88 protein-coding genes, 2 pseudogenes and 3 riboswitches (2 of these 93 cut by a window edge) are annotated in these 115,343 nt (G+C 68.8%); of the genes and pseudogenes, 24 read left to right on the forward strand and 66 right to left on the reverse strand.

What is annotated here, in order from left to right; genetic code table 11:
* Both HWX36_RS23795 and HWX36_RS23800 read left to right on the forward strand, forming a co-directional pair.
* Nucleotides 1-319: the 3' end of a glutathione S-transferase N-terminal domain-containing protein gene (locus tag HWX36_RS23795; RefSeq protein WP_175955318.1), read on the forward strand. The gene continues 386 nt to the left of window position 1, outside the view; the window shows 319 of its 705 coding nt (coding positions 387-705); its start codon lies beyond the left edge, outside the window; its stop codon occupies nt 317-319.
* 363 nt (nt 320-682) lie between these two features.
* A complete protein-coding gene (locus HWX36_RS23800; RefSeq protein ID WP_175955319.1) occupies nt 683-1,066 on the forward strand; it encodes an ATP-dependent protease in 384 nt (127 codons plus the stop codon).
* 287 nt (nt 1,067-1,353) lie between these two features.
* Here HWX36_RS23800 and HWX36_RS23805 read toward each other — a convergent pair whose 3' ends face one another.
* Nucleotides 1,354-1,869: a MarR family transcriptional regulator gene (locus tag HWX36_RS23805; protein ID WP_175955320.1), complete on the reverse strand. Its 516-nt coding sequence runs from the start codon at nt 1,867-1,869 to the stop codon at nt 1,354-1,356.
* Nucleotides 1,870-1,998: 129 nt separating this feature from the next.
* Between HWX36_RS23805 and HWX36_RS23810 the strand changes: the two genes are divergently transcribed.
* Nucleotides 1,999-3,177, forward strand: coding sequence for an MFS transporter (locus HWX36_RS23810; RefSeq protein WP_175955321.1), 1,179 nt, complete (start codon nt 1,999-2,001; stop codon nt 3,175-3,177).
* Nucleotides 3,178-3,190: 13 nt separating this feature from the next.
* On the opposite strand, the gene HWX36_RS23815 is transcribed toward HWX36_RS23810, so the two are convergent.
* The 6 genes from HWX36_RS23815 to HWX36_RS23840 form a co-directional block, all read right to left on the reverse strand.
* Nucleotides 3,191-4,060: a hypothetical protein gene (locus HWX36_RS23815; protein ID WP_175955322.1), complete on the reverse strand. Its 870-nt coding sequence runs from the start codon at nt 4,058-4,060 to the stop codon at nt 3,191-3,193.
* Nucleotides 4,061-4,150: 90 nt separating this feature from the next.
* The gene (gene cobM, locus HWX36_RS23820) at nt 4,151-4,879 is read right to left on the reverse strand and encodes a precorrin-4 C(11)-methyltransferase (RefSeq protein WP_175955323.1); all 729 of its coding nucleotides are present in this window, start codon (nt 4,877-4,879) and stop codon (nt 4,151-4,153) included.
* 43 nt (nt 4,880-4,922) lie between these two features.
* Nucleotides 4,923-5,654 carry a cobalt-precorrin-6A reductase gene (locus tag HWX36_RS23825; protein ID WP_175955324.1) on the reverse strand — a complete coding sequence of 244 codons (732 nt, stop codon included), beginning with the start codon at nt 5,652-5,654 and terminating at the stop codon, nt 4,923-4,925.
* Nucleotides 5,651-6,739, reverse strand: coding sequence for a cobalt-precorrin-5B (C(1))-methyltransferase (locus HWX36_RS23830; RefSeq protein WP_175955326.1), 1,089 nt, complete (start codon nt 6,737-6,739; stop codon nt 5,651-5,653). The genes HWX36_RS23825 and HWX36_RS23830 overlap by 4 nt, the downstream gene beginning before the upstream one ends.
* On the reverse strand, nt 6,739-8,001 hold the full coding sequence (gene cbiE / locus HWX36_RS23835; RefSeq protein WP_175955328.1) for a precorrin-6y C5,15-methyltransferase (decarboxylating) subunit CbiE: 1,263 nt from the start codon (nt 7,999-8,001) through the stop codon (nt 6,739-6,741). Before cbiE ends, HWX36_RS23830 begins: the two co-directional genes overlap by 1 nt.
* A gap of 114 nt (nt 8,002-8,115) precedes the next feature.
* The gene (locus HWX36_RS23840; RefSeq protein ID WP_175955330.1) at nt 8,116-8,412 is read right to left on the reverse strand and encodes a hypothetical protein; all 297 of its coding nucleotides are present in this window, start codon (nt 8,410-8,412) and stop codon (nt 8,116-8,118) included.
* Between the two features lie 142 nt (nt 8,413-8,554).
* A riboswitch (cobalamin riboswitch) is annotated at nt 8,555-8,746 on the forward strand.
* A gap of 106 nt (nt 8,747-8,852) precedes the next feature.
* Here HWX36_RS23840 and cobG point away from each other — a divergent pair.
* From cobG to cobJ, 4 genes are read left to right on the forward strand one after another with little or no spacing between them, the layout of a single operon-like run.
* The gene (cobG, locus tag HWX36_RS23845; RefSeq protein WP_279613399.1) at nt 8,853-10,217 is read left to right on the forward strand and encodes a precorrin-3B synthase; all 1,365 of its coding nucleotides are present in this window, start codon (nt 8,853-8,855) and stop codon (nt 10,215-10,217) included.
* Nucleotides 10,210-10,836, forward strand: coding sequence for a precorrin-8X methylmutase (locus HWX36_RS23850; RefSeq protein ID WP_175955334.1), 627 nt, complete (start codon nt 10,210-10,212; stop codon nt 10,834-10,836). Before cobG ends, HWX36_RS23850 begins: the two co-directional genes overlap by 8 nt.
* Nucleotides 10,833-11,567, forward strand: a complete 735-nt coding sequence (locus HWX36_RS23855; protein WP_175955337.1) for a precorrin-2 C(20)-methyltransferase — start codon at nt 10,833-10,835, stop codon at nt 11,565-11,567. Before HWX36_RS23850 ends, HWX36_RS23855 begins: the two co-directional genes overlap by 4 nt.
* Nucleotides 11,564-13,285 carry a precorrin-3B C(17)-methyltransferase gene (gene cobJ / locus HWX36_RS23860; RefSeq protein ID WP_175955339.1) on the forward strand — a complete coding sequence of 574 codons (1,722 nt, stop codon included), beginning with the start codon at nt 11,564-11,566 and terminating at the stop codon, nt 13,283-13,285. The genes HWX36_RS23855 and cobJ overlap by 4 nt, the downstream gene beginning before the upstream one ends.
* On the opposite strand, the gene HWX36_RS23865 is transcribed toward cobJ, so the two are convergent.
* A complete protein-coding gene (locus tag HWX36_RS23865) occupies nt 13,261-14,499 on the reverse strand; it encodes an MFS transporter (protein WP_244136504.1) in 1,239 nt (412 codons plus the stop codon). The genes cobJ and HWX36_RS23865 overlap by 25 nt on opposite strands.
* 94 nt (nt 14,500-14,593) lie before the next feature.
* Here HWX36_RS23865 and HWX36_RS23870 point away from each other — a divergent pair, with 94 nt between their 5' ends.
* Entirely contained in the window at nt 14,594-15,496 is a 903-nt protein-coding gene (locus HWX36_RS23870; RefSeq protein WP_175955340.1) for a LysR substrate-binding domain-containing protein, read from the forward strand.
* 216 nt (nt 15,497-15,712) lie between these two features.
* On the opposite strand, the gene HWX36_RS23875 is transcribed toward HWX36_RS23870, so the two are convergent.
* Both HWX36_RS23875 and HWX36_RS23880 read right to left on the reverse strand, forming a co-directional pair.
* On the reverse strand, nt 15,713-17,977 hold the full coding sequence (locus HWX36_RS23875) for an Ig domain-containing protein (RefSeq protein ID WP_175955342.1): 2,265 nt from the start codon (nt 17,975-17,977) through the stop codon (nt 15,713-15,715).
* A gap of 476 nt (nt 17,978-18,453) precedes the next feature.
* Complete coding sequence (locus tag HWX36_RS23880) at nt 18,454-18,777, reverse strand: H-type lectin domain-containing protein (protein ID WP_175955344.1); 324 nt, start codon at nt 18,775-18,777, stop codon at nt 18,454-18,456.
* Nucleotides 18,778-19,349: 572 nt separating this feature from the next.
* On the opposite strand from HWX36_RS23880, the gene HWX36_RS23885 reads away from it, so the two are divergent.
* The gene (locus HWX36_RS23885; RefSeq protein WP_175955347.1) at nt 19,350-20,705 is read left to right on the forward strand and encodes a chitinase; all 1,356 of its coding nucleotides are present in this window, start codon (nt 19,350-19,352) and stop codon (nt 20,703-20,705) included.
* Nucleotides 20,706-20,818: 113 nt separating this feature from the next.
* On the opposite strand, the gene HWX36_RS23890 is transcribed toward HWX36_RS23885, so the two are convergent.
* From HWX36_RS23890 to HWX36_RS23905, 4 genes are all read right to left on the reverse strand, one after another.
* Nucleotides 20,819-21,562 (reverse strand): IclR family transcriptional regulator, encoded by a 744-nt coding sequence (locus HWX36_RS23890; protein ID WP_175955348.1) that lies wholly within the window; start codon nt 21,560-21,562, stop codon nt 20,819-20,821.
* A gap of 60 nt (nt 21,563-21,622) precedes the next feature.
* Entirely contained in the window at nt 21,623-22,789 is a 1,167-nt protein-coding gene (locus HWX36_RS23895) for an acyl-CoA dehydrogenase family protein (protein ID WP_175955350.1), read from the reverse strand.
* A gap of 142 nt (nt 22,790-22,931) precedes the next feature.
* Nucleotides 22,932-24,233 carry a citrate:proton symporter gene (locus HWX36_RS23900; protein ID WP_175955352.1) on the reverse strand — a complete coding sequence of 434 codons (1,302 nt, stop codon included), beginning with the start codon at nt 24,231-24,233 and terminating at the stop codon, nt 22,932-22,934.
* A 124-nt stretch (nt 24,234-24,357) separates the two neighbouring features.
* The gene (locus tag HWX36_RS23905; RefSeq protein ID WP_175955354.1) at nt 24,358-25,524 is read right to left on the reverse strand and encodes a CoA transferase; all 1,167 of its coding nucleotides are present in this window, start codon (nt 25,522-25,524) and stop codon (nt 24,358-24,360) included.
* 275 nt (nt 25,525-25,799) lie between these two features.
* Between HWX36_RS23905 and HWX36_RS23910 the strand changes: the two genes are divergently transcribed.
* The gene (locus HWX36_RS23910; protein ID WP_175955356.1) at nt 25,800-26,057 is read left to right on the forward strand and encodes a hypothetical protein; all 258 of its coding nucleotides are present in this window, start codon (nt 25,800-25,802) and stop codon (nt 26,055-26,057) included.
* A gap of 150 nt (nt 26,058-26,207) precedes the next feature.
* On the forward strand, nt 26,208-26,630 hold the full coding sequence (locus tag HWX36_RS23915) for an NUDIX domain-containing protein (protein ID WP_175955358.1): 423 nt from the start codon (nt 26,208-26,210) through the stop codon (nt 26,628-26,630).
* A gap of 21 nt (nt 26,631-26,651) precedes the next feature.
* On the opposite strand, the gene HWX36_RS23920 is transcribed toward HWX36_RS23915, so the two are convergent.
* The 7 genes from HWX36_RS23920 to cobW form a co-directional block, all read right to left on the reverse strand.
* Nucleotides 26,652-26,978, reverse strand: a complete 327-nt coding sequence (locus HWX36_RS23920; RefSeq protein WP_175955359.1) for a low molecular weight protein tyrosine phosphatase family protein — start codon at nt 26,976-26,978, stop codon at nt 26,652-26,654.
* Nucleotides 26,979-27,009: 31 nt separating this feature from the next.
* Complete coding sequence (locus HWX36_RS23925) at nt 27,010-27,582, reverse strand: DUF1993 domain-containing protein (protein ID WP_175955361.1); 573 nt, start codon at nt 27,580-27,582, stop codon at nt 27,010-27,012.
* A gap of 171 nt (nt 27,583-27,753) precedes the next feature.
* On the reverse strand, nt 27,754-28,206 hold the full coding sequence (locus tag HWX36_RS23930) for a YaiI/YqxD family protein (RefSeq protein WP_174991485.1): 453 nt from the start codon (nt 28,204-28,206) through the stop codon (nt 27,754-27,756).
* 69 nt (nt 28,207-28,275) lie between these two features.
* Nucleotides 28,276-28,875 carry a VWA domain-containing protein gene (locus HWX36_RS23935; RefSeq protein WP_175955504.1) on the reverse strand — a complete coding sequence of 200 codons (600 nt, stop codon included), beginning with the start codon at nt 28,873-28,875 and terminating at the stop codon, nt 28,276-28,278.
* Between the two features lie 68 nt (nt 28,876-28,943).
* Entirely contained in the window at nt 28,944-30,020 is a 1,077-nt protein-coding gene (locus HWX36_RS23940) for an ATP-binding protein (RefSeq protein ID WP_175955363.1), read from the reverse strand.
* A complete protein-coding gene (gene cobN / locus HWX36_RS23945) occupies nt 30,017-33,826 on the reverse strand; it encodes a cobaltochelatase subunit CobN (protein ID WP_175955365.1) in 3,810 nt (1,269 codons plus the stop codon). Before cobN ends, HWX36_RS23940 begins: the two co-directional genes overlap by 4 nt.
* Nucleotides 33,827-33,832: 6 nt before the next feature.
* Nucleotides 33,833-34,921: a cobalamin biosynthesis protein CobW gene (cobW, locus tag HWX36_RS23950; RefSeq protein WP_175955367.1), complete on the reverse strand. Its 1,089-nt coding sequence runs from the start codon at nt 34,919-34,921 to the stop codon at nt 33,833-33,835.
* Between the two features lie 329 nt (nt 34,922-35,250).
* A riboswitch (cobalamin riboswitch) is annotated at nt 35,251-35,517 on the reverse strand.
* A 113-nt stretch (nt 35,518-35,630) separates the two neighbouring features.
* Nucleotides 35,631-35,868, forward strand: a riboswitch (cobalamin riboswitch).
* A 168-nt stretch (nt 35,869-36,036) separates the two neighbouring features.
* Between cobW and cobA the strand changes: the two genes are divergently transcribed.
* The 4 genes from cobA to HWX36_RS23970 are packed head-to-tail and all read left to right on the forward strand — an operon-like array spanning nt 36,037 to nt 39,108.
* Nucleotides 36,037-36,786, forward strand: a complete 750-nt coding sequence (cobA, locus tag HWX36_RS23955) for a uroporphyrinogen-III C-methyltransferase (protein WP_175955505.1) — start codon at nt 36,037-36,039, stop codon at nt 36,784-36,786.
* Nucleotides 36,783-37,160, forward strand: coding sequence for a cobalamin biosynthesis protein (locus HWX36_RS23960; protein WP_175955369.1), 378 nt, complete (start codon nt 36,783-36,785; stop codon nt 37,158-37,160). Before cobA ends, HWX36_RS23960 begins: the two co-directional genes overlap by 4 nt.
* 38 nt (nt 37,161-37,198) lie before the next feature.
* Nucleotides 37,199-37,801: a cob(I)yrinic acid a,c-diamide adenosyltransferase gene (gene cobO, locus HWX36_RS23965; protein WP_175012900.1), complete on the forward strand. Its 603-nt coding sequence runs from the start codon at nt 37,199-37,201 to the stop codon at nt 37,799-37,801.
* A 2-nt stretch (nt 37,802-37,803) separates the two neighbouring features.
* Complete coding sequence (locus HWX36_RS23970; RefSeq protein ID WP_175955372.1) at nt 37,804-39,108, forward strand: cobyrinate a,c-diamide synthase; 1,305 nt, start codon at nt 37,804-37,806, stop codon at nt 39,106-39,108.
* A gap of 12 nt (nt 39,109-39,120) precedes the next feature.
* Here HWX36_RS23970 and HWX36_RS23975 read toward each other — a convergent pair.
* A pseudogene (locus HWX36_RS23975) lies at nt 39,121-39,342 on the reverse strand (type II toxin-antitoxin system ParD family antitoxin); the annotation flags it as partial.
* Between the two features lie 3 nt (nt 39,343-39,345).
* On the reverse strand, nt 39,346-40,509 hold the full coding sequence (locus HWX36_RS23980; RefSeq protein ID WP_175955374.1) for a M20 aminoacylase family protein: 1,164 nt from the start codon (nt 40,507-40,509) through the stop codon (nt 39,346-39,348).
* Between the two features lie 351 nt (nt 40,510-40,860).
* Here HWX36_RS23980 and HWX36_RS23985 point away from each other — a divergent pair, with 351 nt between their 5' ends.
* Both HWX36_RS23985 and HWX36_RS23990 read left to right on the forward strand, forming a co-directional pair.
* The gene (locus HWX36_RS23985) at nt 40,861-41,934 is read left to right on the forward strand and encodes a type IV toxin-antitoxin system AbiEi family antitoxin (RefSeq protein ID WP_175955506.1); all 1,074 of its coding nucleotides are present in this window, start codon (nt 40,861-40,863) and stop codon (nt 41,932-41,934) included.
* The gene (locus tag HWX36_RS23990) at nt 41,903-42,808 is read left to right on the forward strand and encodes a nucleotidyl transferase AbiEii/AbiGii toxin family protein (RefSeq protein ID WP_175955376.1); all 906 of its coding nucleotides are present in this window, start codon (nt 41,903-41,905) and stop codon (nt 42,806-42,808) included. The genes HWX36_RS23985 and HWX36_RS23990 overlap by 32 nt, the downstream gene beginning before the upstream one ends.
* 94 nt (nt 42,809-42,902) lie before the next feature.
* Here the strand turns inward: HWX36_RS23990 and HWX36_RS37315 are convergent.
* From HWX36_RS37315 to HWX36_RS24025, 8 genes and pseudogenes are all read right to left on the reverse strand, one after another.
* Nucleotides 42,903-43,004 (reverse strand): annotated as a pseudogene (locus HWX36_RS37315) (AbrB family transcriptional regulator); the annotation flags it as partial.
* 224 nt (nt 43,005-43,228) lie between these two features.
* A complete protein-coding gene (locus tag HWX36_RS23995; RefSeq protein WP_175955378.1) occupies nt 43,229-44,257 on the reverse strand; it encodes a GNAT family N-acetyltransferase in 1,029 nt (342 codons plus the stop codon).
* On the reverse strand, nt 44,257-45,096 hold the full coding sequence (locus HWX36_RS24000) for a formyltransferase family protein (protein ID WP_175955379.1): 840 nt from the start codon (nt 45,094-45,096) through the stop codon (nt 44,257-44,259). Before HWX36_RS24000 ends, HWX36_RS23995 begins: the two co-directional genes overlap by 1 nt.
* Nucleotides 45,097-45,182: 86 nt before the next feature.
* Nucleotides 45,183-47,432 carry a TonB-dependent siderophore receptor gene (locus tag HWX36_RS24005; RefSeq protein WP_175955381.1) on the reverse strand — a complete coding sequence of 750 codons (2,250 nt, stop codon included), beginning with the start codon at nt 47,430-47,432 and terminating at the stop codon, nt 45,183-45,185.
* A gap of 22 nt (nt 47,433-47,454) precedes the next feature.
* Complete coding sequence (locus HWX36_RS24010) at nt 47,455-48,831, reverse strand: lysine N(6)-hydroxylase/L-ornithine N(5)-oxygenase family protein (RefSeq protein WP_175955383.1); 1,377 nt, start codon at nt 48,829-48,831, stop codon at nt 47,455-47,457.
* Nucleotides 48,832-48,863: 32 nt separating this feature from the next.
* Nucleotides 48,864-49,889, reverse strand: coding sequence for a GNAT family N-acetyltransferase (locus HWX36_RS24015; protein WP_175955385.1), 1,026 nt, complete (start codon nt 49,887-49,889; stop codon nt 48,864-48,866).
* The gene (locus HWX36_RS24020) at nt 49,879-54,900 is read right to left on the reverse strand and encodes a non-ribosomal peptide synthetase (protein ID WP_175955387.1); all 5,022 of its coding nucleotides are present in this window, start codon (nt 54,898-54,900) and stop codon (nt 49,879-49,881) included. Before HWX36_RS24020 ends, HWX36_RS24015 begins: the two co-directional genes overlap by 11 nt.
* 9 nt (nt 54,901-54,909) lie before the next feature.
* Complete coding sequence (locus HWX36_RS24025; RefSeq protein ID WP_175955389.1) at nt 54,910-64,587, reverse strand: non-ribosomal peptide synthetase; 9,678 nt, start codon at nt 64,585-64,587, stop codon at nt 54,910-54,912.
* 272 nt (nt 64,588-64,859) lie between these two features.
* Here HWX36_RS24025 and HWX36_RS24030 point away from each other — a divergent pair, with 272 nt between their 5' ends.
* Nucleotides 64,860-66,605, forward strand: a complete 1,746-nt coding sequence (locus HWX36_RS24030) for a cyclic peptide export ABC transporter (RefSeq protein WP_175955391.1) — start codon at nt 64,860-64,862, stop codon at nt 66,603-66,605.
* A gap of 215 nt (nt 66,606-66,820) precedes the next feature.
* On the opposite strand, the gene HWX36_RS24035 is transcribed toward HWX36_RS24030, so the two are convergent.
* From HWX36_RS24035 to HWX36_RS24065, 7 genes are all read right to left on the reverse strand, one after another.
* Nucleotides 66,821-67,867 (reverse strand): iron-siderophore ABC transporter substrate-binding protein, encoded by a 1,047-nt coding sequence (locus tag HWX36_RS24035; RefSeq protein WP_175955393.1) that lies wholly within the window; start codon nt 67,865-67,867, stop codon nt 66,821-66,823.
* The gene (gene fhuF / locus HWX36_RS24040) at nt 67,864-68,664 is read right to left on the reverse strand and encodes a siderophore-iron reductase FhuF (RefSeq protein ID WP_175955395.1); all 801 of its coding nucleotides are present in this window, start codon (nt 68,662-68,664) and stop codon (nt 67,864-67,866) included. Before fhuF ends, HWX36_RS24035 begins: the two co-directional genes overlap by 4 nt.
* Nucleotides 68,661-70,751 carry a Fe(3+)-hydroxamate ABC transporter permease FhuB gene (gene fhuB / locus HWX36_RS24045; protein WP_175955397.1) on the reverse strand — a complete coding sequence of 697 codons (2,091 nt, stop codon included), beginning with the start codon at nt 70,749-70,751 and terminating at the stop codon, nt 68,661-68,663. Before fhuB ends, fhuF begins: the two co-directional genes overlap by 4 nt.
* The gene (locus tag HWX36_RS24050) at nt 70,748-71,596 is read right to left on the reverse strand and encodes an ABC transporter ATP-binding protein (RefSeq protein WP_175955399.1); all 849 of its coding nucleotides are present in this window, start codon (nt 71,594-71,596) and stop codon (nt 70,748-70,750) included. Before HWX36_RS24050 ends, fhuB begins: the two co-directional genes overlap by 4 nt.
* Nucleotides 71,596-72,603, reverse strand: coding sequence for a TauD/TfdA family dioxygenase (locus tag HWX36_RS24055; protein ID WP_175955408.1), 1,008 nt, complete (start codon nt 72,601-72,603; stop codon nt 71,596-71,598). The genes HWX36_RS24050 and HWX36_RS24055 overlap by 1 nt, the downstream gene beginning before the upstream one ends.
* Nucleotides 72,604-72,648: 45 nt before the next feature.
* Nucleotides 72,649-72,891, reverse strand: coding sequence for an MbtH family NRPS accessory protein (locus HWX36_RS24060; protein WP_175955417.1), 243 nt, complete (start codon nt 72,889-72,891; stop codon nt 72,649-72,651).
* An 86-nt stretch (nt 72,892-72,977) separates the two neighbouring features.
* A complete protein-coding gene (locus tag HWX36_RS24065) occupies nt 72,978-73,634 on the reverse strand; it encodes an RNA polymerase factor sigma-70 (RefSeq protein WP_175955419.1) in 657 nt (218 codons plus the stop codon).
* A 281-nt stretch (nt 73,635-73,915) separates the two neighbouring features.
* On the opposite strand from HWX36_RS24065, the gene HWX36_RS24070 reads away from it, so the two are divergent.
* Together HWX36_RS24070 and HWX36_RS24075 are read left to right on the forward strand one after the other, a co-directional pair.
* Nucleotides 73,916-74,140, forward strand: a complete 225-nt coding sequence (locus tag HWX36_RS24070) for a hypothetical protein (protein ID WP_175955421.1) — start codon at nt 73,916-73,918, stop codon at nt 74,138-74,140.
* 46 nt (nt 74,141-74,186) lie between these two features.
* On the forward strand, nt 74,187-74,324 hold the full coding sequence (locus tag HWX36_RS24075) for an HHHH-motif protein (RefSeq protein ID WP_175955423.1): 138 nt from the start codon (nt 74,187-74,189) through the stop codon (nt 74,322-74,324).
* Nucleotides 74,325-74,478: 154 nt separating this feature from the next.
* On the opposite strand, the gene HWX36_RS24080 is transcribed toward HWX36_RS24075, so the two are convergent.
* From HWX36_RS24080 to HWX36_RS24115, 8 genes are all read right to left on the reverse strand, one after another.
* The gene (locus HWX36_RS24080) at nt 74,479-75,504 is read right to left on the reverse strand and encodes a fimbrial protein (RefSeq protein ID WP_244136505.1); all 1,026 of its coding nucleotides are present in this window, start codon (nt 75,502-75,504) and stop codon (nt 74,479-74,481) included.
* Nucleotides 75,501-76,247 carry a molecular chaperone gene (locus tag HWX36_RS24085; protein WP_175955427.1) on the reverse strand — a complete coding sequence of 249 codons (747 nt, stop codon included), beginning with the start codon at nt 76,245-76,247 and terminating at the stop codon, nt 75,501-75,503. Before HWX36_RS24085 ends, HWX36_RS24080 begins: the two co-directional genes overlap by 4 nt.
* A 16-nt stretch (nt 76,248-76,263) precedes the next feature.
* Nucleotides 76,264-78,717, reverse strand: a complete 2,454-nt coding sequence (locus HWX36_RS24090; protein ID WP_175955429.1) for a fimbria/pilus outer membrane usher protein — start codon at nt 78,715-78,717, stop codon at nt 76,264-76,266.
* A gap of 119 nt (nt 78,718-78,836) precedes the next feature.
* Entirely contained in the window at nt 78,837-79,349 is a 513-nt protein-coding gene (locus tag HWX36_RS24095; protein WP_069247917.1) for a fimbrial protein, read from the reverse strand.
* A 205-nt stretch (nt 79,350-79,554) separates the two neighbouring features.
* Complete coding sequence (locus HWX36_RS24100; protein ID WP_208457822.1) at nt 79,555-79,791, reverse strand: hypothetical protein; 237 nt, start codon at nt 79,789-79,791, stop codon at nt 79,555-79,557.
* A 356-nt stretch (nt 79,792-80,147) separates the two neighbouring features.
* On the reverse strand, nt 80,148-81,644 hold the full coding sequence (locus HWX36_RS24105) for an efflux transporter outer membrane subunit (RefSeq protein WP_175955507.1): 1,497 nt from the start codon (nt 81,642-81,644) through the stop codon (nt 80,148-80,150).
* On the reverse strand, nt 81,644-84,781 hold the full coding sequence (locus HWX36_RS24110) for a multidrug efflux RND transporter permease subunit (protein ID WP_175955432.1): 3,138 nt from the start codon (nt 84,779-84,781) through the stop codon (nt 81,644-81,646). Before HWX36_RS24110 ends, HWX36_RS24105 begins: the two co-directional genes overlap by 1 nt.
* A 20-nt stretch (nt 84,782-84,801) precedes the next feature.
* Nucleotides 84,802-86,001, reverse strand: a complete 1,200-nt coding sequence (locus HWX36_RS24115) for a MexX/AxyX family multidrug efflux RND transporter periplasmic adaptor subunit (protein ID WP_175955434.1) — start codon at nt 85,999-86,001, stop codon at nt 84,802-84,804.
* A gap of 150 nt (nt 86,002-86,151) precedes the next feature.
* On the opposite strand from HWX36_RS24115, the gene HWX36_RS24120 reads away from it, so the two are divergent.
* Both HWX36_RS24120 and HWX36_RS24125 read left to right on the forward strand, forming a co-directional pair.
* Nucleotides 86,152-86,799: a TetR family transcriptional regulator gene (locus HWX36_RS24120; protein ID WP_175955436.1), complete on the forward strand. Its 648-nt coding sequence runs from the start codon at nt 86,152-86,154 to the stop codon at nt 86,797-86,799.
* 337 nt (nt 86,800-87,136) lie between these two features.
* Nucleotides 87,137-88,381 carry a M23 family metallopeptidase gene (locus HWX36_RS24125; protein WP_175955438.1) on the forward strand — a complete coding sequence of 415 codons (1,245 nt, stop codon included), beginning with the start codon at nt 87,137-87,139 and terminating at the stop codon, nt 88,379-88,381.
* A 163-nt stretch (nt 88,382-88,544) separates the two neighbouring features.
* Here HWX36_RS24125 and HWX36_RS24130 read toward each other — a convergent pair whose 3' ends face one another.
* From HWX36_RS24130 to HWX36_RS24225, 20 genes are all read right to left on the reverse strand, one after another.
* A complete protein-coding gene (locus HWX36_RS24130) occupies nt 88,545-89,270 on the reverse strand; it encodes an amino acid ABC transporter permease (RefSeq protein ID WP_175955440.1) in 726 nt (241 codons plus the stop codon).
* Nucleotides 89,271-89,272: 2 nt separating this feature from the next.
* Complete coding sequence (locus HWX36_RS24135; protein ID WP_175955442.1) at nt 89,273-89,995, reverse strand: amino acid ABC transporter permease; 723 nt, start codon at nt 89,993-89,995, stop codon at nt 89,273-89,275.
* Nucleotides 89,996-90,089: 94 nt separating this feature from the next.
* A complete protein-coding gene (locus HWX36_RS24140; RefSeq protein WP_175955443.1) occupies nt 90,090-90,905 on the reverse strand; it encodes an ABC transporter substrate-binding protein in 816 nt (271 codons plus the stop codon).
* A 175-nt stretch (nt 90,906-91,080) separates the two neighbouring features.
* Nucleotides 91,081-93,015, reverse strand: a complete 1,935-nt coding sequence (locus tag HWX36_RS24145) for a rhomboid family intramembrane serine protease (RefSeq protein WP_175955446.1) — start codon at nt 93,013-93,015, stop codon at nt 91,081-91,083.
* Nucleotides 93,016-93,269: 254 nt separating this feature from the next.
* The gene (locus HWX36_RS24150) at nt 93,270-94,574 is read right to left on the reverse strand and encodes an MFS family transporter (RefSeq protein WP_175955448.1); all 1,305 of its coding nucleotides are present in this window, start codon (nt 94,572-94,574) and stop codon (nt 93,270-93,272) included.
* A gap of 234 nt (nt 94,575-94,808) precedes the next feature.
* Nucleotides 94,809-96,488 (reverse strand): SpoVR family protein, encoded by a 1,680-nt coding sequence (locus HWX36_RS24155; protein ID WP_089494795.1) that lies wholly within the window; start codon nt 96,486-96,488, stop codon nt 94,809-94,811.
* Nucleotides 96,485-97,753 (reverse strand): YeaH/YhbH family protein, encoded by a 1,269-nt coding sequence (locus HWX36_RS24160; protein WP_046545649.1) that lies wholly within the window; start codon nt 97,751-97,753, stop codon nt 96,485-96,487. Before HWX36_RS24160 ends, HWX36_RS24155 begins: the two co-directional genes overlap by 4 nt.
* 125 nt (nt 97,754-97,878) lie before the next feature.
* Nucleotides 97,879-99,801, reverse strand: a complete 1,923-nt coding sequence (locus HWX36_RS24165; protein WP_043182748.1) for a PrkA family serine protein kinase — start codon at nt 99,799-99,801, stop codon at nt 97,879-97,881.
* Nucleotides 99,802-100,352: 551 nt separating this feature from the next.
* Nucleotides 100,353-102,122 (reverse strand): methyl-accepting chemotaxis protein, encoded by a 1,770-nt coding sequence (locus tag HWX36_RS24170; RefSeq protein WP_175955450.1) that lies wholly within the window; start codon nt 102,120-102,122, stop codon nt 100,353-100,355.
* A gap of 278 nt (nt 102,123-102,400) precedes the next feature.
* Nucleotides 102,401-103,330 (reverse strand): ribokinase, encoded by a 930-nt coding sequence (gene rbsK, locus HWX36_RS24175; protein ID WP_175955452.1) that lies wholly within the window; start codon nt 103,328-103,330, stop codon nt 102,401-102,403.
* Nucleotides 103,327-104,358, reverse strand: a complete 1,032-nt coding sequence (locus tag HWX36_RS24180; protein WP_175955454.1) for a LacI family DNA-binding transcriptional regulator — start codon at nt 104,356-104,358, stop codon at nt 103,327-103,329. Before HWX36_RS24180 ends, rbsK begins: the two co-directional genes overlap by 4 nt.
* Before the next feature lie 35 nt (nt 104,359-104,393).
* Nucleotides 104,394-105,413 carry an ABC transporter permease gene (locus HWX36_RS24185; protein WP_175955457.1) on the reverse strand — a complete coding sequence of 340 codons (1,020 nt, stop codon included), beginning with the start codon at nt 105,411-105,413 and terminating at the stop codon, nt 104,394-104,396.
* Nucleotides 105,410-107,023, reverse strand: a complete 1,614-nt coding sequence (locus HWX36_RS24190) for a sugar ABC transporter ATP-binding protein (protein ID WP_175955459.1) — start codon at nt 107,021-107,023, stop codon at nt 105,410-105,412. Before HWX36_RS24190 ends, HWX36_RS24185 begins: the two co-directional genes overlap by 4 nt.
* A gap of 145 nt (nt 107,024-107,168) precedes the next feature.
* On the reverse strand, nt 107,169-108,119 hold the full coding sequence (locus tag HWX36_RS24195; protein WP_175955460.1) for a sugar ABC transporter substrate-binding protein: 951 nt from the start codon (nt 108,117-108,119) through the stop codon (nt 107,169-107,171).
* A 276-nt stretch (nt 108,120-108,395) separates the two neighbouring features.
* A complete protein-coding gene (locus HWX36_RS24200; protein WP_175955461.1) occupies nt 108,396-108,782 on the reverse strand; it encodes a DUF805 domain-containing protein in 387 nt (128 codons plus the stop codon).
* Between the two features lie 513 nt (nt 108,783-109,295).
* A complete protein-coding gene (locus tag HWX36_RS24205) occupies nt 109,296-110,222 on the reverse strand; it encodes a CysB family HTH-type transcriptional regulator (RefSeq protein WP_175955462.1) in 927 nt (308 codons plus the stop codon).
* Nucleotides 110,223-110,297: 75 nt separating this feature from the next.
* Nucleotides 110,298-111,356, reverse strand: coding sequence for a sulfate ABC transporter ATP-binding protein (locus HWX36_RS24210; RefSeq protein WP_011351896.1), 1,059 nt, complete (start codon nt 111,354-111,356; stop codon nt 110,298-110,300).
* A gap of 13 nt (nt 111,357-111,369) precedes the next feature.
* On the reverse strand, nt 111,370-112,320 hold the full coding sequence (gene cysW, locus HWX36_RS24215; RefSeq protein ID WP_175955463.1) for a sulfate ABC transporter permease subunit CysW: 951 nt from the start codon (nt 112,318-112,320) through the stop codon (nt 111,370-111,372).
* Nucleotides 112,317-113,210, reverse strand: a complete 894-nt coding sequence (gene cysT, locus HWX36_RS24220; RefSeq protein ID WP_175955464.1) for a sulfate ABC transporter permease subunit CysT — start codon at nt 113,208-113,210, stop codon at nt 112,317-112,319. The genes cysW and cysT overlap by 4 nt, the downstream gene beginning before the upstream one ends.
* A gap of 122 nt (nt 113,211-113,332) precedes the next feature.
* Nucleotides 113,333-114,370 (reverse strand): sulfate ABC transporter substrate-binding protein, encoded by a 1,038-nt coding sequence (locus HWX36_RS24225; protein WP_069256599.1) that lies wholly within the window; start codon nt 114,368-114,370, stop codon nt 113,333-113,335.
* A 264-nt stretch (nt 114,371-114,634) separates the two neighbouring features.
* On the opposite strand from HWX36_RS24225, the gene lexA reads away from it, so the two are divergent.
* Nucleotides 114,635-115,282, forward strand: a complete 648-nt coding sequence (gene lexA / locus HWX36_RS24230) for a transcriptional repressor LexA (protein ID WP_009689103.1) — start codon at nt 114,635-114,637, stop codon at nt 115,280-115,282.
* 26 nt (nt 115,283-115,308) lie between these two features.
* A protein-coding gene (locus tag HWX36_RS24235) for a hypothetical protein (protein WP_043182727.1) crosses the window boundary here: on the forward strand, nt 115,309-115,343 show its 5' portion. It continues 301 nt past the right edge of the window; only the first 35 of its 336 coding nucleotides appear in the window; the start codon lies at nt 115,309-115,311; its stop codon lies beyond the right edge, outside the window.

Raw genomic sequence — 115,343 nt, forward strand, 5'->3', positions numbered from 1 at the left:
GTTCGGCCAGCTCGGCTTCTTCCACAAGTTCGCCGGCCGCGACTACGAGGACAAGCGCCCGCGCGACCGCTACGTCGACGAATCGAAGCGCCTGCTCGGCGTGCTCGACGCGCACCTCGCGAACCGCCAGTGGATGATGGGCGATACGTACACCATCGCCGATATCGCGATCTTCCCGTGGGTGCGCAACCTCGTCGGCTTCTACGAAGCGGGCGACCTGGTCGGCTTCAGCGAATTCCGGAACGTCGCGCGGGTGCTCGACGCGTTCGTGGCGCGTCCGGCTGTCGCGCGCGGGCTCAATATTCCGGCGCGAGGCTGATCGGCCAGGAAAGCGCAACGGCCACCGCCCAAGGTCGGCCGTTCGAGTTCGCCCATGCCGCGCCGTTCACGACCGGCGCCCGCATGCGTGTTCAAGTGCCGGCGTGGCGCTTGCACGCGATACGCTCGAAACGTGTGGTGCGCTCGGCCGCACCCGGTTGTCTTCATCGCGGGCTTGCAGTGCGGCACAATGAGCGCCCTGTCGCGCGGGCGGCCCCGATGCGTGGCGCCCTGGAAGGCGTGAAGGGTGCCTTTGCCCGGATCGAACGCCGACGCCAGGCGGCGTGTCGTGTGGCGCAGATGCGAGGCGCCTGCCCGGGTGCGGCCCGTGCGACGATGTGCGATGACCGACATGAGAAATGGAATGACGACTACATTCGACGCGGCAACGACGGCGGCGATCGCCGCGTTTGCGCAATTGGATTTACACACGGCGTTGCAAGCGATGCGCGCCGAGGCCGACTACGACCACGAACGAGACCAGTGGATCTCGCGCTATATCGACGAGCACGGCGGCGGCGCGGACGATGCAGAATATGACGCCTTGCACGCGCAGGCCCAGGCAACCCCGGAGTACGCGCAGTTCGTCGATACGGTGCGCCGGGAAATCCTGGAATACTTCGGCGTGACCGACGAGCAACTGGACTGGATGGTCGTGCTGCGCGAAGACGACAGCGATGAGCTCTGGGCGGAAGTCAACCGGCAGCGGAGCGCGCTGGGAACCGGCGAAGTGCGCGGAGATCTCTGATCATGGCTTGCCGTTGGGGCCGCGAGGCGTGCCGGGGGCGGGGCTGGAATCAGGTCAGCCGCGTGGTGCGCGGGGCGCTCGGTTGCTGCAACCGGTCCGCCAACGGAGGGCAAGCTTTCGGATCGTCGGAGCGCGTGGCCGTCATGCCCTGACATGGGCCGTCGATCGTGCAACGGCTCGACCGGCTGCAATGGGGCGGACAGGTGCGTCGGCAAGCGGCGTCCACGATCATTCACGAAGCATGCTTTTTGCCCGCCCCGCGCGTTTGCATCGCGCATCCGGCGGCGCTACTCGCCGTCCGCCCCTTTCGGCGCCCCGTCTGCCAGCCCCGCCAGCAACTTTCCCAGCAGCTGCGACAACTGCGCCTGTTCCGCCTCCGACAGCACGGCCAGCAGCGCGCGCTGATTGTCGATGTGCGCGACGACCGCTTCGTCGATCAGCGCGCGGCCCGTCTCCGTCAGCGCGACGAGCGTGCCGCGCCCGTCGGCCGGGTTCGGCCGGCGTTCCACCCAGCCGGCTTTCTGCAAGCGGTCGATGCGCGCGGTCATCCCGCCCGACGACATCATCAGCGCGTCGTACAGCGCCGTCGGCGTCAGCGCGAACGGCGCCCCGCCGCGCCGCAGCGTGGCGAGCACGTCGAATTCGCCCGGCTGCATCCCGTAGCGCGCGAACAGCGGATTGAGACGGTCGCGCGCGATCACGAGCGCCGCTTCCTGCAACCGCCCCATCACCACCATCGACGACGCGTCGAGATCCGGACGCTCGGCGCGCCATTGTGCGAGCGCATGCGCGGCTCGATCCATTAACCCTCCTCGGCTCACCAGTTATCTTGACGTCGAGATAAATCAGCATTTATCTTGATGTCGAGATACTTTACATGAAGAACGCGCCGCGCCTCACCGGGGCCGCGCACCGATTTCGAGGGCCTTGCAATGAATCGCTTCTCTTCCCCCGGATGGCGGCTCGCCGCCATCGTGCTCGTCGGGCTGAACCTGCGGCCGGCGCTTGCCGCGGTCGGCCCGCTGCTCGACATGATCCAGCGGGCGACCGGCATCAGCGACGGCGCGGCCAGCCTGCTGACGACGATCCCGATCCTGCTGATGGGGCTCGGCGCACTGAGTGCGCGACGCCTGCAGCGCCTGACCGGCATCGCGGGCGGCGTCTGGCTCGGCGTCGCGCTGATCGGGCTGGCCTGCGTGTCGCGCATCGGCGCGCAGCACGCGTGGCTGCTGCTCGCGAGCGCCTGCTGCGCGGGTGTCGGGATCGCGATGGTGCAGGCGCTGCTGCCCGGCTTCGTGAAGGCACATTTCGCGACGCGGATCGGCGGTGCGATGGGCGTCTATTCGACGTCGATCATGGGCGGCGCCGTGCTCGCGAGCGTCGTCGCGCCGTTCGCCGCGGCGCGCTGGGGCTGGCTCCCCGCGCTCGCGGGCTGGGCGCTGCCGGCCGCGGTGGCCGCGCTGGCGTGGCCGCTGGCCAGCCGTGGCGGCGACGCGTTCGCCGCCGGGCCGACGTCGGCGTCGAACGCGCAGCCGGCGCGCTCGGCGCGCGCGTGGCGGCTCGCGCTGTTCTTCGGCATCGCGACCGGCGCGTACACGCTCGTGCTCGCCTGGCTGCCACCGTACTACATGCGGCTCGGCTGGTCGCCGACGGCGGCCGGCAGCCTGCTCGGCGGCGTGACGCTCGCGGAAGTCGTCGCGGGGCTGACGATCTCGGCGACGATCGACCGCCTGCCCGACCGCCGGCCCGCGCTGCATGCGGCGATCGCGTCGCTGTTCGTCGGCTTGCTGGTGATGCTGGCCGCGCCCGAAGCGCTGGCGTTGCCGGCCGCGCTGTTGTTGGGCGCGGGGATCGGCGCGCTGTTTCCGCTGTCGCTGATCGTCACCGTCGACCATGCCGCGACACCGGCCGATGCCGCGTCGCTGACGGGCTTCGTGCAGGGCGTCGGCTACCTGATCGCCGGACTGTTTCCGTTCGCGGCAGGCATCGTGCGCCAGCATCTCGCGGACCTGACGCCCGCCTGGATCGCGATGGCCTGCCTGTGTGTCGCGCTGTTCGCGCTGGCGGCGGGGTTTGCGCCGAAGCGGGTGCTGCACGCGGCGCGTGCGTAGCGTTGGCGGCCGCTCAGTTGACCGGCTCGCAAAACGGGATCTTGTCGCGCAGCGCGTTGCCTGCGGCGACCGGGTCCCGCCCTGCCGGCAGCGTGACGGAAACCGACGTATGACCGGTCTTGCTCCGGGGTTCCTGGCCCGGCCAATGACTCTCCTTCCAGGTGGCGATCCAGTCGAGATCGCCGGCGCTCGCACCGGGCACGAAGCGCAGCCGCAGCGAACCGTCGAAGTCTTCGCTGCAATGCGGCGAGTGCCGATAGTCGCGCTCCGTGAAGCAGGCGCGAATCTGCTTGCTGCAGCTGAACGGGAGCTTCGCTACACGGGGCGTGCGGGCATGCCCGCCGTTCGGTCGCAGTTCGACGAAGTCGGCGTTTTCCCAGCTTCCGCCACCGCCGGAATAACTTTCGGACCAACCGGCGAGCACCGCGACCGCGAAGCGCTCGCCGCCCAGCGGATACAGCGCGGGGTAGATCCGCAGCGGCGGCGGCTCGCCATCGCCTTCGACCCGGTCAGTGGGCGGGTAGTCGGAGAAATTCCACTGCTGCACGACCTTCCAGCCGGTGCCGGACGCGAAACTCACTTTCAGCAGCTGCGGGCCCGGCAGGGTCGCATAGTAGACACCCGCCGCGTCGTTCCTGGCCCGGTACAGCGAAGGCGCGCTGTCCGCATCACCTGACTCGCCGGAGGCGCCGCACGATGCCGACGCCAACTCGCAGACCTTGCGCGGCCAGTCGCGATCGGGCACGGCGGTTTTCGTCACCTCAATAAAGGGCACGGCGCGGGCTTCATTGGCTTCAGCGGCGGCGTTGGCCGTGGAGGCCGCCAGCAGAGCGGCCGTCAATCCCGCCAGGCCGAACCTGCGTGATCGAGTCAGGGTACGCATTCGACGTTGTCCTTGTCAGGTTGCTTGCGCGGTGCGCCGTGATCGCGCGAAGTGGCCCATTCTGCCCGAACGTGGCCGGCCTGCGCGCGATCAGCCCGCGCTCGCGTACAGCGTCGAATCCGCGAACCCCTCGGCGTCGAGCACGCGCCCGATCAGGATCAGCGCGGTGCGCTCGATCTGCGTGCCCTGCACCTTGCCGACGATGTCGGCGAGCGTGCCGGTCACGCGTTCTTCATCGGGCCAGCTCGCGCGATAGATCACCGCGACCGGGCAATCGGCGCCGTAATGCGGCAGCACTTCGTCGACGATGCGGGCGAGATGGCGCACGCCGAGATGGATCGCGAGCGTCGCGCGGTGCGCGGCGAGCGAGCCGAGCGTTTCGCCTTCCGGCATCGTCGTCTTGCCCGCGAAGCGCGTGAGGATCACCGTCTGCGCGACGCCGGGCAATGTCAGCTCGACGCCGAGCGTCGCCGCGCACGCGGCCGTGGCCGTCACGCCGGGCACGATTTCGTATGGAATCCCGAGCGTCTTCAACCGGCGAATCTGCTCGCCGATCGCCCCGTACAGCGACGGGTCGCCCGAATGCACGCGCGCGACATCCTGCCCTTTCGCGTGCGCGCCGGCGAGCAACGCGACGATCGCGTCGAGGTCGAGCTCGGCCGTATTGACGACCTGCTCCGCGCGATGGCCGTCGAGCACGGCCGGCGGCACCAGCGATCCCGCGTACAGGATCACCGGGCAGGTGCGCACGAGGCGCTGGCCCTTCACCGTGATCAGCTCCGGGTCGCCGGGGCCCGCGCCGATAAAATACACCGTCATCGAAAAATCTCCGTCAATTCATGGGGTGACCCGCCGCACCGCATCATGCGCGTGCGGCGGGATCGAGCGCGTCGATGAGCGCCGCGGCCGAGTCGAACGCGCGGTCGGCGTCGGGCAGCGCCGGCCGGCGCAGCATCACGACCGGCAGCCTGCGTTCGCGCGCGACGTCGAGCTTGGCTTCGGTGGCCGCGCCACCGCTGTTCTTGCTGACGACGACGTCGATGCCCATCAGCGCGAACAGCGCGCGCTCGCCGTCGAGCGTGAACGGCCCGCGCGCGGCGATGATCTGTGCACGCGCGTTGCCGGGATGCGCGTCGAGGCAGCGCACGAGCCAGAACTGGTGTGGCGCAATCGCGTCGAGATGCGCGAGCGGTTCGCGGCCGAGCGTGAACAGCGGCCGCCTGAACGGCGCAAGCGCGGCCTCGATGCCGGCCCAGTCGTCGACCATGCGCCAATCGTCGCCGGGCTGCGGCGCCCACGGCGCGCGGCGCAGCGCCCACAGCGGCACGCCCGCTTCACGCGCCGCGGCGGCGGCATTCGCGCTGATCCGCGCGGCATACGGATGCGTCGCGTCGATCACGAGGCCGATGCCGGCGCCGCGCAGATACGCGGCCAGCCCGGCAGCGCCGCCGAAGCCGCCGACGCGTACGTCGCAGCGCAGGTCGTCGGGTACCTTGCCGAGGCCGGCCAGGCTGTAGACGTGACGAGGCCCGAGCGCGCGTGCAATCTTCAGCGCATCGCCGGTGCCGCCGAGCAGCAGGATGCGCGTCGTCATCGCGCCTCCCCGACGAAGCGGCCCTGCCGGTCGATCGCGAACATCTCGACGGCGACCGACGGCGGCACGATGTCGCGCGCGACGCGCAACGCGTGTGCGCAGACGAGATCGCCGAGCGGCACACCGTCGGCATGTGCGATCTTCAGTGCTTCCTGGCTCGTGTTCGCGGCGCGCATCGCGGCCTGCAGCGCATCGCCTGCGCCGGCCTCGGCCGCCCACTGCGCGAGCAGCGGCAGGTCGATGCTCGAATGGCGGCTGTGCAGGTCGAGATGGCCGGCCGCGAGCTTGCTGAGCTTGCCGAAGCCGCCGCACATCGACAGCCGCGCGACCGGCGCGCGCCGCAGGTGCTTGAGCACCGCGCCCGCGAAATCGCCCATCTCGATCAGCGCCATGTCGGGCAGGTGGTAGTGCGCGCGCATCGCGTCCTCGCTCGCGTTGCCGGTGCACGCGGCGATGTGCGCGATCCCGTTCGCACGCGCGACATCGATGCCCTGGTGGATCGACGCGATGTAGGCCGAGCACGAGAACGGCCGCACGATGCCGGTCGTGCCGAGGATCGACAAACCACCGACGATGCCCAGGCGCGGATTCATCGTCTTCAGCGCAAGCGCCTCACCGCCTTCGACGCCGATCGTCACGTCGAAGCCGCCCGCATAGCCCTGCGCGATCGCGAGCGCTTCCAGGTGCGTCGTCATCATCTGGCGCGGCACCGGGTTGATCGCCGGTTCGCCGACCGGCAGCGTCAGCCCCGCGCGCGTGACCGTGCCGACGCCCGGCCCTGCATGAAACCGCACGCCGGGCGCCGCCGCGAGCGCGACGCGCGCGAAGATCAGCGCGCCGTGCGTCACGTCCGGATCATCGCCGGCGTCCTTGATCGTGCCGGCTTCCGCGCCGTCGGCCGTGGTGCGGCAAAACTCGAGCCGCATCATCACGCGCTGCCCCTTCGGCAGCACGATCTCGACCGCATCGTCCGCCCGGCCCGCGAGCAGCAGCCGCGCGGCGGCGAGCGACGTCGCGGTCGCGCAGCTGCCGGTCGTGTAGCCGAAGCGGAGCGGCGCGGGCTGTTCGGGGGTCTCGTCGCGCATCACGCGTCCGTTGCGTTCGTCGTGGCCGACGATGCGCTCGTGTCGGGCAGGCCGGCCGCGTCGGGCTTGCGCACGTCGTACAGCGTGACCGGCAACGGCTGCCGCCACGTATCGAAGCGGCCGAGCGGCTCGGCGTGCGCGAGCGACACGCGCGTCAGCGTGCCGCCGTGCGCCTCGCGCCATGCGGCGAGCGCCATCTCGCCCTGCAGCGTGACCGCGTTCGCGACCAGCCGGCCGCCGGGCTTCAGCGCTGCCCAGCACGCGTCGAGCACGCCGGGCGCGGTCGCCCCGCCGCCGATGAAGATCGCGTCGGGCGCGGCAAGCCCCGCGAGCGCATCGGGCGCGCGGCCCGCGACGAGCTGCAGGCCCGGCACGCCGAGCGCATCGCGATTGTGCTCGATGAAGCGCTGCCGTTCCGCATGCGCTTCGATCGCGACTGCCTGGCAGGACGGATGCGCGCGCATCCATTCGATGCCGATCGAGCCGCTGCCGGCGCCGACGTCCCACAGCAGCTCGCCGGGCGCGGGCGCGAGGCGACCGAGCGTCATTGCGCGCAGATCGCGCTTGGTGAGCTGGCCGTCATGACGGTACGCATCGTCGGGCAGGCCGGGCGTGAGCGCGCGGCGCGGCGCGTCGGGGCCGGCCTGGCAGTCGAGCGCCACCAGGTTGAGCGCGGCCGTTGCGTCGACACGCCAGTCCTGTGCGAGCCCGTCGAGACGCCGCTCGCGCGGGCCGCCGAGATGTTCGAACACGCTGATGCGCGTCGGCCCGAAGCCGCGTGCGACGAGTTCGGCCGCGACGGCGGCCGGCGTGCGGCCGTCGGCGCTCAGCACGAACAGGCGGCGGCCGGGCAGCAGGTGGCGCGCGAGCGTCGCAAGCGGACGGCCGACGAGCGAGACCGCGCCGACATCCTGCAGCGCCCAGCCGAGGCGTGCGGCCGCCAGCGACAGCGACGACGGCGCGGGCAGCACGCGCCATTCGTCCGGGGACAGCGTGCGCGCGAGCGTGGCGCCGACGCCGAACAGCATCGGGTCGCCGCTGGCGAGCACGCAGACGGGCGACGCGCGGCGCGCGAGCACGCCCGCGAGATCGAACGGCGACGGCCACGTTTCGCGCGCGGCCGGCAGCCGCGCGGGCAGCATGTCGAGATGCCGCCTCGCGCCGACGACGAGCGTCGCGTCGAGCAGCGCGCGGCGCGCGGCGCGCCCGAGCCCCGCGTAACCGTCGTCGCCGATGCCCACTACCGTCAGCCACGCCGTCATGCACCCTTCCCCATCGTTCGATTCCCTACCGTGTGTTGCGATGCGCGGCGGCCGGGCCGCCACGCGTTGATCCGTTGATGTGCCGAGCGTGGCCGGTGCGATACGGCGACGACGTCAGCCGCGCGGCACAGGGCCAATCAAGACCAGCAAGCCCAGATACATGCCGCCGATCGACGCGATCAGCAGCCACCCGAGCAGCAGCCACGTGAGCGGCCGCGCACCGATTTTCCTGTACAGGAACGTGCCACCCGCCACGATCGGCACGCCGAGGCCGGCGAGCCCGACATTCTTCGGCCACTCGGCCGACGGTGCAAGCGGGATCAGTATGCACGCGAGCAGTATCCAGGCCGGGATGGCCAGCAAGCCCAGTGCAATGCCCATGCCGAACAGCTCCGTCCTGCCGAGTTTCATCGCGGATCCCGGCGGTCGCCGATCTGATGTCGAGCCGCCAATCGTACCATTTGCGAGACAGCGCAAAACCGGCTGCGGCCGTTCTGCGATGCGGTTGCGCGGCATATCGACAATGCCGGATCGTCGCGAAAATCGGGTATCCTACGGCCGTTCGTTCGCCGGTGCCCCTCGGGGCCGAAGAGGGAACACAGGGCGCGCCGCGCGCCGCTGTGGCTGCCCCCGCAACTGTAGACAGCGAGCCGATCTCCCCCTCATGCCACTGGTTCCACCGGGAAGGCCGGGAGCCGGCGCCGACCTGTCAGCCAGGAGACCTGCCGGCCAGAAAGTGCGTGCGTGCCAGTCGGCGTCGGGCGGGGTGTACCGATGCGTTGGCCGCGGCGCGACACTGTCCCGCTACCCCGTTGAGTTCCGCCCCCGTTTCGATTCCTGCGTCGCCCGTCGTGCGCCCGTCGGCCTGCCCGGGGCTCGTGCGCGTAGTCGCGGCCGCGGACGGCGGGCTGTGCCGGATCAAGCTGCCGGGTGGCCGGCTCGACGCACACCAGGCGCGTGCGATCGCCGCTGCCGCGCGTGCATTCGGCTCCGGCGCGATCGACGCGACCAATCGCGCGAATCTTCAGCTGCGCGGCATTCGCGACGGCGTGGCCGACGCGCTGACGCGCGCGTTGCTCGATGCGGGCCTCGGCCCGCGCGTCGACACAACCTCGAATGCAGCCGCCGATGCGGCCGCGCTCGCCGCGAGCGACGACGTCCGCAACGTGATGCTCAGCCCGCTCGCCGGCCACGACCCGGCCGCGCTCGTCGACAGCCGCGCGCTCGTCGCGCCGCTCTTCGACCTGTTGGCGCGCGAGCCCCGCCGCGGCGAGCTGTCGCCGAAATTCTCGATCCAGCTTGACGGCGGCGAATCGGTTGCGGCGCTCGATCATCCGCACGACATCTGGCTGGCCGCCTGGCGTCGCGGCGACGGCGCGGTGCGCGTCGCTGCCGGGCTGGCCGGCTGCCCTCCGGTCGCGCACGACGACCCGCCCGCTTCGGTCGATGTCGCGCCCGACCAAGCCGCCGCGCTGGTTCGCGCGCTGCTGCTTGCATTCCTCGATCTCGCGCCGGCGGACGTCACGCGGATGCGCGCGCTGCTCGCAACAGGCGGCGAACGCGCGTTGCTCGAGCGCGCGCAGCACTATCTGCCCTTCCCGCTCGCGGCCGATCCGGCGCTCGCAGGCTGGCGCCGCACGCATGCCGATCCGACGCTGCGTTTCGGCGTGCGTTCGTCTCTCGACGAGGCGCGCTGCAACGTCGGCGCGCAATTCGTGCTCGGCCGGCTCGACGCCGCACAACTGGAACGGCTCGCCGCGCTGGCCGAAGCCGACGGCGACGGCACGCTGTCGATGACGCCGTGGCAAGGCGTGTTTCTCCACGGCGTGCCGAACCAACGCGCTGCGGCCACGCTCGATGCGCTCGCGACGCTAGGCCTCGTCTGCGCGTCGTCCGACCCGCTCGCGTCGCTCGTCGCATGCACCGGCAGCGCGGGCTGCGCGAAGGCGCGCGCCGACACCAAACACGACGCACTCGCGCTCGCCGCGCGCATCGGCCATGCGCTCGACGTGCACCTGACCGGCTGCGAGCGCCACTGCGCGTTGCCGCATCCCGCGACGCACACGCTCGTCGCGGTTGCGCCCGCGCACTACGACCTATACCGGCGCGACGCTGCCGCGGGCCTCGGCGCCCCGCTCGCGCGCCATCTGACGATTGACCAGACCGCGGCCCGACTGACGGGCGCGCGGCACAGCCAGGACACCACCGATGCTTGACTACATTCGCGACGGGCAGGAAATCTACCGCCAGTCGTTCGCGACGATCCGCGCCGAGGCCGACCTGTCGCAGGTTCCGCCCGACCTCGAGAAACTCGCGGTGCGCGTGATCCATGCGTGCGGGATGGTCGACGTCGTCCGCGACCTGCGCTTCTCGGCCGGCGCCGGGGCGGCGGGCCGCACGGCCCTGGCAGCCGGCGCGCCGATCCTGTGCGATGCGAGGATGGTCGCCGAAGGCATCACGCGCGCGCGGCTGCCGGCCGGCAATCGCGTGATCTGCACGCTCGGCGAGCCCGAGGTGCCCGATCTCGCGCGCCATCTCGGCAACACGCGCTCGGCCGCCGCGCTCGAACTGTGGCGTCCGCATCTGGCGGGCAGCGTCGTCGTGATCGGCAATGCGCCGACCGCGCTGTTCCACCTGCTCGACATGATCGACGCGGGTGCGCCGCGCCCCGCGCTGATCCTCGGTTTCCCGGTCGGCTTCATCGGCGCGGCCGAATCGAAGGCGCTGCTCGCTGCCGACAGCCGCGGCGTGCCGTACGTCGCGCTGCTCGGCCGGCGCGGCGGCAGCGCGATGGCGGCCGCCGCGGTCAATGCGCTCGCGACGGAGGTCGAATGACGACCGCGCGCGGACGCCTGTTCGGGGTCGGCGTCGGCCCCGGCGATCCTGAACTGATGACGATCAAGGCGCTGCGCGTGCTGCAGGCCGCGCCCGTGGTCGCGTATTTCGTCGCGAAGGGCAAGAAAGGCAATGCGTACGGCATCGTCGAAGCGCACCTGCGGGACGGGCAAACGCAACTGCCGCTGGTCTATCCGGTGACGACCGAGGCGCTGCCGCCGCCGCTGTGCTACGAGACGGTGATCGCCGACTTCTACGATACGGCCGCCGGGATCGTTGCCGCGCACCTCGATGCGGGCCGCGACGTCGCGGTGATCTGCGAAGGCGACCCGTTCTTCTATGGCTCGTACATGTACCTGCACGACCGCCTCGCACCGCGCTACGACACCGAGGTGATCCCCGGCGTATGCGCGATGCTCGGCGGCACGGCCGTGCTCGGCCAGCCGCTCGTGTATCGCAACCAGAGTCTGTCGGTGCTGTCGGGCGTGCTGCCCGAGCACGAGCTGCGCGAGCGGCTCGCGCGGGCCGACGCGGCCGTCGTGATGAAGCTCGGCCGCAATTTCGACAAGGTGCGGCGCGTGCTCGACGAGCTGGGGCTCGCGAAGCGCGCGCTGTATGTCGAGCGCGCGACGATGGCGAGCCAGCGCATCGTGCCGCTCGACGAAGTCGATCCGATGGCGTCGCCGTATTTCTCGCTGCTCGTCGTGCCGGGGGAAAAATGGCAAGGATGACGACCCCGCCCGCGATCGTGATTCTCGGCGCGGGCGCGCTCGATACCGCGCGGCGCATCCAGGCGCGCTATCCGGGCGCCCTCGTGCATGGCCTCGCGTCGCGCGTCGCGGCGGACGTGCCGTTCGACGATCTCGGCGTGCACCTGCGCGAACTCTATGCGCGCGGGCTGCCGATCGTCGCGCTGTGCGCGGCCGGCATCGTGATCCGCTGCCTCGCCCCCGCGCTTGCCGACAAAGGCATCGAGCCGCCCGTGCTCGCGGTGGCGGAAGACGGATCGGCGGTCGTGCCGCTGCTCGGCGGGCTGACGGGCGTCAACGCGATCGCGCGGGAAATCGCCGCATGCGTCGGCGTTGCGCCTGCAATCACGACGAGCGGCGAACTGCGCTTCGGCGCGTGCGTGCTCAATCCGCCGGACGGCTATGCGCTCGCCGATCTCGCCCAGGGCAAGCGCTTCGTGTCCGATCTGCTCGCGGGCGCGTCGACGCGCATCGACGGCGCGGCGCCGTGGCTCGACGATGTCGCGCTGCCGCGCGACGACGCGGCCGCGCACGCGATCCGCGTGACGCCCGATGCATGGCGCGGCACGCGCGACGAACTCGTGATTCATCCGCGCAGCGTGGTGGCGGGCGTCGATGCGCAGGCGATCCACGGCGATGAAGCGCTCGCTGCACGCATCGACGCCGCACTCGATGCGCACGGTCTCGCACGGCTCGCGCTCGCGGCCATCGTGGCGCCCGCGTCGGTAATCGGCGATGCGGTGCTGGAGGACGCGGCGCGAACGCTCGACGTGCCGCTGCGTTTCGTCGATGTCGATTCCGAAGGCAACGACGAGGCAATCACCGATGCCGCCGCCCTGCTTGGCCGCGCGTTGCGCGTCGCACACACGCTGCGCGCCACGACGAACGGTATCGCGTGCGCGGTCTCGTCGCATCCGGTCGATCCCGCCACGCTCGGCCGTGCGCGCGGCCGCCTGACGGTGCTCGGGCTCGGCCCGGGCGGCGCAGCGTGGCTCACGCCGGCCGCACGCGCCGCGCTCGCGGACGCGACCGACATCCTCGGCTACACGACCTACGTGAACATGGCGGGCCCGTTCCGTGCCGACCAGCGCGTGCATGGCACCGACAATCGCGAAGAGATGCAGCGCGCGCGCCACGCATTCGAACTCGCGGCCGAAGGCCGGCGCGTCGCGGTCGTGTCATCGGGCGACCCGGGCGTGTTCGCGATGGCCGCGGCCGTGCTCGAGGCGCTCGACGAAGCGCGCGATCCGCGCTGGGCCGCGGTCGACCTGCGCGTGGAGCCGGGCATCTCGGCGTCGCTCGCGACGGCCGCGCAGGCCGGCGCGCCGCTCGGTCACGACTTCTGTGCGATCTCGCTGTCGGACAACCTGAAGCCGTGGGACGTGATCGAGACGCGCCTGCGGCATGCGGCGCAGGCCGACCTGGTGATGGCGTTCTACAACCCGATCTCGCGTGCGCGGCCGTGGCAGCTCGATCGTGCGCTCGATGTCGTGCGTGCGCACCGCACGGCCGAGACGGTGGTCGTGCTCGGCCGCGACATCGGCCGGCCGGGCGCGACGCTCGCGACGACGACGCTCGGCGCGCTGCGCAGCGACCAGGTCGACATGCGCACGATGGTGATCGTCGGCTCGTCGACGACGCGGCGCTTCGCGATCGGCAACGCACGAGAGTGGGTCTATACGCCGCGCTGGTATCGCTGAACGCGGCTAGCGTGTGAACCCGGCACGCGCACGTGGGCATGCCCGCTGCCGGCTGCACCGCCGTCTCGCCAGAACCGGTACACGAGCGCGCCGACGACGGCCTGCGCCGCCACCACGAACGCGACGCAGCCGGCCCATCCCCATCGATGCCAGCCGGGCACCGGCAGGATCGAGCCGAGGCTGCCGCCGAAGTAATAGCAGGACAGGTAGAGGCCGATCGCCGTCGAGCGTGCGCTCGACGCCGCCTGCGAGATGAACGTGTTGGCCGACGCCTGTTCGACGAACACGGCGGTCGAGCTGAGCGCGAGGCCGGCCAGGATCACCGGCACGGTGTCGGACAGCGTGAGCAATGCCCCGCCGATCGCGAGCGCGGCCGCGGCAAGCCCCGGTGCGCGCGGGCCGCGATGCCGCGCGAGGCGCCCTGCCAGCGGGGTCACGACCACCGCCACCAGAAACACCGCATAGATCGCGCCGATCCCGACCGTGCCGAAGCCGAACGGCGCACGGGCCAGGCGCAGGCCGACGAACGTGAACGTCGCGACCTGGGACGCGAGCACGCATGCGCCGATCGCGAACGACGCGAGCAGCGGGCCGCGCGTGACGATGCGCCAGGACGGCCCCGCGCCGCTATCCGCCTCGCGGCCGGCGCGCCGCGCGCTCGCACGGGATGCCGGCAGGCTCGCGTAGATCGCGACACCCGTGACGAGACACAGCGCCGCGACGACGTCGAGCGCATGCCGCCAGCCCCACATCGACGTCATCAGGTTGGTCGCGAAGCGGCCGGCGAAACCGCCGAGCGTCGTGCCGGCGACGAACAGCGCGCTGATCTCGGCCGACGTGCCGCGATCGAAGCGCTCGGCGATATAGGCGATCGACAGCGCGAAGACGAACGGCATGACGAGACCGGCGGCAAAGCGCGCGCCGAGAAACGACGCGAAACCGCCCGCATGCGCGGACCACACGACCGGCAGCGCGACGGCCGCCGCCGCGAGCGAGATCGCGACGCGCCGCTCGATACGTGCAGCCAGCACGCCGACGAACGGCGCGATAATGGCGACGGCCGCCGTGGTGGCGCTCACGCCCTGCCCCGCGCGCTCCGCGCTGACGCCGAAGGCGGCCGCGAGTTCGCTCAGGATGCCCTGCGTCGAATACAGATTGAGAAACGCGGCGAAGCCGCAGAGAAAGAACGCGATGCGCGTGATCCTGTCGTTCATCGGAGCTGCCCGGTCGTCGATGCCGACAGTCTGACGAGCGCGCCGCGTGCGCGCCAATACCGTTTTCATCGCGATTGATACCGGAACGACAACAATGCTCGACCTGCGCCGCCTCCGCTATTTCGTGGTCGTCGCCGACGAACTGCACTTCGGCCGCGCGGCGTTGCGCCTGCGGGTCGCGCAGCCGCCGCTGACGCGCCATATCGCCGCGCTGGAAAGCGAGCTCGGCGTCCGGCTGTTCGAGCGTTCGACGCGCGCGGTGCGGCTGACGCCGGAAGGCGCCGCGTTCCTCGACCATGCGCGCAACGTCGTCAGCGCGGCCGCCGAGGCAGAAGCGGGCGCGCGCAAGATCGCGCAAGGCATCGCCGGGCGGATCGTGATCGGCTATGCGAGCTCGATCCCGATGTCCGACACGTTCCCGGACGTCATCCGCGTCGCGAGCCGGACGATGCCCGACGTCGAGCTCGCGTTCCGCGAGGCGGCGACCGCCAGCCAGCGCCAGCAGATCGCGGACGGCACGATGGACATCGGTTTCGGCTGGGCGTGGAACGGTGCGCCCGGCGCGCCGGTGGCGTCGCTCGTCGTGTCGCGCGAGCCGCTCGTCGCGGCCGTGCCGGCCGGCGATCCGCTCGCGGGCCGGGCGAGCGTCGACGTCGCGGAACTTGCGAACGCAACCTTCGTCACGTTTCCGCCCGGTTACGGCTCGGCATTGACCGCTGCCCTGGACGACTTGTGCGCGCAGGCCGGGTTCGCGCCGCGGATCGGCGCGACCGCGGCCCAGATCACGACGCTCGTGTCGCTGGTGGCCGCCGAGCGCGGCATCGCGATCGTGCCGGGATTCACGGCGACACTGCGGCGTCCGGGCGTCGTCTACGTGCCGCTTGCCGGCACGCGCGCGGTCGAACAGCTCGTGTCGTGGAACGAGCCGTTCGCGTCGGCATGCGTCGAGCGCTTCGTCGCGCTGGCACGCTCGCTTGCGCAGCCCATATCGGCATGATGCGAGTCAAGCGCCCGGATCGCGCTTCCCCCGTGGTTTCGGTGTTCTGGCCGCGCGCCCCCATCTTCCACACCGATCACGTTCGCCAACACGGCTGATCACCCTCACCGAATTCCCCAGGTATCGCCGGAATGACGCGCGCAGCACAGCCGCCGTGATGCGCGTCCGGATTGCCGGCGCGGTCGCCCGCGAAATCGATGAAGGCTGCCCGATACCTCAGTGCACCACGATTGTGTAAACGGCTCGCGCGTCAGCCAGCCCCCCGTCATTCGTGGCCGTGACGGCAAATGTGTACCTCCCGGTGTTCCTGGGCGTACCCACCATCCCGCCTGTATCCTGATTGAACTGGAGACCTGGGGGCAATGCCCCGCTGGTCACCGTGAAACGGACGGTCGCAGGCGTATTCGTCGTGATTTTCGCGGCGTAGAGCGCGCCTCGAGTGGCGACCGGCAAGACCGCGGGGCCCAGTTGCGGTGTCGGTGCCGATACGGTCTGCGGATCGCCGATCGGGTCGCCTGCGGAATTCACCTGCTGCAACGACCAACTATGGCCGGGGCGGATGGCCTTCAGGGTCCAGCAGGTAGCCTGGTCGCGAAGCGCGGCTCGCTGCTTTTCGGTGAACGCGCCGAGATTCCTGGCGGTTTCCCACTGCTTGATCTTGTCGAGAATCTTCGGCGTCTCCTCTGCCGAGAGCAGGAATGCCGCCGTGCCCTGGACGCCCATGCCAGCGTTGAGCGCCGCGCCGCGTGCGAGCATGGTTTCGATCCGGGTCAACGAGACGCCGGTGATATCGAACCATCCAAGCATGCCCGGCAGGTAGTTGGCCTGGTAGAAGACGTTGTTGCGGTACAGCTGATCCATCTCCGAGTTGGTCCAGTTCGCCCGGGTCAGCGTATCCCACGCATTCGAGGTCATCCGGCTTGTCTCGCTGATGTATCCATCGTGCCTGGTCTGGGCAGCGTAGGTGCCGTTTATCAACCGGGCAATGCCAAAGCTGCCCCAGCCCGAATCACTGGCGGATTCCACCCCGTCGAACGAGTGGGACCGGATGCCGACGTTGTTCCTGATGGTACCCAGTCGGATGGCGATCTCGTCGATGATGCCGAGGCCGCCGGTGGCCCCGTCATACGAATTCACGATCACCCTCGCAACGGGCGTGCCAGGTACGGCTTCGGTGGGAAAGGAGCCCCACCGGCCTCGGGTCAGTCCACTAACTTGCCATTCATTGACGTTCCTTCGGGCATCGGTGAACGAGATGAACTCATTGCCGATACGCAGCATCTTCTTGTTGATCCCGTCCCGCACTGGCGCGTATCCGCTCAAGTAGAGCATCGTGCTCGTCATGCTCAACTGCCGGGACAAAGCGGCGTGCCCGCCCAAGGCCAAGCGAGGGTCGGCAGGCGGTGAAACGTAGGGATCGATGGAGGTGGGCGGCCCGACGCTGATGAAGTCCGACATGGTATGAACGCCGACGCGGATACCGTGCTCTTTTGCCGTTTCCACAAGCTTTGCGGCCCCGTCGTCGTTGTCGCCGAAGGTGGAGTCGAACCGATAATGCCCGGTGTATTTCCACGGGCCGCGATAGCTCCGTGACGAGTAGATGTAGTTGATTCCCGCGCTGTTGGCGAGGCGGGCAACCTTGCCGACATTGCCGGTGTCGAGATCTTGCAGCACAAGAAACGACTGGCCGCTGGCCTGCGCCACTTTCTGCCACTGGCCATTCTGGGTCGGATACGGGAGGTTTTCACTCGAAGCAATGAACGACAATATGGTCGTCACGAGATCCGGTTCACTGCCGTATAGCGCAATCTTCGATCCGATTACCGAGCCTGCGGTGTCGAGTGGGCCGAGCGGGATCGGATAGCCGTTGGGGTTGAGCCGCTCCCGCTGGCGCGTATAGTCAAACGTAAAGGCGCGCAGCACCGCCCCCCATGAAGTCTTTGCCGCGACGCTCCACGGCTCCATCGCCGCTACGTCCACATTGTAAGGATTGGGGATGACGTCGCTTTCCCAGCCATATTGCGGATATTCCTTGGGCCACGCGCCTTCGGTGCGGTCGCTGAGCGGCTTGAGGCCGATGGCGAATTCGTTGTCTCGTACAACGCCCGCGGCTTCGCCGACGGTCTGGTTGATCGCGACAGGCAACGGTCCCCACAGCAGCGTCTGAACGTCGCAAGCGGGTTCGATCAACACGCGGGTGACTTCGAAGGTGGCGTAGCCGTTCTTCTGCAGGACGCGGACATCGACCTCGAATCCGAGGCCTGTATCGTTCATGAAGGATAGCGTGTTGTCAGCGGAGGACCATCGGACGCCAGCGGGCTTCACCAGTAGCCCGTTGATCACGAGTCTGACGAGCGGGACGAACTTCCCGGGCGAGATGTAGTCATGGCCGCTGCGGGAATCGATGAGTTCGACGATAGTGCCGGTGGAATCCAGGCCTAGCGTCAAGTAGCCGGCCGGAATGTGTAGAGTGCTTGTCATTTTTCGACGTTCCTGACGAGAATGGCGGGCGCGAGCGGCGCAGATGTACCAATGCTTCCGTCCTTGGCGTGCCGTGGGTCAATGTTTGGAATATCGAACCGATGCTGCTGGCATACATGCAGCGATGGTCGGCGGATACCCCGGACATTGGACGTAGCTGATCCGGCCGACGGATTCGAGCGCTCCCGCCCGCCGTCGACCGCGGCAATCTTTCATCGAAGGTCGACCGTGCCAGATTTCGAAGCGCGGCCCTTTCCGGCGTCGGAATCGCGGGACCTGCGTCGTGAGCTGTGCGTCCAACCTGCGACAAGCGACGCACCATGACTGTCTCCACGGCGCTCGCCGACGCAAGCGATCTGCGCGGAGCATACGGCGCAACAAGCGATTCCGATGGCGGCCAGCCGCTGCACGGCCTGGTCGGACTTCCGGCGGTGGAACCGGCGCAGTTCGAAAAGAGGCGGCGGTCGGTTCGATTTTTATTGGCTCGGAACTTCGGCGATGTACGAAATATGGAGGTTTTGCCCCCAATCGCTGCCCGAATATTCGGGGAACACCTTATCTTCGCGAGTGATGTTGACGTTGAATCCGGTCGTCGTGACTTGGGTCACCGTCACCGAGAACGTGTCCGGATAAGGGGATGCGACGCTGGGGTCCTGGAGGGCCGTCACGATAACAATGGGTGCGGTCGAAAACGTACCCGGGAACGTGATTTTCGTATTCAAAGGCGGGTTGAGCCAGGAATTCCGGTCGCCGCCTTGAGTGCTTCCGACTGCCTGCTTTGCCACGATTCTTTCCAACATTTTGAACTCCTTATGGATAAGGCGACGTTACATCGTAGGTGAGCCTTGCGCGAAAGTACTCCGCTCGAGAACAAAGGTATGCCGCGCGTGCGGCGAAAGCGATTACACGCGCTTACACGGTTGAAACAGCTATCAGGGCTCGTCGAAATAGTGGCCGGACCAACACGCGAGATGCGGGCCGACGACATGTGGATGTGTGGCGGCCTTGTCTGGCCAGCCCGCAACGCTGTTGAAGCAACGGTCGAGCATTGGAGTCAACGAAACGGCAGCGCTTGATTCAACTCCGATTCGCGGCATGGTTGCGCGCGTCGTGCCCGTTTCGCCGCGCGAAGTGACATTGTTATTGCGGAAACGGTGACAAGTTTTCTGGGTCTACGCCCGATGCATTGCACAACGGTGTCGAATCGGCGAGATCGTTACTTATCGGGAATCAAATAACAAAAAGAACTCCTGACTGTTCACTATTCGATGCGAATCCTCCAAGATGGGCACGCCGCCGGCCGGGCATGCCTGGTCGCACGACCGGCGGCGATACGCGGGCCAGCGTATCCCTCTTCCACTTGGAGAACACAATGAACAACAATGTGTTGCCGCGTTTCATCCCGCGCGCCTTTGCCGCGGGTTGTCTGCTCGCCGTGGCGAGCGTGTCCCATGGCGCGGGCGTCTATGCGCCCTACGTCGACGTGACGCTCTACCCGACGCCGCTCGTCGACCAGATCGGCGTCCGGCAAGGCATCCAGCAGTTCACGCTCGCGTTCGTGGTCGCGGGCAACGGTTGCGTGCCGTCGTGGGGCGGCGTGCAGCCGATCGGCAACGGCGCGAGCGGCGGCCTGCTGACCGCGCTGTCGACGTCGATCGCGAGCTATCGCGCGAAAGGCGGCGAAGTGGCCGTGTCGTTCGGCGGCGCGAACGGCACGCCGCTGATGCAGGCGTGCTCGACCGTCCCCGCGCTGGCGAGCGCCTACCAGACCGTGATCGACACGTACGGCCTCACGCACATCGACTTCGACATCGAGGGCGTGTCGCAGACGGACACGGCCGCGGTCGCGCGCAACTTCCAGGCGGTCGCGCAGCTGCAGGCGAGCTATGCGGCGCAAGGCAAGCCGCTGCACGTCACGCTCACGCTGCCGACGATGCCGACCGGGCTCACGCAGGACGGCCTGAACGTCGTCAACGCGGCGATCTTGAACAAGGCCGCGTTCGATGCGGTGAACGTGATGGCGATGGATTACGGCCCGGCGAACATCGACATGGGCGCGGCCGCGATCAGTGCCGCGCAGGCGCTCTACTCGCAGCTCGATACGGCCTTCAAGTCGGCCGGCCAGCCGAAGACCGATGCGCAGCTCTGGCAGATGGTCGGCGTCACGCCGATGATCGGCGTGAACGACGTGCAGGGCGAAACCTTCACGCTCGCGAATGCGCAAAGCGTGCTGAACGCGGCGGTCGCCAACGGCTACGGCTTCTTCGGCAACTGGTCGATTGGCCGCGACCAGGCCTGCCCGTCCGGCGGCGCCTCTGCGTCGCCGACCTGCTCGGGCGTCGCGCAGCAGCCGTACGCGTTCGCGACCATCTTCAAGCAGCTCGGCGGCAAGTGGGGCGCGGGCGTCACGCAGGACCCGAACTACGGCGGCGGCTCGGACGGCGGCACGCCGCAGCCGGGCGCGCCCTGGGTGGCCGGCCAGGTCTATACGGCCGGCGCGACGGTCACCTACCAGGGCACGACGTATCAGGCGCAATGGTGGACGCAGGGCGACGTGCCCGGCCAGGCCGCCGTGTGGAAGCCGGTCGGCGGCGGCACGCCCACGTGGTCTGCCACCACCGCGTATTCAGGCGGCGCCTGCGTGATGTACCAGGGCGCGAAATACTGCGCGAAATGGTGGACGCAAGGCGACAACCCGAGTGCGGGCGGTGTGTGGGTGAAGTCGTGATGCGGCGTAGCGGCCGTCGCTAGGCCCCACGCCTGCGCATCAGGGGCCGTTCACGGCGATCGATACCGGTTCGCCGGCGGACGGCCCGCTGGCCGGCGGCACCCTGCCCGCTGTCAGCCGCGCGCGTGCTCCGCCAGCAGCCTGGCCTTCGCGTCGACGAGCAGCGCCGCATGCGTATCGCGATGCTGGCGAATCCGCTCGGTCGGCCCGACCACCGACAGCCCGTACCAGTCGCCGTCGAGCGTCAGCGCGACCGCGATCGCCGACAGTTCGGGCGCGCTCTCGCCTATGTTCTCGGCCCAGCCGAGTTCGCGAAACCGGGCGGTTTGCGCGACGAGCGCGGGCAGGTCCGCCACTGTCGTGTCGGTGAAACGTTCGAACGGCAACTGCGCGCCGAGCGCCTGCTGCGCGTCGCCGTCCAGTTCCGCGAAAATCGCCTTGCCGATCGAGTTCGCATGCAGCGGGCGCAGCTCGCCCGGCGCGCGCGTATAGCGGATCGCCTGCTCCGATTCGACGACGTCGAGATAGGTGACGGATACGCCCTGGATCTTGCCGAGCACGGCCGTCTCGCGGCTCGCGTCGCGCAGCGCGACGAGATGCGGATGAACGATGTCGACGACCGGATCGGTCGCGTCGATCGCGGCGGCGATCGTCTGCAGGCGGCGCGTCGGGTAGTAGCCGCCGCGCTTGCGCACTTCGTACAGGTAGCCGCGGCTCACGAGCGTGCGCGCCATCGCGAGGCAGCTCGACGCTGGCACGTTGAGCAGGCGCGCGAGTTCGGTGAGCGGCAGCGGCCGCCGTTCGGCGGCGAACAGCTCGAACAGGTCGAGCGTGCGGGCAACGAGTTTGACGTCCATGACGAGCGCTTGAATCGGAACGGGAGATCGCGCACCGGGCCGGCCGCCGGGACGGTACGGTCAGTACGACTTCGGCAGCCCGAGCACCTTCTCCGCGATGTAGCACAGGATCAGTTGCGGACTCACGGGCGCGAGCCTCGGAATCATACACTCGCGCAGGTAGCGCTCGACATGGTATTCCTTCGCGTAGCCCATCCCGCCGTGCGTCGCGACCGCCGTCTGGCACGCCTGGAACGCGGCTTCCGCGCCGAGGTATTTCGCGGCGTTGGCCTCCGCGCCGCACGGCTGCCCCGCGTCGTAGCGCGTCGCGGCCTTCATCACCATCAGCCACGCGGCCTCGAGCTGCATCCACGCCTGCGCGAGCGGATGCTGGATCGACTGGTTCTGCCCGATCGGCCGGCCGAACACGACGCGCTCGCACGCGTACTGCGTCGCGCGGCGCAGCGCGGCCTGCCCGAGCCCGATCGCCTCCGCGGCGATCAGGATCCGTTCGGGATTCAGCCCGTGCAACAGGTAGCGGAAGCCGTCGCCTTCGTTGCCGATCAGGTCGCCTTCCGGTACGCGCAGGTTGTCGATGAACAGCAGGTTCGAATCGACCGCCTTGCGGCCCATCTTCTCGATCTCGCGCACCTCGACGCACGAGCGGTCGAGATCGGTATAGAACAGGCTCAGCCCGTCGGTCGGCTTCGCGACCTGGTCGAGCGGCGTGGTGCGCGCGATGATCAGCATCTTGTTGGCCACCTGCGCGGTCGAGATCCAGATCTTGCGCCCGCTCAGCACGTAGTGGTCGCCGTCCCGGCTGGCCTGCGTGGTCAGGTGCGTGGTGTCGAGGCCCGCATCGGGTTCGGTCACCGCGAAGCACGCCTTGTCGCGCCCGGCGATCAGCGGCGGCAGGAAGCGCGCCTTCTGCGCGTCGTTGCCGAACACCTGCACCGGGTTCAGCCCGAAGATGTTCATGTGGACGGCCGATGCGCCGGACAGGCCGGCGCCCGATGCGCTGATCGTGCGCATCATCAGCGCGGCCTCGGTCATCCCGAGCCCGGCGCCGCCATGGGCGGGGTCCATCGCGATGCCGAGCCAGCCAGCTTCGGCGAGCGCCGCGTGGAAATCGTCCGGGAACCCGCCCGCGCGATCGCGTTCGAGCCAGTAGTCGTCGCCGAAGCGCGCGCAGATTTTCTCGATCGCGCTTTCGATCGCGCGCTGGTCGTCGGTCAGGTCGAACTGCATGGAATGCACTCCCGGAAAAAGGCGAGCGGTCGCGCCGCTCTCAAGAAAACGCCATGCGGCACCGCGGTTTGCCCGCCGAAGGATGTCCCCGTGCGGGATGGCCCGCTCGGCGCGTCGGCACGAAGCGGCCAGTCTCGGGCGCTCACAACGGAAACACGCCCACGATCACCGCGGCGAACACCATCAGCACGGTGGCGGCGAACAGGAACGGAATCGTGAATTTCTGGTGCTCGGCCAGCTCGACGCCGGTCAGGCCGACGATCAGGAACGTCGCGGGCGTGAGCGGGCTCACCGGGAAGCCCGTCGTCATCTGGCCGAGCAGCGCGGCCTGCGCCATCTGGATCGGCGGCACGCCGAGCAGCTTCGCGCTTTCCGCGAGCACCGGCAGCACGCCGAAATAGAACGAATCGGGGTCGAACAGCAGGCTGAGCGGCATCGACAGCAACCCGAGCACGAACGGCATGTGACGCGCATGCTCGACCGGCACGTGCGCGACGACCACGTCCGCCATCGCCTTCAGCATCCCGGTGCCGGACATGATGCCGGTGAACGCGCCGGCCGCGAGCAGCACGCTCGCCATCATCAGCGCGGCCTTCGCATGCGCGTCGATCCGCTCGCGCTGGGCCTGCACGTCCGGGTAGTTGATCACGAGCGCGGCGACCGTGCCGAGCATGAACATCACCATCGGGTCGACGATGCCCGACACGAGCGTGACGAGCACGACGAGCGTCAGCAAGAGATTGATCCGGAAGCGCTCGGGCCGGCGCAACGCGCGTTCGGCGTCGGTCAGCGCGCGCGGCGCAATCGCGAGCGACGCCGCGCCGGCGCGATCGAGCCCGAGCCGCTTCGCCTCGCGCACGCCGAGCACGTACGCGGTGCCGAACACGAACACGAGCCCGACGATCTGCACCGGAATCATCGGCATGAAGATCGCGGAACCGGGAAGGTGCAGCGCCGCCGACGCGCGCAGCATCGGCCCGACCCACGGCAGGAAATTGACGCCGGCCGCCATCGACGCCACGCACGCGAGGATGCGGCGATCCATCCCGAGCCGCGTGTAGAGCGGCATCATCGCCGGCAGCGTGACGAGAAACGTGACGGCGCCCGAGCCGTCGAGATGGATCAGCAGCGCGAGCAGCGCCGAGCCCATCACGATGCGCGGCGGATGGCAGCCGATCACGCGCAGCACGCCCGCGATGATCGGATCGAGCAACCCCGCATCGGTGAGGATGCCGAAAAAAAGAATCGCAAAAACGAACATCCCGGCGATCGGGCCGATGTTCTGTACGCCGTGCACGATGAACTTGCCGGTCGCGAGCCCGAAACCGGCCGCGAGCGACGCGGCCACCGGCACGACGATCAGCGCGACGAGCGGCGACAGCCGTTTCGTGATGATCAGGCCGAACAGCGCGACGATGGCGATCGCGCCGATCCATGCAAGCATGATGCGTCTCCTCTTCAGCCGGTGCGCCTGTGCAGCGCCCGGCAGGGTGTTCGAAGGGGCGTGCGGCACGCATGGCCGTGCGGCGCCGTCGGGCGCACGGCACGGCCGGCGGCCGCGAAGCCGGTCAGTCCCGGTGTGCGGCGCGATCGCGGCCGTCAGCGTCGGCGAACACCTGCGCCGCGTGTTCGTTCAGCGCGGGCGGCGGCCGCCGGTACGTGGCGGGCGTGCGACCGAGCTTGATCGGCGACGCGATGCCGCGATGCCGGCCCAGCTCGACCTTCATCTCCCGATGCGCGACATGCGGATGATCGAGCGCCGCATCGAGCCCGAGCACCGGCGCGCACGGCACGCCGCGGCGCATCAGCTGCTCGGCGAGCGCCGCGCCGTCGTGTCCGGCCAGCGCCGTTTCGAGCCGCGCACGCAGTGCGGCGCGATTCGCGCTGCGCGCGCGGTTGTCGATGAAGCGTGGATCGTCGAGCCAGTCGCGCGTGCCGAGCACGTCGCACAGCCCCGCGAACTGCCCGTTGTTGCCGACCGCCAGAAAGATGTCGACGGTGGCCGTTGGAAAGCTGTCGTACGGCGTGATGTTCGGATGCGCGTTGCCGGTGCGCACGGGTGCCTTCCCCGAATGGAAGAAGTTCGGCGTATGGGGATGCAGGATCGACAGCGCGCAGTCGAACAGCGTCGATTCGACGAACTGGCCGCGGCCGCTCGCGTCGCGCTCGCGCAGCGCCATCAGCACGCCGAGCGCCGCGTTCAGCCCGGTGACGAGATCGACGATCGGCACGCCGACCCGCAGCGGCGCGCCGCCCGCTTCGCCATTGACGCTCATCAGCCCCGCGAGCGCCTGCACGGCCGCGTCGTAGCCGGGCAGCCCGCCGAGCGGGCCGTCCGCGCCGAAGCCCGACACGCGGCAATGAACGAGGCGCGGAAACCGCGCATGCAGCGCGTCGAAGCCGAGCCCCCAGCGCTCCATCGTGCCGATCTTGAAATTCTCGACGATGGCGTCCGCGTGTTCGAGCAGGCCGAGCAGCCGTTCGCGGTCGGCCGGTTGCGTCAGGTCGAGCGCGATGCCGAGCTTGTTGCGGTTCACGCCGAGGAAGTACGACGCGGTATCGCCGTCGAACGGCGGGCCCCACGTGCGCGTTTCGTCGCCGGACGGCGGTTCGACCTTGATCACTTCCGCGCCGTGGTCGGCCAGGATCTGCGTTGCATACGGGCCGCCCAGCACCCGCGACAGATCGATGATGCGCAATCCCGCCAGCGCGCCCTGCTGCTCGTGTTCCGCCATGCGTCCCGCTCCTGGTTCCGGTTGATCGGACGGCCGGTTCCGGTCGCCGCGCACCTGCGGCGCGGTTTCCCGGATTCGACGAATAATTCTTGTGTGTGAATTTATATTCACACTCGGGAATTGCGTTGTCAACCCCGGCGGCACCCTGAGGCCGGACGGAAGGCGCCGCCGTGCGCAAGTGGGGCCGATACCGAACACGACGCGGTTGCGATGGCGCCCCGCCATTCGCTAAGCTGGCGGGCCATCTTCATCTCGAAAAACAAGGCGGACGATTCATGAAACGGATACTGCTCGCGGCCTTCGTGCTGGCGTCGACGCTGGGCGTCGCCCACGCGCAAACCCAGACGTTCCATTTCGGCGAAGGACAGACGCAGATGCCGGGGGGCGCGCCGCAGGCGGCCTCACCGACCGCACGGCCCGCGCCCGCGCGCCGGCACGTCACGCCGCCGTCCCACCATCGGCGTGCCGTTCACAAGCGCCGCCAGCCGCGCCACGCGAAACCGGCGCGCAGCGGAATCTATACGCACGCGTGACCCGTTTTCGGTTCCGCGAAGCCGTGCACGGAACTGTCATGAACGGCCGCTAAGATCGGTGTGGGCGCCTGTACGCCGTCGCGGCCTGCCGCCGGGCAGCGGGCCGCCGACGCGCATTTTCTCCACGATTCAGCACCTGCTTTACCGAATATGAGTACCGGGCTGGACACTCTCGCCGTCATCAAGGAACGCGCCACGATCGTGTGCCGTCAGCGCAGCAGCGTGCTGCTGGTCGCCCGCGCCGCGTCGCGCTGGTCGCTGCCGGGCGGCACGATCCGGCGTGGCGAGACGCCGCTCGATGCTGCGCTGAGGGAGCTCGCGGAGGAAACGCGGCTGGAGGGGCTTGCGCTCGACTACGCGGTGCAGTTCGGCGGTCTGACCAAGCTCCATCACGTGTTCGTGGCCGACGTGCCGGCGCACCTGACGCCGCGCGCGAGCAACGAGATCGCCCGCTGCAAGTGGTTTACCGTCGACCGGCTCGACACGCTTCATGCGAGCGTGCCGACGCGCAAGATCATCGAGCTGCTGCGGCTCGAGTGTTTCTCGGCGAGCGCGAACGGCCGGCCGCGCTGACGCCGATATCACCCGCGCCGGTCACGTGCGCAGGAACGGGCCGGCCTTGCGCTCGAGCAGCGTGACGAGTTCGGGCTGCATGCAGGTGTAACGGTCGGGAATGTCGAGGCACACGATCTTCTTGTGCCGCAGATGCGTGCCGAATTGCGCCGCCAGCTGCGCCCGGTGGGTACGCTCCATCACGAACACGACATCGGCCCAGTCGAGCTGCTCGACGGACAGGCGCGTATCCGCGTCGGGCGCGAGGCCCGCCGAGTCGGTTTCGACGTCCGGCCAGGCGGCGAATACCGCTTCGGCGGTCGGGCTGCGCAGCCGGTTGCGGCTGCAGATGAAGAGCGCCCGCATCATGTCGCTTCGCGATTGCCCGACACCGCCCTGCTCACCCTTGCGCAATCGCGCCCGGCCGGATGTACGCGAGCATGTGCGGCACGTAGTCGGCCTTGCCGAGTTCGACGCCATGATGGCGCAGGATCGCGTACGCGGCGATCGCGTGGAAGTAGAACTGCGGCAGCGCCCAGTCGCGCGCGTACTGTTCGCCCGTCATGTCGAACGCGATCCCGTTTGGCATCTCGAGCGCGATCGGCAGCGCGGCGCCGCCGTCGAGCGCATCCGGCGCGAGTTCGCCGAGAAAGGCGAGCGTGCCGGCGACGATCGCCTGCGCGTCGGCGAGCGAGCCGGGTTGCGCATCCGCCTTCCATCCCGCCTCGCGCAATGCCAGCAGCGCAGCCGGCACCGGTTCGCCACGCAGCCGGTGGACGGGCTCCATCGCCTGGAAACACGAGAAGCGCACCTGTGCCGCGAGCGGATACATGTCGGGCGCCAGCTTCAGCGCCATCGCCGCGTCGGGCGCGTCGCCCGCGGCCTGCCGGTGCGCGGCAGCCTTGTCGAGCCACGCGGTCTGCGCGCGCAGCAGCTGGGTAAACGTCGGAACGAGAAGTTGGGTCGGTGACACGCGTGCGCTCCTATGTTGTGGTTTGCGCCACGATAGCAGCGTCGGCACGAACCTGCATCCTGGCCTGGGCGATGAGCGCCATGCGATGCGGATCGGGTGAGGTGGCGCGTGACACGGGTGAGTGCACCCCGACGCGGGACGCTGACGGCGCGCGGCCGCATCCACGCAACCTCAGGGCTTGCCGTGTCGCGCCAGGAACCGGTCGAGCTGCGATGCAAACGCCTTGCCGTCGCGCGCGCTGAACGGCGCCGGCCCGCCCGTGTCGATGCCCGCGCTGCGCAGCTGATCCATCATCGCGCGCGTCGACAGGCGTTCCTCGATGTTCTCGCGGCTGAACCAGTTACCGCGCGGGTCGAGCGCATGCGCGCCCTTGTCGAGCACGGCGGCGGCCAGCGGGATGTCGGCGGTAATCACGAGGTCGCCCGCTTCCACCAGCTCGACGATGCGCGCATCGGCCACGTCGAAGCCGGCCGGCACCTGCACCGCCTTGATGAATGGCGACGGCGGCGTGCGCAGAAACTGGTTCGCGACCAGCGTCACGCCGATTTCGGCACGACGCGCGGCGCGAAACAGCATGTCCTTGATGACGGCGGGACACGCGTCGGCATCGACCAGTACTTGCATGGTGGAGTGTTCCAATGGGTTGAAGCAGAAGCGGCGATCATAGCGCACCGCCGGCCGGCCATCAGCCTGCTAGCCCGCGCACAGCGCATCGGCCATCACCCACTGCGCGCCCCACGCAGCGGCGAGCCGCGCGCCCCGCCCGATCCGTACGGCCACATCGTCGAAGTCGACGAACACGACGTGATCGGCCGCCGCGGGTTTCGCGGGCATCTCGCGCGTGCGTCCGTCGGACAGCACCCACAGCCAGCGCTGCTTGCCGGGCTCGCGCCGCGCCGCGCGCGCCAGCAATTGCGCGGCGGCCGCGATGCCGTCCGCGAGCGGCGTGCCGCCGCCGCCTTCGACGGGTTCGAGCCAGCGCGCATTCCACCAGCGCGGGACGGTCGGGCCAAAGCGTCGCGCGGCGCCGTTGCCGCCGAAGCAAATCAGCGCGGTTTCGACCCGGTCGCGCGCGGCCTGGTCGAAATACGCGACGATCAGCCCCTTCGCCAAGGCGAGCCGCTCGTGCGACAGCATCGACGCCGAACAGTCGAGCACGAAGCAATGCAGCGCGTGCGGCGTGCTGGCCCGTTTCTGGAAGCGCAGATGGCCGTGGTGCAGCGAATCGCCGCGTTTCGCGGCCAGTGTCGCCGGCCACGCCACGGCCGTGCCGGCGCGCGCCGTGCCCGGCACGCGCACGGCTGCGCCTGATTGCCATCGAGGACCGCGAACGAGGTTCGCGGCGGCGCCGGCTCGATGGCTCAGCGTTTTTTTAGCGGCAGCGGCACGACGCCTTTGACGTTGCGCAGCCCGGCCGCTTCGGGCGGCAGGTAGCCCCAGTCGCCCTGCGACGGCGTGGCATCGTCCTTCGCCGCGCCCGATGGATCGCCGGGGCGCTCGCGCGCATCGGGCGCACCGTGACCGTCGCGTTCGTCGTCGGGTTGCGGCGCGCCGGACGAGGGTGGCATGCCCGCGTGGCGCCGGTGCCGCAGCACCGCGTCGGCCACCCGCTCCACATGCGACACCGTCACCGCGCCGGCCTGCTCCAGCGCGGCGAGCGCGCGCGCCGCGCGCAGCATCACGAGATCGGCGCGCAGCCCGTCGACGGCCGCGTCGATACACAGCGCGCTGACGCGCGCATGGACCGCATCGTCGAAATCGAGCGCCACCAGCCGTGCGCGCGCCGCGTGAATCCGGTCGCCGAGCTCACGTTGCGCGGATGCATGGCGCGCGCGAAACGCATCCGGATCGAGATCGAATGCAAGCCGTGCCTTCACGATCCGCTCGCGCTGTGCGGCGTCGAAGCAGTTCTCCAGCTCGACCATCAAACCGAAGCGGTCGAGCAGTTGCGGACGCAGCTCGCCCTCCTCCGGATTCATCGTCCCGACGAGCACGAAGCGCGCATCGTGCGCGTGCGACACGCCATCGCGCTCGACGATGTTCACGCCGCTCGCGGCGACGTCGAGCAGCGTGTCGACGAGCCCGTCTGCGAGCAGGTTCACTTCGTCGACGTACAGCACGCCGAGATGCGCCCTCGCGAGGAGTCCCGGCCGGAAGCGCACGCCGTTTTCCGCGAGCGCATGCGCGAGATCGAGCGTACCCGTCACCTGCTCGTCGCTCGCCGACAGCGGCAGCGTGACGAACTGCCCTTCGGGCAGCAGCTCCGCGAGGCCGCGCGCCGCGGTCGATTTCGCGGTGCCGCGCGGCCCGCTCACGAGCACGCCGCCCAGCGACGGGTCGATCGCGGCGAGCAGCAGCGCCTGCTGCAGCGCATCCTGCGCGACGAGCGCCGCAAACGGAAAGACCGCGCGGGCGTGGTGCGTCGTCGGATCGGTCATCGCCGTCCTCCTTCCTGGAGTTGTTCGCTCGCGAGCCAGACCGCCTCGATCCGGTCGCGATAGTCGCCCGGCTGCTGCCACAGGCCGCGCTGCATCGCTTCGACGAAGCGTTCGCAGATGCCGTGCAGCGCCTTCGGGTTGTGCCGTTCGAGGAATGCGCGGGTGGCGTCGTCGAACAGGTACGCGTCGGCGACGAGCGCGTACTGGTGGTCGGACAGCACGCGCGCGGTCGCGTCATAGCCGTACAGGTAGTCGACGGTCGCCGCCATCTCGGCCGCGCCCTTGTAACCATGGCGCTTCACGCCGTCGAGCCATTTCGGGTTGACGACACGCGAGCGGATCACGCGCGCGATTTCCTCGCGCAGCGTGCGCATCCTCGGCGCGACCGGGTTCGCATGGTCGCCGTGGTAGATGCTCGGCTGCTGCCCGGACAGGTGCCGCACGGCCGCCGTCATCCCGCCCTGGAACTGGTAGTAGTCGTTCGAATCGAGGATGTCGTGCTCGCGGCTGTCCTGGTTCTGCACGACGACGTCGATCGTCGCGAGCCGCTCGCCGAACGCGTCGGCCGCGGCGTCGCCCGCGCTGTTCTGCGCGTACGCGTGGCCGCCCCACCGGCGGTAGGCGTCGGCGAGATCGGCGTCGGCCTGCCAGCGGCGCTGGTCGATCAGGTCCTGCAGGCCCGCGCCGTAGCTGCCCGGCCGCGCGCCGAACACGCGCCAGCCGGCGCGGCGCCGCGCCTCGTCCGGTGCCACGCCCCGTGCGATCCACGTCTCGCGTTCACGCTCGATGCGCGCACGGATCGGGTTCAGGTCCTCGGGCTCGTCGAGCGCGGCCACGGCCTGCACGGCCGCGTCGAACAGGTGCATCAGGTTCGGGAACGCGTCGCGGAAGAAGCCCGAAACGCGCAGCGTCACATCGATGCGCGGCCGGTCGAAGATCTCGATCGGCAGGATCTCGAAGTCGGTCACGCGGTGGCTGCCGTGCGCCCATTTCGGCCGTACGCCGAGCAGCGCGAATGCCTGCGCGATGTCATCGCCACCGGTGCGCATCGTCGCCGTGCCCCATACCGAGAGGCCGATTGCGCGCGGATAGTCGCCGTGATCCTGCAGATGACGCTCGATCAGTTGCTGCGCGGATTTCAGGCCGAGCGACCATGCGGCCTGCGTAGGCACCGCGCGCGTGTCGACCGAGTAGAAGTTGCGGCCGGTCGGCAGCACGTCGGGGCGGCCGCGCGACGGCGAGCCGCTCGGCCCCGGCGGCACGAAGCGGCCGTCGAGCCCGCGCAGCAGCTGACGCATTTCCTCGCCGCCGCACGCGTCGAGCGCGGGCAGCAGCGTCGCGCGCACGCGTTCGATCACGGCGAGCGTGTGCGGCCAGTCGCCGGGAGGCGTCGCATCGGCGCCCGTGTTGCCGCGGTCGGCTGTGCACAACCCGTCGAGCCAGTGCTGCGCAAGCCGCTCGAGCCGCTCGCGCGTATCGCCCGCATGGCGCCACGGCGATGCGTCGAGCGCCTGCAGGATCGCCGGGCGCGGGCCGGCCCACGGCGCGGCCCAGTCGGCCGCGAGCGGATCGAAATCGTCGCCGAGCGCGAGATCGCGCGCGAGCGCCCCGATCAGCCCCGCCCGCGCTCCCTTGCCGTCGCCGACCGGAAAGCGTGCGAGCGCGAGCAGCGTGTCGCGCCGCTGGCGCGCGGCCGGCGATACGCCGAACACGTGCAGCCCGTCGCGAATCTGTGCTTCCTTCAGCTCGCACAGCCACGCGTCGACGCGCGTGAGCAGCGCATCCTCGTCGCCCGTATCGCGCGGCGGCGACACGCTCAGTTCGTCATGCAAACGATGCTCGGCGATCGTGGCAAGGATCGTCTTGCGCAGCAGCTTCGCGCGCCGCCCATCGACCATCAGCGCTTCGTAGTATTCGTCGACCTGCCGTTCGAGATCCTGCAGCGGCCCGTAGTTTTCCGCGCGGGTGAGCGGCGGCATCAGGTGATCGACGATCACGGCCTGCGCGCGGCGCTTCGCCTGGCTGCCCTCGCCCGGATCGTTGACGATGAACGGGTACAGGTGCGGCAGCGGCCCGAGCGTCAGGTCGGGCCAGCACGCGTCGGACAGCGCGACGCTCTTGCCCGGCAGCCATTCGAGGTTGCCGTGCTTGCCGAGGTGGATGACCGCGTCGATGCGATACGCGTCGCGCAGCCAGAAATAGAACGCGAGATACGCGTGCGGCGGCACGAGATCCGCGTCGTGGTAGCTCGCGTAATCGTTCTCGCCGCGCGAGCGCGACGGCTGGATGCCGACGAACACGTTGCCCGCGCGCCAGCCGGCGATCGTGAAGCGCCCTTGCCGCAGCGTCGGGTCGGCTTCGGGCGGGCCCCAGCGTGCGTTCAATGCGTCGCGCACGGCCGCCGGCAGCCGCGCGAAACGGGCGACGTAGTCGGCCAGCGGGAAGCTCTGGAATGCGGGGCGCAGCGCGTGCACCGCCGTGTCGTTGGTCACGCCTTCGGTGAGCCGTGCGATCAGCGCGTCGCCGTCGGGCGGCAGGTCGGCCACCGCATAGCCCGCATCGCGCAACGCCGCGAGCACGCGCAGCGCGGACGCCGGCGTGTCGAGCCCGACGCCGTTGCCGATCCGCCCTTCGCTTTGCGGATAGTTCGCGAGAATCAGCGCGATGCGCTTGTCGGCGTGGTCGACCGTGCGCAGCCGGCACCAGCCGCGCGCGAGCGCCGCGACGAACGCGATCCGCTCGGCATCCGGCTGGTAGCGCACGACGTCGACCTCGGTGTGCGGGCAGCGGTACGCGAGCCCCTTGAAGCTCACCGCGCGCGTGACGATGCGCCCGTCGACCTCGGGCAGCGCGATGTGCATCGCGATGTCGCGCGCATGCAGACCCTGGTTGTCGGCCACCCACGCATCGCGATTGCCGCCGGACAGGATCACCTGCAAGACCGGCGCGTCGCCGGCGAGCACGTCGTGTTCGGGGCTGTCGATCGCGCCGGCCGCGAACGCGGTCGTGTTCAGCACGAGCGCGACGTCGTGCGTGTCGCAGAGCTGCGTGATGACTTCGCGGCTTACCGCGTCCTTCAGCGACGTGACCGCGATCGGCAGCGGATTCAGCCCTGCGTCGACGAGCGCATCGGCCAGCGCGTCGAACACGGCCGTGTTCGCGGCCTGCCAGTGCGCGCGATAGAACAGGATCGCGACGACGGGCGCACCGGGCGTCCAGCGCGGCCGCCAGTCGTCGACGCTCGCGCGGGCGCGCGCCGGGTGGTACAGCGCGGCGGCCGGCAGCGGGCGCGGCAGCTCGGGTTCGTCGCCGAAGCCGAGCGTGTGGAATGCAATGCTGCGCAGCAGCGCCTCGGCGTTGTGCGCGCCGCCTTCGCGCAGGTAGCGCCACCACAGCCGGCACAGGTCGGGCGCGACGGTGCTCTTCGCGACGAGGTTCGGGTCTTCCTGCAGGTCGCCCGAAAACATCGCGAGCTGCTGCCTGCGCTTCGACGCGAGCGACACGGCCTGCTCGATCCCGTACGGCCAATACGCCTCGCCGCCGAGATGATCGATCACGACCGACTTCGCATGCTGCAGCACGTCGTCGACGTAGAAGTCGACCGACGCCGGCTGCCGCAGGAACGTGACGTTCGCGAGCCGCACGCTCGGGAAGCCGGCCGGCAGATGCGGCACGACGCTCGCGAGCAGCGACAGCGTCGTGTCGGCCGAGCTCAGGATCACGATGTCGGCCGGGCGCTGGTCGATCCGGACGACGCCCTGCGTATCGTCGACGAAGCCGCCCGGCGTGGTGCGCAACAGATGCATCGTGCGTTACGCCTGTAGCGGCTCGGCCGCGCACGCGGCATCGAACGCGCGTTGCAGCGCGGCCGCGTCGAGATCCTCGCCGATCAGCACGAAGCGGCTCGCGCGCGTTTCGCCGTCCTGCCAGCGGCGATCGAAATAGCTGTCGAAGCGGCGGCCGACGCCCTGGATCACGAGCCGCATCGGCGCGCCGGGCAGCGCGGCGAAACCTTTCGCGCGGTAGATCGTGTGCGCCTCGACGACGCGCTGCAGCGCGGCGATCGTCGCTTCGCGCGTGCCGGCGTCGCCCGACACGACCACCGAGTCGAAATCGTCGTGATGATGATCGTGATCGCCGTCGTCGGCCGAGCCGTGATGGTCGTGACGCAGGTGGATCGTTGCTTCCGATGCCGATTCGAGACCGAGCAGCATCGCGAGATCGAGCTCGCCGCGCGTCGCGCGCACGATCTTCACCTCCGGCGGGATCTCGTCGCGGATCGCCGTTTCGATCTGCGCGAACGCCGCGCCGTCGACGAGATCGGCCTTGTTCACGATCACGAGATCGGCGGACGACAGTTGATCGGCGAACAGCTCGTGCAGCGGCGATTCGTGGTCGAGATTCGGATCGGCGCGGCGCTGCGCGTCGACGGCCTGCGGGTTTTCCGCGAACTGGCCGCTGGCAGCGGCCGGCCCGTCGACCACGGTCACGACCGCATCGACCGTGAAGCTGTTGCGGATCGTCGGCCAGTTGAACGCCTGCACGAGCGGCTTCGGCAGCGCGAGGCCCGACGTCTCGATCAGCACGTGGTCGATGTCCGCGCGGCGCTCGACGAGCGCTTCCATCACCGGATAGAACTCTTCCTGCACCGTGCAGCACAGGCAGCCGTTCGCGAGTTCGTAGAGCTGGCCGGACGCTTCGCCCTGCGCGCCGTCGGCATCCTCGCAGCCGATGCCGCAGCCCTTGAGGATTTCGCCGTCGATGCCGAGCTCGCCGAATTCGTTGACGATCACCGCGATGCGGCGGCCTTCGGCGTGCTGCAGGATGTGGCGCATCAGCGTGGTCTTGCCGCTGCCGAGAAAGCCCGTGACGATCGTGACGGGAAGCTTGCGTAGGGTCATGGTAGGTCCAGTGTCGAAAATGGAATCAGGCCGGGATCGTCGCGTCGATAGCGGCGTGGCAGTTCATCTGGCGGATCGCGGGCAGGCCGCCGCGCGATCCGCACGGACAGTCGCGGGGCGGGCGGAACGACGAATCGGACATGGTGCTTCCTTGCGAACGGTCGACATCGTGAATGCCAACACGGCTGCCGCCGGCCCGGCTCGCGCAGCCGACCGTTCCCCGCGACGGCCGGCGCGGGTTCGCGCATGGGCAGATCGGCGGAGGAAGCGGGCAACATGCGGGCGTCGGGCCTGCTGCGGCCGTGGACGATGCGCCGCCTCCCCGCGGCGCTGAACCCCAATGTTTAGGCCGGTATCCGGGCTGACGAACACGCCGCTTCGCCTTCCCGGATGCGCGCGGCATCCAGTGGCGGTCGTCCGCATGCGCGCGGCATGCGGCGAAGCGGCGTTGCGTGGCGCTTGCGCGCGACGCGTTCGCTTACCGTTGCGGGGGCAGCACAGGTTGGCTCGACTGCGGCGCAGGCGCGCGCCCTGTTTCCCGTTTAACTGCGCGCACCGGAGCGGCGCGCGCGAGCACCAAAACGCGTGCGAGTGTAGGCGGCGGTGCGGGGAGCGTCAAGGCGAAGCGGGCCGCCCGGCCCGGTTGCGGATGGCCGGCGCGCAGGGCTGGAAGCCGTGCGCGGCGGTTCGCGCGGGTGGATCGCTGTGCTATCGTAGCGCCGCGTTCGGTGCTCGCATGCGCATTCCGCGCCTGCAGTTAAACGGGAAACAGGAGGCGGCCTGCCGCCCGGCCTGTGCTGTCCCCGCAACGGTACGCCGCCCGCGCGACGCGCTTCCCCGCGCACGCGCCCATGCCGCCCACGATGCCACTGCCCTTCAGCCGGGCGGGAAGGCTGCGGCCTGGCAAGCGGCCAGCCCGGATACCGGCCGACGCAAGGGGCGAGCTCGACGCTCGCCGAACGCCCGATCCGCGGGGGACGGATGGGTGCGCATTCCGCCCGCGTCCGCGCGGGCTTCGTTCGATCCGCCATGCGTGACCTGTCTGCCGGCCGCCACCGCGCTGCCCGCCTGCCCTGTTCCACTGTTTCGACACGGTGCGCGCCGTGCCGCGCCCGATGAGCCGCGCGTGGCTCGTCGGCGCCGGCCCCGGCGACGCCGACCTGCTGACGCTCAAGGCCGTCCACGCGATCGGCGCGGCGGACGTGCTGCTCGTCGACGATCTCGTGAATCCCGACGTACTGCGCCATGCGCGAGCCGATGCGCACATCGAGCACGTCGGCAAGCGCGGCGGTCATGCATCGACGCCGCAGGCGGCGATCGTCGCTGCGATGCTCGCGCATCTGCGCGCGGGCCGCAGCGTCGCGCGGCTCAAGGGCGGCGACCCGTTCGTGTTCGGCCGCGGCGGCGAGGAACTGGCCGCGCTCGGCGCGGCGGGATTCCCGGTCGAAGTCGTGAACGGCGTCACCGCGGGCATCGCCGCGCCGGCCGCCATCGGCATCCCGGTCACGCAGCGCGGCGACGCGCAGGGCGTGATCTTCGTCACGGGCCACGGCGCGGGCGCCGACGAGCCCGACTGGCGCGCGCTCGCGGCCACGCGCATGACGATCGTCATCTATATGGGCATCCGCCGGCTCGACGCGATTGCAACCGCGCTGCGCGAAGGCGGTTTGCCCGGCGATACGCCGTGCGCGGCGATCGAGCATGCGACGCGCCCCGAACAGCGGCACGTGCTCGCGACGCTCGATACGCTCGTCGAACGCGTCGGCGCAACCGGCATCGGTTCGCCGGCGATCGTCGTGATCGGCCGCGTCGCGGCGTTCGCCGACGCTCCCGCGGTACGTGCCGCGCTCGGCGGCCGCGCATGATGCGTGTCGCGCTCGGCATCGGTTTCCGAGCAGGCGCAACGGCCGCGCAACTCGATGCCGCGATCCGCGCGGCGCTGACGCTGTATCCGGCCGCCGAACCGGCGCTCGTTGCCACGCTCGCCGACAAGGCGCGTGCCCGCGCGCTGCGCACGCTGTGCGCGCGACGCGGCTGGCCGCTCGTCGCGTTCGACGCGGCGCACCTTGCGCGCCATCCCGAACTGGCCGCGAGCGGCCCGTCGGATGCCGCGCTCGCCCGCTTCGGTGTCGCGGGCGTGGCCGAGCCGTGCGCGCGGCTCGCGGCGCCGCACGGCCGGCTGCTGGGCCCCAAATCCATCCGGGACGGTGTGACGGTCGCACTCGCCGGCCCGCTCTGAACCCTTTTGTTTCGCTTTCTTTCGACAGGACGAATCCGATGAAAACCGACGCCGAATCCCATCAACGGATGACCGAACGCCGCCGCGCGGGCCACGAGAAGAAGCAGGCCGCCGCCGTCAACGAAAAGGGCCTGCTGATCGTCAACACCGGCAACGGCAAGGGCAAGAGCACGGCCGCGTTCGGCATGGCGGTGCGCGTGCTCGGCCACGGCATGCGGCTCGGCGTCGTGCAATTCATCAAGGGCGCGCTGCACACGTCCGAGCGCGACTTCCTCGGCGCGGTGGCCGAGTGCGATTTCGTGACGATGGGCGACGGCTATACGTGGAACACGCAGAACCGCGACGCCGACATCGCGACCGCGCGCAAGGGCTGGGACGAGGCGCGCCGGATGATCGAGAGCGGCGACTACCGGATGGTGATCCTCGACGAGCTGAACACGGTGCTCAAGTACGAATACCTGCCGCTCGACGAAGTGCTCGCAACGCTGGCCGCGCGGCCCGATTCGGTGCACGTCGTCGTGACCGGACGGCATGCGCCCGATGCGCTGATCGAGGCGGCCGACCTCGTCACCGAAATGCGGCTCGTCAAGCATCCGTACAAGGAACAGGGCGTGAAGGCGCAGCGCGGCGTGGAGTTCTGAGCATGCCCGCCTGCCCCGCGCTGTTCGTCAGTGCGCCCGCGTCGGGCCAGGGCAAGACGTCGGTGACGGCGGGTCTTGCTCGATTGCACCGCCGGCGCGGCCGGCGCGTGCGCGTATTCAAGAGCGGGCCCGATTTTCTCGATCCGATGCTGCTCGAGCGCGCGAGCGGCGCGCCCGTGCATGCGCTCGACCTCGGGATGGTCGGCGAGGCCGGCTGCCGTGCGCTGCTTGCCGACGCCGCGCGCGAGGCGGACCTGATCCTGATCGAAGGCGTGATGGGGCTGTTCGACGGCACGCCGAGCAGTGCCGACCTCTCGGCCGCGTTCGGCGTGCCGGTCGTCGCGGTGATTTCCGCGAAGTCGATGGCGCAGACGTTCGCGGCGATCGCGTTCGGGCTCGCGCGGTTCCGGCCGGGGCTGCCGTTTCACGGCGTGCTGGCGAATCGCGTCGGCTCGGCCCGGCACGCGGAACTGCTGCAACAGGCGCTGCCCGACGACCTGCGCTGGCTCGGGCACGTGCCGGCCGACGCGGGCATCGCGTTGCCGGAGCGGCATCTCGGCCTGCACCAGCCGAACGACATCGACGATCTCGACGCGCGGCTCGATCGCGCGGCCGACGTGCTCGCGCACACGGCGCTTGCCGAATTGCCGCCGGCTGTCGGGTTCGCGGAACCGGAGGCGGCAGCGCCGCTGCCGCGTGCGCTCGCCGGCAAGCGGATCGCGGTGGCGCGCGATGTCGCTTTTTCGTTCATCTATCCGGCGAATCTCGCGTTGCTCGACAGGCTCGGCGCGCAGGTGCGATGCTTCTCGCCGCTCGCCGACGAACCCGTGCCGGACGGCTGCGATGCGCTGTTCCTGCCGGGCGGCTATCCGGAGCTGCATGCGGCGACCCTCGCGGCGAACGCCGCGACCGCGCGGTCGATTCGCGCGCACGCGGCAGCGGGCAAGCCGGTCGTCGCGGAATGCGGCGGGATGGTGTACCTGTGTGAATCGCTGACCGATGTGGACGGCGCGACGACGCCGATGCTCGGACTGTTGCCGGGTCAGGCAACGATGCAGCGCCGGTTTGCCGCGCTCGGCATGCAGCAGCTCGATACGCGCAGCGGGACGATGCGCGGCCACACGTTCCATTATTCGCGGCTCGCGACGCCGCTCGAACCGGTCGCGAGCGCCGCGCGGCCCGACGCGATGTCGGGTAGCGGCGAAGCCGTCTATCGACGCGATGCGATCGTCGCGACGTACATGCACATGTACTGGCCGTCGAATCCGGAAGCGGTCGTGGCGATGTTCAGCGGGGAATCGTTCTAGACTCGGGACGGCTCAAGTCATGCCGGGATTGCGCGCCCCGTCGCAACAATCCCGGGCGTACTTTATGCGGCTGCGGATGGTGTTCGATTCGCGCGTCGCCCGCATCCGGGCCAGGACGGCCTTGCTGTCGAACGGCTTGGCCGCGCCCGATGCCTCCCCGGCCATCGACGCTTCCTGCCATGCTCGCCCCTGCGTTTCGCGTGACTCGAGAAGCCGCCAACCGGCTCGTACGACGGGTCACGCCAGGAACGCCTCCGCCAGCTTCACCCAGTACGACGCGCCGGTTGGCAGCGCCGCGTCGTTGAAGTCGTAGCCGGGGTTGTGCACCATGCAGCCCCCTTCCCCGTCGCCATTGCCGATGATCAGGTAGCAGCCCGGCCGCTTCTCGAGCAGGAACGCGAAATCCTCGCTGCCGGTGAGCGGCACCATCTCGTCGATCAGGTTCGCGTCGCCCACCCACTCGCGTGCGACGTTGCGCGCGAACGCGGTCATTTCCGCATCGTTGACGAGCACCGGGTAGCGGCGCTGGTAGTCGATCGTCGCGGTCGCGCCGAACACGGCGGCCTGCGCATGGACGACCTCCTTGATGCGCGTCTCGAGCAGGTCGCGTACCTCGGGCTTCAACGCGCGCACCGACAGGCGCATCTGCGCGCGATCGGGAATCACGTTCGGCGCCTCGCCCGCGTGGATTGCGCCGACCGTGACGATCGCCATGTCGAGCGGCGGCACGTTGCGCGACACGATCGTCTGCAGCGCGATGACGATCTGCGCGCAGACGACCACCGGATCGACCGCCTTGTGCGGCACCGCGCCGTGGCCGCCACGCCCCTGCACGTCGACGATCACCGTATCCGACGACGCCATGAACGACCCCGGCAGGAAACCGAACTTGCCGGTCGGGAAGCCGGGCATGTTGTGCATCGCGAAGATCGCGTCGCACGGGAACAGCTCGAACAGCCCTTCGTCGAGCATCTTCTTCGCGCCGCCGAGCCCTTCCTCGGCCGGCTGGAAAATCAGGTTCAGCGTGCCCGAGAAGCGGCGCTCGCGGGCAAGATGCTTCGCGGCCGCGAGCAGCATCGCCGTGTGGCCGTCGTGGCCGCACGCGTGCATCTTGCCGGCGATCTTGCTCTCGTACGGCAGGCCCGTGGCCTCGTGGATCGGCAGTGCGTCCATGTCGGCGCGCAGGCCGAGGCGCCGCGCGCCGTCGCCGACCTTCAACTGCGCGACGACGCCCGTGCCGCCGAGCCCGCGGTGCACCGTGTAGCCCCACGACTGCAACTGCTCCGCGACGAGGTCGCTCGTCGCGAATTCCTCGAAGCCGAGCTCGGGGTGGGCATGGATGCGGTGCCGGATCTCGATCATTTCGTCGGCGAGGCCTGCGGGAATCACGCTGTGCGTCACGGTGTCGTCTCCTGATGTGCGGTGGTGCTGCCGGGATGTGCAGGCAAGGATAGTCCGTTCAACGGCAACCGAGCAGACGGAAAGTTGTCGCGGTAGCAACTCGCAGTTGCCATATTGAGAACGGTGCGCGAGCCGCGCAAGCTGGCCGTCCGGACGACTGCCGCGCCGGGGCCGGACACGCGAAACTGTGCGCCACCTGTCAACTTCTTGCGTATGAGGGCTCCAATGACCATTGCTCGGCATCCTTAAATAGTTATGGATAATCAAAAGCTTGTGAATGTTTGTTCACTTTTTGACGCTCGTACATTTTTTGTGTACGATGGCAAAAAAGTGAACATGCGATTGCCTTCGATGCCCGCGAACCCTTCCCTCTCCATGTCGGAACAGCAGGTGCTCGACGAAGCCTGCGCCGCGTTCGAACGCGCTACCCGGCGCTTTCGTGCGCGGCCCGTACGGGTGCCGGCCGCCGGCCACGCGCGCGCCGACGCGATGATCCGCTTCGACGTTGCCGGGCACGCCTTCGAGATGCCGGCCGCCGTCCGCCTGCGCGTCGAATCGCTGGCGGACGCGCTCGCGACACTGCGCCGCCTCGGCGGCGATACCGCGAAGCCTGGGGAGCGGCCGCTGATGCTCGTCGCGCCATACCTTTCGGCCGAACTGGCCGCCGGCCTGACCGACCAGGGCATCCCGTATCTCGATACCGCCGGCAACGCATGCCTGATTCAGCCGGAGGCGACCGTGATGATCTCGGGCCGGCCGAAGCCCGCACGCGCACCGCGCCGGCAGGCGTCGCGCGCAACGACGCCCAAGGGGCTGGCCGTGATGTTCGCACTCGCGACGCAGCCGGGCCTCGTCGCCCAACCGTACCGGGCGATCGCCGCCGCGTCGGACGTCGCGCTCGGCACGGTCAATCTCGCGATGGACGATCTGGTCGCGCGCGCCCTCGTCGGGCAGCGCCGCAACGGCGAGCGCCTGATTCCCGACTGGCCGCGCTTCGTGCAGGAATGGGTCGCGCTCTACCCGAGCCGCTTGCGCGCGAAACTGCCGAGCCGACGATTTGCCGCGCTCTCGCCCGACTGGTGGCGCGGCTTCGATTTCGCCGCATTCAATGCGCGGCTCGGCGGCGAGCCGGCGGCCGACCTACTGACGCACGATCTGAAGCCGGCCGCGATCACCGTCTATACGCACGGGACCGCGTCGAACCAGCTGCTGCTACAAGGCCGCCTGCGCGCTGACGAGCGCGGCGACGTCGAGCTCGTCGAAGCGTTCTGGCCGCCGCCGGCGGCGCTCGCCTGGCGCGAGCAGGACGTACCGGTCGTGCCGCCGCTGTTGATCTACGCGGATCTCGTCGCGTCCGGCGACAGCCGCAATCTCGCCGTCGCCGAGCGCATCCATGACCGATACCTCGCCCACCCGCCCGCTTGAGGTCGACGCACGCCGGCCGCTGGCGCCCGCGGCGCTTGCGCTGCTGCAGAGCGTGTGCTCGACCTGCTCACGCCTCGACGCGGCATTCGTGGTCGCCGGCGCAACCGCGCGCGACATCCTGATGTGGCACGTTCACGGCATTCAGCCGGCGCGCGCGACGCGCGATGTCGACGTTGCGGTGTGCGTGGTGAGCTGGCCGTTTCACGAGCGACTCATCGACGCGCTCGTCGCAACCGGGCAGTTCGCCCGCGCACCGAAACAGCAGCAGAAACTGCTGTTCGACAGCGGCACACACGGTTTTCGCACGGAGCTGGATCTCGTGCCGTTCGGGCCGCTCGAAACGCCGCCCGGCGAGATCGCGTGGCCGCCCGGCGGTGAGTTCGTGCTGAACGTGTTCGGTTTTCAGGAAGCGGTGGACACCGCGCAGCCGGTGTCGATCGACGCGCACACCGTGGTGCCGGTGGCCAGCCTGCCGGCGCTCGCGCTGCTCAAGCTGCTCGCGTGGAAGGATCGGCGCGCGCGCCAGAACAGCGACGCGTACGACCTGCTGTTCCTGCTGACGCATTTCCACGACGCCGGTAATCGCGAGCGCATCTGGGATGTCGCGCCGGACCTGCTCGAAATGCACGCGTTCCAGCCGGAACTCGCCGCTGCCGCGCTGCTCGCGCGCGACGCGCAACGGATTGCGTTGCCGCACACGCGCGACGCGATCCGCGCGCTGCTGTCGGATGAAGCGACTTATGCCGCGCTCGGCCAGGATCTGCTGGCACGCGCGTTCGCGCTGTTGCCCGGCGAATTCAGCGATGACGCCGACCGGTATCTCGACGCGTTCCGCACCGCCTTTCTCGCAGATCGCCCCGCACCGCGCACGTGACGCGCCGCTGCGGTACAGCCGCGCGACCGTGCGCGCGGCATGCTGCGCTCAAGCCGCCCAGTCTTCGAGCGACAACCCGGCGACACGCGCCGAACTCGCGGCGGATCTCGCGTTCCGTCACCCCCTCGAACTCCATGTCCTTCGGGATACGGATTGCCTGGTTACGGGCATTCTTGAAAATGGAAACAGTGCGCATGAGCCACTCCACGGGAGTACGATGCACCCGGTCTAGACATATGCCGGCATATGTCAATATGGGCGTACGCAACCCGGATGTCGCGCCCCATGCTGCGGAAGATGTTTCTCCATTGTTGCAGGCCTGTCGTCGATGAGGAGCGTGATCCATTCTTCACGACGCAGGCCGCGCGGTCCATATGCCGGACGGCCGATGCCGGCGCGTCGTGCCGCGCATTCGCGTCGTCACGGCAACCGGAACGTGTCGAAGAACGTATCGCGCTCGATCATGGTGAGCGCCGCGCGCTTGTGCGGGAAGTCGAATTCCTTCAGCGTGTGGAACCCGAGCCGGTGCATGTACGCGATATGCCGCACGTGATCGACGCGCGGTTCGCCGACGAGGCGCTGCGTGCGCGGTTCGTCGACGAACATGTAGTGCAGCACCCCGCTCCACCATGCATGCAGCTTGCCGGCGCTCTGGAAGCGCGGGTCGCCGATCAGCAGGTGCAGCCCGCGGTCGTAGTCGTGCGCGTCGTAGAACGGCGCGAGACGGTCCTCCTTCGCCCAGTAGAACTCGAAATAGCCGAACGGCGTGTCGTCGAAATAGCCGATCATCGGGTGCATGTGCGGATCGGCAAGCCGCTCGGCGAGATACGCCGCGTGCTCGTCGCGCGTGCCGCGCTGGTCCCAGAACTGCGCGACGCGATCGAGGTTCATCCAGCCGCTGAACAGATCCGCGTGCGCGTCGACATCGACCGTGCGCAGGCTGAACGTCATCCCGACCTGCGGCATATAGCGTGCGTAGATCTCGCCGGCCGGCAATGGCGGCCGCACCGGGTGCCGGTGGCCGTTCGTGATCACGTGGCGCAACGGCATGCCGCCCGACGCGGGCGCCTTCAGCCACGGCCGCGGGTTCTGCCAGAACGTCGCGCGCGACACGGTGAGACGCAGCGTGTCGCCGGCCACCTGCGCGCCGTCGATCACGCCCTCGCGCACCGCGCGCGCGACGTACGACGCAATCGCCGCCGCATCGGCGCCGCCGAGCGGCGCCGTGATCGTCGCCGTGATCGTCGCCGCGTCGTAGCGCGTGTCGGTGTTGAACAGCGCGACGAACGCCGCGAGCAGTACGTCCGGCGAGTCGTCGGGCCGCCACGCGTCGAGCGTGTGCTCGGCGACCGCCAGCGCCTGCCCGCGTGCGGCGCCGTCGAGCGCGGCGGCCACGTCACCTTCGACGGAGCCCGAGGCGCCGGCCGGTTTCGTCAGCGTGTCTTCCATCACAGTGCTCCCGCGTCGTGGCGGTCGGCGAGGACGTGCAGCCCCCGCTCGAGTGCCGGAAACAGGCTGCGCTGGAAGTTGTTCCAGCGCAGTTCGAGAATCGTGTCGTCCGGCGCGATCGGCGTGTCGAGCACGTCGCAGATCACCTCGCCGGAATCGATGCCGTTGTCGACGTAGTGGAACGATGCGCCCGTCATCATCACGGGCTCGACGGACGACGTTGCGCCGCTCGCCCAGTCGACCCGTTCGCCGCGCGCGCCGTGCAGCGCGTCGAGCGTCGCCCACGCGCCGCGCCGCTGGTACGGCGAACCGTCTGCCGTGATGCCGGGGTGGATGTTGGCGATGCGCCGGTGAAAGCGCGCGCCGGGCCGCACGAGTTCGTCGAGGATCACGAGCAGCCCGTCGAGCACGACGACGTCGGCTTCGAGTTCGAGCAGGCGCTCGAGCAGGCGGCGCTCGAACGCCTGTTTGGCCGCAGCGCGCTCGCGCGCGTCGCGCGGCAGCCGCCGGTACGTCGACGGGATCGTGCAGAACAGTTCGTCGACGGGCCGGCCCTGCACGGTCAGCCCTTCCGGCAGGATCCACGGGCGGCCGGGCGTGCGCGCGAAACCGTAGTCGGCGACTTTCGCGCGGTTGGCCGGCGAGCCTTCGTCGTCGTCGACGATCACGCCTTGGAGCGTGTAGCGTTCGCCGAGCGGCGAGTCGTTCAGGCGCTCGACGAGATATTCGAGCGGCGCCTTCATGTAGCGCGTGCCGCCGCGATAAGCAACCGGCTGGCCGGCGCGATCGGCCGCGCCGTTGCGCAGCGACTGGATGTAGACGAGATTTTTCTTCGGCATGGATGCGTCGTGGAAAAGCGGACGATGGCGCCGCGGCCCGCCCGCGCCGGCCACGCAGGCCGGCCGGCGCGCCGCGGCGCGCATCGTCACCAGTTGTATTTCGCGGTCGCGATCACGGTACGGTCGGTCCCGAACACGCAGACGTTCGCCGACTGGCAACCGCTGATGTAATGGCGGTTGAACAGGTTCGTCCCGTTCACGGCGAAGCGCCAGTTGCGCGTGTCGTAGTGCACGCCCGCGTCGAACAGCGTGACGCTCGATACCGTCAGCGAGTTGTCGGCCGCACCGGCCGATGCGCTCTGGTAACGAACGCCGCCGCCGAGGCCGAAGCCCGCGAGCGGCCCCGTGTGCCACGTCCAGTCGGTCCACAGCGACGCCATCTGGCGCGGGCGCGGGATGTCGACCGGCCAGTTGTTCAGCGACACGTCGTTGGCCTTCACGTTCTTCACGTCCTGGTAGACGTACGACGCGATCACCGACAGGTTGCGCGTGAGCTTGCCGGTCGCGCTCAGCTCGATCCCGCGCGAGCGCACTTCGCCGATCTGCACCGACTTCGTGCCGGTATTGTCCTGGCTCGGCAGCGCCGGCGTGAGCACGTTGGTCTGGTTGATCTGGTAGATCGCCGCGTTCAGCATCAGGTTCTTGCCGGGCGGCTGCCAGCGCAGGCCGGCTTCGATCTGCTTGCCGCGCGTCGGCTGCGGCAGCCCGCCGCCGAGCAGGTTCACGCCGATCAGCGGATTGAACGACGTGGCATAGCTGACGTACGGCGACAGCCCGTAATCGCCCTGGTACGTGAGGCCCACGCGGCCGGTGAACGCCGTGACGTCCGCCTTCGTCGACGTGCCGCCCGCGCGGTCGTCCATCCGCATGTTGACCCAGTCCTCGCGGCCGCCGAGCGTCAGCGTCCAGCGGTTCCACTTGACCTGGTCCTGCGCGTACAGGCCGAACGTGTTCATCGTCGTGTACGTGTTGGTGCGGATCGTCGCGTCGGGCGTGAACACCGCCGTCGTGACGGGCTGGTACACCGGGTTGTAGATGTTCAGCGGCGGCGCGGCGGCGAGCCATTCGCTGTCGGTCGCGGTCTGCCGGTTGTACTGGAAACCGAGCAGCAGCGTGTGCTGGAGCGGGCCCGTCGCGAAGCGGCCTTCGAGGTTGTTGTCGATGTCGAAGCGGCTGTAGTTCATCTGGAACACGCCGGCCCAGCGCGACACGTCGGTCGTGCTGCCGTCGACGAAGCCGTTGCCGAACACCGACCCGTTGTCGAGCGACAGGTGCATCAGGCGCGTGTTCTGGCGGAACGTCCACGCCGGCGTCAGGTTCCGCTCGAACTGGTAGCCGACCGACCACTGCTTCTTGCGGTAGTAGTTGAAGTTCCCGTCGCCTTCGTAGATGTCCTTGTTGATCTGGCCGTTCGGGTTCGGCAGCACCGTGCCCTGCGCGGGCAGGAAGTTCGACGAGATGTCGCCCCAGTCCTGCAGATAGGTGGCCGACAGCGTCAGCGAGGTGTCCGCGTCCGGACGCCAGCGGAACGACGGCGCGAGCGCGACGCGCTGGTCGTTGTTCGGGCCGGTCAGCGCGTTGCCGTCGCGTGCGACGCCGACGAAGCGGTACGCATACTTGCCGTCCGGGTCGAGCTTGTCGCCGACGTCGATCATGAACTGCTTGCGCGCGTAGTTGCCGATCTGCACGCCGGCCTCGCGCACGCGCTCGCCGTCGGCGAGCTTGGTCTGCACGTCGACGATCCCGCCCGGGTCGCCCGCGCCGTACAGCACCGAGGTCGGCCCGCGCAGCACGCTGATGCTGTCGATCATGTACGGATCGACACGCCAGCTCGCCAGGTTGATCGTGTTCGGCACCTGCAGCCCGTTCACGTACGCGGTCGGCGTGAAGCCGCGCAGCGCCGCGTACCAGTCGGAGCGGTTGTCCGAGCCGTACGACGAGAAACCCGGCACGTAGCGCAGCGCCGCATTCACGTCGGTCGCGCCGGTCATCTCGATCTGCTGCGCGGTGACGACGTTGATCGTCTGCGGGATCTCGTTGATCGACGTACTGGTCTTCGTACCGGTCCGGCTGCGCTTCGCGACGAGCCCGACCGTGCCGTCTCCTTCCGAGGCCGCGTTGACGTTGATCGTCGGCAGCGTGCCGGTCGACCCATTGGCCGACGCACCGTTCTGCGCACTGCTGGCCGACGCCGCTGCGCCTGCGCTCACGGCCGGCGCCGTCTGGGCCTGTGCCTGCCCTGCCGCCACACCGAACGCCACGCTCGCCGCGGCTGCGATCGCACGCAAACGCGTGCCTGTTGCCCACTCCATCTTTCTCTGCTCCACTTGTTTCATGCGGTCTCCGACCGCGCCTTTGTCAAAGAGCGAAAGCCATCCGGCTCGCGCTCACCCCGTTGTCCCGTCGTTTGTCCTGTGATGCCCGGGCCGCGCCTTCTTCATGGGCGGGTGCGATCTCGTTTTCGAGCGACGCGCAGATTTCGTCCGCGCGACGCGCCAGTACCGACAGCAGCGTGTCGGACAGGCCGTGGCTGTCTTCGCAGCAGCCTTGCAGGTAGATGCGCGGCGCGAAGTGCTCGGGCGTCGCGAGCAGGTAGTCGCGCGTCACGTCGCCGCGCGCGAGCGCGTCACCCAGGTGCGGCGCGAGCCCTTCGAGCAGCGCCGAATGCGTGTCGCGGCGGTAGCCGGTGGCCAGCACGAGCGCGTCGAAACGCTCGACGCGCGTGTCGCCGCTCAACCGGTCGCGCAGCGTCAGCTCGATGCGTCCGTCGGCGGTGCGCACCGCCGCCTCGATCGCGCTGTTCGCGAGCAGCGCATGATGCGGCATGCCGTCGATGCGCTGCAGGTACAGCATTTCGTAGATCTGTTCGATCAGCGGCCGGTCGACCACCGCGTAGTTCGTGTCGCGATAACGCTCGAGCAGCGCGCGGCGCGCGTCGTGCGGCTGCGCGTAGACGACATCGGTGAACTCGGGGCTGAAGATCTCGTTGACGAACGGGCTGTCGTCGGCCGGCTTCAACGCACCGGCGCGCATCACGAGGTTCGCGTCGACGTGCGGGAAGCGGCGCGCGAGATCGATGAACACCTCGGCCGCGCTCTGCCCCGCGCCGATCACCGCGACGCGGCGGCGCTCGCCGTCCGGCGACGCGACGAGCCGGTCGATGTCGGTCAGGTACGACGAAGAATGGATCACGCGATCGCGGCCGAGCGCGGCGAACGCGTCCGGAACCGCCGGCGTGCCGCCGACGCCGAGCGACAGCGCGCGCGTGACGCGCTGGCGCTCGTGGCCGGCCGCGTCGCGCGACAGCACGCGCAGCGCGTCGATCCGCGCGCCGTCGCCGCGCACGGGCTCGATCGCCAGCACGGTTTCGCTGTAATGGACGCGATCGTCGAACGCCTCGGCCACCCAGCTCAGGTAGTCGTGGAACTCGACGCGGGTCGGATAGAAGTTCTTCAGGTTGACGAATTCGTTCAGCCGGCCGCGTTCGAACAGATAGTTGATGAACGTGTAACGGCTTTTCGGGTCGCGCATCGTGACGAGATCCTTCAGAAACGAGATCTGCATCCGGCAGTCGTCGAGCAGCATGCCGCGGTGCCAGCCGAATTCCGGCTGGCGCTCGACGAAGCAATGGGCGAGCGTGCGGGCGCCGCCGCGCTCGGCGAGGCGCACGGCCAGCGCCAGATTCGACGGCCCGAAGCCGACGCCGATCAGGTCGAATACGGTTTCTCTCTGCATGTCTCAGCTCCCTTGTCGGTGAATCCGGCGCGTCAGACGTGACGGCCGGAGAAGAACGTCTCGCGCAGCGTGCGCATCCACAGCGACTGCGCGTCGGCCAGCGCGAGACGGCGCTGCCGCGCGAAGCCATGCCGCGCGAGATGGTCGGCAACCCGCGCGTGGCCGGCCGGCACGGCACAGCCGACCGCTTCGGTACGCGGGTCGTCGAGAAACAGGTAATGAACGACGCACGGCAGCCAGCCCGCCACGCAATGCGGGCCGCGCCAGCGCGGCTCGCCGACCAGCATCCGCAGCCCGCGGTCGTAGTCGCGCGCCGCGACGTGCGGCGCGAGCGCGTCTTCCTTCAGCCAGACCGCTTCGAAATACGCGAACGGCTCGCCGTCGAAGCAGCCGACGAGCGGAATCACGTGCGGATCGGCGTCGGCCGCAGCGCCTTGCGTGCCGGGCGGCGTGCCCGGCCAGCCGTCGCGCACGCGCGGTTCGTCGAACCAGCGCGCGAGCCGCGCGGCGTCCTCGGCCGGCTGCCAGCCGCGCAGCGTGAAACGCACGCCGAGCGCAGGCAGGCCGCGCGCGTAGACCTCGCCGCGCGGCGCGGGCGGCCGGCGCGGATGACGGCGGCCGTCGGTGAACATCGGCAATGTCGCGCACGGCAGATGCGGGCCGACGAGCCACAGATCGGCCTGCTGCGCCCAGCCTTCACGCATGCAGAGGCCGCCGTCGGCGAGCACGCCGCTCGCGCGCAGCGCATCGAGCGCCACCGCCGGCCACGCGGCCGGGTCGAGCCGGATCGCCGCGTGGCGGGCGCTATCCGAAAACGCCGCGGCCAGCGCGACCAGCAGCGCACGCCGCTGGTCGGCCGGGGCCGCGCGATGGTTGTACGCGACGAGGCGCAGCGCGCCATCATCGCCGAGCTGCGCGCGCAGCAACTGCGCGCCGATGCCGTCGCCCTGCGCGACGCGGATCTGCGCGCCGTCGCGCACGGCGAACAGGCCGTCCGCGAACGCGAGGCGGCAGGTATCGAGCAGCGTGAATCCGTCCGGACGCACTTCAGCCAGCATGGCGCGCCTCCTGTCCCGTTTCCGTGTGCGCATCGAGTCGCGCATCAAGTCGCGCGCCGAGTGCCGCGAGCGTCGGCGACGCGAACAGGTCCGCGACCGTCAGCGCGTGACCGGCACGGGCCGCCGCGTCGACGAAGCGCACGACGTCGAACGAGGTCGCGCCGGCTTCGAACAGGTTGGCGTCCGCTTCGGGGGCGGCCGTCGCGAACGTGTCGGACCACAGCGCCGCGAGAGCGGCAGCCGCGTGCGGTGCACGTGACGACGTTGCCGCGCGCCCGTTGCCTTCCGCCGGCGAGCGATGCGACGCCGGCGCGACAGCATGCTGGTCGGGCGCGCCGAGCGCCGCTTCCGACGCGCCGGCGAAACGCGCGACTTCGTCGTGATAGACATCGACGAGCGCATCGACGAAACCGCGGTCGATCAGCTCGTCCGCATACGAGAATGCGGCGCTCACGCGGCCGTCCGGATGCTCGACGACGTCCAGCTCCAGCGTAAACACGACGCGATGGCGCACCTCGTCGAATCCGGCCAGCGACAGGCCGGCCCAGTCGCGCGCCGCGGCGCCCGCCGGGCGCAGGTAGTTGAACATCACCTGGAACAGCGGATTGGCCTGCGCGGCACGCGGCGCGCGCAGCGCCGCGACGACGTCCGCGAACGGCACGTCGGCGTGCGCGTAGGCCGTGAGCGCCGTGTCGCGCACTTGTGCGAGCACGTCCGCGCGGCGCGCGGCCGGGTCGAGCCGCGTGCGCACGACGACCGAATTGATGAACAGGCCGAGCGCGTCGCGGGCCGCGTCGCCCGTCAGCTCGCGCGTCGACGCCAGCACGCCGACCGGCTGGTCGGCCGCCCCCGTCGCGCGGAACAGCGCGGTGTTGAGCGCCGCGTGCAGCAGCATCGGCAGTGTCGCGTGCGCGGCCGACGCCGTGTCGCGCGCGGCGCGGATCAGTGCGCCGTCGAATTCGAAGGCGATGCGGGCCGCACGCCATTGCGGCACGGCCGGTGCGTCCGCGCGCTGCGGCAGCACGCGCGCCGGCAGATCGGCCAGCGCGTCGCGCCAGTAGGCGACGCGGGCCGGATGGCACGGCGCGGGCAGCACGAGCGGCATGGCCGGTTGAACGGACGCACCGGCCTCAACGGCCTCATCGGCCGGCGCGGCGCCGCCTTGCACGCGGGCGACATAGCGCGCACGAACCGCGTCGAGCCACAGCTCGATCGATTCGCCATCCGACACGATGTGATGAATTGTCACCGACAGCACATGATCTTCGGCCCCGAGCCGCAGGACCCGCGCGCGCCACAGCGGCGCATCGGCAGCGAGGTCGAACGGCGCGAGTGCATCCTCGCCGGTCAGCGCCGCGGCGCGAACGAGCGCATCGGTTTGCGCCGACAGGTCGACCACCGGCAGTTCGACGGCAATGTCCGAGTCGAGCCGCTGGCCCGGAAGTGCGCCGTCACGCTCGACCAGCCGCGCGCGCAGCGCCGGATGCACGATCGCGACATCCGCAAAGGCCGCACGCAGCGCATCGACATCGAGCGGGCCGCGCACACGCAGCGCGACCGGAATGTTGTACGCGGCGCTGTCCGGCTGCGCGCGCCACAGGAACCACAGGCCGAGCTGCGCCGGCGACAGCGGCCACACGCCGTGCGCGTCCGGTTGGGCGACGGCGACGCCCGGCGCTGCCGCACCGGCATGCGCGGCGCGCGGCGCACCGGCGACCTGCGACGCGTACTGCGCGAGCACCGGCGCTTCGAACAGCGCACGCACCGGCACGTCGCGGCCGAGCCGTTCGGCCACGCGCGTCGCCACGCGCACGGCGGCGAGCGAATGGCCGCCGAGATCGAAGAAGTGATCGCCGCGCCCCACGCGCTCGAGATTCAGCACGTCGCACCAGATCGCGGCGAGCGCGGCCTCGTCGCCGTCGTGCGGCGCTTCGTACGCGCGTTCGACGCGTACCGGCGCCGGCAGCCGTGCGCGGTCGACCTTGCTGTTCGCGTTGCGCGGCAGCGCGTCGAGCACGATCAGCTGCGCGGGCACCATGTAGTCGGGCAGCGTGCGGCGCAGGTGCGCGTCGAGCGTCGCGGCTTCGACCGGCCGCGCGGCCGCCCGCGCGTCGGCGGTCAGCTCGACGTACGCGACCAGCTGCGCGCGTGCGCCCTGCCCGTGCACGACCGCGCACGCTTCGCGCACCGCGTCGTGCGCGGCAAGCTGGGCCTCGATCTCGCCGAGTTCGATACGCAGCCCGCGCAGCTTCACCTGATGGTCGACGCGGCCGATGAAGTCGAACACGCCGTCCGCGCGACGCCGCACGAGGTCGCCCGTGCGGTACAGCCGCGCGCCCGGCGCGCCGTACGGATCGGGCACGAAGCGCTCGGCCGTCAGCGCGGGGCGGTCGAGATAGCCGCGCGCGACGCCGATCCCCTCGCCGCCCAGATACAGTTCGCCGATCACGCCGACCGGCAGCGGATGCAGGCGTTCGTCGAGCACATGCGCGGTGCGTGCGCCGACCAGCGTACCGATCGGCAGGTAGGCGGCGTCGCCGAGCTTCGCGAGATCGTCGCCGGGCCGGAACATCCACAGCGTCGGCGTGATGACCGTCTCGGTCGGGCCATAGCCGTTGACCACGCGCACGTTCGGCAGCGCGCGGCGCAGCATCGCGAACGCCTCGCGCGACGTCGCCTCGCCGCCGACGGTCAGCGAACGCAGCGTCGGCGGCGCGCCGTGCGCGAGCGCCCATTCGGCGAGCTGCGCGGCGCAGCCGGGCGGCACGTAGGTCATCGTCACGCCATCGCGGACCATCATCGCGCAGGTCTGTGCGGGCGGCCACAGCACGTCGGCCGTCACCGACACGGCGGCGCCCGACATGTACTGCGAAAACCAGCCTTCGTGCGCGCCGTCGAAGTTGACCGACTGGAACAGCAGGAACACGTCGTTCTCGCCCGCGCCGTAGCGCTCGGCGATCGCCGCGCAATGCCGCGCGAACGACGCATGATCGACGATCACGCCCTTCGGCTTGCCGGTCGAGCCCGACGTGTAGATCGCATAGGCCGCGTGGCCCGGCAGCACGTCCGGCAGCGCGACGTGCGCGGCTGCGTCGAGTGCGTCGACTTCATCGGCGCGCCACACGCGCAGATCCGGCAGTTCGGGCAGCGACGCGGCGCTCGCGCCGTCGGTCAGCACGTGCGCGATGTGCGCGTCGCCGACGATCTGCGCGAGCCGTTCGCGCGGATGCGCCGGATCGAGCGGCACGAACGCGGCGCCCGACTTCAGCACCGCGATCAGCGCGACCAGCAGGTCGACCGAGCGCTGCAGCGCGACGCCGACGCGCATTTCGGGCCGTACGCCGGCCGCAACGAGATGACGTGCCAACCGTGCCGCGCGTGCATCGACTTCGCCGCGCGTCAACGCGCGATCGGTATCGGCAACGCCGCGTGCGTCGGGCCGTGCCCGCGCATGCGCGGCGATGCGTGCATGAACGGGCACGAACGGTTCGGATTCGGCGGCGCCCGCCGGGGCGTTCCATGCGAAGAGCTGCTCGCGTTCATCGGCGGGCAGCCAGTTGAGATCGCCGACCGGCATGCCGGGGCGCGCGAGCGCATCGGCCAGCAGCGTGACGAAGCGCGCGGCCAGCCGTGCGATCGCGTCCGCGTCGAACAGGTCGAGCGCGTAGATGAATGCGGCGTCGAACGTGCCGTCCGGCGTCGCTTCGACCGAAAGCGTCAGGTCGAATTTCGCGGACGGCGTGCCCGACGGCAGCAACGCGGCCAACGCCGCGCCGAGCGCCGGCAGCGCGCGGCGCTCGCCGTACGCGGCCATCACCTGGAACAGCGGATGGTGACTCGCGCTGCGCGGCACGCCGAGCGCGTCGACCACCTGCTCGAACGGCACGTCCTGGTGCATCTGCGCGTCGACGAGCGCGCGCTGCGTGCGCGCGACCAGCGACGAGAAATCGCCGTGCGCGGGCACCTCGACGTCGATCGCGAGCGTGTTGACGAAGAAGCCGATCAGGCCGGCGACTTCCGCGCGTTCGCGGTTCGCGGCCGGCACGCCGACGGAGATCCGCGCGTCGCCGGTCGCGCGCGCCAGCAGCGCGTCGAGCGCGGCAAGCAGCACCGCGAACGGCGTGGCGCCCGAGGCAGCCGCGAATGCGCGCAATTGCGCGCCGAGGCGTGCGTCGAGCGAAAACCCATGGCGTGCGCCGCGCGCACTGCGGCGTGCGGGTCGCGCAGCTGCGCCGGGCAGCGCCAGCACGCCGCGTTGTGGATCGAGCCGTTCGCGCCAGAACGCGAGCTGGCGGTCACGCTCGCCGGCGTCGAGCCAGCGGCGCTGCCACAGCGCGTAGTCGGCGTACTGGATCGGCAGCGGCGCGAGCGGCACCGGCCGGTCGGACGCATACGCGCGATAGAACGCGGCGAGTTCCTCGAGCATCACGCCCGACGACCAGCCGTCCGACACGATGTGATGCACGGTCAGCGCGAGCCAGTGACGGGTCGCATCGAAGCGCACCAGATGGGCGCGTACGAGCGGCGCCGCGCCGAGATCGAACGCCTCGGCTTCGTCAGCCGTGGCGACCGCCTCCGCGCGCGCCGTGCGCTGCGCATCCGGCAGCGCTTCGAGATCGGTTTCGCGCCACGGGCAGCGCAGCGGCGCGTGGATCGTTTGCGCCACGCCGTCCTGCGCTTCGTCGAAGGTCGTGCGCAGCGCCTCGTGGCGCGCGATCAGCGCGTCGCACGCCAGGCGCAGCGCATGCGCGTCGAGCGGGCCCGTCAGCGCCAGGCGCTCGGTGATGTGATACGCGTCGGGCGCATCGATCAGCCGCGCATGCAGCCACAGCCGCGTCTGCGCGAACGACGCCGGCACGCGCTCGCTGCGTGGCGTGCGCGGCGGGATCGGCAGCACGCGGAAGTCGATGCCGGCCGCGCCGAGCTTGTCGATGAAGACCGCGCGCTGCGCGTCGGGCAGTTGCGCGAAACGCGTCGCGAGCGCGAGCCAGTCGGGTTGAACCTTCGTCATCCGTCGTCCTTATTGGGTTTCCAGTTCGCCGAGCAGCGCATCGATCGCGCTCGCCGCGTCGGTTTCGCCGCGCGCCGCGCAGGCCGCGTCGATCGCCTCCGCGCAGCGCGCCAGCGTGCGCGTGTCGAACAGCGTGCGCAGCGGCAATGCGAGCCCCCAGTGCAGGTTCGCCTGCGCGTGGGCCTGCGTCGCGAGCAGCGAATGGCCGCCGAGCAGGAAGAAATCGCCGTCACGGCCGATCGCCTCCACGTGCAGCACGCGTTGCCAGATCCCGGCGAGCGCGCGTTCCGTGTCGGTCGCGAGCGCGACGTCGGCTGCCGCTTCGCGCGCCGGCGCGGGCAGCGCATGGCGATCGCATTTGCCGTTCGGCGTGACGGGCAGCGCGTCGAGTTCGATCAGTCGCGACGGCACCATGTAGGCCGGCAATTGCGCACGGAGCGCGTCGAGCAGCGCCACCTGGTCGAGCGGGCCCGCGTCGCCACGTGCGACATAGCCGATCAGTTGCTCGTCGCGCACGATCACGACGGCGTCGTTCACGCCGGGCGCCGCGCGCAGCAGCGCCTCGATCTCGCCCGGCTCGATCCGCTGGCCGCGCAGTTTGACCTGCGTATCGACGCGGCCAAGGTAGTCGAGCGCACCGTCGGCACGCCGTCGGGCGAGGTCACCGGTGCGGTACATGCGCGCGCCCGGCACGAACGGATCGGGCACGAAACGCTCGGCGGTCAGCGCCGGACGGCCGAGATAGCCGCGCGCGAGGCCCGCGCCCGCGAGATACAGTTCGCCGGTCGCGCCGGCCGGCACCGGCTGCCACGCCGCATCGAGCACGTGCAGTTGCAGGTTCGCGATCGGATGGCCGATCGGCACCGCGGCAGCCTCCGCATCGTCGGGGCCGCAGGTCCAGTGCGACACGTCGATCGCGGCTTCGGTCGGCCCGTACAGGTTCACGAGCGTCGCGTTCGGCAGCAGCCGCGCCGTCTTCGCGACGAGTTCAGGCGCGAGCGCCTCGCCGCTTGCAACGATCAGGCGCACGCTGTCGCACTGCGCGGCGGCCGAGAAATCGTCGAGATACGCGGCGAACGCGGCCAGCATCGACGGCACGAAGTGCAACACCGTCACGCCGTGTGCGTGGATCGCGGCGGCCAGGCGCGCCGGATCGCGATGGTCGCCGGGCGCGGCGATCGCGAGCTTCGCGCCGATCGCCAGCGGCCACACGAATTCCCACACCGATACGTCGAAGCCGAACGGCGTCTTGTGCAGCACGACGTCGTCGCGTGTCAGCCGGTAAGCGTGCTGCATCCACGCGATCCGGTTCGCGAGCGCGCCGTGCGTGTTGCCGGCGCCCTTCGGCTTGCCGGTCGAACCGGACGTGTAGATCAGGTACGCGAGCTGCGCGTCGTCGATCGCCGCGGTCGCGCCGGCGGCGTCGTGTCCGGCTTCATTGGCGGTTTCATCGGCGAGCAGGTCGGCAACCGTCAGCAACTGCGTGCCCGCACCGTCACCGAGCGCCGCTTCGACTGGCTCGCGCAGATGAGCCTGGGTGATCGCGACGGCCGGCCGCGCGTCGCGCAGCAGGTACGCGATGCGCTCGGGCGGATAGTCGGGATCGACCGGCAAGTAAGCCGCGCCGGACTTCAGCACGCCAACCAGCGCCATCACCATGTCGAACGAACGCTCGACGCACAGAGCGACCGGCGTGTCGGGCTGCACGCCGCGCCGGCGCAATGCGGCCGCGATGCGCGACGTGCTGGCGTCGAGTTCGCGATAGGTCGCGCGATGCACGCCGCCGTGAACGTCCGCGTATTCGAGCGCGATCGCGTCGGGCGTCGCCCGCGCCGCATCGGCGAATTGCAGATGCAGCGGCTGGCGTTGCGCGTCCGGCCAGGCGTGCGCGGTGTTGCGCGCACGGACCAGCGCGTCGCGAGTCGCTTCGTCGGCGATCGACAGCGTGCCGAGCAGCGCATCCGGCGTGCGGGCCAGCGCATCGAGCGCGCATGCAAACGCGCGGTGCCAGGTTTCAACCTGCCGCGCATCGACGCGCGCGGTGTCGTAGCCGTAGTCGATCGTCAGCTCGGCGCCGCTCTCGATCACGAGCGTCAGGGCGAAATCGGTGGCTTCGATGCTGCGCACGCCGCTCAACGCCAGCGCACGCGGATCGGCGTCGCGCGCGGTGTCGTCCACCGGGTAGTTCTCGAACACGACCAGCGTGTCGAACAGGGCGCCACCCGCGCCGCGCGCCCAGCGCTGGATGTCGGCGAGCGGCGCGTGCGCGTGCTCGGCGGCAGCCGCGTTCTCGCGTTGCAGCGTTTGCAGCCAGCCGGCCGCGCGTTGTTGCGGCGCCGGCGCGGTGATCACCGGCAGCGTGTTGATGAACAGGCCGAGCACCGAATCGACGTCCGCGAGTGCATCGGGGCGGCCCGCGACGGTCGCGCCGAACGCGACGGCCGGCTGGTGCGTCATCCGCTGCAGGGCGAGCGCCCAGGCGCCCTGCACCAGCGTGTTGACGGTCAGCTTCAATGCGCGTGCGGTTTGCGCGACACGCGTCGTCGCGCCGGCGTCGAGCGTTGCGCGCCACGTGAGCATTTCGGCATCCGCACGGTCGGCCGTGCGTGCCGCGATCAGCGTCGGTGCGTCGAGTCGTGCGAGGCGTTCCGTCCAGAAGCGCTCGTCGGCGTCGCGGTCGCGCGTGCCGAGCCAGGCGATGAAGTCGCGATAACGCAGCGCCGGGCGGCTTGCGAACGGCGACACGGCATCCGGGTCGCGATAGTCGCGCAGCACGTCGGCGAGCAGGCGCGCCGTGCTCCAGCCGTCGAGCAGCACGTGATGACGCGTCCACACGACGCGCCATGCGTCGTCGGTCACGCGGATCAGCGTGAGCCGCATCAGCGGCGGCTCGCGCCAGTCGAAACCGCGGGCGCGATCGGCCGCGAGCCACGCGTCGAACTCGGCCTCGAGCGTGTCGCCGCGGGTGCGCCAGTCGAGCCGTTCGACCGGCATCCGCGCATGGCGATGCACGCACTGCAGCGGCGCGGCTTCGTCCGGCATCACGCTCGTGCGCAGGATGTCGTGGCGGGCGATCGACGCGTCGAATGCGGCCGCGAGCCGGTCGGCGTCAAGTGCGGTCGCGGTCGCGACGAGCTGGTTCACATAGCTGGCGTGACCGGGCGCGAACAGCGCATGGAACAGGATGCCCTGCTGCATCGGCGACAACGGATACACGTCGTCGATCGTGCGCCAGTCGAGCGGCGTGCGCTCGATCGCGGCCTGCGTGAGACCGGCGGACTGCGCGAGCGGGAAATCGCCCGGCGTCGCGCCGCCGCCGCGATGCGCCACGCGCGATGCGCACGTGTCGACGAGTTCGCGCAGCGCCGCCGCGAAGCGTTCGGCGAATGCGTCGATCGTCGCGCGTTCGAATTGCGGTGCGCCGTAGACCCAGTGCACTTTCAGCGTGCGCGCGCCGTCACGATCCGTATCGAGGTACGCGTGGATCGCGAGCGTATTGCCGAGCGGCCCCTGGGGATCGCGCTCGACGCCGGCGCCGCCGAAGCGCGGCACGAGCACGGCATCGCGCGGCGCGTCGAACTGGCCGAGATAGTTGAACGTGACGCGCGGGCGCGGCACGGCGGCCAGCGCCGCACGCGTCGCCGCATCGCCGTAGTGCGCGAGCACGCCGAAACCGAGACCCTTGTGCGGCACCGCGCGCAGCACGTCCTTGACCGCGCACAGCGTGTCACGCGCCGTGGCCGCGACCGGCAGCGTCACCGGGTAATGGCTCGTCAGCCAGCCGATCGTGCGGCTGGCGTCCGCGTCGTCGAACAGTGCCTCGCGGCCATGCCCTTCCAGTTCGACACGGCACGACGCGGCACCGCTCACGCCGGCCAGCGCCAGTGCGAGCGCCGCGCCCAGCAGGTCGATCGTCTGCGTGCGATAGGCCGCATGCGCATCGGTCAGCGCCGCGCGAGTCAATGCCGCGTCGATCGTCTGCACGACGACGGCCGCATCGGCGTTCGTTGCCGCCGCGTCGGGATGATCGGGCACGATGTCGTCGCCCTGCGCCATGCCGGCCCAGTACGCGGCCTCGGCCGCGAACGGCGAGGCCGGTTCCATTGCCGCACGTGCGAGCCGAGCCGCCCATGCATCCGCGCGCAGGCCCGGCTGCGACAGCTTGACCGGCGCGCGTTCGCAAGCGGCGCGGTACGCCGTGTCGAGGTCGTCGAGCAGGATGCGCCACGACACGCCATCGACGATCGCATGGTGAATCGCGAGATGGAGCTGCGTGGAGCCGTCCGGCAAGCGTGCCGCGCACGCGCAGGCAAGCGGCCCGCGGCCGAGGTCGAGGCGACGCTGCAGCGCGTCGAAGCGCTGCAGCGCGTCGCCTTCGTCGCGGGCGGAGACTTCGGCGAACGGCAGCGCGTCGTACGGCTTCGCCGCCTCGCTGGCGTGCCACGTCCCGTCGGCGCCCCCCGCGAAACGCTGGCGGAATGCGTCGTGATGCGTCAGCAACGATGCGAAGGCGCGCGCGAAGGCGTCGGCGTCGAACGGCCCGCGCACATCGAACGCAACCGACTGGTTCCAGTGGCCCGGATGCGGGATATCGAGCGCGAAGAAGCGCTGCTGCGCGGGCGTCAGGACCTGCGCAGCCGCCGGCACGCCAGCCGCGGCCGCAGGTTGTGCGGCGGCAGCGGCCGCCACGTCCTCCGTCTTCGCAATGCGTGCGAGTTCGGCAACCGTCGGGCCGTCGAACAGCTGCTTCGGCGTGAATCGCACGCCGCGCTTGCGCGCACGGGCGATCACCTGCAGCACGAGAATCGAATCGCCGCCGAGCTCGAAGAAGTTGTCGCCGCGGCCGACCTTCGGCGCCTTCAGCACGGCCTGCCAGACTTCCGCGAGCACCGTTTCGACCGCGCCCTGCGGCGCATCGCCGGATGCCGTCGCGACCGGCGCGGCCGCCCGTTCACGCAACGCGGCGCGATCGATCTTGCCGTTCGCGGTGACCGGCAGGCGCGCGAGCGCGACGAACTGCGCGGGCACCATATAGTCGGGCAGCTTCGCGGCAAGCGCTTCGCGCAACGCAGTCTCGTCGAAGGTCGCACCGTCGCGCATCACGACGAACGTCGCGAGCCGCAAGCGGCCGTCGTGTTCGATCGCGAGGGTGTCGGCCTGCGCGACCTGGCCGGCCGCGCGCACGGCCGCACTCACCTCGCCCGGCTCGACGCGATAGCCGCGAATCTTCACCTGATCGTCGATACGGCCGAGGAACGCGAGGCGGCCGTCCGCGCGCAGGCGCACGCGGTCGCCGGTGCGATACAGCCGCGCGCCGGGCGTGAACGGATCGGGTACGAAGCGCTCGGCGGTCTGCGCCGGGCGTCCGAGGTAGCCGCGCGCGACGCCCGGCCCGCCCAGATACAGTTCGCCCGTCGCGCCGGCCGGCACGCACGCGCCGAATGCGTCGAGCACCAGCGCGCGCGCATTCGGCAGCGGCAGGCCGAGCGGCACGCCGCTCGCGGGATCGCGCGCATCGGCGGCGATCGACGCCGTGTCGCAGGCGATCGCGCCGACCGTCGCTTCAGTCGGCCCGTAGTGGTTGATCACGCGGCAGGCTGGCGCAAGCGCGGCCAGGCGCGCGACGAGCGCCCACGTGAGCGTTTCGCCGCCGGTCACGAGCGCGTGGCGCGGCAGCACGTCGGCCGGCACGCGCGCATCGAGCAGCGCCTGCAGGTGGCTCGGCACGATCTTCAGCACGCCGACTTCGCGGCGGCGCATTTCATCGGCGAACAGGTCGGGATCGAACGCGCACGCGGCCGGCAGCAGGTGCAGCGTGCGGCCCGCGCACAGCGCGCCGAACAGCGTCGTGTGGCCGAGGTCGGCCGCGACGGTCGACACCATCGCGAACGACGCGTCCGGTGCGAACGCGAGTTCGTCGAGCATCCCCTGCACGTAGTCGGCGAGTGCGCCGTGCGACACGACGACGCCCTTCGGCGTGCCGGTCGAGCCCGACGTATAGATCAGGTATGCCCCCTGCTCCGGATGCGGCGCGAGGCGCACGCCGGCTGCATGCGCGAGCGTGGCGTCCTGCGCGAGCGTATCGACGTCGAGCGGCTGTGCGTCGATGCCGGCCGGCCAGGCGGCCGGCTCCGCGACGAGCGCCCAGCGCGCGCCGCAGTCGGCTGCCGCCGCGGCCAGTCGCGCGGCGGGCTGGGCGGGATCGAGCAACACGGCCAATGCGCCGGCCTTCAGCGCGCCGAGCAAACCGACGACGAAGCGCGCCGACCGTTCGATGCAGACGATGACGGCCGCTTCGGCGGCCACGCCGCGCTGGGTCAGCGCGCGTGCGATGCGGTTCGATGCGTCGTCGAGTTCGGCGAACGTCAGCGATGCCGACGCGTCGGCGAGCGCGACGCGATGCGGGTACGCGGCCGCCTGCCGCGCGAACGCGGCGACGATGTCCGCATGTTCGACGCGCAGCGCACGGCCGTCGCGCGGCTGGCGCGAAGCCGCCGATGCATCACACGGCAGGACGGCCGTCGTTTGGTGCGGATCGCGCGCGGCCGCACCCACGAGCGCGGCATAGCTGTCGAGCCATGCGCGCGCGGTGTCGCCGTCGATGCAGTCGGTCGCATACGCCGCGACCAGTTCGATGCCATCTGCATCGTCGGTGAAATCCACGGCGAAGTCGAAGCGTGCGGCGAGGTCAGGCCCCGGCGTCGCGACGGCCGTCGCGCCCGGCAGCACGCTGTCGTGCCGCGCGTCGAACTGCTGCGCGAATTTCACGCGCAGCCATTCGTCGCCGCGCTTGACCGGCGGCTTCACCGCATCGACGACGCGCTCGAACGGCACGTCCTGATGCGCGACCGCGTCGAGCGCCGCCGTGCGCGTCGCATCGACGAGCGTGCGGAACGGCAGCGTCGGCGCCACGCGTACGCGCAGCGCGACCGTATTCAGGAACAGGCCGAGCAGCGCGCGCGTTTCCGGGCGCTGGCGATGCGCGACCGGCACCGCGACGACGACATCCGTTGCGCCGGTCAGGCGCGACAGCCACGCGTCGAGCGCGGCCAGCAGCACCGTGAAGGGGGTGGCCTGCGCGTCGCGCGCGAGTTGCCGCACGTCGGCCGCGACCGCGTCGGGCAGCCGCACCGACACGCGTGCGCCTTGCAGCGTGCGTACCGCCCCCGGCTGACGATCGACCGGCAGCGCGAGCGGGCCCGGCGCGGCGCGCAACGCATCGCGCCAGTAGTCGAGCTGACGCTCCCCCTCGCCGCTGGCCAGCATGTCGCGTTGCCAGTCCGCATAGTCGGCGTACTGGATCGGCAGTTCGGGCAGCGACGGTTCGCGGCCTTCGGCGTACGCACGATAGGCGGCCGACAGCTCGTCAAACGCGCAGCGCGAGCTCCAGCCGTCGGTGATCGCGTGATGGGCGGTCAGCAACAGGCGGTGACGGTTGTCGGCGAGTGCGACCAGCGTCGCGCGCAGCAGCGGGCCGCGTGCGAGGTCGAACGGTTCAGCCGCATCGCGCTCGGCGAGACGCGCGGCTTGCGCGTCGCGTGCGGCGGGCGGCTGGTCGCGCAGGTCGACGTCGACGATCGGCACGTGCAGATGCGCATGAATCCGCTGCATCACGATGCCGTCGTCGTTGTCGACGAGCGTCGTGCGCCAGGCTTCGTGGCGCTCGATCACGTGATCGAGCGCGCGCTGCAACGCAGTGCGATCGAGCATGCCGTCAATCGTCCAGTGCGCGGCGATGTGATACGCGGCGCTTGCGTCACGTGTCTGCGCGAGCACCCAGAAGCGTTGCTGCGCGAGCGACGCGGCGCGGTCGACGTGCGGCGCGTCCGATCCGGCCGCTTCGGCCGGCGCGCGGCGCGCGGAAATGGTGGCCGGCGGTTCGCCGGTTTCGCGTTCCGCACGATCGACCGCTTCGGCCAGTTCGAAGAGCGCCGGATCGGCGAACAGCGTATCGAGCCGCAGGTTCACGCGTACGGCCGCACGGATCGCGGCCTGCAACTGCATCGCGGCGAGCGAATCGGCGCCCAGCGCGAAGAACCGGTCGTCACGCGACGGCGTGACGTCAAGGCCGAGCAACGTCTGCCAGAGGCCGGCGAGCTGCCGTTCGGTCGGCGTGCGCGGCGTGTCGCCGCTGTCTTGTGCGGTGTCGCGCGCCGCGGCAATCTTCTCGCGCAGCGCGGCGCGGTCGATCTTGCCGTTCAGCGTATACGGCAGCGCATCGCAACGCACGAACCGGTGCGGCTGCCAGGCGGCCGGCAGTTGCGCGGCCACGTGTGCTTTCAGCGCCGCATCGTCGGCCGCCGCGCGCAACGCGACGCACGCGATCAGCCGCGTCGGCCCGTTGCCGTTTTCGGCGACCACGGCCGCGTCGGCCACGGCCGGATGCGAGCGCAGGCATGCGGCGATTTCAGCGGGCTCGACACGCACGCCGCGCACCTGGACCTGATCGTCGAGGCGGCCGAGATAGTCGAATGCGCCGTCTTCGCGCAGTCGCGCGAGATCGCCGGTGCGGTATACGCGCGCACCGGGTTCGCCGTCGGCATCGGGAATGAAGCGTTCGGCCGTCAGCGCCGGACGGCCGTGATAGCCGCGCGCGACGCACACGCCGCCCAGCAGCAGTTCGCCCACGCCGTCGCCTTCGCCGCCGTCGATACGCGCGACGCGCGGCCCGATCGCGCGGCCGATCGGCAACGCCGCATACGCGTCGGTGGCGGCCAGCACGGGCGTCTCGCCCGGCTCGACCGGCCACAGCATCGGCGAAATGACGGCCTCCGTCGGCCCGTAGCCGTTGATCAGGCGTACCGACGGGAACGTGCCGCGCACGAATTCGAATGCCTGCTGCGGCAGCGCTTCGCCGCCGAACGCGAGCACGCGCAGTGCCGGCGGCACGCCGTCGCGTGCGGCCACCGCCGCGAATTCGCGCAGGTACGCAGGCGGGAACGCGGCGACGTTGACCGATTCGTTAACCATCAACGCATGCGCGGCATCCGGCGCGAACGGCTGCGGCGGCGCCACGACGATGCTGGCGCCGGCTGCGAGCGGCGCCAGCCAGCATTCGTGCGCGGCGTCGAAATTGACCGACGCGAAATGCAGCAGGCGGTCGCCGGCCTCGATCGGCAGCGCGGCCGCGAGCGCGTCGCAGTGCGCGGCGAGCGGCCCGTGTTCGACGACGACCGCCTTCGGCGTGCCGGTCGAACCCGACGTATAAATCATGTAGGCGGCCGAACGCGGGTGGACGGGCACGGCCTCGTCATCGGCGTAAATGTCCTGCTCATCCGCCGCTTCCGCTTTCGCTGCCGCGTCAAACGCGTGCTCGAACGGCTGACCGAGCGCCGCACGGCCAGCGGCATCGACGATCCCGTGGCGCAACTGCGCATCCTGGACGATCCAGTCGAGGCGCGCGGCCGGATGACGCGGGTCGAGCGGCACGAACACGCCGCCCGCCTTCAGCACGGCCAGCAGCGCGACGAACAATTCGCACGAACGCTCGACGCACACGCCCACCCGCACTTCCGCGCCGACGCCGGCCGCGCGCAGTTGCCGGGCCAGCCGCGATGCCCGCGCGTCGAGCGCGCCGCGCGACAGGCGCAAGTCATTCTGGAAAGGGACCGCGATGGCGGGTGCATCGGGCGCGAGGCGCGCCAGTTCGCGGATTCGGTGATGCAGCGCAGTCGGGAAACTCGTCATGTGCGTGAAGTCCTTCGGTCCGGCCGCTTCGGCCAAGTCTCGGGGCCGCTTGGGGCGGCTTCACTGGTGTGACGAACGGCGCGGCCGATTTTTTACCGTTTTGTGCTCAAAGCCCGCGCGAAGGCTTTTTTTGAACACGCCGGTAAATATTCGCGCGGCCCGTTCGTCTATCAGGGAGGAACGCCGGAACGGGGCCCCGCCTCGCCGGCCGCTTTCACGTCCGTTTTGCCGTTTCCGCGTTTTTGCTTGCCTTCCCTTTACCGACGTTGCCGATGACTGCCGCCCACGAGCCTTCTTCCCCGCCGCCCCTCGACGCTTCCCCCGGCCGCCCCGCGGCGCGCCTGATCCTTGCGCTGTTGCGCGAAAGCCGTGCGTCGCTCGCGCTGGCGCTCACCGCGTGCGTGCTGAACGGCGTCGCGAGCGTGCTGCTCGTCGCGACGCTGAACCGCGCGCTCTCGCAGCCGGGCGCGGCCGACGCGTCGCTCGCGTGGCGCTTCGCGCTGTGCGCGGTGATCGCGCTCGTCACGCGAATCGTGTCGGGCACGCTGTTTGCCCGCCTGTCGCAGGACACGATGGCGCGGCTGCGCGTGCATCTCGCGCGGCGCGTCGGCGCGGCCGAACTGCGCGACATCGAGCGGATCGGCGCGGCGCCCGTGCAGTCGGTGCTGACCGACGACGCCACCAACGTGTCGATGCTGTTCTTCGCGCTGCCGAACCTGGTCATGCACGGCTCGATCGTGTTCGGCTGCCTCGGCTATCTCGCGTGGCTGTCGTGGCCCGTGTGCCTGCTGGCGCTGGCCGCGATCATTGCCGGCTCGCTCGGCTATCACACGGGCGACCGCCGCGCGATCGCGTCGCTCGAAGCGGCCGGCCAGGCGCAGGACCGCCTGTTCGGCTATCTCGGCTCGCTGTTTTCCGGCGCGAAGGAGCTGAAGCTGCACGACGAACGCGCACGCCAGTTCGTCGACGGCCAGCTCGGCGCCGCGATCGGCGAAGTACGCGACCACCGCCGCCGCGCGTTCAGCGCATATGCGGTCGGCGTCGGCTGGATCATCTTCCTGTTCTATGTGTTCCTCGGCATCGCGTCGTTCTGGCCGCAACTCGGCGTGCATGCCGATCCGGCCGCGGCCGCCGGCTACGTCGTCGTGTTCCTGTTCATGCTGGTGCCGCTCGACGGACTCCTGAACAACCTGCCGACCGTCAACGCGGCCCGCGTGTCGCTCACGCGGATCGAAGGCGTGATGGCCGAATTCGGCGCGCTGCGCACGGTACCGCCCGCGTCCGACGCGCCGGACGTGCCGCCGGCCGGCTCCGTGACGCTGCGCGGCGTCACGCATGCGTACTTCCACGAGCGCGACGAACGGATGTTCAGCATCGGGCCGATCAACCTGACGATCCAGCCGGGCGAGCTTGTGTTCATCGTCGGCGGCAACGGCAGCGGCAAGACGACGCTCGCGAAGGTGCTGACGGGGCTCTACGAACCGGAAGAAGGCACGATCGAGGTCGACGGCCGCGCGATCGGCTGGCGCGAGCGCGCCGCGTACCGGCAACGCTTCAGCGCGGTGTTCAACGATTTCCACCTGTTCGATGCGCTGCTCGGCATCGTCGATCCCGACGATCCGTCCCGTGCGCAGGCCGATGCGCGCGCGAACGCGCTCGTCGCGAAACTCGCGCTCGACCACAAGGTGAAGGTGGTCGACGGCGCGTTCTCGACCCGCGCGCTGTCGACCGGGCAGCGCAAGCGGCTCGCGCTCGTCGTCGCGTACCTGGAGGACCGGCCGTTCTACCTGTTCGACGAATGGGCGGCCGACCAGGACCCGTCGTTCAAGGCCGTGTTCTACGAGCAACTGCTGCCCGAGCTGCGCGCGCGCGGCAAGGCCGTGATCGTGATCACGCACGACGACCGCTACTTCGATCTCGCCGACCGCCTGCTGAAACTCGACAATGGGCGCATCGTCAGCGACACGACGCCGGCGCGCTCGCGCGCGCAGGATGGCGTCGATGCGCTGAGCGCGTAACGCGGCAGTCGATCAAAAAAATCGCCGGCGCGCTGCCATGGCAGTGCGTCGGCGATTTGCGTTTCAGAAGGACAGGTTCCGGGTGTGCGGCGCGATCGTGGAAAAGCCCGGGCGGTTCACCGCGAATCAGGCCGACCGCAACGCGCTGCCCGTCGAAGCCGAAGCCGAAGCCGAAGCCGCATCATCCGCCGATCGAGCGGCGCGCACGCACGCGCTCAACGCACGGCCGGCAGCTTCAGCATCGTATCGGTCATCACGTCGGCCAGTTTCAGCGCCGACATCGGCCCGCCGAACCCCCAGATATTGCGTTCGACGAGCTCGATCCGGTGCGCCTTCATCGCGGGCACGAAGCGCCACACCGGCGAATCGAGTTTCGCGGACAGCGGCACCTCCATCCCCGATGCGGTCACGAACAGCACGGCCAGCTCGCGCTGCCTGAGCAAATCGGCCGACGTCACGTACAACGTGCCTTCCCGCGTCGGCTTGTTCGGCCACGGATCGAGGCCGAGCGCCCGTGCGAGGCCCGCCGACGTGCTGTTGCCCGTATAGGCCCAGTAGCGGTCGGGCAAGCCGAGATCCTGCAGCAGCGCGACGCGCTCGCCCGTTCTGCCCGCGGCCGCGAGCCGCGCCGCATTGCGCGCGATGCCCGCATCGAGCTGCGCATCGACCGCCTGCGCGCGCGCGTCGCGCCCCGTCACCGCACCGATCGTCCGGAAGATCCGCCGCATCCAGTCGAGCTGCGTGACCGGCACGCCGCCATCGGACACGTTCGGGCTGAACTGGAACAGGATCGTCGGTGCGATCCGGTCGAGCGCGTCGAAGATCGGCGCATGCCGGAAGCCGACGCCGATGATCAGGTCGGGCTTGACCGCCGCGATCGCTTCGAGGCCCGGCTCCTGGCGCGAGCCGATATCGGTCACGTGCGCGAGCCGGTCGCTTTGATAGCCGAGCCAGCCCGGATAGAACGCGGTATCGGCCATCCCGACCGGCACGATGTCGAGCGCGATCACGCTTTCCGCGAACATGAAGTCGAGCGCGACCACGCGCTGCGGGCGCACCGGCATCGTCGCGCTCGCCTGGGACACGACGGGATTGCCGGCCAGCGACACCGCGCCCGGCGCGCGCACGCCCTGCGCGCCCTGCACGCGATGAGCGTCGAGGGTCGCGGCAACGGCGCTGGACCGTGCGCCAAGCGCGCCGCAGCACGCGGCGCCGAGCGCCGCGAGTGCGCCGAGCGCGTGCCGGCGGCCGGCATCCGTCACCGGATCGCGTCCTGCCCGGCCAGCGCCGCGTCGTCCATCGTCAGTAGCAGGGGGCAGCTTCCACACAGTTGCGTTTCTCCAGGAATTTCATAGCGCAGGCAGCACACGCGGCGTGCGCGAAACGGCGTCGGCAGCAGCGCCGAGCGCGGCACGGCATCGCGCACCGGTACGCGCAGCGGATTCGGTTCGCCATGCATGCAGCTCGAACCGAACAGCCAGTCCGCATCCCGAACGGGATCGGCCGCGCATGGCAGCGAACGATACGTATCGAGCAGGTAGTCGAGCAGGTTGCCTGCGTTGCTCCACAGCACGCGCGGCGTGACGCGGCCCATCGCCGCGAGCGCATCGATCACGGCGCCAAGATGCGAGACGAGCCCCGCATAGCGTGCCGCCGGGGCGTCGCACGGTTCGCCGAGCGCATCGCGCGGGAAGTACAGCGCGGCGGGCATCCCGTCGTCGAGCGCGACGAACGTGCGCTCGGGCGTCATGTCGAGCGGGCGGCCGAGCGTCAGCGCGGCGACGACGCCGGCCGGCGCCGCGCGGCCGAAATAGTATTTGCTCCATTGCGACATCAGCGCGCGCGCATGCTGCGCAGGATCGCCGCCGTAATGGCCGACCATCGCGTCGAGCACGATGTCGCGGTGCGCGGGCAACGCGCTGACCGGCACGACGATGCGGCCCGGCGCGTGCGCGTCGTCGGGCATGCCGAGCCAGACGACGTCGAGGTGGTCGGCGAACGGTTCGGGCGCGAACGTCGAAAAACGCGTGGCAGGCGCGCCGTCGAGCGCGGGCGTCATCGCCCTGCGCGCCGGGCGCGGCGCCCCTCGAGGATCAGCAACCCGAGCAGGTACGGTGCGCCGATCAGCGCGGTCAGCACGCCGGCCGGCACTTCGCGCGGCGCGACGACCGTACGCGCCGCGAGATCCGCCACACCGAGGATCAGCGCGCCGCACGCGGCCGCGAGCCACAACCGCGTACGGTGCCGGCGCGCGCCGAGCATCGTCGCGACGTGCGGCGCCATCAACCCGATGAAGCCGACCGGCCCGACCGCCGCGACGGCTGCGCACGCGGCGAGCGTCGCGATCGTCAGCGCGAGCGGCCGCAGCACGGCCACCGGCAGGCCGAGCGCGGCCGCCTGATCGTCGCCGAGTAAGAGCATGTCGAGCGGTTTCGCGAGCCACGCAAACACCGGCACGGCGAGCACGCACCACGGCAGCAGCATCGACACCTCGCCCCAGCTCCGGCCATAAGTCCCGCCGACGAGCCACACGACGAAACGCGCGGGCTGCACGCTTTCCTGCGTGATCAGCCACTGCGCGAGCGTGGTCCACAGTGCGCCGATCACGATGCCCGTCAGCGCCACCGCGAGCGGCGCGTAGCGATGCCGGTGATTCAGCGCGAGCGTGATCGCGAGCGACAGTCCGCCGCCGATCAGCGCGGCAGCCGCGAGCGTCAGGTGGCCCATCAGCGGCCACGTCGACAACGCGAACAGCGTGACCAGCCCCGCGCCCTGCGTGACGCCGAGCACTTCAGGGCCTGCGAGCGGATTGCGCACGACGCTTTGCATGGCGACGCCGCTCACCGCCAGCAGCGCGCCGGCCAGAAGCGCGCACAGCAGGCGCGGCATGCGCAGGTCGATCAGCATCCGCGCGAGCGCATCGTGACCGGACAGCGCATCGGACCAGCGCCCGATCGACAGCCACTCGGGGCCGGCCGATACGCCCACCAACACGATCAGCACGCCTGCCGCGACGAACAGCGCGGTGCGCAGCGGCCAGCCGAGCCGTTCGAGCCAGCCCACGAGCCGCGTCGAGCCGCCGCCTGCCGCGCGTTCGCCATCCGCATGCAGCACGCCCGACCACGCGGCGCCGCGCCGGATCATCGCGAGCATCAGCGGCGTGCCAACGAGCGCGATCGCGACGCCGGTCGACAGCGTCACATCGAGGCCGGACGCGAGCACCGCGCTGTCGGTGACGAGCACGAGCGCGCCGCCCGCGAGCGCCGACAGCGGCACCAGCACGCCGAGCCGCGCCGCGCGCGCGCCGCGCACCTGGCGCAGCAGGTTCGGCGCGACGAGGCCGACATACGACAGCGGGCCCGCGATACTGACCGCCACGCTCGTGAACGCGACCGCAACGATCGTCGCGGCGAGCCGCGTCGCATCGACGCGCACGCCGGCCGCGGCCGCCGCATCGTCGCCGAGCGTGAGCGGATTCAGCGGCCGGATCACGAACGGCAACGCGATGAGCGGCACGACGAGCCAGCGCGCGGCGAGCCCGAGGCCCGTCGCGCCCGGCTGGTAGAGGCTGCCGTTGGTCCACAGCGCGGCGCCCGCGATGTTCTGCTCGAAGAAGGCAAGCACGAGCGTCGACAGCGCCGCGAACAGCAGCATGCACACGCTGCCCGCGAGCACGAGCCGCAACGGCGTCGCGCGCCAGCCGCCGGCCGCGACGATCGCGATTGCGGCCGCGGCCAGCCCGCAGACGAACAGCAGCGGCACCGACGCGACACCGGCCAGCGCCGGCACCAGCATCGCCGCGAGCAGGCCGAGCTGGGCGCCGCCCGTCACGCCGAGCAGGTCGGGCGACGCGAGCGGATTGCGCGTGAGCGACTGGAACAGCGCGCCCGCGATGCCGAGGCAGCCGCCCGCGACGAGCGCGGCCGCGACGCGCGGCAGGTTGAGGTCGAACAGGAACACGTGCGCGAGCGCAGCAGCATCACTGCCGGGCACGGCGTCCCGCCACACGCGCAGATCGGGGGCGACGCGCAGCGCTGCGAGCAGCGCGATCAACGTGACGAGGCCGAACGCGATCGCGCCTGCCCGGCCCGAAGCCGCGCCCTTCCCCGCCGCCGCGAGGCGCTTGCGCATCGCGAACGTCGTCATACGGCCAGATCCCGGTCGAGGACGCCGGCCGCCTGCGGCGCGCCGTCGGTGGACGGCCCGTAGGCCGGCACGCACATCGGGGCGCCCGTGCGCGGATGCGCGAGCTTCAGCATCTCGACGCCGAACGCCGCACGCAGCCGCGCCGGATCGAGCATCGCGTCGGGCGTGCCCTGCGCGACAAGGCGGCCCGCGCGCATCAGCACGATCTCGTCGCTGTACGCGGCCGCCTGGTTCAAGTCGTGCAGCACCCACACGATCGTCAGCCCGCGCGTGCGGTTCAGCGTGCGCAGCGCATCGAGGATGTCGAGCTGATGATGGATGTCGAGGTAGGTCGTCGGTTCGTCGAGCAGCACGATCGGCGCCTGCTGCGCGAGCGCCATCGCGATCCACGCCCGCTGACGCTCGCCGCCGGACAGCGCACCGACGTCGCGGTTCGCGTCGTCGGCGAGGCCGCTCGTCTCGAGCGCCTCGTCGATCGCCGCATGGTCGGCCCGCGACAGGCCGCGCAGGAAGCCGCCATACGCATAGCGCCCGTACGCGACGAGCTCGCGCACCGTGAGGCCCAACGGAATCTGGTTGAACTGCGCGAGCATCGTCAGCTCGCGCGCGAGCGCGCGACGGCGAAACGACGCAAGCGGCCGGCCGTTGACTTCGACATGGCCGGCACGGGCGGGCTGCAGGCCCGCGAGCGTGCGCAGCAGCGTGCTCTTGCCGCAGCCGTTCGGTCCGCACAGCGCGGTGACGCGGCCGGCCGCGATCGACAGGTCCAGCCCGTCGATCACGACATGGTCGCGATAGCCTACCGACAGCCCGCGCGCGGCAAGCGCGGCGGTACTACACGTCATCAATCCTCCGTTCGGTCGCGCGGGACCGTATGACTCTGCGCCATCGCGACGACGACCTTGCGCGGCCCCTCGAACGGGTCGCGCGCATGCGCGGTCAGCATGTTGTCGAGCATCAGCACGTCGCCCGTGCGCCACGGGAACACGATGCGCTGCCGGTCGAGCACGCCGCGGATCTGAGCGAGCGCATCGGCTTCGAGCGGTTCGCCGTCGCCGTAATACACGTTGCGCGGCACGTTCTCGAGCCCGACCGCGTCGACGAGCGCTTCCTGCATGTCGTCGTCGAGCGCCGACAGGTGAAACAGGTTCGCCTGGTTGAACCACACGCGCTCGCCCGTGCGCGGATGGCGCGCAACGGCCTGGCAACGTTCGCGGGTGCGCAGCAGCAGTTCGCCGTCGTCGTCCGTTCGCCACGTGCATTCGATGCCGCGCGCCGCGCACATCCGTTCGACCTCGGCCGGCTCGTCGGTGCCGAACGACTGCTGCCACGGCAAGTCGAGCCCCTGCCCGAAATTGCGCACGTACAGCAGCTCGCGCTTCTCGAAGCGCGCAACCAGCGCCGGATCGAGCGCGCGGTAAACCGCGCGGCTGTCCGCGATTGGCGTCGCACCGCCCTTCGGGGCCGCGAGCGCGCAGTGGAACCAGATCCGCAGCGGCCATTCACGCGTGTACGACTGCTCGTTGTGCAGCGGAATCGCGCGGTGCGGCGGGTATTCGGTCGACGTGTAGACCGCGCCTTCGACCTGGCTGCGCGGCGTCGACGCGTATTCATAGCCGATCAGCGGATCGCCGAACGACGCCGCGAACTGCTGGAACGCGTCGATCGACGGCACGCGAAAGCCCGTGAACAGCACGCCGCCCGCCCGTTCGAGCGTGCCGGCCGCGATCTCGCGCGCCAGCGGCGCGGCGTCGTCGATCGACATTCCGTCGCTGCCGCGCGGCGACACGACGGTGGGCAGCCCCGGCTCGATACGCAGGTCGTCGAGCGTCGGCAACGAAAGCAGGGTCATGCAACGTCCTCTTCAGGTGGCGCGCCGGAAACCCGGCGCAGCGGGTCACGACGCGCGGGTCGCGCGCTCGCCGTCCATCGCGCGGCGCAGGCTCGCGGGGCGCATGTCGGTCCAGACGGTCTCGATGTGCGCGAGGCAGTCGGCTTTCGGGCCGCTCACGCCGATCTCGCGCCAGCCGGCCGGCACGGGCCGGAACGTCGGCCAGATCGAATACTGTTCTTCGTCGTTGATGACGACCGTATAGACGAGGTCGTCGGTGTCGGCGGAAGGCGTCGTGGCTTGCGTCATGATCGGAAATCGCTGAGGCGGTTGAAGGTGGCGAAGCGGCGGTGTCGGCCGCTCCTGTCTGTTAGACGATTGGCCGGCGCGGTTTTTTACCGGCGGCGTGCGCGGCCGCCCAGGAACACCGGGCACGCGACGCCGCGATGGCACGCGTCGAGGCATTCCGCGCAGTGGCGCTCCGCGTCGCGCACCATGAAATGCACGAGCGTCTGCGACACGTTCAGCGCGCGCGCCGCCGTCTGCAGCGTCTCCTCGCGCAGCCGCACCATCTCGAAGGCGGCACGGCTGCGCGCCGGCAGGTCGTCGAGCGCGGCCCACACGCGCCGCAGCGTGTCGCGCGTCAGCAGCGCGGCTTCCGGCGTCGGCTCGGGCGACGGCACGTCGAAGCCGTCGTCCTCTTCGGTGTGATAGACGTTCTCGAGGCTTTGCCGGCGGCACGCATCGATCGACGCATTGCGCACCATCCGCGTCACGTACGCGACCGGCTGGCGCACCGCGTCCTGGTTGGGGAATTCGACGAGTTTCACGAACACGTCATGCACGACGTCCTCGGCGCGGCTCGCGCAACCGACGAAGCCGCGCGCGACATTGACGAGCATCGCGCGATGGGAGATCAGCACGTCGAGCAACGCACCCTGCGCACGGGCCGCCGCGGCACGGCGCGCACGCGGCGGCCGGTCGGGAAAATTGCCGAGGAACGGGTTGGCCGCTGCCGCCGCCGGTCGGTCGAGCACTTCCGCCATCGCCATCGATCTGCTCCGTCAAATTCCGAGATAGCGCAATTTAACGTAAACGCAAATCATTCTCAATACTATTACGAGATGACCCTTCCAGTTGTCAGGATTTGTCCGAATAATCGATGCAATCGTTGCTCGGACAGATAGGACGGGGCCGCCGGCGGCGCCGCGCCGACACGATCTTTCACGCGTCTGTCGAAACGCCTGCGCGTGTCATGTGCGGTAGCAACTTATTACCACGTGAAATTTTGAGGGCTCGTACGATCGGGTTGCCGTTTCCAAGGGAGAACGACATGAAATCCATCGTGTTATCCGCCGTCATGGCGGGCGTGGTATCGAGCGTCATGCTCACCGGCTGCGTCGCCTATCCGGCGCCGGCCGAAATCACGATCGGCTGGCATGGCGATCGTTACTGGGACGGACATCGCTACTGGGAGCGCCGCGACTGGGAGGCGCAGCATCCCGGTGACCGCCGGGACGACCGTCGCGACGATCAGCGCCCGCAGCAGCAGTGGTGATGCCCTCCCCTTCCCGTAATTCGATCTTCAACAACAGGACCTCAACATGAAAACGCTACTCAAGACCCTGACCGTCGCGGCGCTCGCCGCCGCCGTGCTCGTGCCGGCGATCGCCGAAGCGCATCCGCACCGCGTGTGTCACTTCGATCATCACCATCACAAGATTTGCCGCTGGGTGCGGTAAGCAGAGCAACGCGCCGGGAAACCGGCGCCGCTCCGTCGCGGTCCCGTCCGGTCGCGAAAATGACCGTGACGACCGCAGCAGGCTGCCGGACATCGCAGCCGCCCCGAAACCCTCCGATGCGAGGGTTTTTTGTTGCCCGCCGCCTGCGCCGGGATCAATAGATGAACAGCCGGATCGTCGCCGTCGCATCGAATCGCCCGATCTTCGGCGGCCCGAACGACTTCAGCACCGCATCCATCAGCACGCTCTGGCTCATCACGTTCGACGCGAACTGCGCCAGCGTGAACTGCTCGTTGAACGGAATCGCCTTGCCCGTGCCGTCTTCGATGCCGATGCCGAAATTGCTGTCCTTCGCGGGCACCAGCAAACCGTTCCGGACCGGATAGCTCGTTTCGAAGTACCCGTCGACGCGCACCGCGACGTTGCATTTCTTGGTCAGCGACAACGAGAACCGCTTGCGCGGCACCGCCGGCATGAAGCCGTTGCCGACCGCCTGCACCTGCCCGAAATTGACGATGCCCGGCTCGGGCGTCACGAGCACGTCGACAAAGCACGGCGTCGGCTTGAGATTGCTCAGGCCGCTCAGGCGATACTGGAAACTCGGGTTGATCGCGTTCAGCCCTTTCGCGCCGTCGAACTGGAACACCGTGTAAACGTCGCTTGGCGGCTGCACCCACGACCCGCGCTTGCGCACCACCACCTGGTAGGCGATGTCGATCGAAATCTTCGGGCACCGGCCGGCGTTCAGCTCCCGGTCCGTGCACGGCGGCACTGTCTTGCCCGTCGGTACGCCCGTGCCCGGCTGGCTCCCCGCACCGAAATAGTCGGTGCCCTTGTAGCGGATGCCGATCTCGAGCCCCCACCCGGCCGGGTTCTGCTTGTTCGGATTCGCATAGAACGAGATCGGGTCGGAAATGTCGATGTTGCCCTTGCCGCCCAGATCCTTGAAGCAATAGCCCGTCGTATTGCGAACCGGCGACACCCAGATCACGTACCCGTCGGGCGCGTCGGTCGGATAGGACGCGACGCCGCCGATCGGCTCCGTCATCGATGTCGCGCCGCCGCTGGTCACGCAGCGCACCGCGAACGCCGGCTGCACGACGGCGACCAGCACGGCCAGCATCGCCCAGCGCAACCACGCCGTCATCGTTGGCGCGCCCTTTCGCATGCCCCCGCTCATTGCTTCACGCTCTTGCACGCACCGGCCTCACACGCATACTCCACCGCCACCTGGCCGCCGTAGTCGTCCACATGCGTGACGAACAGCGTCGACGGCGTCGCGCCCTTGAACGGCACGTCGGCCGTGCTCATCGGGCTCACCATCACCGGCTCCAGCGGCACGTGCGTCTTCTGCGCCCCCGAAGCCAGGCCGACGATCGTGATGTGATACGGCGTCGGATTGTCGAACACGAGCTTGTGCGCGGCCGGATCGACCCGCAACGTCATCGGCAGCGTCCAGTCCTCGTCGCGCGCCGGCTGCACGGCCTTCGGCCGGTAGAACAGCTTCATCTGCGTATGCAGCGCGATCTGCAGCGTGTTCGGCGTATCCGTCTTCGGCGGCACTTCGCGGATGTTCAGGTAGAACACCGATTCGCGATCGGCCGGCAATTCGGTGCCCGGCAGCTTCGCGATCCGCAGCACGTTGCGCTCGTTCGCCTCGACGCGCTGCAGCGGCGGCACGACCATCAGCGGCGACGTGATCTTGTTGCCCTTCGCGTCCTCGAGCCACGACTGCACGAGATACGGGTACGTCGTGCTCTTGTTGGTGATCGTGACGATCGCGGCCTGTTCGCCTTCGTTGAAGATCACGCGCGTGCGATCGGGCACGATCGCCGCCTGCGCGGCGCCCGCGAACAACGCGCCGGCGGTTGCGAGCACGCACCCTGCGCGCCGCGGGAAGGAAAGGGAGAAGGAATTTTTCATCGCTTGATCCGTGAATTCATCGTTCGACCCGTGCGGCCGCTGCATGCGACTCGCCGGGCGTCTGGCACGTCACCGGAATCGGCGTGCCTTCGAGTTGGAGCTGGTTCGGCAGCGTGTCGATCGTGCAGAGCGTGCGTTCGCCCGCCCGCACCGCCAGCGTGGATTTCGGCTGAACCTGGGTCAGGAACGCCGCACCGCCCTCGCCGACGATGCCGAGCTCCTTGCCGTTCGCCATGTCCTGCACCGATGCGCCGAACGGCAGCGGCTTGCCGGCGGGGTCGGTCATCGTCAGGTACAGGTTGCTGCCGCGCGCGGCGGAAAACTTCACGAAACCGATCGCGCCGTCGGTCAGCACCATGCGCTGGATCGGGTTCGTCACCTGCACTTCGAGCGGCAGCTTCTCGACGTTGACGGTCGCGTCGTACACGTTGTACGGCGAGATGCCGTCGAGCACCGCATAGCCGCGCGAATCGGTACGCGAGAGCGTGCCGGACAGCGGCACATCGGGCACGCCATCGGTCGACACCAGCAGGCGCGTGTCGCCCGCATTGCCGTTCGCGTGCGCCGACACGCCGTATTGCGTCGCGACGAACGAGCCGTCGACTTCGAGCGAGGCGGCCGCATACGCATTGGCGAGCGTCGACGCCTGCGCGGTCAGCTGATACGCGGACGAGCGCTGGCGGTAGCTCGCGTTCGCCGACGCGCGTCCGTCGGTCGCGCCCGCGTTGATCTGGTAGGTGCGGCCATCCGGATCGTCGTAGATGTAGCCCGCGTTCACGCTCGTGCTGCCGCTGCCCGTCGTCAGGTTCGACGTGACGGTGTGGCGGCCGCCGATCGGCAACGTCGCGGTGACCGAGACCTGGTTGCCGCTGGCACCGGCGCTCTGCGTGCGAAACGCCGACACGCTCACGTTCAGGTTGCGCAGCGTGCCGATCGAGAACGCGCGCGTCAGCGTGAGGCCGACGCGCTGCTCGTTCGCACGTTCCCAATAGGTCGTCTGGTCGTACGAGAAATAGGTCGATGTGTCGCCGAAACGCTTCGACAGCGTCGCCGAATAGCGCTGCTTGCTGTTGGCGAGGCCGTACGCGGTCGGGTCGCCCGAGAACTGCGCGAAGTTCGTGTATTCGCGCTCGGAGAAGCGATAACCGAAGAAGCGCACGTCGGCATCGAGCCCGTCGAAGTGCTTCGAATAGTTGATGCGGTACGAGTTGCCGTTGCGCGTCGCGCCGTTCCACCACAGCGTCGCCCGCGCATGCGTGACGTCGGCCGACAGCGCGCCGAACGCGCCGAAATCGCGGCCCAGGCCGAGCGCGATCGACGTGTAGCCCGACGCGGCGATGAAGCCGCCGTACGCCGTGACGTCGAACGGCAGGCCGTAGGCGATTTCACCGAAGCCGAAGAACGGCGTGATGCCGGCGCCGCCGAACAGGCGCGGCTTGCCGACAGCGGCCTTGTAGCGCAATTGCCCGGCGCGCGCGAGGAACGGCACGGCGGCCGTCGTCACCTGGAAGCGCTGCACGCTGCCGTCCTCTTCCTCGACCGCGACGTCGAGCGTGCCCTGCACGCTCGTATTGATGTTCTGCAGCGCGAACGCGCCCGGCGACACGCGCGTCACGTACAACACGCGGCCCGCCTGCGAGACCGTCACGGTCGCGTTGGTGCGCGCGACGCCCGAGATCAGCGGCGCATAGCCGCGCAGCGAAGGCGGCAGCATGCGGTCGTCGCTGCGGATCGACGCACCCGTCAGCGCGAACGTGTCGAAGATGTCGGAAGTCAGGTAGTCGTCGCCGAACGTCACCGTCGACTGGATCGACGGCAGCGCGCGAAAGGCATAAAGCCGGCTGAAGCGGAACGTGCGGTCCGCGTAGGCCGTATTGCCCACGTTCGATTGCGCCTGGTAGTCGCCGCGAAAGCGCCATGCATCCCAGTTCGCGCCCACCGTCCCGTAGGCCTGGATCGAATTCGTCTGGCTGCCGCCCGTACCGAAGTTGCGGTTCGTGTTCGCGATCACGCGATAGTCGAGCATCGCGCCCGGAATCCCTTCGGACCAGCGCGACGGCGGCAGGTAGGTCGTGTCGGTGAACTCGAGCGCGGCCTGCGGAATCGTGATCTTGAGCCGCCCGTCGCTTTTCAGGTAGCGCACGGTCGCGCCCTCGATCGCGCCGAGATCGACGCAACGTCCGCCCTGGAAGCGCGGCAGGTCCTTCAGGAGCGACGGCTTCAGCCCGAACTGCGCGACGAGTTCCGGCGGCAGGCACGGCTTGCCCGCCCCCGATGTGTCGACGGCGATGAATTCGATCGCCTGCAGCCCGTAGAACAGGTCGTTGACCTGCACGTCGAGCATGTACTCGCCGGGCAGCGTGAAATCCGCTTGCGAGAACTGCGACAGATCGACGTTGTTCGAGCCGTCGATGTTCAGGAACGACGAATTGAATTCCGTCGCATGGCTCTGGCTGCTGACAACCAGCACGGAGACGCAAAGGAAGGAATGTCTGATTCGCACGCGGCGCTACCGGAAGTCCAGGGAAGAGGAAAAAGGAGGAAAAACGAACGAGGAAGAGTGCGCACACCCTTCCCCGGTACGGCGGCTTACTGGTAGCGGACCGTGAAGTTCGCGACGCCTTCGGCGGTACCCGGCGTCACGCCGGCCGCGGTCGCTTCGTACATGGCGGCGAAGCGTGCGATGTTCGTGCCGTTCTGCAGCACGGTCGGCGCCTTCTGCTCGGCGCCGTTGTCGAGGTATTCGCCCGACGCGGCCTGCAGGCGGATGCCGACGTTGGTTGCCGAACCGATCGTCGCGAGCAGCTTCGGCTGGCCTGCGCTCGACGTGCCCGTGAACGTGAAGTACGCGTTCTGTGCGACGCTCGTGTCGCAATCGGTCAGCTTGATGTCGAAGTTGGTCGGCGTGGACTTGTCGCCGGCCTGCTTGAACACGTTGGTCGGCACCTTGCCGAGGTTCACGGTCTGGTTGACCGAACCCGAATCGATGCCGCATGCGCCCGCGACGATCTCGCCCGTGAAGTTGATCGTGCCGGTGCCCGCTGCGAAGGCCGAGGTCGACAGGGCCGCGAGTGCGACAGCGGTCAGGAGGGATTTTTTCATGACGTTACCCGTAAGGAGTGCAAATGGAGTAGATGACGTGGCGGACACAAACGGCAGCGCGTGGTTGGCTTCCGTCCGTCACGAGGCGGCATTATCGAGATAATTATGAAAGTTTTCTGTAAATCATTGTCAAATGCTTCTGACAATCTTCGATTTACCCCTCTAAACCAGCACCATTTCCCACCCATTTTCAATCCCGGGATTTTTATCCGCAGTCCTTTTTTATTCCATGGAAGCAATTGAAGATTAAAGACATTTTCGATCGACAGTCGCCGCCAACCCGCCCCTCCTTGCTGGCATTGGCTCCAGGCAAATCATCCGCGAAAAAGACAAAATCTTGTCCAAAGCCGCCATCGTTGCCTGACGACAACGCCAACATCAAATCATTTTCAACAAACAGGAAATTAACCGGCGATTCAATCAATATGATTTTTTCGCGCAAACGATTGCGATACGAATGCAAACGTTTTACTGCGACACTTCGCCGCTCTCATTATTTCCAATAGATGGTTAATTCGATTGTCAATTCCGGATCGTAAATCGCACATAGGAACGGTCGCCGGAACCCGGCATCCGGACCGCATCGCATGGGAGAAAGAAGGAGAAATGACCCGCACACGTTTGCGCGGGATGGCGACACGAACGGTCGCAAGACGAGGGCTGTTCCGCAACGCGTTCGTGCGCGTTGCCGCAGGATGAAGAACGTCCTGGCCGGCCTGTCAGCAGAGAACGCTATCGCTGGAACAACAGTATGGATCGAAGGAAGCGGCGGCGGCACGCCGAAGCGTACCGCCGCCGTCATGCCGCCCGGTGCGTTGTCGCGTCAGGCGGCGGGCATGACGCGGAAGCCGCGGCCTCCGCCGACGCCGGCGACCAGCCGCCGCCGAGCGCACGGTACAGCGTGATCGCATTCGCGAGCCGAAGCTGCTTGAGCCGGATCAGCTCCTGCCCCGACTCGTACGTGCTGCGCTGCGCGTCGAGCAGTTCGAGATACGTCGCGACACCGCCCGCGTAGCGACGCTCCGCGAGCTTCAGCCGCGCGCCGTCGGCCGCATGGACGTCCTGCTGCGCGGCAAGCTGGCGATCGATCCAGTCGCGCGCGGCGAATGCATCGGCCACTTCGCGGAACGCGGTCTGCACCGTCTTCTCGTAATCGGCAACCGCGATGTGCTTGCGCGCGTTCGCGACGTCGAGGTTCGCGCGATTGCGTCCGCCCGCGAAGATCGGCAGCGTGATGCGCGGCGCGAACGTCCACACGCTCGTGCCGCCGGCAAACAGGCTCGACAATGCGTCGCTGATCGAGCCGTAGTCGCTCGTCAGCGTGATGCGCGGGAAGAACGCCGCGCGCGCGGCGCCGATCTGCGCGTTGGCAGCCTTGAGCCGCGCCTCCGCCTGCCGGATGTCCGGCCGCCGTTCGAGCAGCGTACTCGGTGCGCCGGGCGCCACCGGCGCGATCGACAGCGTGTCGAGCGCGGTCGTGTCGCCAGGTACGTTGCGCGCGAAGTCGCCCGCGAGCAACTGCAGCGCCCGCACGGACTGCGCATGCTCGCGCTGCAGCGCGGCCTGCGACGCGCGCGCGGAGGCCACCAGCATTTCGGCCGAGCGCAGCTCGATCGCATCGCTCGTGCCGGCCGTATAGCGCCGCTGCGTGAGCGCGGCCATGCGTTCGCGAGCCTCCAGCGTGCGCTGCGCCAGCGCGAGCTGCTCGTGCAGCGAGCGCTCCGATACATAGGCGAGCGCCACGTCGGCGATCACGCCGATGCGAACCGTGCGTTGCGCGTTCGCCGTCGCGAAATATTCGGCGAGCGCCGCGTCGGACAGGCTGCGCACGCGGCCGAACAGGTCGAGCTCGTACGCGCTGACGCCGACGCCCGCGCGATACAGCCCGCTGATCGCGCTTTCGCGCACAACCGGGTCGTACTGTCGCGCACGGTCGTAGCCCAGGTTCGCATCCACCGACGGCATCAGGTCCGCGCGCTGCACGCCGTACAGCGCGCGCGCTTCCTCGAGACGGCCGGCCGCGACCCGCAGGTCGCGATTGTTCGCGAGCGCCGCATCGATCCACGCCTGCAACGCGGCGTCGGTAAAGTAGGCGCGCCAGTCGTCGAGCAGCGCGGCGGCGTCGGGCGACGCCTCGGCCGCCGGTGCGGCACTGCCGTCGACCGGCGCATAGGTCGCCGGCACCGGCGCCGCCGGCCGCTCGTAGCGCGGCGCGAGCGTGCAGCCGGCCAGCGCGAGCGCGGCGGCCAGCGCAACCTGAACCCGCAGCGCGGCGCGTGCATTCAGCGCAAACATCATTGAGAACCCTCCATCGCCGCCGGCTGGGCCCCGCCGCGCCGGCGCGGGCCGACGTCGAACAGGCGGCCGACGATCACGAAAAACAGCGGGACGAGGAACACCGCGAGCACGGTCGCCGTGATCACGCCGCCGAGCACGCCGGTGCCGATCGCCATCTGCGCGCCGGACGCGGCGCCCGATGCAAACGCGAGCGGCAGCACGCCGACGCCGAACGCGAGCGACGTCATCACGATCGGCCGCAGCCGCAGGCGCGCGGCCTCGAGCGCCGCGTCGACGAGCGACATGCGCTGCGCGACCAGGTCCTTCGCGACTTCGACGATCAGGATCGCGTTCTTCGCGGACAACCCGATCGTCGCGATCAGCCCGACCTTGAAGTAGATGTCGTTCGGCATCGCGCGCAGCGTGACGCCGAGCACCGCGCCGATCACGCCGAGCGGCACGACCAGCATCACCGCGAACGGAATCGACCAGCTCTCGTAGAGCGCCGCGAGCGCGAGGAACACGACGAGCACCGACAGCGCGAACAGCATCGGCGCCTGCGCACCCGACAGCCGCTCCTCGAACGACTGCCCCGACCACGAGAAGCCGGTGCCGGCCGGCAGTTTCGCGGCGAGCCGCTCGATCGCGGTCATCGCCTCGCCGCTGCTGTGGCCTGCCGCGGCCGCGCCATTGATCGTGAACGACGGATAGCCGTTGTAGCGCGTGAGCTGCGGCGGCCCCATCGTCCAGTGCAGCGTCGTGAACGCCGCGAGCGGCACCATCTCGCCGCGCGTGTTGCGCACGCGCAGCTTCTTCACGTCGTCCGGATCGAGCCGATGCAGCCCGTCGGCCTGCACGACCACGCGCCGCACCTGCGTGCCGTGCATGAAGTCGCCGATATAGTCGGAGCCGAACATCACCGCGAGCGTCGTGTTGATCTCGTCCATCGACACGCCGAGCGCGGACGCCTTCGCGCGATCGATGTCGAGCTTCAGCTGCGGCGCGTCCTGCGTGCCGGCGAACATCAGGTCGGTCAGCGCCGGATCCTTGCGGCCCGTCGCGAGCAGTTGCTCGCGCGCGGCGCTGAACGTCGCGTAGTCGAGCCCGCCGCGGTTCTGCAAGCGGAAGTCGAAGCCGCTCGACGAGCCGAGATCGGGCAGCGCCGGCGAGTTCATCGCGAACACCGTCGTGTTCGGCGTGCTCGCGAAGCGCTCGTTGATGCGCGCGACGATCGCCTGCACGTGAGCGTCTTCACTCTTGCGCTCCTTCCAGTTCTTCAGCGTGACGAAGATCATCCCGCCGTTCGGCCCTTCGCCGTACAGGTTGAAGCCGCCGAGCGCATACGTGTACGCGGCCGGCTCGTCGCGGCGGATGGCCGACTCGACCTCCCGCACGCTCTGCATCGTTTCCGCGAGCGGCGTGCCTTGCGGCCGGATCACCATCACCATGAAATTGCCCTGGTCCTCGTCCGGCAGGAACGCGCTCGGCAGCTGCGTGAGCATCAGCGCCGCGGCACCGGTCAACGCGCCGTACACGACGAGCCAGCGCACCGGCTTCTTCAGCATCGCGCCGACGCGCGTCGCATAGCGCTGCGTCGCGTGTGCGACGAAGCGGTTGAACCAGCCGAAGAAGCCGCGCTTCTCGTGATGGTCGCCGGACACGGGCTTGAGCAGCGTCGCGCACAGTGCGGGCGTCAGCGACAGCGCGAGGAAGGCCGAGAAGCCGATCGACACCGCGAGCGACAACGCGAATTGCCGGTAGATGTTGCCCACCGCGCCGCCGAAGAACGCCATCGGCACGAACACCGACGTCAGCACCACGGTGATCCCGACGATCGCGCCGCTGATCTGCTTCATCGCCTTGACGGTCGCGTCGTAGGGTTGCAGCCCCTCCTCGACCATCAGCCGCTCGACGTTCTCGACCACGACGATCGCGTCGTCGACGAGGATGCCGATCGCGAGCACCATCCCGAACATCGTCAGCACGTTGATCGAGAAGCCCGCCGCATACATCACGCCGAACGTGCCCGCGAGCGCGACCGGCACGACGAGCGTCGGGATCAGCGTCGCGCGCAGGTTCTGCATGAACAGGAACATCACGAGGAACACCAGCACGCCGGCCTCGATCAGCGTCGTGACGACCTTGTTCATCGATACGCGCACGAACGACGACGTCTCGTACGGGATCTGGTACTTCACGCCCGGCGGAAAATACGCGGACAGCTCGTCCATCGTCGCGCGCACGCGCTTCTCGGTGGACACCGCGTTCGAGCCCGGCGCGAGCTTGATGCCCATCCCGGTCGCGACCTTGCCGTTCACGTACGACGGATAGTTGTAGTCGTTGCCGCCGAATTCGATGCGCGCGACGTCGCGCAAATACAGCGCGGAGCCGTCGGCCTGCGTGCGCAGCGCGATCGCGCCGAAATCGGCCGGCGTCTTCAGCGGCGCATCGGCGAACACGGTCGCCGCGATCGGCGCACTGGCCGGCACCGCGCTGCGGCCGATGTCGCCGATCGTCACGCGCGCGTTGTGCGCGCGCACGGCCGACGCGATATCCGACGCGGTGAGGCCGTGCCCGGCCATCTTCACCGGGTCGGGCCAGATCCGCATCGCGTACTCGGCGCCCCAGAACTGCACCTTGCCGACACCCTCGACGCGACGCAGCGCCTGCACGACGTTCGCCGACGCATATTCGCCGAGCTGCACGGCGCTCATCCGTCCGTCGTCGGACGTCAGCGACACCACGAGCTGAATGTTGTCGGCGGCCTTCTCGACCTGGATGCCGTCGCGCCGCACCGGTTCGGGCAGCCGCGCCTCGACCGTCTTCAGCCGGTTCTGCACTTCGACGGCCGCGAGATCGGCGTTCACGCCCTGCTTGAACGTCAGGTACAGCGACGCCGCCCCGGCGCTGCTGGTGGCCGACGTGTACAGCAGCCCCGGCGCGCCGTTCATTTCGCGCTCGATCAGCGCGGTCACCGATTCCTCGACGACTTGCGCGGACGCGCCCGGGTACGTCGCATAGATGCTGACGACGGGCGGCGCGATGTCCGGGTACTGCGCAACGGGCAGCGCGCGGATCGCGAATGCGCCGCCCAGCATGATGAAGATTGCGATCACCCACGCAAAAACGGGGCGATCGATGAAGAAACGTGCCATGGTGGTGTGGTGTTAACCAGTCAGGTTTGACGGGCAGCCGCCTGCGAAGCGGCCGCTGCCGGCGCTGCCTTCGACGGCGGCGCCTTCTCGACGGGCTTGACGGCCGTATCGGGCGCGAACTGCGCGGCGTTGTCGACGATCACGCGCTCGCCGCCCGCGAGGCCGCGCGTGATGCGCCAGTCATGGCCGCTCATCTGGTCGGCGGCGACCTCGACGTCCTTGACCTTGCCGTTCGTGCCGACCACGCGCACCGACGTGCGCTCGGCCGTGCGCAGCAGCGCATCGCGCGGCACGAGGATCGCCCGCTGGTCGACCGCCGTGTCGAGCGCGATCCGCACATACGCGCCCGGCAGCAGCTCGCGCTCCGGATTCGGGAACAGCGCGCGCATCGCGACGGTGTCGGTGGTCGGATCGACCGCGAGATCGCTGAACAGCAGCTTGCCCTTCAGCGGATACGCGGTGCCGTCGGCGCGCAGCAGCGTCACCGCGATGTCGTGCTGCGCGATGCCCGTCGCACGCCCGCTCTTCACCGCGCGGCGCAGCGCGTCGACATCGGCGGCCGGCTGCGAGAAGTTCACGTAGATCGGATCGAGCTGCTCGACGGTCGTGAGCGGCGTCGCCTGGTCCTGGCCGACGAGCGCGCCTTCGGTCACGAGCGCGCGCCGTGCGCGGCCCGCGATCGGCGCGGTGACGGTCGCATAGTCGAGTTGCAACTGCGCGCGTGCGAGCTCCGCCTTCGCGGAAGTCACGCCGGCCTTCGCCTGCGTGTCGTCGGCCACCGCCTCGGTATGGTCGCGTTCGCTCACCGCGCGATCGCGCACGAGATCGTCGTAACGGCGGCGCTTGTCGCTCGCCGCGAGCGCGGCGGCCTGCGCCTTCGCGAGCGCGCCCTGCGCGGCGTCGCGCGCGGCCTTCAGCGGCGCGGGATCGATGCGGAACAGCACCGCGCCCTGCTTCACTTCCTGGCCTTCCTCGTAGGTGCGCGCGGTCACGATGCCCGCGACCCGCGCGCGTACTTGCGCCTGCCGGTACGCATCGAGCCGGCCCGGCAATTCGACGGTCATCGGCACGGCCGTCGGGCGCACCGTCACGACCGTTGCCTGTTTCGCGGCCTCCGGCGCGGCGTCCTGGTCGCCCTTTCCACATCCGGCCAGGGCCAGCACGGCCGCCAGCGCGAACGGCGCCAGACGGTGGCGCAACAGGGAGCGATTGTTGTTCATGTGTGACCTCGGATCGTTCGCCACCGATAAAATGCGGCGGCTCAGGGTGGTCGATTATAATCAGTCACGACTGATTAAATACACGCCGCTTCAATCTGACCGTCACACTGTCTCAATAAAACGACAGCGAACTGTAAGGAATTTCAGGACATGGCCCGCAAGACCCGCGAAGAATCGCTCGCCATCAAGCACCGAATCCTCGACGCCGCCGAGCTCGTGCTGCTCGAGAAAGGCGTGGCGCAAACCGCGATGGCAGACCTCGCCGAGGCCGCCGGGATGTCGCGGGGCGCCGTCTACGGCCACTACCGCAACAAGATGGAAGTGTGTCTCGCGCTGTGCGACCGCGCGTTCGCGCGCACGTCGGAAGGCTTCGACGCGGGCGACGGGCTGCCCCCGCTCGCCACGCTGCGGCGCGCCGCATCGCACTATCTGCAGGAATGCGGCGAGCCGGGCCCGATGCAGCGCGTGCTCGTGATCCTCTATACCAAGTGCGAGCAGAGCGAGGAAAACGGCGCGCTGCAGCGGCGCCGCATGCTGCTCGAATTGCAGATGCTGCGGATCACGAAGGCGCTGCTGCGTCGCGCGATCGCGGCCGGCGAAGTCGCCGCCGATCTCGACGTGCACCTGGCCGCCGTCTATCTCGTGTCGCTGCTCGAAGGCGTGTTCGCGTCGATGATCTGGACCAACCGGCTGCGCGGCAACCTGTGGACCGACGCCGAGGCGATGCTCGACGCCGGCTTCGACACCGTGCGCACGTCCGCCGCCTTGCGCATCCGCGCGCACAAATTGCCGGACTGACGCAAATTGTCGTAATAAATGCTGGTTTAGCCCGATTTACCGTACTGCGAAACGAATGAGCTGACCCTCTTTAAAATTTTTAACGTTTCGCGGAACATCGGTAGCCTGACGCTGTCACCTTTCTTTAGCGTCTTCGTGATAACCGGGTTCGACCCGAATGCACGCCGCCGTTCGAAGCGGGCCCGCCCCGCGCGTTGGGTCGAACGGAAACGACACAGGCCCCTGGCGGGGCCTGTTTTGTTGCACGCCCGCCGCCCGCCCCGTCGCTGCCCGACGGATGTGCCGCCGGCGGCCCCTGCCCACACCCCTTTGAACCGCTTTCCTGGATGTGGACACCTTGGTCAAGCCTGCCGCTACCCCTGATGCTTTCGCGCCCGGCCGCGCGCAGCGCATTGCGCGCGCGCTCGTGCCGGCCGCCGTGCTCGGCGCCCTCGCCGCACTCGGCCTCGCCGCGCTGCCGGCCGTGTCGCAACTGCCGGGCGCCGTCGACTCAAGCACGGCCGCGCTGCCGCAGCGCGTGCTGTCGGACACGCCGTTTCCCACCGCGCAGCATTTCGTGACGAGCGAGCTCGCTCGCACGATCGGCGAGCGCAACGACCGCAGCCAGCAGCCGGGCCTGTTCGCGCCGCTCAGCGCGCACCGCAACGACATGCTCGGCTATGCGAACCTGTTCCAGTTCGCGGCCCCCGATAACCAGCACGGGATGCGTGCGGGCGACATCGAACTCACGCTGTCCGATACGTTGAACCGTCTCGACGTGCCGCCCGAGGTGCGTATCCAGTTCGGCGATCTCGTCAGCGACAAGGTCGCGATGCGGGCAAGCGCGCAGCGCGGCGACTACTACCGCATCGCGTTCGACACGAACGACGGCACGGCGCGCGTTACCGCACTCGAACTGCGCGTCGCCGGCCGCACGTTCGGCGCGCTCTGGTTCCGCGCACCGGGCGCCGAGCACGGCGCGTACTACGCGCTCGACGGCTCGCCGCTCGAAGCCGCCGCATTCACGATGCCGGTCAAGTGGACGCGCATCAGCTCGTTCTTCGGCGAGCGCATCCATCCGCTGTCGCAGGCGATGGCGTTCCACACGGGCGTCGATCTCGCGGCACCCACCGGCACGCCCGTCGACGCAGCGGCCGACGGCGTCGTATCGTTCGTCGGCACCGATCCGGGCGGCTACGGCCGCTACGTGATCGTCGATCACGCCGACGGTTACTCGACGTACTACGCGCACCTGTCCGCGTTCGCACGCGGCCTCAAGACGGGCGAGACCGTGAAGCAGGGCCAGCGCATCGGCTCGGTCGGGATGACGGGCGCCGCGACGGGCCCGCACCTGCACTTCGAGGTGCGCGTCGCGAACAATCCGGTCGATCCGCTCGTCACGCTCGCGAGCGCACAGACCGCGCTGTCCGACATGCAGCTCACCGCATTCCGCCAGGAAGCGGCGCAATGGCGCTTCCGCCTCGCATCGATCGATACGGCGCCGTTCGCGTTCGCGCAGAACGACGGGCCGCTGTGGGGCGATTTCGCGACCGATTCATCGACGCTGCGCGCAGTCTTCAATACGCATTACTCCGCGTCGTGACGCACGTGCCGCGCGCAGTTGCCCGACGGGTAGCGGCGCGCGGCCGACTCTCTACCGCCGTTGCCATTGCTGCCGGCCGAGCCCGACCTGCCCGGCGTGCTGTCCGCTGCACGCATTCACCGGCACGGCTTCTTCGGCATGTCGAAACGGCCGCGGCATGCCGTCACCGCGCGGGTTCCGTATCCCCGGCCGCCGCGTGCGCCGCGCGTTCCGTACGCGGGCGCCGCGACAGCAGCCAGCGTGCCGCGCCGTCGAGCGACGTGCACAGCATCAGATAGATCAGCGCGACGAACAGGAAGATCGGCGCCGGATACACCATCAGCCGGTTGTTCACCTGCGTCGCGACGAACGACAGCTCCGGCACGCCGACGACATATGCGAGCGACGTGTCCTTCACGAGCGCGACCCACTGGTTGACGAACGACGGCGTCATGATCCGGATCGCCTGCGGCAGCAGCACGTAGCGCACCGTCTGCCAGCGCGTGAGCCCGAGCGACAGCCCGGCCTGCCATTGCCCGTCGCCGGCCGCGACGATGCCCGCATGCACCGCGTGCGCGAGATACGCGCCGCCGATCAGCGCGAGCGCGCATACGACCGTCGCGAGCCCCGGCACGTCCATGTGCAGCACCACGGGTATCAGGAAGTAGGTCCAGAAAATCAGCATCAGCACGGGAATCGCGCGGAAGAAGCCGATGAACGCCAGCAGCAGCACGCGTGCTGGGCCGCGCGCGAGCGCCATCGCAACACCGAGCGCGATGCCGAGCACGGCCGACACGACGGCCGACGCGATTGCGAGCAGCAGCGACAGCGCGGCGCCGCCGAGCGGCCCTTCCGGGAAGGCGCCGACGAGCAGGTACGGCAGATTGGCGAGCAGCAGCGAAAAGTCCATCGTCAGCGCCCCGCTCCCAGCCGGTCGCGCCATTGCGTGGCGGCATACGCGCCCGCTTCGATCGCGGCCACCGCCGCAACGTACAGCACGGTCGCCACGCCGAATGCCGCGAACGTCTTGAACGTCTCGGTCTCGACCTGCCGCGATGCATATGACAGCTCGGCCACGCCGATCGCCATCGCGAGCGACGAGTTCTTCACGAGATTCATGTATTGGCCGAACAGCGGCGGCAACGCGATGCGCACCGCCTGCGGCAGCACCACGTAACGCAGCGACTGCATCGGCGTGAGGCCGAGCGCGGCCGCCGCATCGTGCTGCGCGCGCCGCACGCCGCGCAAGCCCGCTTCGCACTCCTCGGCGACGAACGCGGCCGTATAGGCGCTCAGCCCGACCCAGCCCGCGACGAATTCGAACGACGGCCATGCGAGCGTGAACGGGCCGATGCTCAACGCATGGCGCGCGTTGAGCCACGCGATCCAGGTGTCGGGCAGCAACGATGCGACGCCGAAATACCAGAACAGCAACTGCACGAGCAGTGGCGTGTTGCGGAACGTGACGACGTACGCGGCCGCCACCGTGCGCAGCCCCGGGCCGCGCGCATGCCGCATGACCGCGAGCAGCAGCCCGCCGGCGGTCGCGAAGACGGCCGACGCAGCCGCGAGGCCGAGCGTCAGCAGGAAGCCCTGCCAGAGCCAGGACAGATATTTGGGAGCCAACCCGAGCATGCCGTGTTGCGGGCGCGAAGCGCGCGATCGGAAGAAAACGGAAAGCGCCGCGAGGCCGGTGGTCCGGCCGGTCGCGGCGCGCGTGCGATGCGGATCAGGTCTTGTCGCCGATCCGGAAGATGCGCGTGAGCGGCGTCTTCGTCGTCGGCCCGAACCATGCGTCGTAGATCTGCCCGGCCCGGCCGTTCGCCTCGAGCCCCTTCAGCGTGTCGTTGACGAAGCCGAGCAGGCGCGTCTCGCCCTTCGGCACGCCGACGCCCATGTAGTCGTTCGAGATCGTGAACGCCGGGATCTCGTAGTTCTGCTTGTCGGGCACGTTCGCGAGCAGCCCGATCAGCTTCGGGCCGTCCTGTGTGATCGCCTGCACGTTGCCGGCGCGCAGCGCGGCAAACGCGAACGGCGTGTCGTCATACGCGACGATCGTCGCCTTCGGGAATTTCTCGCGCAGCGTGATCTCGTTGGTCGTGCCCTTGTCGGCGCCGACGCGCAGCGTGTTCAGCTGGTCGGCCGATTTCAGCACGCCCTTCTTCGCGAGAAACTGCTGGCCCGACGAGAAATACGGAATGCTGAAGTCCACCTGCTTCGCGCGTTCGTCGGTGATCGTGAAGTTCGCGAGCACGAGATCGACCTTGCCGGACGTCAGGAACGGGATGCGGTTCGCGGGGTTGGTCGGCTGGAGTTGCAGCTTCACGCCGAGCTTGTCGGCGAGCGCCTTTGCGTAGTCGACGTCGAGGCCGACGATGTGATTGCTTTTGCCGTCGACGTAACCGAACGGCGGGTTGCTGTCGAATGTCGCGACGCGCAGCACGCCGGCTTTCTTGATGTCGTCGAGACGGTCCGCATGTGCGACGGTGCTTGCAGCGATGAGCGCGGCCCCGGCGAGCCACGTAGCGAGCGTGTGGATTTTCATGAGCACGACCTGATTTGTTATGAAGGCCGCCGCGGATCGCGCGGCGGCCCGGTTCGAAGAACATCGCGACGGAGTGTGCCGTCGCGAAGCCGCTAACGTATCAGCGCGTGCGGCGAATCCGAACCAACAAATGGTGCTTTGCTCAGCGGGTTTCGTGATGAAGCGAGCGACGCGATCAATCGCCGTCGCCGCCCGCTTCCCCGTCCGCGGACGCCGCGCACAGGAACTCGCCTTCGCCAGCCTCCTGCAGGTAATCGAGCGAGCGGTCCATGCTGAGGAACGACAGCGTGCCCGCGGCGCCCAATGCGTAGAGCGTGCGATGGTCCGGCGCGAAGATCACCTGCGACACGCCGCCCGCCACCGGAAATTCGCCGACGGTGCGGCGGGTCGCCACCTTGATCACGCGCATCGGCGAGCCGTCGTACGCGTTCACGGCGATCAGCTTGCCGTCGCCGCTGCCGTCAAAGCCGTGCGCCGAAGTCTGGCAGACCGGGTAGGTCTTCAGCGGCGCCAGGCTCGCCTGATCCACCCATTTGACCGACGACGCGCCGTAAAGCCACGTTCCCGCGCCCGGCGCGCCCGGTTCCGCCTGGATGAAGTCCGCATCGAGCGGATACGAGCGGACCGGCTCGTTCGTCGACGTATCGAACGCGACGATCGTGCCTTTCTGCATGGCGTTGACGTTCAGTTGTTTTCCGTCCGGCGACAGCCACATCGACAGCGGTCGCCCGAACTCGACGCCCGCCCCGTTGCCATCGCCCAGCTTCAGCGTCGCGACGACCTGCGGCCAGTGCGTGATGCTGACGACGGACACCGTGTCGTCGACGCCGTTCAACACGTAGAGCCTGTCGTGCGATGCCGATGCGACGATCGCGCGCGGAAACCGGCCGAGCGTCGCGCTGTCGACGATCTTTCCACTCGCCAGATCGATGCGCACGACGCTGTCCTCGCGCATCGACGCCACGTACGCATAGCGCTCGTCCGGGCTGACTACGACCCCGCTTGCGCCGCGGCCGCGGCACATGTTGCTCGGACAACCGTCGAGCCCCGTCTTGAACGGCTCCCCGGGAATCGTGCGGATCACCGCGCGCTTGTCGACGTCGACGACGACGAGCGCGTTCGCGTCGTTGTCGGTGATGTACAGGCGCTTGCCCGACGCGCCCATCACCATCGCATAGGTGCCCTTGCCGACCGGGACGATGGTCCCCGCGGCCAGCTCGGCCGACACGGGTGCGGCGCGATGCTGCTCGTCGTCGCGAATCTGCTCGGCGATCGTATCCGCGTCGCGCTTCGCCTGCTGCCGCGCATCGTCCTGCGCGCGCTCGCGGTCTACGGCCGTGCGCAGCGCCTGCAGCTCGGCGCTGCCCGCACGCTGCGCCGCGAACAGCATCGCGCCGCTGCCCAGCACCGCCAGCGCAACCGGCAGGACCGCGCCGCGCAACGACGCGCCCGAAGGACGAAAACCGTACAGTATCCAGCCGACGACAAAACCCGTGACGACGCCGCCCAGATGCGCGGCCTGGTCGATACCGGAAATGAAGAACCCCGACACCAGGTTGATGGCGATCACCTGGGCCACCGCGCCGAGATTGATGACGACGCGCGCATCGCGGCCGCTGTCCACGCGGCGGCGCAACGCGAACGCGGCGGCCGCGCCGGCCAGCCCCATCAGCGCACCCGACGCGCCGACGCTGACGACCGGGCGGATGCCGCTCGTCGGCACCACGATGCCGAACGCGACCTGCATTGTGCTGACCTCGTGATACCCGGACCAGAGCGCGCTCAGCAGCGAACCGCCGAGCGCCGACAGCAGGTACACGATGCCGAACCGCAGCGAGCCGCCCGCGCGCTCGAGCACGGTGCCGAGCACGATCAGCATGTAGAGGTTCAGCGCCAGATGCTGCCAGCCGCCGTGCAGGAACGCGCTGGTCAGCAGGCGCCACGGTTGCCCGGTCAGCGTATACGGCGCGAAATTGGCGCCCCAGTCGAGCAGCAGGCTGTTCGGCAGCGCACCGTACGATGCCTGCCGCCACATCAGCAGGAAGACGGCGAGGTTGACGACGGCCAGCAGGATCGTCAGGCCCGGAATGGATGATCGTTGTTCTTTCATGGATATTTTTTTCAATCGTCGATGGCGCCTGGAACCGGCGCTGCCGATTGTATATCCCGGACACGCGAACGACCGGAACAAAAAAACGCCCGCTGCAGGCAGCGGGCGCGAATCCCAGTCAAGGAGGTGTCACACGAACTACGGAATCAGGTTAAGCGGCGCACTCGCCGCCGGCAACGAATCGATTTCGATATCGTTATCGCGCGCGGCGCGATGAGCTTGCACTCGAGCGTGCAATTGCCGCGCGCAATCGATCACGGCTCGTGGCGCAGATACCCTTCCTTGCTCGGATCGCGCATCCGCCACGACACGATCAGCGAGATCGCGCACAGCACGGTCACGTACCAGTAGAAGGTTTCCTCGCTGCCGATCGACTTGAACCACAGCGCGACATACTCCGCCGAACCGCCGAAGATCGCGTTCGCGACCGCGTACGACAGGCCGACGCCCATCGCGCGCACTTCCGGCGGGAACATCTCGGCCTTGATCAGGCCGCTGATCGACGTGTAGAAACTGACGATCGCGAGCGCGACGGTGATCAGCACGAATGCGGCCACCGGGCTCGTCACGTCCTTCAGCGCATGCATCAGCGGCACCGTGCCGATCACCGCGAACGAACCGAACAGGATCATCGACGTACGGCGGCCGATCTTGTCGGACAGCGCACCGAACACCGGCTGCATCAGCATGTAGACGAGCAGCGCGACGGTCATCACGTTGCTGGCCGTCTTCGCATGCATGCCGGCCGTGTTGACGAGGTACTTCTGCATGTACGTCGTGAACGTGTAGAAAATCAGCGAGCCGCCGGCCGTGAAGCCGACCACCGTGAAGAACGCGCCCTTGTGCTGCCACACGCCGCGGATCGTGCCCGCGTTTTTCTTGTCGCGCGACGCGCTCGTCGACGTCTCGTCGAGCGACTTGCGCAGGTACAGCGAGATCAGCGCGGCCGCCGCGCCGACCACGAACGGAATGCGCCAGCCCCACGCCTTCAGGTCGTCGGCCGACAGCGTCTGCTGCAGGATCACGAGCACGAGCAGCGCGCACAGTTGGCCGCCGATCAGCGTCACGTACTGGAACGACGCGAAGAAGCCGCGGCGGCCCTTCAGCGCCACCTCGCTCATGTAAGTCGCGCTCGTGCCGTATTCGCCGCCCACCGACAGCCCCTGGAACAGCCGCGCGACCAGCAGCAGCGCCGGCGCGAGCGCGCCGATCTGCGCATAGGTCGGCAGCACCGCGATCACGAGCGAGCCGCCGCACATCATCAGCACGGAGATCATCATCGCGTTGCGGCGGCCGTGGCGGTCGGCGATGCGGCCGAACAGCCAGCCGCCGATCGGACGCATCAGGAAGCCGGCCGCGAACACGCCCGCCGTGTTCAGCAGCTGCGTCGTCGTGTTGCCGCTCGGGAAGAACGCCGGCGCGAAGTACAGCGCGCAGAACGAGTAGATGTAGAAGTCGAACCACTCGACGAGGTTGCCCGACGAGGCGCCGACGATGGCGAACACGCGCCGCCGGGTGTCGTGCGCGGACAGCGCGGCTTGGTCGGTCTGGACGTCCATGGATGGGTCAGTTCCTTTTTTAGTGCTTTCTGGGCGAGACGGCGGGAGCCGCCGCGTGCGGTCGCATGTGGCACCGGTTCCGGCCCACGGCGCTACGGGATTTTAGCGAAATGTAAAGTAACAGGCTCTCCGGGTTCGTCCGGATGTAGAAAATTCTTCTCCCGCCATGCGTTCACCACATGAAAACGCCAGCCCGCAGGCTGGCGTCTGGTGCAAACTTTCTGCAGGCGAGGCTCAGATCCGCACCTCCGGCGGCACGTAGCGGCACTCGTAGCGTTTGCGCACGGTGCCGGCCTCGTCGACGCTTTCCAGGAACACGTCGAACTGCCACAGCCGCGCCATGTGCTTGAGCACCTCGTCGCTGTCGTTCGACAGGTGGCGGTTGTCGGTCATGAAGTGGCGCAGCGTGAGGCTGCGGTCACCGCGCGTGTTCACCGCCCACACCTGGATGTTCGGCTCGCGGTGATGGATGTCGTACTGCCTCGACAGCGCCTGCCGCACGTACTGGTAGCCTGAATCGTCGTGGATCGCCGACACCTCGAGCGAATCGCGCATGTCGTCGTCAAGCACCGAGAAGAGCCGCATGTCGCGGATCAGGCTCGGCGACAGGTACTGCGCGATGAAGCTCTCGTCCTTGAAGTTGCGCATCGCGTAGTGCATCGCCGGCAGCCACGGGGTGCCCGCGATCTCCGGAAACCACTTGTAGTCTTCCTCCGTCGGCGCTTCGCAGATCCGCCGGATGTCGCTCATCATCGAGAAGCCGAGCGCATACGGGTTGATCCCGCTGTAGTACGGTTTCGTGACGGGCGGCTGGTAGACCACGTTGCTGTGCGAATGCAGGAACTCCATCATGAAGCTGTCTTCCAGCTTCCCCTGGTTGTACAGCGTGTTCAGCAGCGTGTAGTGCCAGAACGTCGCCCAGCCTTCGTTCATCACCTGCGTCTGCCGCTGCGGATAGAAATACTGGCCGATCTTGCGCACGATGCGGATCACTTCCCGCTCCCACGGTTCGAGCAACGGCGCGTTCTTCTCCGCGAAATACAGCAGGTTCTCCTGCGGCTCGGGCGGATAGCGATCCTCCTGCTCCTCCATCAGCTCGGGCTTCTTGCCCGGCAGCGTGCGCCACAGTTCGTTCACCTGCGACTGCAGGTACGCCTCGCGTTCGCGCCGCAGCGCGGCTTCCTTCGACAGCGAAGGCTTCTGCGGCCGCTTGTAGCGGTCGACGCCGTAGTTCATCAGCGCATGGCACGAATCGAGCAGTTCCTCCACGCGATCGAGGCCGTAGCGCTCCTCGCATTCCGCGACGTAGTTCTTCGCGTACACGAGATAGTCGATGATCGCGTGCGCGTCGGTCCACAGCCGGAACAGGTAGTTGCCCTTGAAGAACGAGTTGTGTCCGTACGCCGCGTGCGCGATGACGAGCGCCTGCATCGTCATCGTGTTCTCTTCCATCAGGTACGCGATGCACGGGTTCGAGTTGATGACGATTTCGTACGCGAGCCCCATCTGGCCGCGACGGTAGCTCTTCTCGGTCGACAGGAAGTGCTTGCCGAACGACCAGTGACGGTAGTTGACGGGCATCCCGACCGACGCATACGCGTCCATCATCTGCTCGGCGCTGATCAGTTCGAGCTGGATCGGGTAGATGTCGAGCTCGTATTGTTCGGCGACCTGCGAGATGTGCGTGTCGTATTCCTCAAGCAGTTCGAACGTCCAGTCGGACGGGCACGGCAGCGGCTTGCGTTCGGCAACGTTCATACGCGCTTCCTTTTGCCCTGGGCCGGGCAAGTCGGCGGCCGGCGGCGGCGGTTCGGCCTGCCCGCGTTGCTGCGATGCGGCAGGGCCGGCCGTGTCGTCGCCGGAAGGGCGCGGCGCATAGCCGCGCGACTCGTTGTGCAGATGGCGGGTCGTCATGACATTTCCACCTGCTTTTCGAACAATTCGCGAAATACCGGGTAAATGTCGGCAGCCGATTCCACTTTTTTCATCGCGAGATGCGGCTGCGACAGGGCCAGTTGCGCGTATTCCAGCCACAGGTTCTGCTCTTCCGGCGCGACCTGGATATACGCGAAGTAACGCGTCTTCGTGAGGATATCCTCTTCCAGGATTTTGCGACACTTGGGCGAATCGTCGGTCCAGTTGTCGCCGTCGGACGCCTGCGCGCCGTAGATGTTCCACTCGGTCGGCGAGTAGCGCTCGTTCATCACCTTGCGCATCAGCTCGAGCGCGCTCGACACCACCGTGCCGCCGCTCTCGGTCGAATGGAAGAAGGTGTCTTCGTCGACTTCCTCGGCACGCGTGTGGTGACGGATGAACACGACCTCGATGCGCTCGTAGTTCCGTTTGAGGAACAGGTAAAGCAGGATGAAGAAGCGCTTCGACAGATCCTTGCGCTGCTCGTCCATCGAGCCCGACACGTCCATCAGGCAGAACATCACGGCCTGGCTCGACGGCTGCGGCTGCTTCACGCGGTTGATGTAGCGCAGGTCGAACGGATCGATGAACGGAATCCGCCAGATGCGCCCCTTCAGGTGATGGATCTCGGCCTCGAGCACCGCGATCTCCGCGCGCCGGTCTTCCGGATCGATCTTCATCGCCTCCAGCTGCGCCTCGAGTTCGCGCAGCTCGTTGACGAGCGGCGAGCCGAGCGCGATGCGACGCCCGAGCGCGCTGCGCAGCGAACGCACGACATCGATGTTGTTCGGCGTGCCTTCCGCCGACCAGCCCGCGCGCACGTTCTTCCAGCTCGGCACCGTCAGCAGGTGCGTCTTCACGAGGCGCGGCAGTTCGAGATCGTCGAAGAAGTACTGCATGAACTCGTCACGCGACAACTCGAACACGAAGTCGTCCTGCCCTTCGCCCTCGTTGCTCGCCTGACTGCCCCCGCCGCCCGAGCCGCCCTGCGGACGCGGGATCTTGTCGCCGCGCACGTAGTCCTCGTTGCCGGGGTGCACGTATTCACGACGCCCGCCAGGCGCGTGCCGAAAATTCGGCTCCGCGATGTCCTTGCGCGGGATCGTGATGCTCTGCGTGCTCTGGATATCCTTGATGCTACGATCGCGCACCGCGTCCGACACGGCGCGACGAATGTAGTTCTTGACGCGACGCAGAAAGCGTTCGCGGTTGGCGATACTCTTGTTCTTGCCGGCCAGCCTGCGGTCGATGATTTGATGAAGCACTCCCGGTCTCCCGCTCGAAAGTCGATATGCCGGGACGCTCGCCGCACATGCCGTCTCCCGTCATGCCGGCGGCGTCTCTGAAAGCGCCCGTACGGCGACGCCGTACGGGCTCGGTACCGCGCGCGTCATGACGACTTGCGCACGCGCAGGTACCAGTCGCAAAGCAGCCTCACCTGCTTCGGCGTATAGCCCTTCGCGACCATCCGGTTCACAAAGTCCTCATGCTTGCGCTGTTCCTCCGCCGAACCCTTTGCGTTGAACGAAATCACCGGCAGCAGTTCCTCGGTGTTCGAGAACATCTTCTTCTCGATCACGACGCGCAACTTCTCGTAGCTCGTCCACACGGGGTTCTTGCCGGCATTCGCCGCCCGTGCACGCAACACGAAGTTCACGATCTCGTTGCGGTAATCCTTCGGATTGCTGATGCCGGCCGGCTTCTCGATCTTCTCGAGCTCCGCGTTCAGCGCGGCGCGGTCGAAGCTCTCGCCCGTGTCGTGATCGCGGAATTCCTGATCCTGGATCCAGAAGTCCGCATACGTGACGTAGCGGTCGAAGATGTTCTGGCCATACTCCGAATACGACTCGAGGTAGGCCGTCTGGATCTCCTTGCCGATGAATTCCGCGTAGCGCGACGCGAGCACGTCCTTCACGAAGGACAGGTACTTCTGCTCGGTTTCCGGCGGGAACTGCTCGCGTTCGATCTGCTGTTCGAGCACGTACATCAGGTGCACGGGGTTGGCCGCGACCTCGCTCGAATCGAAGTTGAACACGCGCGACAGGATCTTGAACGCGAAGCGCGTCGACACCCCCGTCATCCCTTCGTCCACGCCCGCGTAATCGCGGTATTCCTGGTACGACTTCGCCTTCGGATCGGTGTCCTTGAGGTTCTCGCCGTCATACACCTGCATCTTCGAGAACAGGCTCGAATTCTCCGGCTCGTGCAGGCGAGACAGCACCGAGAACTGCGACATCATCTTCAGCGTGCCCGGCGCGCAGACGGCCTCGGCCAGCGACGAGTTGCGGATCAGCTTCTCGTAGATCTTGGTCTCTTCCGAGACGCGCAGGCAGTACGGCACCTTCACGACGAAGATCCGGTCAAGCAGTGCCTCGTTGTTGCGGTTGTTGCGGAACGCCTTCCACTCCGACTCGTTCGAGTGCGCGAGGATGATGCCGTCGAACGGAATCGCGCCGAAGCCCTCGGTACCCTTGAAGTTGCCTTCCTGGGTGGCGGTGAGCAGCGGGTGCAACACCTTGATCGGCGCCTTGAACATTTCGACGAACTCGAGCAGGCCCTGGTTCGCCAGGCACAGGCCACCCGAGTAGCTGTACGCGTCGGCGTCATCCTGCGCGTACTGTTCGAGCTTGCGGATATCGACCTTGCCGACCAGCGACGAGATGTCCTGGTTGTTCTCGTCACCCGGCTCCGTCTTCGCGATGCCGACCTGCCGCAGGATCGACGGATAGCGGCGCACCACGCGGAACTGGCGGATGTCGCCGTTGTATTCGTGCAGCCGCTTGACGGCCCACGGACTCAGGATGTTCTTCAGGTAGCGGCGCGGAATGCCGTACTGTTCCTCGAGGATCGGGCCGTCTTCGTCGTAGTCGAACAGCCCGAGCGGCGATTCGTTGACGGGCGAACCCTTCAGCGAATAGAACGGCACGCGCTCCATCAGCTGCTTCAGACGCTCGGCGATCGACGACTTGCCGCCGCCCACCGGGCCAAGCAGATAGAGGATCTGCTTCTTCTCTTCGAGCCCTTGCGCAGCGTGGCGGAAATAGGCGACCACCTGCTCGATCACCTCCTCCATTCCGTAGAACTCACGGAACGCGGGATAGACCTTGATGACCTTGTTCGCAAAGATCCGCGACAGGCGCGGCTCGTTGCGGGTATCGATGTGTTCAGGTTCCCCGATTGCTGCCAGCATGCGTTCACCAGCCGTCGCGTACGCGGATGGATCGTTCTTGCAGAGCGCGAGATACTCCTCCAGCGAGAGCTCTTCCTCTCGCGTTTTTTCGAAGCGGTTCGCGAAGCTGCTGTAAATATCCATGCTACCTCCCTCGCCTGAGTCTGAAGACGTGCCTGCCTTCGTACGACTGCGCAGAAGCAAGCGCGTTCGAATTCATCCTAAACCCTTTCTTATTTTTTTTCACGAACTCTTCGTATGAAGTTCGTCATTCTCGACAACACCGCTTGGACAACACATTTCGTCGTTTTACAATCGATCTCCCGAGTCGCACAAACTGCATCCGGCGCATCTCGTCGAACGACGGAACGTCTTGTGTGTTGGACACATCCGGCGTCGTCACTTCTCCCCTTCATCCCTATACGTTCGAGCGGTCGTTTTCGACGACACGTTGCGCGTGCCGTTACAAATTTTTTTCGCAGCGCCCTTACGGAGATACCCGTACGACGGACGTGGGAACGTCACATGCACCGGTGCACGCATCCGTCGATACAGGTCACGCGAGGCACGCGACGATGCGCGATCGTCATTCGTGCGCGCCGCCTGTCACATTTTTCAGCCGCGGAAACGACGACGCCCGCATGTCGCGGGCGTCGTTCGTCACCTAATGGGGATAGATGCGCGGCAAGCGCGAATCAGAAGGTTTCCCAGTCGTCCGAGCCAACGGCAGCGGCAGTCTGCGCCGGAGCAGCAGAAGCCGCGACGGGCTTGCGCGCCGGCGCCGCTGCGGCCGCGCGTTTCGGCGGCGCCTCGCGATCGTCGCGCGCGGCAGCCTGGACGGGCGCGGCAACCGCTGCTGCGGCAGGCGCACGCGGCGCGTGACGCACCGCAACCGGAGCGCTGCCGCCGGAGCGCGACGTGTCGTCGTCGAGCTGAAACACCGCTGCCGTTTCACGCAGGCGTCCGGCCTGTTCGTCGAGCGATTGCGCGGCGGCCGCGGCTTCCTCGACGAGCGCCGCATTCTGCTGCGTGACCTCGTCCATCTGCGCGACCGCGCGCGCCACCTGGTCGATCCCGCCGCTCTGTTCCTCGGACGCCGCCGCGATCTCGCCCATGATGTCGGTCACGCGCTGCACCGCACCGATCACGTCGCTCATCGTGCGCCCTGCTTCGTCGACCAGCGTGGAACCCGACCGGATGCGCTCCACCGATGCGTCGATCAGCACCTTGATCTCCTTGGCCGCGGTCGACGAACGCTGGGCCAGGCTGCGCACCTCGCCCGCGACGACCGCGAAACCGCGGCCTTCCTCGCCGGCCCGCGCGGCTTCGACTGCTGCATTCAGCGCAAGAATGTTGGTCTGGAACGCGATTCCTTCGATGATGGCAATGATGTCCGCGATCTTTGCCGAGCTGTCGTTGATCTCGCCCATCGTGCCGACCACCTGGCGGACCACCGTATTGCCCTTGTTTGCAATCTCCGACGCATTCGCGGCCAGCGAACTCGCCTGGCGTGCATTGTCCGCGTTCTGTTTCACGGTGCCGGTCAGCTGCTCCATGCTCGACGCGGTTTCCTGCAGCGCCGCGGCCTGTTCCTCGGTGCGCGACGACAGGTCGATGTTGCCGGCCGCAATCTGGCGCGCCGCGGTCGCGATCGACTCGCTGCCGCCGCGCACGGTGCGCACCGTGTCGACGAGCCCGCGCTGCATCTTGCCGAGGCCCTCGAGAAGCTGGCCCATCTCGTCCTGCCGGTCCACGACGATCGGCCGGCGCAGGTCGCCCGCGGCAATGGCGTCGAAATGCGCGAGCGCGTCGGCAATCGGGCGGCCGATCGCGCGGCTCAGCGTCAGCCACGACACGACCGCGGCGCCAAGGCCGGCCAACAACGCGACGATCGCCAGCACGCGCAGCGTGTCGTACACCGATTCCGCGTGATCGAAGCCGGCTTGCGCATCGGTGAACTGAAAGTCGCGCAGCGCCTCGCTCGCCGTCGCGAGGTCGTTGTAGCGCGCCTGGAGCTGCTTCGCGCCTTCGCCGATCCGGTCGGCCTGATTCGCCCCGATCACGCTCGCGAACGCGTCACACTCGTGCTGCAGTGCCTGCCGCTTTGCGGCGACGTCCTGGGCGAGCCGGTCTTCCTCCGGCCCGCGCGGCAACGCGAGGTACTTCTGCCACCACGTATCGGACTGCGCGCGCATCGCGCGGCTTCGTTCGACGGCCGCCGCCGCGTCCGGCGAGCCGGCCAGGAGCGCCGCGCGGTCGAGCGCCAGGCGTTCGCGCGCAGCGTAGATCTCGGCCACCGAAACGTCGACCGCGCTCGGCATCTGGTTCGTGAAAATATCGCGCGTCGTATCGTTCGCGCGCGTCATCCCGTACACGCCGAGCCCGCCGATCACACCCAGGAGTACCGCCAGAAACGCCATCGTGAAACCGATGCGCGCACGAATCGTCAGGTTTTTAAACACCATCATCCTTCCTGTGTTGCGTCGTGATGGACGGGACTGGCCCGTCGCTTCGAAGCATTGCTTCACTTGGTGCATTTACGACCATGTGCCGCACAACTTGATGGTGTTTCCGCTATTTTTTCGAATTATTCGTCTGTTTATTACAAATGGCTGAACGAATAATGCACGCTTCAGCATGTGCTGCAAGCCAGGCGATGGGAGGTTCTCCGCTGACGGCGAGCGTCGCGGATCCGCGGCCGGCCGTCATTTGCGACGAGCCGGCCGCGATGTGTGATCCGGCCCTATCCGGCCAGTTCGGCAAGCGTGGGAATCGACGGTTGCGCGCCCGCGCGCGTGACCGACAGCGCCGCTGCGCGTTGCGCGAAGCGGATGGCCGTGTCGACGTCCGCGCCCGCCGCGAGCCGCGCGGAAAAGCCGCCGATGAAGGTATCGCCGGCCGCCGTCGTGTCGACGGCCTGCACGGCCGGCGCCGGATAATGCCGTGCCGCGCCATCGGCCGTCAGCGCAAGCACGCCGCGCGCGCCCAGCGTCACCAGCACGTTGCGTGCTCCGCCGGCCTGCAGCACGCGCGCGGCGGCTTCCGCCTCCGCCGGGTCGCGCACCGGCAGCGCGGTCAGCGCGCCCGCCTCGACCTCGTTCGGGATCAGGTAATCCACGAGCGGCAGCCAGCCGTCCGGCAGCGGTGCGACGGCCGGGGCCGGATTGAGCACCACCGTGCGGCCGAGCCGACGCCCGGCCGACAGCGCCGCGAACACCGCGTCCGGCGGCGTCTCGAGCTGGCAGATCAGCACGTCGGCCGACGCCAGTGCGGCCTCGTGCCGTGCGATCGTCTCGGTCGTGACCTCGCCGTTGCCGCCCGCGACGATCACGATCGCGTTCTGGCTCGCATCGTCGACGACGATCAGCGCAACGCCGGTCGATGCCGACGCGCTCGTCGCGAGCCCCGCACAGGCGATCCCCTCGGCTTCGAGGCCCGCGCGCAACGCCGCGCCGTGCGCATCCGCGCCGACGCAGCCGATCATCGCGACCCGCGCACCGAGCCGTGCGGCCGCGACGGCCTGATTGCCGCCCTTGCCGCCCGCCGCCTGCGCGAATGCATGGCCGGCGAGCGTTTCGCCCGGCAGCGGCAAACGCGGCGCGCGCACGACGAGATCCATGTTGAGGCTGCCGACCACCGTCACGCGGCCGGCGCCTGCTGCGGGCGCGGTCATGCGCGACCGCCCGCTGCCGGCGGTTCGCGGTAGACCGCCGTCGATTCACGCAGCACGAGGCGCGGCGACACGACGCGGCGGCGGCTCGGCACGGCGGTCGACCCGCCGCCGATCCGCTCGATCAGCGTCTGCGCGGCCATTTCGCCGAGGGCGCGCACCGACTGGCCGACCGTCGACAGTGCCGGATACGTGTAGCGGGAGAATTCGATGTCGTCGAACCCGATGATCGAACAGTCGTCGGGCACGCGCATGCCGCGCTCGGCCGCCGCGCGCAGCGCGCCGACGCCCATCAGGTCGTTGCCCGCGAAGATCGCGCTCGGCCGCACCGATTCGAACAGCCGCGACGCCGCGTGATAACCGCCGAGGCACGAAAAGTCGCTTTCCGCGATCGCGCCCGGCACGATGTCGACGCCGCGCTCGGCCATCGCGCGGATGAAGCCGTGCACGCGCATCGCGCTGACCGCCGTGTCGGTCGGCCCCGTGATGCAGCCGATCTTCGCGTGCCCGAGTTCGAGCAGATGGCGCGTCGCCAGGTATGCGCCGCGCTCGTGGTCGATCTGCACGAGGTCGGCCGCCAGCCCCTCGATGTTGCGATCGACGACGACGAGCGGCGCATGGATGTCCGCGAGCGTCTGCGCGAGCACCGCATCCTCGCCCGCCGATGCAACGATCAGCCCGTCGATGCGCTTTTCCTGCAGCACGCGCAGGTAGTTGCGCTGCTTCACGGGATCGTCATCCGAGTTGCAGAAGAACACGCAATAGCCGTTGGCCGCGCACTGATCCTCGATGCCGCGCGCAAGCTCCGCGAAGTACGGATTCGTGCTGTTCGGCACGACGAGGCCGATGGTCGCCGTCGCACGCGCCTTCAGCGAGCGTGCCACCGCCGACGGCACGTAATTCAGCTCGCGGATTGCCCCCTCGACCTTCGCACGCACGTCCGCGGAAACCGGTCGCGAATTGTTCACCACGTGCGAGACAGTCGTAAACGACACGCCCGCCATGGCCGCCACATCCTTGATCGTCGCCATTTCCCGTTTCTCTCTGGTCTGTTCTGTCTGTCTTTCTACCGCACGCGCGTGCGCCGGCTGCGATACGTATCGAGCACGACCGCCACCACGATCACCGCGCCGGTGATGATCCGTTTCGTCGGCTCGTTCGCGCCGATCTGCGCCAGCCCCGCGGCCAGCACGGAGATGATCAACACGCCGAAGAACGTGCTGATCACCGAGCCGCGCCCGCCCATCAGGCTCGTGCCGCCGATCACGACGGCGGCGATCACCTGCAGTTCGAGGCCGACGCCCGCATTCGGGTCGGCCGCTTCGAGCCGCGAAATCTGGAACAGCGACGCAAGCCCTGCGAGCGCGCCCATCAACGCGAATACGAGGATTTTATACGGCTTCGGGTTAACCCCTGCAAGTCGGACGGCTTCTTCGTTCGTGCCGATTCCGACGAGATAGCGTCCGAACACGGTGCGCGTCAGCACGAACTGGGCCGCGATCATTACCGCGACCGCGATCAGGAACGCCGGCGAGATGCCGAGCGCGATCGGGTTCGACAGGAAATCGAACGCGTCGCCGATGTAGGCCGTGCGCGAATTCGTCAGCTGGTACGCAAGGCCGCGCGCGGCCTCCAGCACACCGAGCGACACGATGAACGACGGGATCCGCCAGCCGACCGTGACCGCGCCCGTCAGCGCGCCCGTGACGGTCGCGACCGCGATGCCGATCAGCGCGGCCGGCAGCGGCCCCCACTGCCATTTCAGCGCGGCGACGCTGACCATCGACGCGGCGAGCGCGAGCACCGAGCCGACCGACAGGTCGATCCCGGCGATGATCAGCACGAAGGTCATCCCGACCGACATCACGACGAGATCGGGAATCTCGTTCGCGATCGTGCTGAACGTATCGTAGGTCAGGAAATGCGAGCTCAGCGTCGAAAACAGCACGATCATCGCGGCGAGCGCGCCGGCGAGCCCGAGGTAGTTCGACAGGCCGAGCCGCGTGCCGGACAGCGTGCGCGCGCGGCGCCCCGTCACGTCCTGCTGCGCGCCTGCGTCGGTCGGGGTTACGGGAGGCTGGGTCATTGCTGTCGTCCTGTCGTCGAAGTGCCCGGGGCGGCGCCTGGCGCCTGCCCTGCGTCCGGATGCTGCGCGCCGCCCGGCGGCGTCTCGCGGCCGAAGCCGGCGAACGCCGCTGCCAGCAGCGCATCCTGGGTCCAGTTGCCGCGCTCGAACACGGCGGTCATGCGGCCGGCCGACATCACGCCGATCCGGTCGCAGATCAGCATCAGCTCGCGCAGGTCGCTCGACACGACGACAAGCGCGCGGCCTTCGCGCGCGAGCGCGCCCATCAAAGTGTAGATCTCGAACTTTGCGCCGACGTCGATCCCGCGCGTCGGCTCGTCGAACAGCAGCACGCCCATGTCGCGCGCGAGCCAGCGTCCGATCACGACCTTCTGCTGGTTACCGCCCGACAGCTCGCCGACCGCCTGCGTCGCGCCGTGCGTGCGGATCCGTAGCGCGTCGATCTGCTGTTCGGCGAGCGCCGTTTCGCGCGCGCCGTCGACGATCCCGCCGCGCGCGAGCCGGTCGAGCTGGCCGAGCGACACGTTCGCGGTGATCGACTGCGTCAGCAGCAGCCCCTCGCCCTTGCGATCCTCGGTGATCAGCGCGATGCCGTGCTTCACCGCCTCGACGGGCGAGGCGATCCGCGTCGGCTTCGGCGGCTGGCCGACCGCGATCGTCCCCGCGTCCGGCGCATCCGCGCCGTAGATCAGCCGCAGCAGTTCGGTACGCCCCGCGCCGATCAACCCCGAGATGCCGAAGATCTCGCCCGCGCGCACCTCGAGCGACACGTCGCGCACCGCCGCCCCGCGGGTGAGGCCCGACACGACGAGCCGCGGCGCGCCGATATGGCGCTCGCCGAGATCGATGTGCTCGCCGATCTCGCGCCCGACCATCAGCGTGACGAGCCCGTCGGACGTCGTCGCCGCCATGTCGCCCGCATGCACGAGCCGGCCATCGCGCAGCACCGCGACGCGCTCGGCGACACGCGCGAGTTCCTCGAGCCGGTGCGAGATGTAGATGATCGCGACGCCGCGCGCCTTCAGCCGGTCGATCTGTTCGAACAACAACTCGACTTCACGCGCCGTCAGCATCGCGGTCGGTTCGTCGAGAATCAGCACGCGGCAGTCGCCGATCAGGTTGCGCGCGATCTCGACCATCTGCTGGTGGCCGATACCGAGCGCGCCCACCGGCGTATCGGGATCGACCGTGTCGAGCCCGACCTGCGCCATCGCGGCCCGCGCATCGTCGCGCAGCCGCGCGCGATCGATGATCCCGAAACGCCGCGGCAGGCGGTTCAGGAACAGGTTCTCGGCGACCGTCAGCGTGGGCAGCAGGTTCAGTTCCTGCATCACCATGCGCACGCCGAGCGCCTCGGCCTGCGCCCGGCTCGCCGGCGCATACGGCTGGCCGCCGAGGTGCATCGTGCCGGCGCTCGGTTCGACGAGCCCGCCGATGATCTTCGACAGCGTGCTCTTGCCGGCGCCGTTCTCCCCCGTCAACGCTAGCGCGTGGCCCGGCTCGAGCGTCAGCGTGACGTCGGCGAGCACGGGTTCGGCATAGGTCTTGCCGACGCCGGATACGGACAGCACGGGAGTGGCTGCGCGGGAGGGTTGGAAAGTCGGGTCCATCGCGATCCTGGTTGCGGCCGCGCGCACGCGGCGCGCGGGTGTGACGCTCACAAGTGCATGTGCATGCAGTGGCCGTGATCGCGCTCACCCCGGATAACGGCCGCCACGCCAAATTCTTGAGGGCGGCGGCCGCATCGGGGCCGCGTCACTTCGTCACGAGATCCACCGGCGTCTCGACCACGCCCGACATGTCGGCCTGCTTGCGATGCTCTGCGATCGCCTTGAGCGCCGTGTCGATACCGAACACGGCCTGCTTCGCTGCGTACTGGTCGGCGGTCGCGAGCACGCGGCCGTCCTTCAGCATCGGCTTGATCGCGTTGATGTTGTCGTAGCCGACCACGAACACCTTGCCCTGCTTGCCGGCCGCGCGCACGGCCGACACGGCGCCGATCGCCATGTTGTCGTTGCCGCACAGCAGCGCCTTCAGGTTCGGGTACTCGTTGAGCATCGCGGCAGCGACCGCATTGCCCTTGTCGATCTCCCATTCGCCGGATTGCACCGACACGACCTTCATCCCGCCCGCCTTCATCGCGTCCTGGAAACCGGCCGTGCGCTGCTGCGCGTTCGTCGTCGTCGACACACCTTCGACGATGCCGACCTGGTCGCCCGCCTTCAGCCGCTTCGCGAGGTAATCGCCGATCTTGCGCGCGCCCTTGCGGTTGTCCGGACCGACGAACGGCACGTTCAGGTTCTTCGACTTCAGCACATCGGGATCGAGCCGGTTGTCGATGTTGACGACGATGATGCCCGCGTCGACCGCCTTCTTCACGACCGGCACGAGCGCCTTCGAATCAGCCGGCGCGAGCACGATCGCGTCGACCTTCGACACGATCATCTGCTCGACGATACGGATCTGGTTCGCCGTGTCGGTCTCGTCCTTGATGCCGTTGGTGATCAGGTCGAACTGGTTCGCGTTGTGTTTCTGGTATTCCTTCGCGCCCGTTTCCATCGTCAGGAAGAACTCGTTGGCGAGCGACTTCATCACGAGCGCGACCTTCGGCTTGGCCCTAGACTGCGCGTGGACGGCCGGTGCGGCGGCGACCGCGACGACGGCGAGCGCGGCGGTCAGGAAGCGACGGCGAAAGAGGACATTCATACGCATCTCCTGGCGACTGGCCCTAAGGGCCGGACGATTGTTGACTGTTGTTTTAATGTGAGCAAACGTTTGCGCCACACTACCCGGGCAACGGCCATCGGTGCTGCTGTCGGTACAACGAAATGGAAGCGAGGCAGACGGCCGACTGCCTGACGCGTGCTGTCGTTTACACGCCACCGCCGGCGGAACGCCGGCGGAGTGGAAACTATGCTGTACCGATTCGTGTCGGCGCGCAACCTGTCTGATCAATATTTAAGGGTTTATTCGGAGCGCGTATCACGCCGGATCCTGCGGCGCCGGCTCGTCTTCGCCGGCTGACGGCGGCTCGCCGAAGCGGTTTGCATGCGGCGTGCCGGCGATGAAGCCGTTCATCACGAACAACGCAAGCGCGCCGACAATCGGCACGAACAGCAACAGCATCCACCATCCCGACTTGTCGATGTCGTGCAGCCGCTTCACGCCGACCGCAATCGACGACCACACCGCGACGACCGCAATGGCGACGAGCACCAGCATCGCCAGCAGCGGCAGATCCTCTTCCGGCGCGCCGCGGGAACCCGCATCGAAAATCGCGCCGAGCACCGTGGAAGCCAGCGCGTAGATCCACCACGGCTGGCGCCCGATCCGGCCTTCGAAGGAAAAGAGAAACCATTTCAGACGCATTGCTTACCTCTTCGTCACGCGTGTCGCGAGTTGCGCGATATGTCTCCGAGTGTGTCGGGACCGGCAATCCGCGTGCATTGTTTTGTGAAGGTGGACGGCCTGCCGGCTGCGCCTTCCGCACTTCGTCCCGGTGCGGCTCATTGCGTCACCGGCGCCGACCGGCCGGTCAGGAAGGTGACCGCGGGGCCACGCGACCCTGCGTCAGCCGGCATTCGCACGCATTGAATCATATCTGCAGCAATACGGATCGTCCGGTATGGATGACGGCCGCCGCCGAAACGAGGCGTTCAGGCGTGCCTGCTTGTTCCTGTCGTTGCGCTGGCAAGCGAATGCATGTCGTTCGCCGTGTGCGGCGAAGAATTGGACGGGAAACCGCGATGGCGGTCGATGATTCCGTGAGTCGAACAACCGAGGCGGCGGCAGATCGCCTGCCGCTGCCCGATACATGACAACCCGCGCAGGTATGTCGCGCCATCCGCGGCGATCGCGTGGATGGCGCACGACGCGCTGCCGTCAAACGGCTTCGCGCAACATCCCCGCGATTTCCGCTTCGTTCAGGTGCGGCGCGAACATCTCGATCAGCCGGTACGCATACGCGCGCAGGAACGCGCCCTTGCGCAGCCCGACCCGTGTCGTGCTCGCCTCGAACAGGTGCTGCGTATCGAGCGCGACGAGCCCCGTGTCACGCTGCGGATCGTAGGCCATCGCGGCGACGACGCCGATCCCCATCCCAAGCTCGACGTAAGTCTTGATCACGTCCGCGTCGATCGCGGTCAGCACGACGTCGGGCACGGCACCCGCCGCCGTGAACGCCTGGTCGATGTGCGAGCGGCCCGTGAAGTCCTGGTCGTACGTGATGATCGGATACTCGGCGATTTCCTCGAGCGTCAGGTTCTCGCGGCCGACGAGCGGATGGCCCTTCGGCACGACGACCGTGTGGTGCCACGAATAGCACGGGAACGTGACGATGTCCGGATAGCGGTCGAGCGCCTCGGTCGAGATGCCGAGATCGGCCTCGCCGTTCAGGATCATCTGCGCGATCTGCTGCGGGCTGCCCTGGCGCAGCGCGAGATGCACCTTCGGGAACACGTCGGTGAACTGCCGGATCACCTTCGGCAGCGCGTAACGCGCCTGCGTGTGTGTCGTCGCGACGACGAGGTGGCCGCTGTCCTGATCCGCGAACTGGCGCGCGACGCGGCGCAGGTTCTCGGCGTCGAGCAGCATCCGCTCGATCAGCTGGTGCACGGCCTTGCCGGGCTCCGTGAGCCCCGTCAGCCGCTTGCCGCGCCGGATGAAGATGTCGACACCCAGCTCATCCTCGAGATCCTTGATCTGCTTCGACACGCCCGACTGCGACGTGTACAGCACGTTCGCGACTTCCGTCAGGTTCATGTTCTGGCGCACCGCTTCGCGCACGAACCGCAATTGCTGAAAATTCATGGGTATGCCTCTTAGGCTGTCGTTGTTTGATTGTCGAATCGGAGCAATTTCCGCCCCCTGCCCTGCATTTTTGCGTTAACGCGCGGGAAACACCCTCACGGCGCGCGGCACGGCGGTCGCGCCATCGCCGACCTGCAGCGACAGCGCACGCCACGCATCGCGATCGAGTTCCGCCTCGAGCGCGCCGCCCGCACGCGCCTCGAGTTCCACGCGCACCGACCCGCCGAGCGGAATCACGCGGCGCACGTCCACCGCGATGCCGTCGCGGTGCCCTTCGCCAACCGGCCACAGCTGCAGGTCGTGCGGACGCACATAGGCGTTCGCGGGGCCCGCGAAATCGGCATCGACCTCGATCGGCGCGGCCGCGCCCTCGGCGACGAAGCCACGCCCGGCGACCGTGCCCGGCAGCCGGTTGGCCGCGCCGAGGAACTCGTAGACGAACGCGCTCTGCGGATGATCGTAGACGTCCTGCGGGCTGCCGACCTGCTCGACATGGCCGCGGTTCAGCACGACGATGCGGTCCGCGACTTCCAGCGCCTCCTCCTGGTCGTGCGTGACGAAGATCGTCGAGATGTGCAGGTCGTCATGCAGGCGACGCAGCCAGCCGCGCAGTTCCTTGCGGACCTTCGCGTCGAGCGCGCCGAACGGTTCGTCGAGCAGCAGCACCTTCGGCTCGACCGCGAGTGCGCGAGCGAGCGCGATGCGCTGGCGCTGGCCGCCCGACAGCTCGGACGGATAGCGCTGCGCGAGCCAGTCGAGCTGCACGAGCTTCAGCAACTCGTGCACCTTGTCGCGGATCGCGCTTTCCGACGGCCGCTCGCGACGCGGCTTCACGCGCAGCCCGAACGCGACGTTCTCGAACACCGTCATGTGGCGGAACAATGCGTAGTGCTGGAACACGAAACCGACCTGGCGATCACGTGCGCCGACCGACGCGACGTCGAGCCCCTGCAACACGACCTGGCCGGCATCCGCGTGCTCGAGGCCCGCGATCACGCGCAGCAGCGTGGTCTTGCCGCAGCCGGACGGCCCCAGCAGCGCGACCAGCTCGCCGGGCGGGAAGTCGAGCGATACGTTGTCGAGCGCCGTGAAATCGCCGAAGCGCTTCTGAAGGTTACGGACGGTGATACCCATTCTGGTTGCCTCTTTACGATTTCGACGACACGGCGGCGACGGGGCCGGCATGTGCGGGAACGGTGTCGCGCGCGCCGGCCAGTTCGGCGGCGAGATGGCGCTCGGCGAGCAGCTTCAGCGCGAGCGTGACGAGCGCGAGCAGCGCCAGCACCGACGCCACCGCGAACGCCGCCGCGAAGTTGTATTCGTTGTACAGGATCTCGACGTGCAGCGGCATCGTGTCGGTCTGGCCGCGGATGTGGCCGGATACGACCGACACCGCGCCGAACTCGCCCATCGCGCGCGCATTGCACAGGATCACGCCGTACAGCAGCCCCCACTTCACGTTCGGCAGCGTCACGCGGCGGAAGATCTGCCAGCCGGATGCACCGAGCACGCGCGCGGCTTCTTCCTCGTCGGTGCCTTGTGCCTGCATCAGCGGAATCAGCTCGCGCGCAACGAACGGGAACGTGACGAAGATCGTCGCGAGCACGATGCCCGGCACCGCGAAGATGATCTGCACGTCGTGATCCTGCAGCCATGGCCCGAGCCAGCCCTGCGCGCCGAACAGCAGCACGTACACGAGACCCGAGATCACCGGCGACACCGAGAACGGCAGGTCGATCAGCGTCGTCAGCAGCGCCTTGCCGCGGAATTCGAATTTCGCGATCGCCCACGATGCGCACACGCCGAACACGAGGTTCAGCGGCACGGCGATCGCGGCGACGGTCAGCGTCAGCTTGATCGCCGACCACGCGTCGGGGTCGGCCAGCGATTCGAGATAGAAGCCGACGCCCTTTCTCAGCGCCTCGACGAACACCGCGGCGAGCGGCACGACGAGGAAGAACGCGAGGAACGCCAGCGCGATGCCCGTGAGCAGCCAGCGCACGACGCGCGACTCGCTGACGGGGTCGAGCCGCTTCGCGGCGCGCCCTTGCGCGGCCGACGACGGGGTTTTCAGCACGACGGTGGCCTCCTGGCTCATTGCTGGCCTCCTGCCGCAACGGCGGTGACGGTGGCGGGCGCGGGGCCGCTTGCGCCCTTGCTCGTCCTGCGCTGCAGATACCACTGCAGCGTGTTGATCAGCAGCAGCATCAGGAACGACACGACGAGCATCACGACCGCGAGCGCGGTCGCGCCCGCGTAGTCGTACTGCTCGAGCTTCGTGATGATCAGCAGCGACGTGATCTCGGATTTCATCGGCACGTTGCCGGCGATGAAGATCACCGACCCGTATTCCCCGAGCGCGCGCGCGAACGCGAGTGCGAACCCGGTGAGGAGCGCCGGCAGCACGGCCGGCAGCACGACGCGGCGGAACGTCAGCCAGCGCGACGCGCCGAGGCACGCGGCGGCCTCTTCCTGCTCGCGCTCAAAATCCTCGAGCACCGGCTGCACCGTGCGCACGACGAACGGCAGCCCGATGAAGGTCAGCGCGACCAGCACGCCGGCCGGCGTGAACGCGATCTTGATGCCGAGCGGCGCGAGATACTGGCCGACCCAGCCGTTGGTCGCGTAAACGGCCGCGAGCGAAATGCCGGCGACCGACGTCGGCAGCGCGAACGGCAGGTCGACGATCGCATCGACGAGGCGCTTGAACGGGAACGTGTAGCGCACGAGCACCCACGCGACGAGAAAGCCGAACACGGCGTTGATCAGCGCGCCGCCGAGCGCGGAGGAGAACGTCAGCCGGTACGACGCGAGCACGCGCGGCGACGTGACGGCGGTGACGAACTGGTCCCACGACAGCGTCGCGGTCTTCAGGAACGTGGCGGCGAGCGGTATCAGCACCACGAGGCTCAAATAGGCCACCGTGATGCCTAGCGTCACGCCGAAACCGGGCAGCGCGCTCGGCTTGCGAAAGGTGTACGTCGTCATCGGATGCTCTTGCTGGGTCGATGCTGCTCATGGGTCCGACGCAAACGCCGGCGCAGTGAATCGCGCCGGCGGACCGTCGGGGATGCGGCGCGCTATCGTGGCGCGCCGCTGTCGTTATGGCGTTACTGCGGCTTGTAGATCGAATCGAACACGCCGCCGTCCGCGAAATGCGTCTTCTGCGCATTCGTCCAGCCGCCGAAGGTATCGTCGACCGTGTACAGCTTCAGCTTCGGGAACTGCTTCGTCAGCTCCGCCGGCACATTCTTCGAACGCGGCCGGTAGTAGTTGCGCGCCGCGATCTCCTGGCCCTGCGGGCTGTACAGGAAGTTCAGGTATGCATCGGCCAGCTTGCGCGTGCCCTTCTTGTCGACCACCTTGTCGACCACCGCGACGGGCGGCTCGGCCAGGATGCTCACCGACGGCACGACGATCTCGAACTTGTCGGTACCGAACTCCTTGACCGACAGGAATGCCTCGTTTTCCCATGCGATCAGCACGTCGCCGATCCCGCGCTGCACGAAGCTCGTGGTCGCGCCGCGCGCGCCCGAATCGAGCACGCCCGCGTTCTTGTACAGCTTCGTGACGAATTCCTTCGCCGTCTGCTCGTTGCCGCCCGGCTTGTGCACCGCGTATGCCCATGCGGCCAGGTAGTTCCAGCGCGCGCCGCCCGACGTCTTCGGATTCGGCGTGACGATCGAGATGCCCGGCTTGGTCAGGTCGTCCCAGTCCTTGATCCCCTTCGGATTGCCCTTGCGCACCAGGAACACGATCGTCGAGGTGTACGGCGACGCGTTGTCGGGCAGCCGCTTCTGCCAGTCCTTGCTGACGAGGCCCTTGTTCGCGAGCGCGTCGATGTCGTACGCCAGCGCCAGCGTCACGACGTCGGCCTGGAGGCCGTCGAGCACCGAGCGCGCCTGCGCGCCCGAGCCGCCGTGCGACTGCTTGAAGTTGACGGTCTCGCCCGTCTTCGCCTTCCACTCCTTGCCGAACGCCTGGTTGAAGTCCTGATACAGCTCACGCGTCGGGTCGTACGACACGTTCAGGAAGGTCGTATCGGCCTGCGCGTGCGTCGCGACGCCCAGCGCCGCCGCCGCGCCCAGCGCGAGTGTTGCGATCAGGCGGCCCACCCCGCCCACCAGCCCCGTGTTGCGCTTGCCCATCCTTGGTTCTCCAGTGTTGTCGGTATTGCGATGTCGGGCCAGTCTAACGAACGGGTTACATGATTAAAAATAATCGTTCCTCATTTTTTAATACTCAAAAGTGCTAACGCAGGCTGGATGGACGGTTGCGGCAGATGAACCGGCGTCCGGGCGTCGCGAAATCGCGCCGGAACCGGCGCGATCGCGTCGAACCTCAAGTAACACTTGAAATTCGCGAACTACTGTATAAAAATACAGCTCACTGTCTATCCATACAGTTGAGCCATGACCAAACTCACCGCCCGTCAGCAGCAAGTGTTCGACTTGATCCGTCGCGCGATCGAGCGCTCCGGATTCCCGCCCACCCGTGCCGAGATCGCGGCCGAACTGGGCTTCAGCTCGCCGAATGCGGCCGAGGAGCACCTGCGCGCGCTGGCGCGCAAGGGTGTGATCGAGCTGGCCGCCGGCGCATCGCGCGGCATCCGCCTGCTCGGCATCGACGATGCCCCGCACCAGTTCACGCTGCCGCACGCCGGCCTGATGCAGCTGTCGCTGCCGCTCGTCGGCCGCGTCGCGGCCGGTAGCCCGATCCTTGCGCAGGAGCACATCTCGCAGCATTACGCGTGCGATCCCGCGCTGTTCTCCAGCAAGCCCGATTACCTGCTGAAAGTGCGCGGCCTGTCGATGCGCGACGCCGGCATCCTCGACGGCGACCTCCTCGCCGTGCAGAAGCGCACGGAAGCGAAGGACGGCCAGATCATCGTTGCGCGTCTCGGCGACGACGTCACGGTCAAGCGCCTGATGCGCCGGCCTGGCGGTCTCGAGCTGATCGCGGAGAACCCGGATTACGAAAACATCTTCGTCAAGGCCGGCAGCGCGGAATTCGCGCTGGAAGGCATCGCCGTCGGGCTGATTCGCTCGGGCGAACTCTGACATTCCGTCTCGCTCAGGAGAACATCATGGAACGCCTTTCCCGTCTGCTGCCTTTCCGTCA

Source organism: Burkholderia sp. BCC0405 (assembly GCF_902833075.1).
Lineage (GTDB): Bacteria > Pseudomonadota > Gammaproteobacteria > Burkholderiales > Burkholderiaceae > Burkholderia.

Excerpts from the sequence above, each read along its gene's own strand:
- HWX36_RS24165 (WP_043182748.1), bottom strand. The coding sequence starts at position 99,801 with ATGGATATTTACAGCAGCTTCGCGAACCGCTTCGAAAAAACGCGAGAG.
- HWX36_RS24200 (WP_175955461.1), bottom strand. The coding sequence starts at position 108,782 with ATGCGTCTGAAATGGTTTCTCTTTTCCTTCGAAGGCCGGATCGGGCGC.
- HWX36_RS23895 (WP_175955350.1), bottom strand. The coding sequence starts at position 22,789 with ATGCAGTTCGACCTGACCGACGACCAGCGCGCGATCGAAAGCGCGATC.
- HWX36_RS24195 (WP_175955460.1), bottom strand. The coding sequence starts at position 108,119 with ATGAATGTCCTCTTTCGCCGTCGCTTCCTGACCGCCGCGCTCGCCGTC.
- HWX36_RS24115 (WP_175955434.1), bottom strand. The coding sequence starts at position 86,001 with ATGAACAACAATCGCTCCCTGTTGCGCCACCGTCTGGCGCCGTTCGCG.
- HWX36_RS23825 (WP_175955324.1), bottom strand. The coding sequence starts at position 5,654 with ATGACGACGCGCATCCTGCTGCTCGGCGGCACCGGCGATGCGCTGAAG.
- HWX36_RS24060 (WP_175955417.1), bottom strand. The coding sequence starts at position 72,891 with ATGACGCAAGCCACGACGCCTTCCGCCGACACCGACGACCTCGTCTAT.
- cobO (WP_175012900.1), top strand. The coding sequence starts at position 37,199 with ATGAAAACCGACGCCGAATCCCATCAACGGATGACCGAACGCCGCCGC.
- HWX36_RS24015 (WP_175955385.1), bottom strand. The coding sequence starts at position 49,889 with ATGCTGGCTGAAGTGCGTCCGGACGGATTCACGCTGCTCGATACCTGC.
- cobA (WP_175955505.1), top strand. The coding sequence starts at position 36,037 with ATGAGCCGCGCGTGGCTCGTCGGCGCCGGCCCCGGCGACGCCGACCTG.
- HWX36_RS24070 (WP_175955421.1), top strand. The coding sequence starts at position 73,916 with ATGAAATCCATCGTGTTATCCGCCGTCATGGCGGGCGTGGTATCGAGC.
- HWX36_RS24190 (WP_175955459.1), bottom strand. The coding sequence starts at position 107,023 with ATGGACCCGACTTTCCAACCCTCCCGCGCAGCCACTCCCGTGCTGTCC.
- HWX36_RS24000 (WP_175955379.1), bottom strand. The coding sequence starts at position 45,096 with ATGCCGAAGAAAAATCTCGTCTACATCCAGTCGCTGCGCAACGGCGCG.
- HWX36_RS24085 (WP_175955427.1), bottom strand. The coding sequence starts at position 76,247 with ATGAAAAATTCCTTCTCCCTTTCCTTCCCGCGGCGCGCAGGGTGCGTG.
- HWX36_RS24010 (WP_175955383.1), bottom strand. The coding sequence starts at position 48,831 with ATGCAGAGAGAAACCGTATTCGACCTGATCGGCGTCGGCTTCGGGCCG.
- cysT (WP_175955464.1), bottom strand. The coding sequence starts at position 113,210 with ATGACGACGTACACCTTTCGCAAGCCGAGCGCGCTGCCCGGTTTCGGC.
- HWX36_RS23870 (WP_175955340.1), top strand. The coding sequence starts at position 14,594 with ATGCTCGACCTGCGCCGCCTCCGCTATTTCGTGGTCGTCGCCGACGAA.
- cbiE (WP_175955328.1), bottom strand. The coding sequence starts at position 8,001 with ATGACGGCGTGGCTGACGGTAGTGGGCATCGGCGACGACGGTTACGCG.
- HWX36_RS24065 (WP_175955419.1), bottom strand. The coding sequence starts at position 73,634 with ATGGCGATGGCGGAAGTGCTCGACCGACCGGCGGCGGCAGCGGCCAAC.
- HWX36_RS24170 (WP_175955450.1), bottom strand. The coding sequence starts at position 102,122 with ATGGTGTTTAAAAACCTGACGATTCGTGCGCGCATCGGTTTCACGATG.
- HWX36_RS23915 (WP_175955358.1), top strand. The coding sequence starts at position 26,208 with ATGAGTACCGGGCTGGACACTCTCGCCGTCATCAAGGAACGCGCCACG.
- HWX36_RS24110 (WP_175955432.1), bottom strand. The coding sequence starts at position 84,781 with ATGGCACGTTTCTTCATCGATCGCCCCGTTTTTGCGTGGGTGATCGCA.
- HWX36_RS24005 (WP_175955381.1), bottom strand. The coding sequence starts at position 47,432 with ATGAAACAAGTGGAGCAGAGAAAGATGGAGTGGGCAACAGGCACGCGT.
- HWX36_RS24020 (WP_175955387.1), bottom strand. The coding sequence starts at position 54,900 with ATGACGAAGGTTCAACCCGACTGGCTCGCGCTCGCGACGCGTTTCGCG.
- fhuB (WP_175955397.1), bottom strand. The coding sequence starts at position 70,751 with ATGACGACGTTCGCGATGCGCAAGCGCCTCGCGGCGGCGGGGAAGGGC.
- HWX36_RS23970 (WP_175955372.1), top strand. The coding sequence starts at position 37,804 with ATGCCCGCCTGCCCCGCGCTGTTCGTCAGTGCGCCCGCGTCGGGCCAG.
- lexA (WP_009689103.1), top strand. The coding sequence starts at position 114,635 with ATGACCAAACTCACCGCCCGTCAGCAGCAAGTGTTCGACTTGATCCGT.
- HWX36_RS24025 (WP_175955389.1), bottom strand. The coding sequence starts at position 64,587 with ATGACGAGTTTCCCGACTGCGCTGCATCACCGAATCCGCGAACTGGCG.
- HWX36_RS24030 (WP_175955391.1), top strand. The coding sequence starts at position 64,860 with ATGACTGCCGCCCACGAGCCTTCTTCCCCGCCGCCCCTCGACGCTTCC.
- HWX36_RS24180 (WP_175955454.1), bottom strand. The coding sequence starts at position 104,358 with ATGGCGACGATCAAGGATGTGGCGGCCATGGCGGGCGTGTCGTTTACG.
- HWX36_RS24210 (WP_011351896.1), bottom strand. The coding sequence starts at position 111,356 with ATGGGTATCACCGTCCGTAACCTTCAGAAGCGCTTCGGCGATTTCACG.
- HWX36_RS23880 (WP_175955344.1), bottom strand. The coding sequence starts at position 18,777 with ATGTTGGAAAGAATCGTGGCAAAGCAGGCAGTCGGAAGCACTCAAGGC.
- HWX36_RS24185 (WP_175955457.1), bottom strand. The coding sequence starts at position 105,413 with ATGACCCAGCCTCCCGTAACCCCGACCGACGCAGGCGCGCAGCAGGAC.
- HWX36_RS23855 (WP_175955337.1), top strand. The coding sequence starts at position 10,833 with ATGACGACCGCGCGCGGACGCCTGTTCGGGGTCGGCGTCGGCCCCGGC.
- HWX36_RS23960 (WP_175955369.1), top strand. The coding sequence starts at position 36,783 with ATGATGCGTGTCGCGCTCGGCATCGGTTTCCGAGCAGGCGCAACGGCC.
- HWX36_RS24080 (WP_244136505.1), bottom strand. The coding sequence starts at position 75,504 with ATGAGCGGGGGCATGCGAAAGGGCGCGCCAACGATGACGGCGTGGTTG.
- HWX36_RS24120 (WP_175955436.1), top strand. The coding sequence starts at position 86,152 with ATGGCCCGCAAGACCCGCGAAGAATCGCTCGCCATCAAGCACCGAATC.
- HWX36_RS23865 (WP_244136504.1), bottom strand. The coding sequence starts at position 14,499 with ATGAACGACAGGATCACGCGCATCGCGTTCTTTCTCTGCGGCTTCGCC.
- HWX36_RS23885 (WP_175955347.1), top strand. The coding sequence starts at position 19,350 with ATGAACAACAATGTGTTGCCGCGTTTCATCCCGCGCGCCTTTGCCGCG.
- fhuF (WP_175955395.1), bottom strand. The coding sequence starts at position 68,664 with ATGACGCCCGCGCTCGACGGCGCGCCTGCCACGCGTTTTTCGACGTTC.
- cobM (WP_175955323.1), bottom strand. The coding sequence starts at position 4,879 with ATGACGGTGTATTTTATCGGCGCGGGCCCCGGCGACCCGGAGCTGATC.
- HWX36_RS23815 (WP_175955322.1), bottom strand. The coding sequence starts at position 4,060 with ATGCGTACCCTGACTCGATCACGCAGGTTCGGCCTGGCGGGATTGACG.
- HWX36_RS23830 (WP_175955326.1), bottom strand. The coding sequence starts at position 6,739 with ATGCGCGACGAGACCCCCGAACAGCCCGCGCCGCTCCGCTTCGGCTAC.
- cobN (WP_175955365.1), bottom strand. The coding sequence starts at position 33,826 with ATGCATCTGTTGCGCACCACGCCGGGCGGCTTCGTCGACGATACGCAG.
- HWX36_RS23810 (WP_175955321.1), top strand. The coding sequence starts at position 1,999 with ATGAATCGCTTCTCTTCCCCCGGATGGCGGCTCGCCGCCATCGTGCTC.
- HWX36_RS24130 (WP_175955440.1), bottom strand. The coding sequence starts at position 89,270 with ATGGACTTTTCGCTGCTGCTCGCCAATCTGCCGTACCTGCTCGTCGGC.
- HWX36_RS23875 (WP_175955342.1), bottom strand. The coding sequence starts at position 17,977 with ATGACAAGCACTCTACACATTCCGGCCGGCTACTTGACGCTAGGCCTG.
- HWX36_RS24050 (WP_175955399.1), bottom strand. The coding sequence starts at position 71,596 with ATGACGTGTAGTACCGCCGCGCTTGCCGCGCGCGGGCTGTCGGTAGGC.
- HWX36_RS23940 (WP_175955363.1), bottom strand. The coding sequence starts at position 30,020 with ATGACCGATCCGACGACGCACCACGCCCGCGCGGTCTTTCCGTTTGCG.
- HWX36_RS24205 (WP_175955462.1), bottom strand. The coding sequence starts at position 110,222 with ATGAATTTTCAGCAATTGCGGTTCGTGCGCGAAGCGGTGCGCCAGAAC.
- HWX36_RS23995 (WP_175955378.1), bottom strand. The coding sequence starts at position 44,257 with ATGGAAGACACGCTGACGAAACCGGCCGGCGCCTCGGGCTCCGTCGAA.
- HWX36_RS24075 (WP_175955423.1), top strand. The coding sequence starts at position 74,187 with ATGAAAACGCTACTCAAGACCCTGACCGTCGCGGCGCTCGCCGCCGCC.
- HWX36_RS23890 (WP_175955348.1), bottom strand. The coding sequence starts at position 21,562 with ATGGACGTCAAACTCGTTGCCCGCACGCTCGACCTGTTCGAGCTGTTC.
- HWX36_RS23900 (WP_175955352.1), bottom strand. The coding sequence starts at position 24,233 with ATGCTTGCATGGATCGGCGCGATCGCCATCGTCGCGCTGTTCGGCCTG.
- HWX36_RS23985 (WP_175955506.1), top strand. The coding sequence starts at position 40,861 with ATGCCCGCGAACCCTTCCCTCTCCATGTCGGAACAGCAGGTGCTCGAC.
- HWX36_RS23920 (WP_175955359.1), bottom strand. The coding sequence starts at position 26,978 with ATGATGCGGGCGCTCTTCATCTGCAGCCGCAACCGGCTGCGCAGCCCG.
- HWX36_RS24135 (WP_175955442.1), bottom strand. The coding sequence starts at position 89,995 with ATGCTCGGGTTGGCTCCCAAATATCTGTCCTGGCTCTGGCAGGGCTTC.
- HWX36_RS24145 (WP_175955446.1), bottom strand. The coding sequence starts at position 93,015 with ATGAAAGAACAACGATCATCCATTCCGGGCCTGACGATCCTGCTGGCC.
- HWX36_RS23990 (WP_175955376.1), top strand. The coding sequence starts at position 41,903 with ATGACCGATACCTCGCCCACCCGCCCGCTTGAGGTCGACGCACGCCGG.
- HWX36_RS24225 (WP_069256599.1), bottom strand. The coding sequence starts at position 114,370 with ATGGGCAAGCGCAACACGGGGCTGGTGGGCGGGGTGGGCCGCCTGATC.
- HWX36_RS23910 (WP_175955356.1), top strand. The coding sequence starts at position 25,800 with ATGAAACGGATACTGCTCGCGGCCTTCGTGCTGGCGTCGACGCTGGGC.
- cysW (WP_175955463.1), bottom strand. The coding sequence starts at position 112,320 with ATGAGCCAGGAGGCCACCGTCGTGCTGAAAACCCCGTCGTCGGCCGCG.
- HWX36_RS24055 (WP_175955408.1), bottom strand. The coding sequence starts at position 72,603 with ATGACCCTGCTTTCGTTGCCGACGCTCGACGACCTGCGTATCGAGCCG.
- HWX36_RS24140 (WP_175955443.1), bottom strand. The coding sequence starts at position 90,905 with ATGAAAATCCACACGCTCGCTACGTGGCTCGCCGGGGCCGCGCTCATC.
- HWX36_RS23905 (WP_175955354.1), bottom strand. The coding sequence starts at position 25,524 with ATGGCGGAACACGAGCAGCAGGGCGCGCTGGCGGGATTGCGCATCATC.
- HWX36_RS24155 (WP_089494795.1), bottom strand. The coding sequence starts at position 96,488 with ATGACGACCCGCCATCTGCACAACGAGTCGCGCGGCTATGCGCCGCGC.
- rbsK (WP_175955452.1), bottom strand. The coding sequence starts at position 103,330 with ATGACCGCGCCCGCAGCAGGCGCCGGCCGCGTGACGGTGGTCGGCAGC.
- cobJ (WP_175955339.1), top strand. The coding sequence starts at position 11,564 with ATGACGACCCCGCCCGCGATCGTGATTCTCGGCGCGGGCGCGCTCGAT.
- HWX36_RS24105 (WP_175955507.1), bottom strand. The coding sequence starts at position 81,644 with ATGTTTGCGCTGAATGCACGCGCCGCGCTGCGGGTTCAGGTTGCGCTG.
- HWX36_RS23840 (WP_175955330.1), bottom strand. The coding sequence starts at position 8,412 with ATGAAACTCGGCAGGACGGAGCTGTTCGGCATGGGCATTGCACTGGGC.
- HWX36_RS24095 (WP_069247917.1), bottom strand. The coding sequence starts at position 79,349 with ATGAAAAAATCCCTCCTGACCGCTGTCGCACTCGCGGCCCTGTCGACC.
- HWX36_RS24150 (WP_175955448.1), bottom strand. The coding sequence starts at position 94,574 with ATGGACGTCCAGACCGACCAAGCCGCGCTGTCCGCGCACGACACCCGG.
- cobW (WP_175955367.1), bottom strand. The coding sequence starts at position 34,921 with ATGACCCTACGCAAGCTTCCCGTCACGATCGTCACGGGCTTTCTCGGC.
- HWX36_RS23800 (WP_175955319.1), top strand. The coding sequence starts at position 683 with ATGACGACTACATTCGACGCGGCAACGACGGCGGCGATCGCCGCGTTT.
- HWX36_RS23850 (WP_175955334.1), top strand. The coding sequence starts at position 10,210 with ATGCTTGACTACATTCGCGACGGGCAGGAAATCTACCGCCAGTCGTTC.
- HWX36_RS23930 (WP_174991485.1), bottom strand. The coding sequence starts at position 28,206 with ATGCAAGTACTGGTCGATGCCGACGCGTGTCCCGCCGTCATCAAGGAC.
- HWX36_RS23805 (WP_175955320.1), bottom strand. The coding sequence starts at position 1,869 with ATGGATCGAGCCGCGCATGCGCTCGCACAATGGCGCGCCGAGCGTCCG.